Origin of the sequence: Streptomyces maremycinicus (genome assembly GCF_001184025.1) — a bacterium.
Lineage (GTDB): Bacteria > Actinomycetota > Actinomycetes > Streptomycetales > Streptomycetaceae > Streptomyces > Streptomyces maremycinicus.
The window spans coordinates 1-115,343 of sequence record NZ_BBYG01000016.1; the positions used below are offsets into that span (position 1 = coordinate 1).

General features: G+C 72.6%; 95 protein-coding genes, 1 pseudogene and 1 riboswitch (1 of these 97 running past the window's edge). Of the genes and pseudogenes, 32 read left to right on the forward strand and 64 right to left on the reverse strand.

Annotated features, from left to right (window positions below):
* Window positions 1–317: 317 nt before the first annotated feature.
* Window positions 318–767: a PTS sugar transporter subunit IIA gene (locus AOQ37_RS23290; RefSeq protein WP_062646593.1), complete on the forward strand. Its 450-nt coding sequence runs from the start codon at window positions 318–320 to the stop codon at window positions 765–767.
* A gap of 79 nt (window positions 768–846) precedes the next feature.
* Window positions 847–2,517 carry a phosphoenolpyruvate--protein phosphotransferase gene (gene ptsP / locus AOQ37_RS23295; RefSeq protein ID WP_062646594.1) on the forward strand — a complete coding sequence of 557 codons (1,671 nt, stop codon included), beginning with the start codon at window positions 847–849 and terminating at the stop codon, window positions 2,515–2,517.
* Between the two features lie 105 nt (window positions 2,518–2,622).
* On the opposite strand, the gene AOQ37_RS23300 is transcribed toward ptsP, so the two are convergent.
* Both AOQ37_RS23300 and AOQ37_RS23305 read right to left on the reverse strand, forming a co-directional pair.
* Window positions 2,623–3,519, reverse strand: coding sequence for a DUF8829 domain-containing protein (locus AOQ37_RS23300; RefSeq protein WP_062646595.1), 897 nt, complete (start codon window positions 3,517–3,519; stop codon window positions 2,623–2,625).
* A gap of 97 nt (window positions 3,520–3,616) precedes the next feature.
* A complete protein-coding gene (locus tag AOQ37_RS23305; protein ID WP_062646596.1) occupies window positions 3,617–5,593 on the reverse strand; it encodes an acetoacetate--CoA ligase in 1,977 nt (658 codons plus the stop codon).
* Between the two features lie 214 nt (window positions 5,594–5,807).
* Here AOQ37_RS23305 and AOQ37_RS23310 point away from each other — a divergent pair, with 214 nt between their 5' ends.
* Complete coding sequence (locus tag AOQ37_RS23310; protein WP_062646597.1) at window positions 5,808–8,174, forward strand: glycoside hydrolase family 31 protein; 2,367 nt, start codon at window positions 5,808–5,810, stop codon at window positions 8,172–8,174.
* Window position 8,175: 1 nt separating this feature from the next.
* Here AOQ37_RS23310 and AOQ37_RS23315 read toward each other — a convergent pair whose 3' ends face one another.
* Both AOQ37_RS23315 and AOQ37_RS23320 read right to left on the reverse strand, forming a co-directional pair.
* Entirely contained in the window at window positions 8,176–8,712 is a 537-nt protein-coding gene (locus AOQ37_RS23315; protein ID WP_062646598.1) for an NUDIX domain-containing protein, read from the reverse strand.
* Window positions 8,713–8,759: 47 nt separating this feature from the next.
* Entirely contained in the window at window positions 8,760–9,587 is an 828-nt protein-coding gene (locus AOQ37_RS23320; RefSeq protein WP_062646599.1) for a M15 family metallopeptidase, read from the reverse strand.
* A 97-nt stretch (window positions 9,588–9,684) separates the two neighbouring features.
* Here AOQ37_RS23320 and AOQ37_RS23325 point away from each other — a divergent pair, with 97 nt between their 5' ends.
* From AOQ37_RS23325 to glpK, 5 genes and pseudogenes are all read left to right on the forward strand, one after another.
* A complete protein-coding gene (locus AOQ37_RS23325; protein WP_062646600.1) occupies window positions 9,685–10,107 on the forward strand; it encodes a Zn-ribbon domain-containing OB-fold protein in 423 nt (140 codons plus the stop codon).
* On the forward strand, window positions 10,107–11,297 hold the full coding sequence (locus AOQ37_RS23330; protein ID WP_062647203.1) for a lipid-transfer protein: 1,191 nt from the start codon (window positions 10,107–10,109) through the stop codon (window positions 11,295–11,297). The genes AOQ37_RS23325 and AOQ37_RS23330 overlap by 1 nt, the downstream gene beginning before the upstream one ends.
* Before the next feature lie 129 nt (window positions 11,298–11,426).
* Window positions 11,427–13,082, forward strand: a complete 1,656-nt coding sequence (locus AOQ37_RS23335) for a GGDEF domain-containing protein (RefSeq protein WP_062646601.1) — start codon at window positions 11,427–11,429, stop codon at window positions 13,080–13,082.
* A gap of 626 nt (window positions 13,083–13,708) precedes the next feature.
* A pseudogene (locus AOQ37_RS23340) lies at window positions 13,709–14,457 on the forward strand (MIP/aquaporin family protein).
* 110 nt (window positions 14,458–14,567) lie between these two features.
* A complete protein-coding gene (gene glpK / locus AOQ37_RS23345) occupies window positions 14,568–16,091 on the forward strand; it encodes a glycerol kinase GlpK (RefSeq protein ID WP_062646602.1) in 1,524 nt (507 codons plus the stop codon).
* Between the two features lie 152 nt (window positions 16,092–16,243).
* Here the strand turns inward: glpK and AOQ37_RS23350 are convergent, their stop codons facing one another.
* The 4 genes from AOQ37_RS23350 to AOQ37_RS23365 form a co-directional block, all read right to left on the reverse strand.
* Window positions 16,244–16,849, reverse strand: a complete 606-nt coding sequence (locus AOQ37_RS23350) for a GTP-binding protein (RefSeq protein ID WP_062646603.1) — start codon at window positions 16,847–16,849, stop codon at window positions 16,244–16,246.
* 109 nt (window positions 16,850–16,958) lie between these two features.
* The gene (locus AOQ37_RS23355; RefSeq protein ID WP_062646604.1) at window positions 16,959–17,354 is read right to left on the reverse strand and encodes a DUF742 domain-containing protein; all 396 of its coding nucleotides are present in this window, start codon (window positions 17,352–17,354) and stop codon (window positions 16,959–16,961) included.
* A 9-nt stretch (window positions 17,355–17,363) separates the two neighbouring features.
* A complete protein-coding gene (locus AOQ37_RS23360; RefSeq protein WP_062646605.1) occupies window positions 17,364–17,798 on the reverse strand; it encodes a roadblock/LC7 domain-containing protein in 435 nt (144 codons plus the stop codon).
* Window positions 17,795–20,779 carry a nitrate- and nitrite sensing domain-containing protein gene (locus AOQ37_RS23365; RefSeq protein WP_062646606.1) on the reverse strand — a complete coding sequence of 995 codons (2,985 nt, stop codon included), beginning with the start codon at window positions 20,777–20,779 and terminating at the stop codon, window positions 17,795–17,797. The genes AOQ37_RS23360 and AOQ37_RS23365 overlap by 4 nt, the downstream gene beginning before the upstream one ends.
* A gap of 422 nt (window positions 20,780–21,201) precedes the next feature.
* Between AOQ37_RS23365 and AOQ37_RS23370 the strand changes: the two genes are divergently transcribed.
* Window positions 21,202–21,816 (forward strand): hypothetical protein, encoded by a 615-nt coding sequence (locus tag AOQ37_RS23370; protein WP_062646607.1) that lies wholly within the window; start codon window positions 21,202–21,204, stop codon window positions 21,814–21,816.
* Between the two features lie 162 nt (window positions 21,817–21,978).
* Here AOQ37_RS23370 and AOQ37_RS23375 read toward each other — a convergent pair whose 3' ends face one another.
* The 4 genes from AOQ37_RS23375 to AOQ37_RS23390 all read right to left on the reverse strand — a co-directional run bounded on the left by AOQ37_RS23375 (window position 21,979) and on the right by AOQ37_RS23390 (window position 30,286).
* Entirely contained in the window at window positions 21,979–26,610 is a 4,632-nt protein-coding gene (locus tag AOQ37_RS23375) for a hypothetical protein (protein WP_062646608.1), read from the reverse strand.
* Window positions 26,611–26,654: 44 nt separating this feature from the next.
* Window positions 26,655–27,533: a hypothetical protein gene (locus tag AOQ37_RS23380; protein ID WP_062646609.1), complete on the reverse strand. Its 879-nt coding sequence runs from the start codon at window positions 27,531–27,533 to the stop codon at window positions 26,655–26,657.
* A 52-nt stretch (window positions 27,534–27,585) separates the two neighbouring features.
* Window positions 27,586–29,115: a hypothetical protein gene (locus AOQ37_RS23385; protein WP_062646610.1), complete on the reverse strand. Its 1,530-nt coding sequence runs from the start codon at window positions 29,113–29,115 to the stop codon at window positions 27,586–27,588.
* Between the two features lie 469 nt (window positions 29,116–29,584).
* Window positions 29,585–30,286 carry a GntR family transcriptional regulator gene (locus tag AOQ37_RS23390; protein ID WP_062646611.1) on the reverse strand — a complete coding sequence of 234 codons (702 nt, stop codon included), beginning with the start codon at window positions 30,284–30,286 and terminating at the stop codon, window positions 29,585–29,587.
* 169 nt (window positions 30,287–30,455) lie between these two features.
* On the opposite strand from AOQ37_RS23390, the gene AOQ37_RS23395 reads away from it, so the two are divergent.
* The 5 genes from AOQ37_RS23395 to AOQ37_RS23415 are packed head-to-tail and all read left to right on the forward strand — an operon-like array spanning window position 30,456 to window position 34,948.
* Entirely contained in the window at window positions 30,456–31,778 is a 1,323-nt protein-coding gene (locus tag AOQ37_RS23395; protein ID WP_062646612.1) for an MFS transporter, read from the forward strand.
* Window positions 31,775–32,629 (forward strand): putative hydro-lyase, encoded by an 855-nt coding sequence (locus tag AOQ37_RS23400; protein ID WP_062646613.1) that lies wholly within the window; start codon window positions 31,775–31,777, stop codon window positions 32,627–32,629. The genes AOQ37_RS23395 and AOQ37_RS23400 overlap by 4 nt, the downstream gene beginning before the upstream one ends.
* A gap of 20 nt (window positions 32,630–32,649) precedes the next feature.
* On the forward strand, window positions 32,650–33,417 hold the full coding sequence (locus AOQ37_RS23405) for a LamB/YcsF family protein (RefSeq protein ID WP_062646614.1): 768 nt from the start codon (window positions 32,650–32,652) through the stop codon (window positions 33,415–33,417).
* A gap of 2 nt (window positions 33,418–33,419) precedes the next feature.
* Entirely contained in the window at window positions 33,420–34,082 is a 663-nt protein-coding gene (locus AOQ37_RS23410) for a 5-oxoprolinase subunit B family protein (RefSeq protein ID WP_062646615.1), read from the forward strand.
* Window positions 34,079–34,948 carry a 5-oxoprolinase subunit C family protein gene (locus AOQ37_RS23415; RefSeq protein ID WP_062646616.1) on the forward strand — a complete coding sequence of 290 codons (870 nt, stop codon included), beginning with the start codon at window positions 34,079–34,081 and terminating at the stop codon, window positions 34,946–34,948. The genes AOQ37_RS23410 and AOQ37_RS23415 overlap by 4 nt, the downstream gene beginning before the upstream one ends.
* 97 nt (window positions 34,949–35,045) lie before the next feature.
* Here AOQ37_RS23415 and AOQ37_RS23420 read toward each other — a convergent pair whose 3' ends face one another.
* From AOQ37_RS23420 to AOQ37_RS23440, 5 genes are all read right to left on the reverse strand, one after another.
* Entirely contained in the window at window positions 35,046–36,041 is a 996-nt protein-coding gene (locus AOQ37_RS23420) for an SGNH/GDSL hydrolase family protein (protein WP_062646617.1), read from the reverse strand.
* A complete protein-coding gene (locus AOQ37_RS23425; protein WP_078890323.1) occupies window positions 36,038–37,336 on the reverse strand; it encodes a glycosyltransferase in 1,299 nt (432 codons plus the stop codon). The genes AOQ37_RS23420 and AOQ37_RS23425 overlap by 4 nt, the downstream gene beginning before the upstream one ends.
* On the reverse strand, window positions 37,333–38,460 hold the full coding sequence (locus tag AOQ37_RS23430) for a glycosyltransferase family 4 protein (protein WP_062646618.1): 1,128 nt from the start codon (window positions 38,458–38,460) through the stop codon (window positions 37,333–37,335). Before AOQ37_RS23430 ends, AOQ37_RS23425 begins: the two co-directional genes overlap by 4 nt.
* A gap of 217 nt (window positions 38,461–38,677) precedes the next feature.
* Window positions 38,678–40,099 (reverse strand): HEAT repeat domain-containing protein, encoded by a 1,422-nt coding sequence (locus tag AOQ37_RS23435; RefSeq protein ID WP_062646619.1) that lies wholly within the window; start codon window positions 40,097–40,099, stop codon window positions 38,678–38,680.
* A gap of 322 nt (window positions 40,100–40,421) precedes the next feature.
* Window positions 40,422–40,814 carry an ankyrin repeat domain-containing protein gene (locus tag AOQ37_RS23440; protein WP_062646620.1) on the reverse strand — a complete coding sequence of 131 codons (393 nt, stop codon included), beginning with the start codon at window positions 40,812–40,814 and terminating at the stop codon, window positions 40,422–40,424.
* Between the two features lie 263 nt (window positions 40,815–41,077).
* On the opposite strand from AOQ37_RS23440, the gene AOQ37_RS23445 reads away from it, so the two are divergent.
* Together AOQ37_RS23445 and AOQ37_RS23450 are read left to right on the forward strand one after the other, a co-directional pair.
* Window positions 41,078–41,272 carry a hypothetical protein gene (locus AOQ37_RS23445; RefSeq protein WP_020128927.1) on the forward strand — a complete coding sequence of 65 codons (195 nt, stop codon included), beginning with the start codon at window positions 41,078–41,080 and terminating at the stop codon, window positions 41,270–41,272.
* Between the two features lie 43 nt (window positions 41,273–41,315).
* A complete protein-coding gene (locus tag AOQ37_RS23450) occupies window positions 41,316–43,016 on the forward strand; it encodes a P-loop NTPase family protein (RefSeq protein ID WP_062646621.1) in 1,701 nt (566 codons plus the stop codon).
* 507 nt (window positions 43,017–43,523) lie between these two features.
* Here AOQ37_RS23450 and AOQ37_RS23455 read toward each other — a convergent pair.
* Window positions 43,524–45,023: an SCO1417 family PLP biosynthesis transcription factor gene (locus AOQ37_RS23455; protein WP_062646622.1), complete on the reverse strand. Its 1,500-nt coding sequence runs from the start codon at window positions 45,021–45,023 to the stop codon at window positions 43,524–43,526.
* A gap of 99 nt (window positions 45,024–45,122) precedes the next feature.
* On the opposite strand from AOQ37_RS23455, the gene yczE reads away from it, so the two are divergent.
* The 4 genes from yczE to AOQ37_RS23475 all read left to right on the forward strand — a co-directional run bounded on the left by yczE (window position 45,123) and on the right by AOQ37_RS23475 (window position 48,643).
* Window positions 45,123–45,809, forward strand: a complete 687-nt coding sequence (gene yczE, locus AOQ37_RS23460) for a membrane protein YczE (protein WP_062646623.1) — start codon at window positions 45,123–45,125, stop codon at window positions 45,807–45,809.
* Window positions 45,806–46,573, forward strand: coding sequence for a glycerophosphodiester phosphodiesterase family protein (locus AOQ37_RS23465; protein ID WP_062646624.1), 768 nt, complete (start codon window positions 45,806–45,808; stop codon window positions 46,571–46,573). The genes yczE and AOQ37_RS23465 overlap by 4 nt, the downstream gene beginning before the upstream one ends.
* 52 nt (window positions 46,574–46,625) lie before the next feature.
* A complete protein-coding gene (locus AOQ37_RS23470) occupies window positions 46,626–47,990 on the forward strand; it encodes an MFS transporter (protein ID WP_062646625.1) in 1,365 nt (454 codons plus the stop codon).
* Between the two features lie 278 nt (window positions 47,991–48,268).
* On the forward strand, window positions 48,269–48,643 hold the full coding sequence (locus AOQ37_RS23475; RefSeq protein WP_020128921.1) for an RNA polymerase-binding protein RbpA: 375 nt from the start codon (window positions 48,269–48,271) through the stop codon (window positions 48,641–48,643).
* Window positions 48,644–49,051: 408 nt separating this feature from the next.
* Here the strand turns inward: AOQ37_RS23475 and fxsA are convergent, their stop codons facing one another.
* The 4 genes from fxsA to AOQ37_RS23495 form a co-directional block, all read right to left on the reverse strand.
* Complete coding sequence (fxsA, locus tag AOQ37_RS23480; RefSeq protein ID WP_062646626.1) at window positions 49,052–49,579, reverse strand: FxsA family membrane protein; 528 nt, start codon at window positions 49,577–49,579, stop codon at window positions 49,052–49,054.
* Between the two features lie 46 nt (window positions 49,580–49,625).
* A complete protein-coding gene (locus tag AOQ37_RS23485; protein ID WP_062646627.1) occupies window positions 49,626–50,462 on the reverse strand; it encodes a polyprenol monophosphomannose synthase in 837 nt (278 codons plus the stop codon).
* A 658-nt stretch (window positions 50,463–51,120) separates the two neighbouring features.
* Window positions 51,121–52,746, reverse strand: a complete 1,626-nt coding sequence (locus tag AOQ37_RS23490; RefSeq protein WP_062646628.1) for an amidohydrolase — start codon at window positions 52,744–52,746, stop codon at window positions 51,121–51,123.
* A gap of 207 nt (window positions 52,747–52,953) precedes the next feature.
* Window positions 52,954–53,394, reverse strand: coding sequence for an Lrp/AsnC family transcriptional regulator (locus AOQ37_RS23495; protein ID WP_062646629.1), 441 nt, complete (start codon window positions 53,392–53,394; stop codon window positions 52,954–52,956).
* Window positions 53,395–53,671: 277 nt separating this feature from the next.
* Between AOQ37_RS23495 and AOQ37_RS23500 the strand changes: the two genes are divergently transcribed.
* Window positions 53,672–54,127 carry a hypothetical protein gene (locus AOQ37_RS23500; RefSeq protein WP_062646630.1) on the forward strand — a complete coding sequence of 152 codons (456 nt, stop codon included), beginning with the start codon at window positions 53,672–53,674 and terminating at the stop codon, window positions 54,125–54,127.
* Between the two features lie 961 nt (window positions 54,128–55,088).
* Here AOQ37_RS23500 and AOQ37_RS23505 read toward each other — a convergent pair.
* Window positions 55,089–56,264 carry an acyl-CoA dehydrogenase family protein gene (locus tag AOQ37_RS23505; protein ID WP_062646631.1) on the reverse strand — a complete coding sequence of 392 codons (1,176 nt, stop codon included), beginning with the start codon at window positions 56,262–56,264 and terminating at the stop codon, window positions 55,089–55,091.
* A 228-nt stretch (window positions 56,265–56,492) separates the two neighbouring features.
* Here AOQ37_RS23505 and AOQ37_RS23510 point away from each other — a divergent pair, with 228 nt between their 5' ends.
* On the forward strand, window positions 56,493–57,764 hold the full coding sequence (locus AOQ37_RS23510; RefSeq protein ID WP_062646632.1) for a glycoside hydrolase family 18 protein: 1,272 nt from the start codon (window positions 56,493–56,495) through the stop codon (window positions 57,762–57,764).
* Between the two features lie 123 nt (window positions 57,765–57,887).
* Here the strand turns inward: AOQ37_RS23510 and AOQ37_RS23515 are convergent, their stop codons facing one another.
* From AOQ37_RS23515 to AOQ37_RS23520, 3 genes are all read right to left on the reverse strand, one after another.
* A complete protein-coding gene (locus AOQ37_RS23515; RefSeq protein ID WP_078890325.1) occupies window positions 57,888–58,547 on the reverse strand; it encodes a TetR/AcrR family transcriptional regulator in 660 nt (219 codons plus the stop codon).
* A 74-nt stretch (window positions 58,548–58,621) separates the two neighbouring features.
* Window positions 58,622–58,768 (reverse strand): SCO1431 family membrane protein, encoded by a 147-nt coding sequence (locus AOQ37_RS39990; protein ID WP_107085278.1) that lies wholly within the window; start codon window positions 58,766–58,768, stop codon window positions 58,622–58,624.
* Between the two features lie 102 nt (window positions 58,769–58,870).
* Window positions 58,871–60,238, reverse strand: coding sequence for a C39 family peptidase (locus AOQ37_RS23520; RefSeq protein ID WP_062646633.1), 1,368 nt, complete (start codon window positions 60,236–60,238; stop codon window positions 58,871–58,873).
* Between the two features lie 211 nt (window positions 60,239–60,449).
* Here AOQ37_RS23520 and AOQ37_RS23525 point away from each other — a divergent pair, with 211 nt between their 5' ends.
* Window positions 60,450–61,082 carry a uridine kinase family protein gene (locus tag AOQ37_RS23525; RefSeq protein WP_078890326.1) on the forward strand — a complete coding sequence of 211 codons (633 nt, stop codon included), beginning with the start codon at window positions 60,450–60,452 and terminating at the stop codon, window positions 61,080–61,082.
* Between the two features lie 438 nt (window positions 61,083–61,520).
* The gene (locus AOQ37_RS23530; protein WP_062646635.1) at window positions 61,521–63,386 is read left to right on the forward strand and encodes an AAA family ATPase; all 1,866 of its coding nucleotides are present in this window, start codon (window positions 61,521–61,523) and stop codon (window positions 63,384–63,386) included.
* 20 nt (window positions 63,387–63,406) lie between these two features.
* Here AOQ37_RS23530 and AOQ37_RS23535 read toward each other — a convergent pair whose 3' ends face one another.
* The 9 genes from AOQ37_RS23535 to AOQ37_RS23575 form a co-directional block, all read right to left on the reverse strand.
* Window positions 63,407–64,531, reverse strand: a complete 1,125-nt coding sequence (locus AOQ37_RS23535; RefSeq protein WP_062646636.1) for a hemolysin family protein — start codon at window positions 64,529–64,531, stop codon at window positions 63,407–63,409.
* Complete coding sequence (locus tag AOQ37_RS23540) at window positions 64,528–65,853, reverse strand: hemolysin family protein (protein WP_062646637.1); 1,326 nt, start codon at window positions 65,851–65,853, stop codon at window positions 64,528–64,530. The genes AOQ37_RS23535 and AOQ37_RS23540 overlap by 4 nt, the downstream gene beginning before the upstream one ends.
* Before the next feature lie 206 nt (window positions 65,854–66,059).
* A complete protein-coding gene (locus tag AOQ37_RS23545; RefSeq protein ID WP_062646638.1) occupies window positions 66,060–66,527 on the reverse strand; it encodes a PH domain-containing protein in 468 nt (155 codons plus the stop codon).
* A 14-nt stretch (window positions 66,528–66,541) separates the two neighbouring features.
* A complete protein-coding gene (gene hisG, locus AOQ37_RS23550) occupies window positions 66,542–67,390 on the reverse strand; it encodes an ATP phosphoribosyltransferase (RefSeq protein WP_062646639.1) in 849 nt (282 codons plus the stop codon).
* Window positions 67,391–67,458: 68 nt separating this feature from the next.
* Window positions 67,459–67,731 (reverse strand): phosphoribosyl-ATP diphosphatase, encoded by a 273-nt coding sequence (locus AOQ37_RS23555; RefSeq protein WP_020128904.1) that lies wholly within the window; start codon window positions 67,729–67,731, stop codon window positions 67,459–67,461.
* Window positions 67,732–67,764: 33 nt separating this feature from the next.
* On the reverse strand, window positions 67,765–68,250 hold the full coding sequence (ribH, locus tag AOQ37_RS23560) for a 6,7-dimethyl-8-ribityllumazine synthase (RefSeq protein WP_019059681.1): 486 nt from the start codon (window positions 68,248–68,250) through the stop codon (window positions 67,765–67,767).
* 37 nt (window positions 68,251–68,287) lie between these two features.
* The gene (locus tag AOQ37_RS23565; RefSeq protein WP_062646640.1) at window positions 68,288–69,577 is read right to left on the reverse strand and encodes a bifunctional 3,4-dihydroxy-2-butanone-4-phosphate synthase/GTP cyclohydrolase II; all 1,290 of its coding nucleotides are present in this window, start codon (window positions 69,575–69,577) and stop codon (window positions 68,288–68,290) included.
* Window positions 69,574–70,215 carry a nicotinamide riboside transporter PnuC gene (pnuC, locus tag AOQ37_RS23570; RefSeq protein ID WP_062646641.1) on the reverse strand — a complete coding sequence of 214 codons (642 nt, stop codon included), beginning with the start codon at window positions 70,213–70,215 and terminating at the stop codon, window positions 69,574–69,576. The genes AOQ37_RS23565 and pnuC overlap by 4 nt, the downstream gene beginning before the upstream one ends.
* The gene (locus AOQ37_RS23575; protein ID WP_062646642.1) at window positions 70,212–70,817 is read right to left on the reverse strand and encodes a riboflavin synthase; all 606 of its coding nucleotides are present in this window, start codon (window positions 70,815–70,817) and stop codon (window positions 70,212–70,214) included. Before AOQ37_RS23575 ends, pnuC begins: the two co-directional genes overlap by 4 nt.
* A gap of 146 nt (window positions 70,818–70,963) precedes the next feature.
* A riboswitch (FMN riboswitch) is annotated at window positions 70,964–71,094 on the reverse strand.
* Window positions 71,095–71,470: 376 nt separating this feature from the next.
* On the opposite strand from AOQ37_RS23575, the gene AOQ37_RS23580 reads away from it, so the two are divergent.
* Window positions 71,471–72,214, forward strand: coding sequence for an SDR family oxidoreductase (locus AOQ37_RS23580; protein ID WP_062646643.1), 744 nt, complete (start codon window positions 71,471–71,473; stop codon window positions 72,212–72,214).
* A gap of 257 nt (window positions 72,215–72,471) precedes the next feature.
* Here AOQ37_RS23580 and AOQ37_RS23585 read toward each other — a convergent pair whose 3' ends face one another.
* Window positions 72,472–73,818 carry an ROK family transcriptional regulator gene (locus AOQ37_RS23585; protein ID WP_062646644.1) on the reverse strand — a complete coding sequence of 449 codons (1,347 nt, stop codon included), beginning with the start codon at window positions 73,816–73,818 and terminating at the stop codon, window positions 72,472–72,474.
* Between the two features lie 132 nt (window positions 73,819–73,950).
* Here AOQ37_RS23585 and AOQ37_RS23590 point away from each other — a divergent pair, with 132 nt between their 5' ends.
* Window positions 73,951–75,171 (forward strand): MFS transporter, encoded by a 1,221-nt coding sequence (locus tag AOQ37_RS23590; protein WP_062646645.1) that lies wholly within the window; start codon window positions 73,951–73,953, stop codon window positions 75,169–75,171.
* Here the strand turns inward: AOQ37_RS23590 and AOQ37_RS23595 are convergent.
* Window positions 75,131–75,589, reverse strand: a complete 459-nt coding sequence (locus AOQ37_RS23595; RefSeq protein WP_062646646.1) for an acyl-CoA thioesterase — start codon at window positions 75,587–75,589, stop codon at window positions 75,131–75,133. The two genes, AOQ37_RS23590 and AOQ37_RS23595, sit on opposite strands and share 41 nt — an antisense overlap.
* A 154-nt stretch (window positions 75,590–75,743) precedes the next feature.
* On the opposite strand from AOQ37_RS23595, the gene AOQ37_RS23600 reads away from it, so the two are divergent.
* Complete coding sequence (locus AOQ37_RS23600; RefSeq protein WP_062646647.1) at window positions 75,744–77,123, forward strand: uracil-xanthine permease family protein; 1,380 nt, start codon at window positions 75,744–75,746, stop codon at window positions 77,121–77,123.
* Here AOQ37_RS23600 and AOQ37_RS23605 read toward each other — a convergent pair.
* A complete protein-coding gene (locus tag AOQ37_RS23605; protein WP_062646648.1) occupies window positions 77,102–78,220 on the reverse strand; it encodes a glycoside hydrolase family 6 protein in 1,119 nt (372 codons plus the stop codon). The genes AOQ37_RS23600 and AOQ37_RS23605 overlap by 22 nt on opposite strands.
* 154 nt (window positions 78,221–78,374) lie before the next feature.
* On the opposite strand from AOQ37_RS23605, the gene AOQ37_RS23610 reads away from it, so the two are divergent.
* The gene (locus tag AOQ37_RS23610) at window positions 78,375–79,118 is read left to right on the forward strand and encodes a DUF5995 family protein (protein WP_062646649.1); all 744 of its coding nucleotides are present in this window, start codon (window positions 78,375–78,377) and stop codon (window positions 79,116–79,118) included.
* A 60-nt stretch (window positions 79,119–79,178) separates the two neighbouring features.
* Here AOQ37_RS23610 and AOQ37_RS23615 read toward each other — a convergent pair whose 3' ends face one another.
* The 9 genes from AOQ37_RS23615 to rpe form a co-directional block, all read right to left on the reverse strand.
* Window positions 79,179–80,891, reverse strand: a complete 1,713-nt coding sequence (locus AOQ37_RS23615) for a flavin monoamine oxidase family protein (RefSeq protein WP_062646650.1) — start codon at window positions 80,889–80,891, stop codon at window positions 79,179–79,181.
* Window positions 80,892–80,970: 79 nt separating this feature from the next.
* Window positions 80,971–81,759, reverse strand: a complete 789-nt coding sequence (locus AOQ37_RS23620) for a carbon-nitrogen hydrolase family protein (protein ID WP_062646651.1) — start codon at window positions 81,757–81,759, stop codon at window positions 80,971–80,973.
* Window positions 81,760–81,906: 147 nt separating this feature from the next.
* Window positions 81,907–83,385 carry an MFS transporter gene (locus AOQ37_RS41460; RefSeq protein ID WP_078890327.1) on the reverse strand — a complete coding sequence of 493 codons (1,479 nt, stop codon included), beginning with the start codon at window positions 83,383–83,385 and terminating at the stop codon, window positions 81,907–81,909.
* A gap of 173 nt (window positions 83,386–83,558) precedes the next feature.
* Window positions 83,559–84,011 carry an Lrp/AsnC family transcriptional regulator gene (locus AOQ37_RS23635; RefSeq protein WP_020128883.1) on the reverse strand — a complete coding sequence of 151 codons (453 nt, stop codon included), beginning with the start codon at window positions 84,009–84,011 and terminating at the stop codon, window positions 83,559–83,561.
* Between the two features lie 10 nt (window positions 84,012–84,021).
* Window positions 84,022–85,497 carry an amino acid permease gene (locus AOQ37_RS23640; RefSeq protein ID WP_062646652.1) on the reverse strand — a complete coding sequence of 492 codons (1,476 nt, stop codon included), beginning with the start codon at window positions 85,495–85,497 and terminating at the stop codon, window positions 84,022–84,024.
* Between the two features lie 390 nt (window positions 85,498–85,887).
* Window positions 85,888–87,336, reverse strand: coding sequence for a GuaB1 family IMP dehydrogenase-related protein (locus AOQ37_RS23645; protein ID WP_107085280.1), 1,449 nt, complete (start codon window positions 87,334–87,336; stop codon window positions 85,888–85,890).
* A 122-nt stretch (window positions 87,337–87,458) separates the two neighbouring features.
* A complete protein-coding gene (locus tag AOQ37_RS23650; protein ID WP_062646653.1) occupies window positions 87,459–87,764 on the reverse strand; it encodes a barstar family protein in 306 nt (101 codons plus the stop codon).
* A 195-nt stretch (window positions 87,765–87,959) separates the two neighbouring features.
* On the reverse strand, window positions 87,960–89,003 hold the full coding sequence (locus AOQ37_RS23655; RefSeq protein WP_062646654.1) for a sugar-binding transcriptional regulator: 1,044 nt from the start codon (window positions 89,001–89,003) through the stop codon (window positions 87,960–87,962).
* 90 nt (window positions 89,004–89,093) lie between these two features.
* Window positions 89,094–89,780, reverse strand: coding sequence for a ribulose-phosphate 3-epimerase (rpe, locus tag AOQ37_RS23660; protein WP_062646655.1), 687 nt, complete (start codon window positions 89,778–89,780; stop codon window positions 89,094–89,096).
* Between the two features lie 161 nt (window positions 89,781–89,941).
* Here rpe and AOQ37_RS23665 point away from each other — a divergent pair, with 161 nt between their 5' ends.
* Both AOQ37_RS23665 and argG read left to right on the forward strand, forming a co-directional pair.
* Window positions 89,942–92,086, forward strand: a complete 2,145-nt coding sequence (locus AOQ37_RS23665; RefSeq protein ID WP_062646656.1) for an MMPL family transporter — start codon at window positions 89,942–89,944, stop codon at window positions 92,084–92,086.
* 85 nt (window positions 92,087–92,171) lie between these two features.
* Window positions 92,172–93,626: an argininosuccinate synthase gene (gene argG / locus AOQ37_RS23670; protein WP_062646657.1), complete on the forward strand. Its 1,455-nt coding sequence runs from the start codon at window positions 92,172–92,174 to the stop codon at window positions 93,624–93,626.
* Window positions 93,627–93,714: 88 nt separating this feature from the next.
* Here argG and AOQ37_RS23675 read toward each other — a convergent pair whose 3' ends face one another.
* Together AOQ37_RS23675 and fmt are read right to left on the reverse strand one after the other, a co-directional pair.
* The gene (locus tag AOQ37_RS23675; RefSeq protein WP_062646658.1) at window positions 93,715–95,142 is read right to left on the reverse strand and encodes an RsmB/NOP family class I SAM-dependent RNA methyltransferase; all 1,428 of its coding nucleotides are present in this window, start codon (window positions 95,140–95,142) and stop codon (window positions 93,715–93,717) included.
* Window positions 95,143–95,499: 357 nt separating this feature from the next.
* On the reverse strand, window positions 95,500–96,432 hold the full coding sequence (fmt, locus tag AOQ37_RS23680) for a methionyl-tRNA formyltransferase (protein ID WP_062646659.1): 933 nt from the start codon (window positions 96,430–96,432) through the stop codon (window positions 95,500–95,502).
* A gap of 222 nt (window positions 96,433–96,654) precedes the next feature.
* On the opposite strand from fmt, the gene AOQ37_RS23685 reads away from it, so the two are divergent.
* Entirely contained in the window at window positions 96,655–97,272 is a 618-nt protein-coding gene (locus tag AOQ37_RS23685; RefSeq protein ID WP_062647210.1) for a hypothetical protein, read from the forward strand.
* A gap of 162 nt (window positions 97,273–97,434) precedes the next feature.
* Here AOQ37_RS23685 and AOQ37_RS23690 read toward each other — a convergent pair whose 3' ends face one another.
* From AOQ37_RS23690 to pyrR, 14 genes are all read right to left on the reverse strand, one after another.
* Complete coding sequence (locus tag AOQ37_RS23690; protein ID WP_062646660.1) at window positions 97,435–99,588, reverse strand: primosomal protein N'; 2,154 nt, start codon at window positions 99,586–99,588, stop codon at window positions 97,435–97,437.
* A gap of 225 nt (window positions 99,589–99,813) precedes the next feature.
* Complete coding sequence (metK, locus tag AOQ37_RS23695) at window positions 99,814–101,022, reverse strand: methionine adenosyltransferase (RefSeq protein ID WP_020128869.1); 1,209 nt, start codon at window positions 101,020–101,022, stop codon at window positions 99,814–99,816.
* Window positions 101,023–101,260: 238 nt separating this feature from the next.
* On the reverse strand, window positions 101,261–102,463 hold the full coding sequence (gene coaBC / locus AOQ37_RS23700) for a bifunctional phosphopantothenoylcysteine decarboxylase/phosphopantothenate--cysteine ligase CoaBC (protein ID WP_062646661.1): 1,203 nt from the start codon (window positions 102,461–102,463) through the stop codon (window positions 101,261–101,263).
* Window positions 102,464–102,585: 122 nt separating this feature from the next.
* A complete protein-coding gene (gene rpoZ, locus AOQ37_RS23705; RefSeq protein ID WP_003988945.1) occupies window positions 102,586–102,858 on the reverse strand; it encodes a DNA-directed RNA polymerase subunit omega in 273 nt (90 codons plus the stop codon).
* Window positions 102,859–102,910: 52 nt separating this feature from the next.
* Entirely contained in the window at window positions 102,911–103,504 is a 594-nt protein-coding gene (gmk, locus tag AOQ37_RS23710; protein WP_062646662.1) for a guanylate kinase, read from the reverse strand.
* Window positions 103,505–103,564: 60 nt separating this feature from the next.
* Window positions 103,565–103,888 carry an integration host factor gene (locus AOQ37_RS23715; RefSeq protein WP_003977346.1) on the reverse strand — a complete coding sequence of 108 codons (324 nt, stop codon included), beginning with the start codon at window positions 103,886–103,888 and terminating at the stop codon, window positions 103,565–103,567.
* Window positions 103,889–104,167: 279 nt separating this feature from the next.
* A complete protein-coding gene (pyrF, locus tag AOQ37_RS23720) occupies window positions 104,168–105,010 on the reverse strand; it encodes an orotidine-5'-phosphate decarboxylase (RefSeq protein WP_062646663.1) in 843 nt (280 codons plus the stop codon).
* On the reverse strand, window positions 105,007–106,113 hold the full coding sequence (locus tag AOQ37_RS23725; protein ID WP_062647211.1) for a quinone-dependent dihydroorotate dehydrogenase: 1,107 nt from the start codon (window positions 106,111–106,113) through the stop codon (window positions 105,007–105,009). The genes pyrF and AOQ37_RS23725 overlap by 4 nt, the downstream gene beginning before the upstream one ends.
* Window positions 106,114–106,191: 78 nt before the next feature.
* Window positions 106,192–109,500 carry a carbamoyl-phosphate synthase large subunit gene (gene carB, locus AOQ37_RS23730; protein WP_062646664.1) on the reverse strand — a complete coding sequence of 1,103 codons (3,309 nt, stop codon included), beginning with the start codon at window positions 109,498–109,500 and terminating at the stop codon, window positions 106,192–106,194.
* The gene (gene carA / locus AOQ37_RS23735; protein ID WP_062646665.1) at window positions 109,493–110,635 is read right to left on the reverse strand and encodes a glutamine-hydrolyzing carbamoyl-phosphate synthase small subunit; all 1,143 of its coding nucleotides are present in this window, start codon (window positions 110,633–110,635) and stop codon (window positions 109,493–109,495) included. Before carA ends, carB begins: the two co-directional genes overlap by 8 nt.
* Complete coding sequence (locus tag AOQ37_RS23740; RefSeq protein WP_062646666.1) at window positions 110,632–111,213, reverse strand: PH-like domain-containing protein; 582 nt, start codon at window positions 111,211–111,213, stop codon at window positions 110,632–110,634. Before AOQ37_RS23740 ends, carA begins: the two co-directional genes overlap by 4 nt.
* The gene (locus AOQ37_RS23745; RefSeq protein WP_062646667.1) at window positions 111,210–112,496 is read right to left on the reverse strand and encodes a dihydroorotase; all 1,287 of its coding nucleotides are present in this window, start codon (window positions 112,494–112,496) and stop codon (window positions 111,210–111,212) included. Before AOQ37_RS23745 ends, AOQ37_RS23740 begins: the two co-directional genes overlap by 4 nt.
* 5 nt (window positions 112,497–112,501) lie before the next feature.
* The gene (locus AOQ37_RS23750; RefSeq protein WP_062646668.1) at window positions 112,502–113,485 is read right to left on the reverse strand and encodes an aspartate carbamoyltransferase catalytic subunit; all 984 of its coding nucleotides are present in this window, start codon (window positions 113,483–113,485) and stop codon (window positions 112,502–112,504) included.
* A gap of 96 nt (window positions 113,486–113,581) precedes the next feature.
* A complete protein-coding gene (pyrR, locus tag AOQ37_RS23755) occupies window positions 113,582–114,166 on the reverse strand; it encodes a bifunctional pyr operon transcriptional regulator/uracil phosphoribosyltransferase PyrR (RefSeq protein WP_062646669.1) in 585 nt (194 codons plus the stop codon).
* Between the two features lie 240 nt (window positions 114,167–114,406).
* Between pyrR and bldD the strand changes: the two genes are divergently transcribed.
* On the forward strand, window positions 114,407–114,907 hold the full coding sequence (gene bldD / locus AOQ37_RS23760) for a transcriptional regulator BldD (protein ID WP_020128858.1): 501 nt from the start codon (window positions 114,407–114,409) through the stop codon (window positions 114,905–114,907).
* Between the two features lie 227 nt (window positions 114,908–115,134).
* Here the strand turns inward: bldD and nusB are convergent, their stop codons facing one another.
* Window positions 115,135–115,343 carry the final stretch of a transcription antitermination factor NusB gene (nusB, locus tag AOQ37_RS23765; protein WP_020128857.1) on the reverse strand. Its footprint extends 220 nt past the window's final position, so only the last 209 of its 429 coding nucleotides appear in the window; its start codon lies beyond the right edge, outside the window; its stop codon occupies window positions 115,135–115,137.

A 115,343-nucleotide genomic window follows, 5' to 3' on the forward strand; every position in this document is an offset into this window, starting at 1 on the left:
TTCCAAACTCTATCAGGGTTTTTCCGGCCCCTTGACCACCGTTTCGCAGACATGCGAAAGATGATCCAAAGTTAGGATCTGACAAGTTGGGTGCTGCTCGGTAAGCGTGCTTGTTCGCCTCGCTCACCCTCAAGCAGGAGTACGACTGTACACGGGGCCGCAGAGACGCTGCAAATCGACTAGGGTAGTGGTCTAGACCACGGATCGGGTGCTCTCGTGCGGAACCGGTACTTCATATGACATACCCTGCTGCACAGTGCGCCGACCTGGACAAGCAGTGACGGCCCATATACATCTCCACCCCTGGGAGGCTTCCCATGACCACCGTGACGTCCCCTCTAGTAGGACGCGCCATCGGGCTCGCGGCCGTGCCGGACCCCGTCTTCTCCGGGGCCATGGTCGGCCCGGGCACGGCGATCGACCCGGTGCGTGAGCCTTCCGAGGCCGTCGCACCCGTGGACGGAGTCATCGTCTCCCTCCACCCGCACGCCTTCGTCGTGGTCGACTCCGAGGGACACGGGGTACTCACCCACCTCGGGATCGACACCGTGCAGCTCAACGGCGAGGGCTTCGAGCTCCTGGTGAACAAGGGCGACACCGTGACGCGCGGGCAGAGCATCGTGCGCTGGAACCCGGCCGCGGTCGAGGAGGCCGGCAAGTCGCCGGTGTGCCCGGTCGTCGCGCTGGAGGCCACGGCCGACTCGCTCGGCGAACTCCGTGAGGACGGCGATGTCAAGACCGGCGACGTCCTCTTTTCCTGGCAGTAGTACTGACGCCGTCGTACCGGCGGCAGGCAGGACAATCACCGCGGCGGCGGGACCCGCCGCACTATCGGAGACGGGTGAGATGGAGACAACGCTGCGAGGCGTCGGCGTGAGTCACGGTGTGGCGATCGGCGAGGTTCGGCACATGGGAACGGCGGTGCTCGAACCGCCCGCCAAGCAGATCCCGGCGGAGGAGGCGGAGCGCGAACAGGGGCGCGCCCGCAAGGCCGTGGAGGCTGTGGCGGCCGATCTGATGGCGCGCGGCAATCTGGCGGGGGGCGAAGCCCAGGCGGTGCTCGAGGCGCAGGCCATGATGGCCCAGGACCCCGAGCTGATGGTCGACGTGGACCGGCGTATCGCCGTCGGCAGCACGGCCGAGCGTGCCGTGTACGACGCGTTCGCCGCCTACCGTGAGCTGCTGGCCGGGGCCGGCGAGTACCTCGCCGGCCGGGTGGCCGACCTCGACGATGTGCGGAATCGTATCGTCGCCCGTCTGCTGGGCGTCCCGATGCCGGGTGTCCCGGACAGCGACGAGCCCTATGTGCTGGTGGCCCGGGACCTGGCGCCCGCCGACACCGCGCTGCTCGACCCGACGCTCGTGCTCGGTTTCGTCACCGAGGAGGGCGGGCCGACCAGTCACAGCGCCATCCTGGCGCGGGCGCTCGGCGTTCCCGCCGTAGTGGCCCTGCCGGGTGCGGGTGAACTCCCCGAGGGAACGACGATCGCCGTCGACGGCAGCACCGGCGATGTGTTCGTGAACCCGAGCGACGAGAAGAAGGCCCAGCTCGAGGCCGCGGCCGCCGAGCGCAGGGCGGCTCTGGCCGCCTCGACCGGCCCGGGCGCGACCGCCGACGGTCACAAGGTGCCGCTGCTGGCGAACGTCGGAGGGCCCGCCGACGTGCCGGCCGCCCTGGAAGCCGGTGCGGAGGGCGTCGGACTCTTCCGTACCGAGTTCCTCTTCCTCGACGACAGCAAGAGCGCGCCGTCGGAGGAGAAGCAGGTCGAGGCGTACCGACAGGTGCTGGAGGCGTTCCCCGAGGGACGCGTCGTCGTCCGTGTGCTGGACGCGGGAGCCGACAAGCCGCTGGACTTCCTCACTCCGGCCGACGAGCCCAACCCGGCGCTGGGCGTGCGGGGGCTCCGGACCCTGCTCGACCACCCCGATGTGCTGCGGACCCAGCTGACGGCGCTGGCCAAGGCGGCCGAGGGGCTGCCCGTCTACCTCGAGGTCATGGCGCCGATGGTGGCGGACCGGGCCGACGCGAAGGCGTTCGCGGACGCGTGCCGCGAGGCGGGGCTGCGGGCGAAGTTCGGTGCGATGGTGGAGATCCCGTCGGCCGCTCTGCGGGCTCGCTCGATCCTGCAAGAGGTGGAGTTCCTCTCGCTGGGTACGAACGACCTCGCGCAGTACACCTTCGCCGCCGACCGGCAGGTGGGGGCGGTGTCCCGGCTCCAGGATCCGTGGCAGCCCGCGCTGCTGGATCTCGTGGCGCTGTCGGCCGAGGCGGCACGGGCCGAGGCGAAGAGCTGCGGTGTGTGCGGCGAGGCCGCGTCCGACCCGCTGCTCGCGTGTGTGCTGACGGGTCTGGGGGTCACCTCTCTTTCCATGGGGGCGGCGTCGATCCCGTACGTGCGGGCCGCGCTGGCGAAGTACACGCTGGCGCAGTGCGAGCGGGCCGCGGCCGCAGCGCGCGCGGCGGACAGTGCCGAGGAGGCACGCAACGCGGCGCAGGCCGTGCTGTCCGGCGAGTAGCCGGTACCGGCCGGTGACCGGTCGGTGAGCAGGGGCGCTCCGCCTTCGGGTGGGGCGCCCCTGCTGCGTGTGCGACCTCTCCGGGCTCTTCGGGTCTTCGGGCGGTCAGTGGCTGTGGCCCGGTGTCCGGCCCTCCTGGCCGAGGTCCGGCGGTTCGCAGTAGTCCACGTCGGACTCGGGTGAGATGAGGTCGCCGGACTCCACGTCGGTGCAGTAGGCGTCGAAGACCTCGCCGGCGGTGAGGGGATCGAGGCCCTCGCCGCGCAGCCGCCATCCGTAGATCCGGTCGGAGGTGTCGGCGGCGGTGGTGCGCATGACCAGGCCACCGGGCATCCGGGTGGCGAGGCCGAGGGCGAGGACGGTGGTGAACTCGAGTGCCTCGGCGTCGTCGAGCCGGGTGGCGCCGTCGGCTTCCTCGTCGGCGTGCAGGACGGCGACCAGGGTCTCGGGGGTGCCGGTGACACTGCACACGAGGTGCCGGTTGCCGGGTGGCGCGGTGTCGAGAATGCGGGCGACGAGGTTCGACGCGCGGGTGAAGGCGGCGCGTCCGATGTCCTCGCCGCAGGTCGCGCAGGCGCCGAGGCGGGCGAGCAGGGTGGCCGCGTACTCCCAGGTCGCCTGGCGCACGGCTTCGTCGACGAGGGCGGGCAGGAGGTCGGCCAGGGGCTGGCCCTCGTAGGGAACGGTGGGGCCCGTGGTCGCGAGTTCGGCCGTGAAGCGGGTGCGGTTGGCGGGGATGTCGGGGTCGAGTCCCCTGCCGGTGCAGTACTCGGCGTATTCCTGGGGGTCGAAGAGGGCCACGGTGGTGTGGGTGCCCTGCATGGCGCGGGTCCTCAGAAGGGCCTCGACCTGCCGGAGGTAGACGGCGTGGTCGTCGAACGTGAAGGTGCGGTAGCGCCGCATGGCACGGAAGTCGTGTTCGTCGGTGAGCAGGCCGATGGTGCCGGCGATCTCACGGCGCAGGACGCGGCGCATGGTCAGGTGGTCGGTGTTCTGTCGCATGTTTCCCCCTGTCTGCACAGTCGATCTATGCTCACTCACAGTAACCGGCGGCACTGACAGCGGGCTCTGTGCACCGGGGCTGCGGACCGGAGGCGGGTCAGGCCCGCTTGCGGGCGAGGTCCTCGTAGAAGTGCAGGAGGTCGAGGTTGTCGATGGAGCCGGGGTTGACGGCCTTGGCCAGCGGGGTGCCCTGGAGGAGGCGTTTGACCGGGACCTCGATGCGTTTGCCGGTGAGGGTGTGCGGGACTCCGGGTACCTCGATGACCTCGTCGGGGACGTGGCGCGGCGAGAGCTGTTCGCGGATGGCCTGTTTGATGCGGGCGAGGAGGGCCTCGTCGAGGGCCGCACCCGGGGCGAGGTGGACGAAGAGGGGCATCCAGTAGCCGCCGTCGGGCTGCTCGATCCCGATGACCAGGGACTCCTTGATCTCGGGGAGCCGTTCGACGACCTCGTAGATGTCGGCGGAGCCCATGCGTACGCCCTGGCGGTTGAGGGTGGAGTCGGAGCGGCCGTGGATGACGACGGACCCGCGTGAGGTGACGGTGATCCAGTCGCCGTGCCGCCACACGCCGGGGTAGGTGTCGAAGTAGCTGTCGTGGTAGCGGCTGCCGTCGGGGTCGTTCCAGAACCGGACGGGCATGGAGGGCATGGGGTTGGTGACGACGAGTTCGCCGACCTCGTCGGTCACGGGATGCCCGTTCGCGTCCCAGGACTGCAAGTCGGTGCCGAGGCCGGGGGCCTGGAGTTCGCCGGTGTGGACCGGGAGGGTCGGGACGGCGCCGGCGAAGCAGGAGCAGACGTCCGTGCCGCCGCTGACGGAGGCGATCCACAGGTCGGCCCCGCTCGCCGCGAACTCGTCGTGCAGCCAGCGGAAGCCGTCGGGCGGGAGCGGGGATCCCGTGGTGGCGACGCACTGGATCTTGGAGAGGTCGAAGTCCCGGGCCGGGTGCACCTCGGCTTTGCGGCAGGCCATGACGTACGCGGCGGAGGTGCCGTAGAGGGTGGCGCCGGTGCGTTCGGCGATCCGCCACTGCGCGCCGGTGTCGGGATAGCCGGGGCTGCCGTCGTAGAGGACGATCGTCGTGCCGGTCAGCAGGCCGGAGACGAGGAAGTTCCACATCATCCAGCCGGTCGAGGTGTACCAGAAGAAACGGTCCTCGGGGCCGAGGTCGCAGTGCAGGCCGAGCTGCTTGAGGTGCTCGACCAGGATGCCGCCCTGGGACTGGACGATCGCCTTGGGCAGACCGGTCGTCCCGGAGGAGTAGAGCACCCAGAGGGGGTGGTCGAAGGGGACCTGTTCGAAGACGGGTGGCTCGTCACCGGCGGTCAGGGCGGACCACTCCAGGGCTCCCCGGGGCGGTTCCGTGCCCAGCAGGGGGATGTGGACGACGGCGCGCAGGGTGGGCAGTTCGGCGCGGAGTTCGGCGACGACGTCTCGGCGATCGTGCTCCTTGCCGCCGTAGCGGTAGCCGTCGACCGCGAACAGGACGACCGGTTCGACCTGCTGGAAGCGGTCGAGGACGCTGCGGGCTCCGAAGTCGGGTGCGCAGGACGTCCAGACGCCGCCGACGGCGGCCGTGGCGAGGAGGGCCACGACGGCCTGCGGGATGTTGGGGAGGTAGCCGCTGATCCGGTCACCGGGGCGGACGCCGAGGGCGCGCAGTTCGGCGGCCAGCGAACCGACCTGGCGGCGCAGCTCGGACCAGGTCACCGGGCTCGGATCATGGGTTTCGTCGACGTACAGCAGGGCCGGTTCGGCCGGACGGGTGGCGGCGGCGCGCAGGGCGTGCTCGGCGTAGTTCAGCGTGGCTCCGGGGAACCACTGGGCGCCGGGCATCGTGCGGTCGCCCAGCACGCGCGCGTAGGGGGTCGAGAACCGCACGTCGAACCATTCCGCGACGGCTTTCCAGAACGTCTCCAGCTGGTCCACGGACCAGCGGTGCAGTGCCGGATACCCGCCGTCGGACGGGGCTCCGTGCCGGTCGGCCGCCCACTCCTGGAACTTCGTGACCTGGGCCTGGGCGATGCGCTGCGGATCGGGCCGCCAGAGCGGCTCGGGGTTCGTGGTCGACATGGGGCGGCTCCCGGGCTGTGCGCGTCGTGTGCGTCGCCCGCGCACGAGCTGGGGTGGTGCGCGTGACGCGGCTGACACGGACGATGCCATGTGATCGACTTCTGCACCAGGGTGGGTCCCCCACAGTCGGTCTCGTGAAGATGTGGCCTCACCACGGGTGAACGGCAGTTGAACGACCCGCGCGGGTGACGCGGTCAGTGACAGGGTGAACAGCATGGACGGTCGTGACCTGGTGCGTTCGATGAAGGCGGTCGGTTCCGCGGGAGCTGCCCAGGGATTGCGGACGGTGCGGGCCGCGTGGCGCAGGAACCGGGCGGACGCGGCGGGACTGCCGGTGCGGGGGCACGAGCGCGCGCGGGTCCCGGGTGCGGTGCGGGAGGTGGAGCCGGGGCCCGGCGGTGGCACGCTCCGGTTCGGTCGTTCGGAGCTGAGGATCCGCGTCGCCGTGAACGGCGCGGTGTTCTGGGGCTGGGACGGTGCCGGGCCCGAGCCGTCGTACGCGCTGGCCGGCCGCTGTCCGGAGCCGGATCCCCGAGCGGTGCTGGAGCCCGACAAGGACGGCGGGTGGCGGGTCATCGCCGAGCGGGTGACGGTCGTGGTCTCACGGCACGGTGCCGTCGAGGTGTGCACGCCCGGCGGCGTGGTGCTGCGGCGTGAGCTGCCGCCGCGCTGGTGGGAGCGGGAGGAGGGTGGCCCGGCACGCTGGATGCAGCGTTCGGAGGTGGCGGCGGACGCGCGCTTCTTCGGTCTCGGCGGGCGGGCGTCCGGGCCGCGGCTGCGCGACGGGACGTACCGGCTGTGGAACACCGATCCCGGGCGGCCCTTCGACCGCGGGGACGATCCGCTGCCGGTCACGATGCCGGTGCAGCTGGTGGTGGCCGACGCGGCCACTCACCTGGTGTTCCACGACACCTCCTGGGGCGGCACGGTCACGCTGCGGGAGGGCCGGGAGGGGGCCGGCTCCGGGCATGACCGGCCCGGGGCGTGCGAGGTGCGGATGGAGGGGGGCCCGCTGCGTTGCTGGGTGGTGGTGGGGACCCCCGCACGCGTGCTGCTCACCTGGGTCTCGCTCACCGGGGCGCCCGCGTTGCCTCCCGCGTGGGCGTTCGGTCATCAGGTCGCGGGCCGGGGCCTCGGCAGCGAGGAGGAGGTGCGCAGGACCGTGGCGGGCCATCAGGAGCACGGTCTGCCGCTCGACGCCGTCCACCTCGGCGTCGAGCACTACGACGAGCACCAGGTGTTCACCGTCGACCAGGAGCGCTTCCCGAAGCCGGCGGTGCTCGCCGAGGAGCTGCGACGGGACGGGATACGCCTGGTGTCGGCCGTCGGTCCCGCCGTCGCGGCGGCTCCGGGCAATGCCGTGTACGACGCCGGGGTGGCCGAGGACGCGTTCGTGCGGGACGCGTCGGGCAGGGTCGTCAGGGCGATGGCGTCGCCCGGGGAGGCCGTTTTCCCGGATTTCACGCACGCGCGCGTGCGGCGGTGGTGGGGCGGTCTCTACGCGGAGCGGATCGCGCAGGGGTTCGCCGGTTTCTGGCACGAGAAGAACGAACCGACGGTGTTCGCCGCGTTCGGGGAGTCGACGTTGCCGCGGTCGGCACGGCACGCCCTGGAGGGGCGCGGGGGTGACCATCGCGAGGCCCACAACGTGTACGGCCTGTGCATGGCCTCGGCGGCCTACGAGGGGGTGCGGGAACTGGTTCCGGACGAGCGGCCCTTCGTCGTGTCCCGGTCCGGCTGGGCGGGCCTCCAGCGCTACGGCGGTGTCGGTTGCGGGGACGCCGTCACGTGCTGGCCGGGGCTGCGGGCGTCGTTGTCGCTGGTGCTGGGGCTCGGGCTGTGCGGGGTGCCGTACGCGGGTGCGGACGTGGGCGGCTTCGACGGCGGTCCGTCACCCGAGCTGTATCTGCGCCGGCTCCAGCTCGGCGCGTACCTGCCGCTGCTGCGCACGCGCACGAGCGGGCGGGCGGGGCACCGGCAGCCGTGGGAGTGGGGTCCCGAGGTGCTGGAGCACGCGCGCGTGGCGCTCGTCGAGCGTCGGCGGCTGCTGCCGTACTTCGTGACGCTGGCGCATCTGGCCCGGCGTACCGGGGCCCCTTATGTGCGGCCGGTGTGGTGGGGGGCGCCCGGCAACCGGGCGTTGCGGGACTGCGAGGACGCCTTCTTGCTGGGTGACTGCCTTCTGGTGGCGCCGGTGCTCGACCCGGGCGGCGACCGGCGGTCGGTGCCGTTGCCCCGGGGGCGCTGGTACGACACGGCGACGGGGCGCGCGTACCAGGGGCCGGGGCAGGTCCTCGTGGACGCCCCGCTGTCGCGGGTCCCGGTGCTCGCGCGCGCGGGTGCCGTCCTGCCGGTGTGCGGGGAGGACGGCCGGCTGGAGCTGGAGGTGTGGGCGCCGGTGCGCGGGCGGACGGGTGGCGGTGTGGTCGTGCAGGAGGTGGGCGACGGCCGGGAGGAGCCGGAGATCGAGCGGTACGTCGCCCGCTGGGAGGGGTCGCGGGTCGTCGTGGAGCGGGAAGGGGAGGACGGCGTGCGTGTGCCGTCCCACCCGGTGCGGGTCCGCGGGCTCGACGCGCGGTGACTCAGATGTAGCGGCCTTCGAAGAATCCCCGGACGGCGAGCGTGTGCAGGGGGAAGGCGAGCTCCTCCGGCCTGTGCAGGAGATGCCAGCCCTCGGTCTCGTCCGTGGGGGCGGTCGCCGGGAGGCGGTCGGCGGGACGCTCGGGCAGCAGGCCGAACAGCAGCAGGTGGCCGTCGGGCGAGCTCATGGCGTCGGCCAGCCGCACTTCGCGGGCCGCCGCGTCGATGCCGGTCTCCTCCCTGAGTTCGCGTACGACGGCCTGGCGCCAGTCCTCGCGGTCGTCGATGTAGCCGCCGGGCAGGGCGATGCCCCCGCGCGCGGGAGCGATGGTTCGCGTGATGACGACCAGGGCGGTGCCCTTCGTGTCGTACACGGGCTGGAGCGCGACGGCGACCGGGAGCGGGTTGCGGTAGGCCACGGTGGCGCAGGCCGGACAGGTGCGGGGCCAGCCGTCGACGCCCTCCCCGTAGGGCGCTCCGCAACTCGAACAGTGGGAGTCGCGCGCGGAGTTCGAAGTGGAGTGCAGAGTTTCGGACACGCGGCGGAGCGTATCCGATCTTGGGGAGGGCGTCGTACGGAGGCGGGTCAATGCCCCTGGGCGAGGGACTTGGCGGACACCGGGAAGTCGAAGTAGGTGTCGGGGTAGGGCTCGGGCTTGAAGGTGTAGTGCCACCACTCCTCGGCGAGGTTCACGAAGCCGAGGTTCTCCAGGGTGCTCTTCAGCAGCGTCCGGTTGGCGCGCTGCTGCCCCTGGACGCGCGGGTCCAGGGTGTGGGCCAGGGTGTCGAAGCAGTCGAATCCGGTGCCCATGTCGACCGAGTTGTCGGGGAAGCGCAGCTGTTGTGGCGCGTAGCACGGCACGAGGGGCTCACCGGGTACGTAGGGCCGGGTCGGGCGGGCGGGGAGTTTCACGATGGTCAGGTCCATGGTCGAGCCGCGGCTGTGCCCGGACTTCTCGGCGATGTAGCCGTCCGCGAACAGCCGGGACTTGTCGACGTTCGGGTAGAACTCCGCTTTCGTCGTCTCGTCGTCGAGGTCCTCGGCCCAGCGGACGAAGTGGTCCACGGCTCGCTGGGGCCGGTAGCAGTCGTAGACCTTGAGTGTGTAGCCCTGGCTCAGCAGGCGCTTCTGGGCCTTGTGCAGGGCGTCGGCGGCCGGCCGGGTGAGGATGCAGATCGGCTGCCGGTAGCCGTCGACGCGTACGCCGACGAAGTTGTGCGGGGTGAAGTAGCGCATCTCCTGAAGGATCGTCGGGTCCACGGTTCTCAGGGCCACGAAGTCCGCGGGGGCCGCGGGTTCGGCGTGCGCCCGGGCGGTGGTGGAGGCGGCGGTGACGGTCAGCAGGGCGACGAGCGCGGCGACGGCACCGCGTATCGCGCCGGAGAGCCGTACCGCGCCGGAGAGTCGTGTCATGTCTCCTGCCCTGCCCAATTCGGTACGCCCGTGACACACTTCTGACGTTCCGTCAGATCGGCTGCCGGGAGGGGCCTTGTCACGCACACGCACGCCCGTGGTCACCGGATGGTTCGTCGGGGACGGAGCGGAATTCCGGCTGCTCGGCACGCGCTGTTCGGCCTGCGGGTCGGTCTTCTTCCCGCGCGAGGACACCTGCTGCCGGGACCCCGGATGCCGGGGCGGCGACCTGGCGGAGGTCCCCCTCTCGCGGCGGGGGCGCGTCTGGTCGTACACGGACAGCCGGTACCGCCCTCCGTCACCCTATGTGACCGATCCGGAACTTCCGTGGGAACCGTGCGCGTTGATCGCTGTGGAGCTGGAGTCCGAGCGGATCGTGGTGCTGGGACAGGCGGTTCCCGGGATCACCGTCGCCGATCTGACGGTGGGCATGGAGATGGAGGTCGTCCCCGGCGTGCTCCACGAGGACGCGGAGACGACCTGGACGACCTGGCGATGGCGGCCGACGGGGGTGGAGTGATGACGGGTGAGGTGGCGGTGCTCGGCGCCGGGATGCATCCGTGGGGCAAGTGGGGGCGCTCGTTCGTCGAGTACGGCGTGCGGGCGGCGCGCGCGGCCCTCGCGGACGCCGGTGTGGACTGGCGGGACGTCGGTTCGATCGTGGGCGCGGACACGGTGCGTGGCGGTTATCCGGGATATGTGGCCGGAGCGACGTTCGCCCGGGCCCTGGGGTGGCAGGGCGCCCGAGTGGCGAGCGTGTACGCGGCCTGCGCGTCGGGCGCTCAGGCGATCGACGCGGCCCGGGCCCAGATCCTGGCGGGGCTGGCGGAGGTGGTGCTCGTGGTGGGGGCCGACGCCGCCCCCAAGGGCTTCTTCCGGCCCGCGGGCGGGGACCGCCCGGACGACCCCGACTGGCTGCGGTTCCGGGTGCTCGGCGCGACCAATCCGACGTACTTCGGGCTGTACGCGCGCAGACGCATGGCCGTGCACGGGGACACGCCGCAGGACTTCGCGCTGGTCAAGGTGAAGAACGCCGCGATGGGCGCGCTGAACCCGAACGCGCGCTACCGGAAGCGGGTGACCGCGGAGGAGGTCGCCGCCTCCGCGGTGGTCGCCGATCCGCTGCGGCTGCTGGACATCTGCGCGACCTCGGACGGCGGGGCGGCCCTGGTGCTGTCCAGCATGGAGTTCGCCCGACGGCACGGGACGGCGGAACCGGTGCGCATCAGGGCGGTGTCCACCGTGACGCCCCGGTATCCCCGTACGGTGCTGGATCTGCCGGACATCGCGACCGATTCGGCGGCGGGAGCGGAGCCGCCCGGTGAGACCTTCCGCGCCTCGATCGCCCGGGCGGCCTACGAGGAGGCGGGCATCGGCCCCGAGGACCTGTCCCTCGCCGAGGTCTACGACCTGTCCACCGCCCTGGAATTGGAGTGGTACGAGGATCTGGGGCTGTGCGGCGAGGGCGAGGCCGCCAAGTTGCTGCGGGAGGGCGTGACGGCACCGGGCGGCCGTATACCGGTCAACCCGAGCGGTGGACTCGCCTCCTTCGGGGAGGCCGTGCCCGCGCAGGCGATCGCCCAGGTCTGTGAGGCCACCTGGCAGCTGCGGGGCCGGGCCGGCGACCGGCAGATCCCGGACGCGCGCGTGGCCGTCACGGCGAACCAGGGGCTGTTCGGGCACGGTTCGGCGGTGGTCGCGGTGCGGTGAGGAGGGCTTCGCGGTTCCCCGGCATCCGTCCCGCCCGGCTCCGCTCACCGTCCGTGTTCACCCCGGAAAGCTGCGTGAACGTCTCATGAACTGCGCCTGGGCGCACGCCCGTGGAGCCATCATGCTGCCGTGCACTCCTGGACGGACACTCTCCGCTTCGCCTTCCAGCCGGTGGTCAATCTGACCACGGGAGGAGTCGCGGGGCTGGAGATACTCGCCCGACCGGAGGCCGGCGACATCCTGGCGCAGGCCCGCCGCGATCCCGAGCTCGACGCTCGGCTCGCCGTGTCGGCGGTGCGCGCCGCGGCCCGCAAGGAGACCCTGCTGCCCCTGCACGTGAACGTGTTCGCCGGCACGCTGGCCGATCTCGGCGGGCTCACCGCGCTGCACGACGCGGTGCGCGGGGCGGGGCGGCTGCCGTGGGAGGTCACGCTCGACGTCGTCCCGCCCTACACGCACGTCCCGCAGCCCGCGCTGCTGGAGGCCGTGACGGCACTGCGGGAGCAGGGCTTCCGGATCAGCGCGGACGGGGTCGGGGACGGCGACGCCCCGCTGCGGCTGCTCGTCGACCTCGCGCCCGACCTGGTCAAGCTCGACGCCTCGCTGCTGGCCCGGCCGGCGGCGGTGCGAGCGATGCGGACGCTGTGCGACGAACTGGGGGCGCTGCTGGTCGTCGAGGGCGTGGAGACCGAGCGCCAGTGCGCGGCCGCGACGGCGGCGGGGGCGCAACTGGCCCAGGGCACGCTCTTCGCGCCGCCCAGCCGGTTGCCGGCCGCCGACGTGTACGTCCCGGCGCTCGGTACGGGCCTCCTGCCGGCGCTCCGCTCGGGCCCGTCGGTGCGGGAGTTCGTACGGCCGGCCGCGCTGCTGCCCGCGACGGCCTCCGCCGGTCAGGTCCGGGCGCTGCTGACCGGTTCGCCGGACGTGTCCGGGGTGCTGCTCGTGGACCGCACGGGGGTGCCGTTCCGTTCGGTGCACCGGTCGCGCTTCCTGCTGTCGATGTCGGGGCGCTACGGCCATGCCCTGTACGCGGACCGTCCCGCGGCCAAGCTCGGTGATCCGCCGCGGACGGTGGGCGTGGACGCGACGGCGTGGGAGGTGCTGGACGTGGTCGCGGTCGGCGACCCGGACCGTACCTCCGACGATGTGGCGGTCGTCGACCGCGACGGGCGCTGCGTGGGTGTCGTCCGGCTCGCCGACCTGGTACGGGCGTTGGCCGAGAGCCGGGTCGAGGAGGCGGCGGGCCTCAACCCGCTGACGCGGCTGCCCGGTTCGGACACGATCACCGGGGAGGTGGACCGGTGGATCGCCGAGGGACGCCTGTTCGCGCTGAGCTGGCTGGACATCGACCACTTCAAACAGGTCAACGACGGCGCCGGGTTCGCGGCCGGGGACGAGCTGATCCGGTCGGTGGGGCGGACCTTGCAGAGGACGGTGTCGGGGACCGCGCGCGTGGGCCACATCGGCGGGGACGACTTCCTGGTACTGGCCGATCCGGAGGGCCTCGAACCACTGGTGTCCACCGTGCTGGACGTGCCGTGGTCGGCGGGCGGACGTCCGGTCACGCTGTCACTGGCCACGGTCCTGTGCCGACCGGGCAGCGTCACCGATCACCGTCAGGCGGCGGCGTGTCTGGCGCCCTTGAAGAAGGCGGCGAAGTCATTGCGGGGGGCGAGTTGGGTGGTGGGGCACGCGGGGCTGGCGGGATACCAGATCCGGCGCGGCGCGCAGCCGATGGCTCCCGCGGGCACCGGGGCGGAGGGAAGCCGGCCGGGGACCGGCTGACCTGACGTCGGCCGCCGTACGGGCCTCCTGACCGGGGAGGCGGCGGAACCGGGGGCGGCGGCCGCGGGGACGACGATCCGCCGCGCCCTCGGCCCAGCGGGGTCTGCGTGACCTCGACGCCGGGGCCTGCGTGACCTCGACGCCCAGGGAGGGCGTGACCTCGACGCCAGGGAGGGCGTCGCAACACCGGGCGGGCGGCAGCCTCGTGCCCGGCCCGCCTCTCCCCTCACCCCACTCCGCCCCTCCCCTGCCGCCGCCCCTGCCCGCCGACGGAGAGAGCGGGCGGGACGCCGGACCGGTGCTCGGCGCCACGCCCCCCGCGCGGCGCGGGCCGTCCCCGCGTGCCCAACCGTTGCCGTCGGCCTCCTTGACGCTCCCTGGGCGCCGGTGAACACTTCCCGGTGTCAGCCGACATCGCCGTACATTCTCGGCGTATCCAGGCACGCGCCACGCGGGCTCCCCAGGGAGGGCCCGCTCCCCCGAGGGCGATGCGGCTGCGACGGCACGCGCGTCACGGACGCCGGGCGGGGCGCGGGATCTCCCTGCCCCGGCCCAAGGAGCCACGGGAACGCACCCTGCACGGAGCACCGGGGTCGATCCGCCCAAGGCCGGGCCCAGGAGCCGCCATGAGCAACGGAGACGTATTCGTCGGCGAGGTCATCGGTACCGCGATCCTCATCCTGTTCGGCGCGGGAGTCTGCGCCGCCGTCACCCTCAGGCACTCCAAGGCCCGGTCCTCGGGATGGATCGTGATCGCCTTCGGCTGGGGGTTCGGAGTGCTGGCCGGCGCCTACACCGCCGCCCCGCTGTCGGGCGGGCACCTCAATCCGGCCGTGACCCTCGGAATCGCCGTCGACACCGGCGAGTGGGGCACGGTGTGGGTGTATCTGCTGGGGCAGTCGGCCGGTGCGGTGCTCGGCGCGGTCCCCGCGTACCTGGTGTACCTCGCGCAGTTCCAGGCGAACGTCGCGCGCGAGGACGGTGCCGGAGGCGCGGCCGAGGAGCCGACGCCCACGCTGGGCATCTTCTCCACCACCCCCGAGATGCGGAATCCGGTCGCCAACCTGATCACCGAGATCATCGCCACGATCGCCCTGGTCCTGCCGGTCCTGGCCTTCGGGCTGACCGAGGGTCTCGGCGAATCCGGAATCACGGTCCTGATCGTCTCGCTGCTCGTCGTCGGCATCGGCCTCTCGCTCGGCAGGCCCACCGGCTACGCCATCAACCCGGCCCGCGACCTCGGGCCGCCATCGTCCACAGCCTCCTGCCCATCCCGAACAAGGGCACCTCGGACCGGGGTTACGCCTGGATCCCGGTCGTCGGCCCGTTGGTCGGCGGAGCGCTCGCGGGTCTCCTCTACAACGCGGCCTTCTGAACGGGCGTCCGCCCGCCGCAGCGCCGCCGCACCGCCACAGCACCGCCGTCGCCGCACCGCGTCAGCGGCAGTCATTCACGAAGCCTTCTGAACCGGCCCAAGGGGTAGCCATGACCGACAACGCCGAGAAGTACGTCGCCGCGATCGACCAGGGCACCACCTCCAGCCGCTGCATCGTCTTCGACCGCGACGGCGCGATCGTCGCCGTCGACCAGCGCGAGCACCGTCAGATCTTCCCCAAGCCCGGCTGGGTGGAGCACGACGCCACGGAGATCTGGTCCAAGGTGCAGGCCGTGGTCGCCGGGGCGATCGCCAAGGCGGGGTTGCGCGCCGACCGGATCAGCGCCCTCGGCATCACCAACCAGCGCGAGACGACCGTCCTGTGGGACCGTGCCACCGGCAAGCCGGTGCACAACGCGATCGTGTGGCAGGACACCCGCACCGCGGCGCTCTGCGACCGGCTGGGCGGATCCGACGGACCGGACCGGTTCCGCGACCAGACCGGACTGCCGCTGGCCAGCTACTTCTCCGGGCCCAAGGTCGCCTGGCTGCTCGACAGCGTGCCGGGGCTCAGGGCGCGCGCGGAGCGCGGCGAGATCGCCTTCGGCACGATCGACTCCTGGCTCATCTGGAACCTCACCGGCGGCACCGAGGGCGGCCGGCACGTCACGGACGTCACCAACGCCGGGCGCACCATGCTGATGAACCTGGAGACCCTCCAGTGGGACCCGTCGATCCTGTCCGCGATGGACATACCCGAGGCGGTGCTGCCGGAGATCAGGTCCTCCGCCGAGGTGTACGGCACGGCCGTGGGCCAGCTCGGCGGTGTGCCGGTCGCCTCGGCGCTGGGCGACCAGCAGGCGGCGGTGTTCGGCCAGGCCTGCTACGAGGTGGGCACGGCGAAGAACACGTACGGGACGGGCAGTTTCCTGCTGCTCAACACCGGCAACCGGCCGGTGCCGTCCAAGAGCGGGCTGCTGACCACGATGGGCTACAAGATCGGCGGTGAGGCGCCCGTCTACTGCCTGGAGGGGTCGATCGCCGTCACCGGCGCGCTCGTGCAGTGGTTCCGGGACCAGCTCGGCATCATCCGTACGGCCGACGAGATCGAGAGCCTGGCGGCGAGCGTCGACGACAACGGCGGCGCCTACATCGTGCCCGCCTTCTCGGGGCTGTTCGCGCCGTACTGGCGCTCCGACGCGCGCGGGGTCGTCACCGGTCTCACCCGCTACGTCACGAAGGGGCATCTCGCGCGTGCGGTGCTCGAGGCGACGAGCTGGCAGACGCGCGAGGTCGTGGACGCCATGTACCAGGACTCCGGGGTCCGGATCACCAGCCTGAAGGTGGACGGGGGCATGACCAAGAACAACCTGCTGATGCAGCATCAGGCGGACGTGCTCGGCGTGCCCGTGATCCGGCCCCGGGTCTCCGAGACGACCTGTCTGGGCGCGGCCTACGCCGCGGGGCTCGCCGTCGGTGTGTGGAACGACCTCGACGAGCTCGGCGCGCACTGGCGCAAGGACGCCGAGTGGATCCCGGCGATGGAGGCGTCCGTGCGGGACCGGGAGTTCCACAACTGGCGCAAGGCAGTGGAGAAGAGCTTCGGCTGGCTGGAGGACGGCGAGGGCCAGTAAGGGGGTTGATACGCGGGTCGGTACGCGTGCGCCACGTGCGTGCCTCCCGGCCCACGGCCCGTGCCCCGGTCGGCGGGGCCGCGGGCCGTGCGGACATTGAGGGACGTGCGGGCCTTGCTGGACGTGCGTGCCGTGCGGGCCGTGCGGGCGGCTCAGGTGGTGATCGCCTGGCGGCGTTCGGCGCCGAAGTCCATCGCGTGCTGCACCACGCCGACCAGTACGTCCCGCACGGAGAGGCGGTCGCGGGCGTCGCACAGGACGACGGGGATGTCGTCGTCGAGGTCCAGCGCGCCGCGGACGTCCTCCTCGGGGTAACGGGCCGCGCCCTCGAAGCAGTTGACGGCGATCAGGAAGGGTATGGAGCGCCGCTCGAAGTAGTCGACGGCGGCGAAGCAGTCCTCGAGCCGACGGGTGTCGGCGAGTACGACGGCCCCGAGCGCGCCCTCGGAGAGTTCGTCCCACATGAACCAGAACCGCTCCTGGCCGGGCGTCCCGAAGAGGTAGAGCACCAGGTCCTCGCGCAGGGTGATCCGCCCGAAGTCCATGGCGACGGTGGTGGTGTGCTTGGCCTCGACACCGGTCGTGTCGTCGACCGGGCGGCCCGCTTCGGTGAGGTACTCCTCCGTGCGCAGCGGCTTGATCTCGCTGACCGCCCCGACCAGGGTGGTCTTGCCCACGCCGAAGCCGCCGGCCACCAGGATCTTGAGCGTGACGGGCTCCACCGGGGGCTTGCCACGCTCAGATCGCCCGAAGATCATCGGTCTCTTCTCCTGCTTGATGGCTTGACTGGGGGTTCTCCGGCGGCGGTCCGCACGTCAGCGCGGGAAACCGCCGACCGATCGCGTCCTCGCCTCGCCTCCGCGCTGTTCACAGCGCTCGGAGGCCGTTGATCACGTCGCGCAGAATACTCTCGTCCGGCAGTTCGGCAGGCGGTACCGGCCGGTTCACATGGACGAACTCCTCGTCGACGAGGTCGCCGACGAGGACCCGTACGACGCCGATGGGCAGATCGAGTTCGGCGGCGAGTTCGGCGACCGACTGCGGCGCCTGCCGGCACAGATCCACGATGTCCAGGTGCTCCGGGGACAGCGACGGATCCGTGTCCGCGTCCTCGGCGTGGGGCTCGGCGACGACCAGCGCGATCAGATCGAGACGGTGCTGGACCGCACTGGTGGTGCGGCCGCGCGTCATGGCGTACGGGCGGACGACCGGTCCGGCGTCGTCGTCGAACCAGTGACCTGTTCCCTGACCGTCTGTGCTCATGCCGTCCCACTACCCGCCGGAGGGCAGATCGGTGCGTGGGGTGGTAGCCAGATGCACGCCGACCCGCTTGACGAGGAGCGTCATCTCGTAGGCCACGAGCCCCACGTCCGAGTCCGCGTCCGAGAGGACGGCGAGGCAGCTGCCGTCACCCGCGGCCGTGACGAACAGGAAGGCGTCGTCGAGTTCGACGACGGTCTGGCGGACGCTGCCGGCCTCGAAGTGCCGGCCGACGCCCTTGGCGAGGCTGTGGAAGCCGGAGGCGACGGCGGCCAGGTGCTCGCTGTCCTCCCGGCTCAGGTCCCTCGACACCCCGGTCGCCAGGCCGTCGCCGGACAGGACGACGGCCTTGCGGATGCTGGCGACGCGGTCGACGAGTTCGTCGAGGAGCCAGTTCAGCTCGCCGTTGCTGGTGGTGCTGTGGCCGGTCGCCTTCGGTGCGGTCATCGACCGTCCCCCTTGTTCGTTCCTTGTGGTGCCGCGCCGCTGTGGGCGTCGTCGCCCGCGGCGTTCTCTACACGGCCCCGCTGCCAGCCGCGCTGGAGCGAGGCCATACGGCTGCGTACTTCGTCGGCGTCCCGGTCCGCGGGGTCGGCCCGGTCCTCGGTGCGCGGGGCCGGACCCTGCCGCAGCTGCGGGGCCAGGTTGGCCTGCCGCACCCGGCGGGGCAGCGCTCCCGTGCCGGGGCCGCCGTCCTGGGACGCGGTTCCCTGGTACCCGGCGTCGCCCGCCGGGCCGACGCCTCGCCCGCGGCCGCGGATCCGGTCGGAGCCGCCGCCACCCGTCCCGCGGGATTCCGTCCCGCCGGACGCCGGGTCGCCGGACGCCGGTTCGCCGGTCCGGGCCGCGGTCTGCCGCGTGCGCTGCGGCAGGGCGGGGGGCCGGCCGGGCTCCGACGCTCCGGGGCCGGGGCGTTCCGGCTGTGCGGGGCGTTCGGGCTGTGCGGGGCGTTCCGGCTGTGCGGGGCGGTCGGGCGTGCCACCGCCGCGGGGGATCTGGGCCGTCATGCCGCGGCGGCGCGTCGGCAGGGGCGCCGGGCCGTCGCCCTCCACGCGCCGGGGGCCGGGCCTGGCCGGGGGCTCGGTGTCGGTCTCGGCGCGGCGGGACCGCTGCTCCGGGACCGGGCGGCCGTGCGAACTGACCAGCTTGGGCACGCGGCGCCCGGACGGCGGCGGTACGGGACCGGCCGGGTCGTCGGCGAGCGGCCCCAGGGGCGCGCCGGGGCCGTCGGACAGGCGGTGGTGCTGGTCGGGGGCCTGCGCGGCCGGCTCGTCCTCGGCGCGGGTGAGGGAGCGTCGCGGGCGGAACAGGGCACCGCCGTCGTCGTCCTCGTCCAGGGCGGCCGGGAAGTCGCCGAGGGCGTCCAGGTCGACGGGGGCCTCCAGTTCGACCGGGCCGTCGAGCATCGAGGCCGGCACTCCGGGAAGCTGCATCGAGGCCGGGGAGAGGGCGGTCCTGCGGGTCTCCGCGGAGTCCGCCTCCTTCGCGGGCCGGGGGCGGTCGAGCCGGAAGCCGATGCCGTTGGTGTCGGGGACGTCGTCGGTGAGCAGCGCGTCGGGGATGAAGACGATGGCCGTCGTCCCGCCGTACGGCGAGGGCTGCAACGAGACGCGGACGTTCTGCCGCTGGGCGAGCCGGCTGACCACGAACAGTCCGAGGCGGTCGGTGTCGGAGAGCTCGAACTCCGGTGTCTCGGCGAGCCGGAGGTTGGCCTCCAGGAGGGCCTCGGGGGCCATGCCGAGGCCGCGGTCGTGGATCTCGAGGGTGAAGCCGTTGGCGACCCGGTCGCCGAACACCTGGACGGCGGTGTGCGGCGGGGAGAACACCGTGGCGTTCTCCAGGAGTTCGGCCACCAGGTGGGTGAGGTCGGCGACGGCCGGGCCGGTGGCCGCGAGACGCGGCAGCCGGCGGACCTCGATGCGCTCGTAGTCCTCGACCTCGGCGACGGCGGCGCGGACGATGTCCATGAGCTGCACCGGCCTGCGCCACTGCCGGGACGGGGCGGCACCGGAGAGGATCACGAGACCCTCGGCGTGCCGACGCATGCGGGTGGTGAGGTGGTCGAGGCGGAAGAGGTCGGCGAGTTCCTCGGTGTCCTCGGTGCGGCGCTCCATGGTGTCGAGCAGGGTCAGCTGCTTGTGCAGCAGGACCTGGCTGCGGCGGGCCAGGTTGACGAACACCTCGGAGACGCCGGACCGCAGTTCGGCCTGTTTGACGGCGGCCTCGACCGCGGCGCGCTGGAGGGTGTTGAGGGCCTGGCCGACCTCCCCCATCTCGTTCTTGTCGTACTCCAGCCGCGGCACCTCGGTCTCCACGTCGACCTGTTCACCGGCCGACAGGCGGCGCATCACGCTCGGCAGCCGCACACCGGACGCCTCGTGGGCCTCCAGCCGGAGCTGGCGCAGGTCGCGGATGAGGCCTCGGCCCACGCGTACCGACAGGAACAGGGAGACCAGCAGGGCGACGAGTCCGAAGACTCCGGCGACGACCGCCTGGACGATGACCTCGATCGCGACCGGGCGGACCCGGTCCTGGTAGCGGTCGTTGGCCTGCTCGTCCAGGGTGCCGAGTTCGAGGAGGACGTTTCCGGCCGCCGTGTCCCAGGTCTTGGCGCTGACGCCCCGGGGCATCTCACCGGGCGTGGCGCCGACGACGACCTGTTCGGCGGTCCGCAGCGGGGCGGTGGTGGCGTTCTTCCAGAAGCTCTCGTAGCGTTCGCGTTCCGCCGTGGGCAGTTGGGCGAGGCTGACGTCGTAGACCACTTCCCGCTGGGCCTCGAGGTCGGAGACGTCGCGGATCTCCTCGCGGGTGAGCCGGCCCACCACCAGGGCGGAGCCGAGCAGCGCGTCCTCCTGGGAGAGGAGTTCGCGGGCGCGGGCGACGCTGACGAGCGCGCGGTACTGCTTGTCCATCTCCACGCTGTCGACGACGTCCAGCTTGGCCAGCAGGGAGTAGCAGGGCTCGATCAGCTGGGTGTAGAGGGCGAGCGCCTGCGCTCGGGTCACGGTGCCGTCGTCGACGCTCCGGCGCAGCGAGTCGACGCCGTCGAAGGCGTCGAGCACCGCGGTCAGGCCTTCGCCGTCGTCCTGGTCCAGGACGTCACGGACGTCGGGATCGTCGGCGTTCCCGCGGATCTCGGCGAGTGCCTGGTCGGTGGCGGTCCGGGTGCGGCGCAGCGCGGCCGGCGCTTCGGAGGCCCGGGGGTCGGCGAGGTACACGAGGGTCTGGCGGCGTTCCTGCTGGACGACGCGGACGGTGTCCTCGATCGGATAGCTGACCTTCTCCACGAGGGACGACACGGTGAACAGGCGGCTGGCCTCGCGTCCCGTGAGTACCGTGGCGAAGCCCCAGACGGCGGTCAGGGACACCAATGGCACGAGAAGCAGCGCCACGATCTTCCGGCGGATCGACTTCCCGCGAAAGCGCATGGACTCCCCCAGCTCGAACCCCCACCGGCAGGGGGTACGCATGTGCGTCAACAAACGGCGCGAGCCTACTACCGACGCGCCGTGAACTCGAAGACGTGTCCGGAAGCTGAACTTCCGCCCTGAGGGCGAGACATGGTGTGTTGTCACGTCATTACGGGAGATTGCCGCCCCGGATCCGATCCTCCCGACCCGGCCGGATCCGGTCGGCTCTGCACGCGAGTTGGCCAGAATTTTTCGCAACAGGGGAATCTTCAGGGCATGTCGTTCGTCCTACTCCTTGGGAATTGGGTGCGGAATCGGCCACACGAGCCGTTTGCCGCACCTGGGCGGCGTAAAACAGCGCAAGCCGGGCAGCCACTGGGGAGCCGGGTCTTTCGACCCGGAGGCGAGCGGTCTGCTGGCGGTGGGGAGTGAACACAGTGATGGGCACGGCGGAGCGGCGTGAGGCGCCCGAGGAGAGCGCGGCGGCAGGTGGTACGGCACTGCGGGATCCGGAGGTATCGGATCACGACCGTCCGGCGAACGGACAGGTGAGAGCGGAGCGGAACGACAGCCCGGCCGACGGGGGTGGTGCGACCGGGCGCGGTGCGTCCGCGAAGACCCGGCCCGCGCGGGCCCGGTCCACGAAGGCGCCGTCGCAGACGGTCTACCGCCCGTTGTGGGTGGAGGAGCCCGCGAGGCGCCGGCGGATGCCCGACCCGGTGCGTACGGCGGCGGTGCGCGCGGTACTGGTCATCGCGGCGACCCTGGTACAGGCGATGGTGGCCTTCCTGTGCACCCTGGCCGGGTCCTGGCTGGCGTTCCCCATGGTGATCAGCAGCGTGGTCAGCACGGTGCTGGCGACCTGGGGCGCACTGGACGTCTGGGTGACCCGGCAGGTGTGGAACCAGCGCAACGGCGTGGTGTCGACGCCCAGCAGCACCGCGCGTTCCCTGCGGCGTGAGCGCCGCAGGGCGCACCGGCAGGCGCAGGCCGCCGAGCGCGCGCAGGAGCGGATACGCAGGCAGGGCGGGACCGGGCAGCTGTCCCACTCCTGAGGTGATGGGCGCGGCCCGGCCGGGGAGCTCTGACAGTCCCCGGCCGGGCCGCGTCCGTTCACGCGGTGGGCGCCGGCGGAGCCGGTCCGCGGTCGCCCCGTGCTTCGCGGAACGCGCCGCCCGCTTCGGCGTGCCCGAGGCGCACGCCTGGCGGGCGACTGGTCAACCGGCGTTCGGCGCCGGCCGTTTGTACATCCGGGTGGCCGTGATCTCGCTGCGCACCTGCACCGCTTCGTCCTCGCCGGCCGTGGCCTGCTGCGGCAGACCCGGCCGGAGGTGCTCCTCGACGCTGATGTACTTCAGGCCCGCCCGCAGGTCGGCGTCATTGCGCAGCCGGATGACGAGCGGGAACTCCGCGAGCGCCGTCGTGTCGAACAGACCGGTGGTGTACAGGAGCTGCACCCCGAGGGCGTCCGAGACGGCCCGCTGGAGTTCCAGCAGATAGGTCGCGTTGGCCCGCCCGATGGGATTGTCGAGGAACAGCGTGCCGGCGTACCGGTGCTTGTCCCGGCCCCGGTCGTTGCTCCTGAGCGCGGCCATCGTGCAGTACAGGGCGATGGCGGCGGTGAGCAGCTGGCCGCCGGAGAACACGTCGCCCATCTGGCCGACGGGCACCCGCTCGGCGCGCAGTACGGCGTCCGGCTTGAGGATCTCGACGGCGATGCCCTTGGGCTGGAGGGCCGCGCCGACCCCGCGCAGCAGCAGCGACATGCCGTCGCGCCGCAGGTCGGAGTTCTTCTTGACGGCTGCCCGGGTCGCCTCGTCGATGACCTCGCCGAGCCGCTCGGTGAGGGTGCTCTGGTCGGGCTCCTCGAAGCGGATGCGCAGGAACTCCTGGCCGGACCACTCACCGAGCCCCTCGGGCAGCCGGGAGAGCCGCTGGGCCGAGCGCAGGGTGGCGAGCGCGGACTCGACGAGCCCGCGCAGCCGGTCCACGATCGAGTCCCTGTTGCGTTCCAACTGCTCCAACTCGTCCGTCAGGACCCGCAGCCGGGGCGCGAAGGCGTTCGCCCACTTCTGCGCGTGCTCGGGAAGCGCCGAGGCGGGCAGCTCACGGATCTGCTGGCGGGCCGGGGTGCGCACCTGCTCGTAGCGCGTGGAGTTGGCGTGCCGGACCAGGATGTCACTGGCCTCGCGGACGGCGGACTCGGCCGCGGACAGGTCGGCGGCGCAGCCGCGCAGCGAGCGGCGTGTCTCGGCGGCCGACCGGCGGGCCTCCTCCAGGGTGCCGGGGTAGGGCTCCGGCTCCTCCTGCTCCTCGTCGGGGGTGTGTTCGCGCAGCAGGTCCCGAAGCATCGCGGCGGTCTCCTCGAAGCCGCCGACCGCGTCCTCGGCGGCGCGGTGGCCTGCCAGCAGTTCGGCGTGGGCCTCGCGGGACTCGTGCAACGCCTCGGAGCGGGCGGCGAGTTCGGCCGTGGCGGTGCGCAGCAGGGCCTGGGCGTGCTCGGCGTCGCGCGGCTGGAGCTCCTCGGGCAGCTCGGTGTGCGCCTCGCCGTCCTCGGGGGCGTGCCGCTCGGCCTCACCGCGCAGCCGCCCGAGCTGCTCGCTCGCGGTGGACATCCGGGTCTCCAGGAGCTGCACCAGCTCCTCCGCGCGCGCTGCCGCGGACTGCCGGGACGGCCCGTCGGAGCCGTCGGGCGACTGGAGCAACTGCTCCGCCCGGGTACGGACCTTGTTGCTGAGCCGGTCCAACTCGGTGCGGGCGCCGCTCTCGTCGCTCTCCGCGCGGGCCTGCTCGGCCCGCAGGTCCGCGCCGACGCCGACCTGCTCGTACAGCTGGGACGCCGCCCGGTATGCCTCGCGGAGGGCGGGCAGGGACGCCTGGGACGCGTCCGCCCCGCCCTGCGGTACGTCGTCGGGGGCGCCGGCGATCTCGGCGCGCTCGGCGCGCAGCGCCCGGGCGGTGCGGCGGGCGTCGTCGGCGGCGCGCTGGGCGCCGCGCCGGTCCTCGTCGGCGGCGCGGGCACGCTCCAGGCAGGCCTGGGCGCGGGCCTCCGACTCGGCGGCCTCGTCGGCGAGTTCACGCACCTTGACCTGCCAACCGGCCCGCTCCCGCAGCCGGAAGGCGAGCCCGGCCAGGGCGTCGGCCGCCCGCCGGGCCTTCTGCGCGACCTCCTGGCGCTCGTCGCGCAGCCGGGCCGCCTCGGCGGCGATCTCCTCGGCCTCCGCGCGCGCGGTCCGCGCCTCGGACAACTCGGCCTCGGACTCCTCGGCGAACGCGCGCGCCTCTTCCGCGGACCGCGCCAGCTCGATGAGCCGCCCGGCGGGACAGCCGGTGCGCCAGGACGCCAGCCGGGCGGCCAGCTCCCGGTCCTTGCCGAGCCGCGCCGCGAGCCGGCGGATGTCGTCGTCCCGTTCGGTCGCCCGGGCGCGCAGCGCCTGCCGTTCCTCGTCGGCGGCGTGCTCGTCGTGCATGGCGGGGTTCGGCGGGACGAGGAAGACGTCACCGCTTCGCTCGTCGGCCGCCGGGGTCGGGGCCAGCAGGGCCGCGGCCGTGCCGACGGCGACGGCCGACCGGGGCAGCAGCGCGGCGTCGCCGAGCACCTCGCGCGCGCGGGCGTGCGAGGCGGGGTCGGTGATGATCACGCCGTCGACCAGTTCGGGCCGGGCGGCGAGCACGCGCGCGTGGTCGACGGGGTCCACGGCCTGCGCGAGGTAGCGCCAGCCGGGCAGGGCGGGGATGCCGTGCTCACCGAGGAACTCGACGGTGGCCAGCACGTCCGGGCCGGGCGGCAGCAGGCCTCCGTCACCGAGCGCGCCGAGGATGCGGGAGTCGTCGGCGGCCGCGGTCCGCAACTCGAAGAGCTGTCGTTCGGCGGAGGAGACGGCGTCGTCGAGGAGGTCGCGCAGCTCGTCGGCGCAGCGGTCCAGATCCTCGGGCGTCAGCAGGGAGTCGTCGTCCGGCTCGGCGTTCTGCCGTGGCTGCGGGATCCGCGGGCGGGTTCCGCCGCCGGTCAGCCCGAGCAGCTCCGCGAGCCGTTCCTCACCGGCCAGGGACTCGGCGAGCCGCCGTTCGGCCTCGTAGGAGCGCTGTGCGGCCGTCCCGGCGTCGGCGGCCCGGGCGGCGGTCAGCTCGGCGCGGGACTCCGCGGAGGCGGCCTCGCGCGCGTGCTCGGCGGCCCTGCGCGAGGCGTCGCGCGCGGCGTCCCAGGCGGCCACGGCGCTCTTCTCGGCGTCGCTGGCGGCGAGGGCCGCGCGGGCGGGGTCGGCGTCGGGCGCGCTGTCGTCGAGCCAGCCCGCGCGTACGGCCTCGGCGGTCTCCTGCTCGACCTCGGACAGGCGCTGGCGCAGGTGGCCGACCTCGCTGCGGGCGCGCTGGGCGTCGGTGGCGGCGGACGTCGCGTCCCGGTGCGCGGATTCACCGACCTCCTGGAGCGCCGCCGAGCGTTCCTCCTCCTCGTCGGCGAGGGTCTCGGCGTTCTCGGCGGCCGCGTGCAGGGCCCGTACGAGGTCGACGGCGGCCAGGGCGCGGGCGGCGAGCGCGGGGGCGGCGTCGCGTTCGGCCTCCTGGATCGCGGCGGAGACGCGCGCGACCCGGTCGGCGGCGGCGCGGTGGCGCAGCACGACCTCGGCGGCCTGCCAGGCGGAGTGCAGGGTGCGGGCGTCGGCGAGCTCGCGCTTCTGCGCCGCTGCGGATTTCTCGGCGCCGGCGAGTGCCAACGAGGCGTGGCGGAAAGCGAGTTCGGCGGCGATCAGCGCGCTGCGCTCCCGCGCGCTCTCGGAGTGCGTGACGGCGTAGGCGGCGGCGGTGACCCGCTGGGCGAGATCGCCGGCCCGCGCCTTCTCCCGCTGGGCCCGCGCGGACAGCCGCCGGGCCAGCGCGCGGGTACGGCGCTCGGCGCCGGCGTGGATGTCACGCGCGCGTGCCCGCGCCTCGGCGGCCTCCACGATCCGGCCGAGCAGGTCCACCGAACCGGCGGTGAAGTCCCGTTCGGCGATCAGCTCGGCGCGGCGGCCCAGCTTGTTGCCGAAGCCGCTGACCAGGTCGGCGAGCCCGTCGGTGTCCCGGGTGTCGGTCACCGCGCGCAGCAGCAGGTCGGTGAAGTCGGAGTCCTTCTTGACCGCGAAGAGGCCGGCGGCCTCACCCTCGTCGGCGTTCATCTCCCGCTGGTAGCGGAAGAGTTCGGGGTCCAGGCCCAGCTCACCGAGGTGCTCGATCCACCGGTCGTGGATCTCCTCCCAGTGCACCTCCAGGTGCGGATACGCCTTCCCGGCCTCGGTGAGGGCGTCCCGGAAGCCCTTCATGGTGCGCCGCCGCCCCTGTGCGCCGGAAGCGCCCTCGACGGCCCGGCGTACGGCGGTGGACTCGGCGACCGGGAGGTTGTCCAGGCTCAGCCCGGGTCCGGGCCGGAAGGAGTACCAGGCCTCCGCGAACTTCCGCGGATCGTTGGACACCTGCCGCCCGCGCCACTCGCTCACCTTGCCGACGACGACGCACTCGCCGGTCAGCACGTGCTGCCACTCCAGCGCCACGTGTCCGCAGTCGTCGGCGAGCAGGAACTTCCGCAGCACGCCGGAGCTGGCGCCGCCGAGGGTGTTGCGGTGGCCCGGCAGCATCACCGAGAAGATCAGCTTCAGCAGGACGGACTTGCCGCCGCCGTTCTCCAGGAAGAGCACGCCCGCGGGGGCCGGCCGGCGCGGCGGGCCGACGGGCTCCTCCTCGAAGAACTCCGCCTGCGCGGGGGCGGGGTCGGGCACGATGTCGCCCACGCCCCGCAGGTCGAGCACGGTGTCGGCGTAGCGCGCACCGGCCGGCCCGATGGAGTAGAGGCGGACCCGGGACAACTCGTACATGGCGGACTCTCGTAAGTCTTCGGCAGATCGGGGGGTGAGGCGCTTCAGGAGTGGAACGGCAGGCCGGCGTCGGCCACCAGGTCCAGGTCGTCGGTCTCCTCGGCGGGCAGCAGCGTCGGCGAGCCGTCGGTGACCGGGACGACGCCCAGTTCCAGCAGCTCGGCCATGGCCGCACCACCCGCCATGTCACGCACCTGGAGCTGGTAGCGCGCGGTCGTCCGGTAGGTGCCGCCGCCGTCGTCACCGGTCCGCTGGAGGAACCCGGAGTCGGTGAGGAACGCGACGGCCTTGCCGACGATGCCGGTCGTCGAACCGGCGAGTCTGCGCGCGTCCTTGGTGGCGCCGGTGGCGCTGCGTCTGGCCCAGATCCGCCAGGCGGCCTCCAGGCCGGGCGCGTCGGAGGCGGGGTCGGTGTTCTCGCCCTGTTCCTCCGCCCGCTCCTCCAGCCGACGGCAGGCCTGGCGCACGAAGGCGTCGACGCCGTTGACGCTGACCCGGCCGATGTAGCCGTCGTCGGCCAGGTCCTCGGGCCGGGGGAACGCCATCGCGGCGACCGAGAGGTGCGCGAGGCCGTGCAGGAACCGGTCGCCGCCGTCGGCGGACGTACGACGCGCGTAGTCCCCCATCCGTACGGCGAACACCGAGTCCTCGGCGGCGGTCACCGCCATCCCCGCGCGCGGGGACACCTCCAGCACGATCAGCCCGAGTCCGGCGGCCACGGCGTCGGCGAGCCGCGCGAACGCCGGGTCCTCCCGGTAGCGGCGCAGCAGCTCCGCGTACTCCTGGTCCCGCGCGGGCTGAAGCTTGGGCAGCAGTCCGAAGGAGACGAGCCGCGCCGCGTCGGCGGCGTCGGCGGGGGTGACGGCGGCGTGCACCGCCGGGGCGGGAGCCTCCGTGTCGCTCCACTCGACGTGCTCGGTCACAGCTTCGGCTCCTCGGTGTCGCGGTGTTCGTCCACTCGGTTCCCGGCCCGGCTCATGCCGCCTCCGTGCGGTCCGCCGCCATCCCCGCGGCGTCCAGCAGGGCGGTGCCGACGATGAGATCGGCCCCGCCGAAACCCGGGTCGTCCAGTTCCCTGCCGTCGTCCACGGCGAACAGCAGCTTCTCCTCGCCCTGGCGGTAGGCGGTGCCCACGGCCGGGCTGGCGGCGTGCACGGCCAGCAGCGCCACCAGGTAGGCCAGTTCCTCGCCGTCCTTGGCACGCGCTTCCTCGAGCAGCCCCGACAGCCGTCGTGGCGCGTCCGCGGGCAGGTCGAGCAGCTCCTTGGCCATGGCCAGCTGTTCCTCGCTGAACCGGCTGTCGTCCGGCGTCGCGATGAGGTCCGGCTCCGGCATCTCCGCGCCCAGGTGCTCGCGCTCCACCGGCGGTGTCAGCAGCAGGTCGACGAGATCGCCCACCCGCACCGCCACCGGGGTGCGCAGCCCCGTCCCGCGGGCGAAGAACGCGTCGGTGACCCGGACCGCCTGCTCCAGCGGCAGCGGCAGCACCGGGGTGACGAGGTGCCCGTAGAGGTCTATGCCCGACGAGGTCATGGGCGTGGCGAAGGCCTGTCGGTCCTGCTCGGCGCGGAACAGCGGTCCGGCCTCCAGCAGCCGGGACTGGAGTTGGGTGTGACGGCGGATGCAGTCCTTCACGATGTCGACGAGCTCGGCGGCCCGCCGCTTGTTCTCCGCGTCCTCGATCTCGTCCCGGGCCTTGCGGATGTTGGTGAGGATCGCGTTCTCGTGGCGGTAGCGGTCGGCGACGTGGTCGAGGGCCTCGGCGATCATGTCGGGCACGGCGTTGAGCCAGTCCACCGCGCGGACGTTGCGCCGGGTCGCCTCCAAGGCGCGGCGCAGCGTCTCCGAGTACTGCACGGTGCGGTAGCGGGCCTGTTCGGCGGCCAGCTGGGCGTCGGCGAGACGGCCGCGCCGGACGAGCACCTCGAGCTTGACCTCGGCGGCGATCTGCGCGCTGGTGACGTCGGTGTCGAGCGCGCCGACGAGGACGTTGACCGCCTCGTCCGTGGTGCGGAGGTAGACCACGCCGCCGTGGCCGGGGACCTCTTCGATCAGCTTGAAGTCGTAGTCGCGGCGCACATACGTGCCGTCCGGCGCGAAGGTGCCGTACGCGGCGCGGAAGCCGCGGTCGACGCTGCCGACGTTGATCAGGTTCTCCAGGACCCAGCGGGCCACCCGCTCGTGCTCGGCGACGGGCCGGCGCGGGGCCTGGGCGGCGATGCGCGGCATCAGGCGGGCCACTATCTGGTCGTGGTCGGCGCCGGTGTCGAAGTCCATGTTGAGCGTGACGAGGTCGATGGCGGCGAGGGCGATCTCCGCCATGCCGTAGACCGAGTACTCACCGGCGAGGTTGGCCTTGCGGGCGTCGAGGTCGTGGATCGGCGCGGTGCAGGCGAGCGCGCGCAGCCGCCGCGCCAGCCCCTCGTCGGCGGCCGGACCCGGTGCGGGACGCGGCGCCGCGCTGAGCTGGGGCGGAACACGGTCCGTCGAGGCAGGCGAAGTCACGGTGCACAGACTAGGTCCTCGGTCTGACATCGACCCAAACGACGCCTATCGCCTCCGGCGGGGTGCGGGATGGTGGGGGCGGTCACGGTTGGTTCTTCGGCTGCGGGTCCGTGGGGGTGGATCGCGCAGTTCCCCGCGCCCCTGGGGGGTGATGATGCCCTCGGCGTCGCATTGAGCACGCGCTCCGGTGGGATGGCGGGGGCGGTCGCGGGTCGTTCATCGGCTGCGGGTCCGTGGGGGTGGATCGCGCAGTTCCCCGCGCCCCTGGGGGGTGATGATGCCCTCGGCGTCGCATTGAGCACGCGCTCCGGTGGGATGGCGGGGGTGGTCGCGGGTCGTTCATCGGCTGCGGGTCCGTGGGGGTCGGGCGCGCAGTTCCCCGCGCCCTCAGGGGGGTCGTATCGAGGGCACCGCTCCGGTGAGATGGCGGGGGCGGTCGCCGTTCGCGGGCGCGTAGTTCCTCGCGTACCTAGGGGGTGCTGGTGCCCTCGACCCTTCGGCGGTAGGCGTCGAGTACGCGTTCCGAGGAGTCGGCCAGGTAGACGGCGAGCAGGCGCTCGGCCTCGGCTGTGTCCCGGGCCTCCAGGGCCTGGAGGATCTGGCGGTTGCGCTGGAGGTACGGCTCGTGCAGCCGGCGCGGCTCGTCGACCAGGTGAAAGGCGAGGCGCAGCTCGGCGAAGACGCTGCGCATCAGCTCGTCGGTGCGAGCGCTTCCGGCCAGGGCCACCAGTTCGCGGTGGAAGTGGAAGTTGGCGGTGCCCAGCCCCTTCCAGTCGTTCTCGACGGACGCGAGCTGCCCCTCGGTGACGCTCGCCCGGAGGCCGTCCAGCGCGTACGGCCCTTCGCCCAGCCCGCGGACCACCGCGCACTCGACGAGCGTGCGCGTGCGGTAGATGTCCTCGACGTCCTCGACGCTCAGGACCCGGACGAACACGCCCCGGTTCAGCTCGTGGACGAGCAGACGCTCGTGGGTGAGCAGCCGGAACGCCTCGCGCAGCGTGTTGCGGGAGACACCGAGCGCCCCGCCGATGCTGTCCTCCGACAGCCGCGCCCCGGGCGGGAAGTAGCCCTCGGCGATGCGGCTCCTGAGGATGTCCGAAACCCGTTCGGCCGTGCTGGTTCGGCCCAGGAGGGCGCGGTCGTCGGCCAGTCCCGCCAGCTGCTCTGCCATGCCCGGAATTCAACCGCAGCCACGAGAACGAAACAACATGGGTATTGAAGGATCGTTCAACGATCCTCTACCTTCCTCTCAAGGCACCGCTCGTCCCCACCGCGGCGCCCCGCCTCCGCACGGCACAGCTCAGCCCCGCACCTTCCCTCCTCCCTCAGCGAGGTGCCCCATGAGCACGCCCCCTCCTCCGTCCAGGACTCCGGCCACCGACACCCGCCCCGCCACCGCCCCAGCCGTCACCGGGCCCGCACCCGCACCCGACGACGGCGCCCTGGCCTGGCTTCGGGCCCTCGGTCCGCGCGGCCGCCGCGCCTTCGCCGGTGCGTTCGGCGGCTACGCCCTCGACTCCTACGACTACTTCACGCTGCCGCTGAGCATGGTCGCGCTGGCCGCGTACTTCGGTCTGGACAGCGGCCAGACCGGCCTGTTCACCACCGTCACCCTGGTCGCCTCCGCGATCGGCGGCGCCGCGGCGGGGGTGCTGGCCGACCGGATCGGCCGGGTCAAGGCCCTGATGATCACGGTGATCACGTACGCGGTCTTCACCGTCGCCTGCGGCTTCGCGCCCACCTACGAGACGCTGCTGGTCTTCCGGTCCCTCCAGGGCCTCGGTTTCGGCGGCGAGTGGGCGGTCGGCGCGATCCTGGTCGCCGAGTACGCGAGCGCGCGGCACCGGGGCCGCACCCTCGGCGCGATCCAGAGCTCGTGGGCCGTCGGCTGGGGCCTCGCGGCGCTGGCGTACACGCTGGTCTTCTCGTTCTTCGGGGACGACATCGCCTGGCGGGTCATGTTCTGGACCGGCGCCCTGCCCGCGCTGCTCGTGGTGTGGATGCGGCGCCGGGTGCAGGACGCGCCCCAGGCCGCCGCCGCACGTGAACAGAGCGCCGAGAAGGGCTCGTTCCCGGCGATCTTCAAGGGGCCGCTGCTGCGCACGACGCTCTTCGCGGGCCTGCTCTCCACCGGGGTGCAGGGCGGCTACTACACCCTGGCGACCTGGGTGCCGACGTATCTGAAATCCGAGCGGGGCCTGTCGGTGGTCGGCACCGGAGGCTATCTGACCTTCCTGATCTCGGGGGCCTTTCTCGGCTACCTCACCGGCGGCCACCTCACGGACCGGCTGGGCCGGCGCCGCAACATCTGGCTGTTCGCCCTGCTGTCGGCGGTGTGCATCCTGGCGTACGCGAACATCCCGAGCGGCGCGGACACCGTCCTCCTGGTGCTCGGTTTCCCGCTCGGGTTCTGCATGTCGGCGATCTTCAGCGGCTTCGGTTCCTACCTGAGCGAGCTGTACCCGACGGCCCTGCGCGGCACGGGACAGGGCTTCACGTACAACACCGGTCGCGCCGTGGGCGCCGTCTTCCCCACCACGGTCGGCTTCCTGGCCGACAGCTGGGGCGTGGGCGGCGCGCTGGTGTTCGGCGCGATCGGTTACGCCATCGCCGCCCTGGCACTGCTGGGGCTTCCGGAGACCCGTGGGAAGGAACTGGAGTGAACCGTCCGAACCTCACGCAGGACCGCCGTCCGGCCGCCGTCGACGACCGTCCCGTCACCCTCCTCGACGAGCACGCGCACGCGTGGAGCCCCGCCACCGCCCGGGCCCGCTTCCGGGCGGGCCTGACGGGCCCCACGGCCGGGGTCGCGGGCGGCCACACCCAGGTCAACCTGATCTCGGTGCCCGCGGACTGGGCGTACGACATGCTGCTGTTCTGCCAGCGCAACCCGAAGCCCTGTCCGGTCCTCGACGTGACGGACGCCGGCTCCTGGACGACCGTCCTCGCCGAGGGCGCCGACCTGCGCACCGATCTGCCGCGCTACCGGGTCTGGGCGGACGGTGAACTGGTGGACGAGCCGACGGACGTACGCGCGTACTGGCGTGACGACCTGGTGTCGTTCCTCATCGGGTGCAGTTTCACCTTCGAGTGGGCGCTGTCCGGGGCGGGCGTCCCGATCCGGCACGTGGAGCAGGGGCGCAACGTCCCGATGTACGTGACGAGCCGCCCGTGCCGGCCCGCGGGGCGGCTGCACGGCCCCCTGGTGGTGTCCATGCGACCGGTGCCGCCGCAGCATCTCGCGGCGGCCATCCGGGAGAGCAGTCTGCTCCCGGCGGTGCACGGCGGCCCCGTACACTGCGGCGATCCGTCGGGACTGGGCATCGACGACCTCGGCCGTCCCGACTTCGGGGACCCGGTGGACGCCGCACCGGACGACATCCCGGTGTTCTGGGCCTGCGGTGTGACCCCGCAGGCCGCGGTGACGGCCTCGCGCCCGCCGTTCGCGCTCACCCACGCCCCGGGACAGATGTTCCTCACCGACGCCCGCGACGAGCAGTACCGCGTGGCGTGAGAACGAGATACGAAGGAACCATGACCGCGACGACCGCGATCGATCTGAACGCCGACCTCGGCGAGGGCTTCGGCCGCTGGGAGCTGACCGACGACGAGGGGCTGCTGTCCGTCGTCAGCAGCGCCAACGTGGCCTGCGGCTTCCACGCGGGGGACCCGGTCACCATGCGCCGGGTGTGCGAGCTCGCGGCCGAGCGGGGGGTGACGATCGGGGCGCAGGTCTCCTACCGGGACCTGGCCGGGTTCGGGCGGCGCGCCATGGACGTGCCGTCCGCCGAACTGGCCGCCGAGGTGGCCTACCAGATCGGTGCCCTGGAGGTGTTCGCCCGGGCGGCGGGCGCGCGCGTGGCGTACGTGAAGCCGCACGGCGCGCTCTACAACCGGGTCGTGCACGACGAGGAGCAGGCGGGCGCGGTGGTCGACGGAGTGCTCCTGGCGGGCGCCGCGCTGCCGGTGCTCGGGCTGCCCGGTTCACGCCTGCTGGAACGGGCCCGGGAGGCGGGGCTCCCGGGCGTCCCGGAGGCCTTCGCGGACCGCGCGTACACCGAGCAGGGCACGCTGGTGCCCCGCGGGCGGGCCGGGGCCGTGGTCACGGACCCGGACGCCGTCGTGGAACGGTCGGTGCGCCTGGCCCTCCTGGGGCAGGTCACGTCCCACGCGGGACCGTCCGTCGGGGTCCGCGCGCGTTCCCTGTGCCTGCACGGCGACACGCCCGGCGCGGTGGAGCTGGCCCGCCGGGTGCGGCGGGGGCTGGAGGAGTCGGGCGTACGGGTGGAGGCCTTCGCATGAGTGTGCGTGTCCTGCCGGTCGGCGACGACGCCCTGCTCGTCGAGCTGGCGTCGGGCGCGGAGGCCGAGGCCCTGCACGCGGAGCTGCTGCGGCGCCGCGCGGCGGGTCTGCTCAGCGCCCGCGAGATCGTCCCGGCGGCCCGGACCGTCCTCCTGGACGGTCTGACCGACCCCGGCCGGGTGGCGTCCGAGCTGGCCGCGGCCGACGTGCCGCCCGCTCCCCCGCGCGCGGACGCGGCCGTGGAGATCCCGATCCGTTACGACGGCCCGGACCTGGCCGAGGTCGCCGCCCTCTGGGGCGTCCCCGAGGAGGAGGCGGCCCGCATCCACGCGGCCGCCGAGTTCCGGGTCGCCTTCTGCGGGTTCGCACCGGGCTTCGGCTATCTCACCGGGCTGCCACCGCGCTACGACGTGCCGCGCCGGGCCACCCCGCGCACCGCCGTACCGGCCGGGTCGGTGGCACTGGCCGGGCCGTACACGGGGGTGTACCCGCGTGCGTCGCCGGGCGGCTGGCAGCTGATCGGCAGCACCGAGGCGGTGCTGTGGGACCACACGCGCGTGCCCGCCGCGCTGCTCTCGCCGGGCACACGCGTGCGCTTCGTCCCTGTGGGACCGGCGGGACGCGCGGGAAGTGCGGGGAGTACGGGACGGATGGGCACGTCATGAGCGATCGCGCCGTCTCCGTCGTCCGGGCCGGGGCGCTCACCACGGTGCAGGACCGGGGCCGCCCGGGACACGCGCATCTCGGGGTGCCCCGTTCCGGCGCTCTCGACGCGCCCGCGGCGGCCCTCGTCAACCGGCTGGTGGGCAACCGGCCCGACGCGGCCGTCCTGGAGACGACGCTCACCGGCTGCGCCCTGCGGCCGCGTTCCGACGTGACCGTCGCGGTCGGCGGCGCGCCGTGCCGCGTCACGGTGGACGGCGGGCCGGTCGCCTGGGGCGCACCCGTGCGGGTACCCGCCGGGGCCCTCCTGGACATCGGGCCGGCCGTGTCGGGGGTGCGTACCTACGTGGCCCTGGCCGGCGGCGTCATCGTCGAACCGGTCCTCGGCAGCCGGTCCACGGATCTGCTCTCGGGCCTCGGCCCGGCACCGCTCACGGACGGCACCGTCCTGCCCCTGGGACCCGAACGCGTCCCGCACGCGCGCGTGGACGTCGCCCCGCAGCCCGCGCCGCCGGCCGAACTCGTCCTACGGGTGACGCTCGGTCCACGGGACGACTGGTTCACGCAGGAAGCGCTCCGCGTCTTCGCCTCGCGGACCTTCCTGGTGTCCTCGGCGAGCAACCGCATCGGGCTGCGCACGGAGGGGCCTGCCCTGGAGCGGGCCCGCGACGGTGAGCTGGCGAGCGAGGGCATGGTCCTGGGCGCCGTACAGGTTCCGCCCGCCGGCCGGCCCGTGGTCTTCCTGGCCGATCACCCGACCACCGGGGGCTACCCGGTGATCGGGGTCGTCCGCACGGGCGATCTCGCGGCCGCGGCCCAGGCCGCGCCCGGAACGCCGGTCCGCTTCGTGGCCGTACGCCGGAGGTGACCCCGGAGGGAGACGCCGGAGGTGACCCCGGAGGGAGACGCCGAAGGCGATCCCGGAGGCGGCCTCGGAGGTGACTCCGGACGCCGCCTGCCGGGCTTCAGGCGGCGTCCGGCCGCCGCTCCGCCGCCGAGAGCGCGGTGAGCGCCGCGGACACCGCCGCGGAGGCCCGCAGATCCAGGCGGGCGCTCGTCCCCCGGGCGCGGTGCCGGAGTTCGTCGGCGGCCAGCGTGAGCAGTTGCGGCAGCAGGTCGGTGCACCGCCGGGCCACCCAGCCGGTGCCCGCGGTCGCCAGCCACCACAGGCTCGCCGATGTGGTCGGCGCCGGGAACTCGGGCTCGGGCGAGGGCGCCGGACCCGTCGCGACGCCCGCCTCGGCCAGCACCGCGTGGAAGCGCACGGCGAGTTGCCGGTGTCCCCGTTCCCCGGGGTGCAGCCGGTCCGCGCTCCACATGGCCCGGTCCGTCAGCCAGGCCCCCTCCGCGGCGTGCAGGTGGACGGCGCCGTACCGCTGGGAGAGGGCGTGGACGACGGCGTTGACCGCGCGCTGGCGCCGGGCCAGTGGACGGGCGAGGGCCCCGGGCAGCCCGAGGGTGCCGCCCGGGTCGGGCAGACACGCGGTGAGCAGGACCGCGCCCTGCTCGGCGAAGGCTCCGTAGACCGTGTCCAGCCGGGCGGCCACGGCTTGGATGTCGAAGGTGCAGCGCAGCGTGTCGTTGACCCCGACGACCACCGAGACGACGTCGGGCCGCAGCTCGAGACCGACCGCGAGCTGCCGTTCCAGCACGTCCCGCGTCTGCGCCCCACTGACCGCGAGATTGACGAACTCCACCGCCCCACCGGCCACCACGGCCCCACCGGTCGCCACCGCCCCACCGGCCACCGTGACACCCTCGGCCCGCTCAGCCCCCTCAGCCTCTTCGGCCCCCTCTGGCCCGGCCGTCCGCGCAGCCGCCCCCTCGGACTCGGCGACGAACCCGGGGGCGACGAGCCCGGAGGCGAGGAGTGCGGCCCAGCCGCGCCATCCTTCGCCCACGGGGTCCCCCACGCCCTCGGTGAGCGAGTCACCGAGGGCGACGAAGCGCACGCGTCTCATCCGAGGCCTCCGGGCGAGAGGGGACGGAGGGACGCGGTCGGCGGTGCCGTGGCGGAGACCGGCGCGTCGTGCGCCGCCAGGAAGGCGTCGACCGCCGTACCCCAGCCGAAGCACTCGGCACGCGCGCGTGCGGCCTCCCGGCGAGCCGCGCGGGGACGCTCCAGAAGGTCCTCCACGGCATCCGCGAACGCCTCTCCCCGGTCGGCCGCCGTGGCCCCCGCGGCGCCGATCACCTCGGGGAGCGCCGAGGTGGCGCTGGCCACGACGGGGGTCCCGCACGCCATGGCCTCCAGGGCGGCGAGCCCGAAGGTCTCCGCGGGCCCCGGGGCCAGGCACACGTCGGCCGTGGCTTGCAGAGCCCCCAGCGCGCCCCGGTCGGAGACGTGCCCCAGGAAGGTGACGGGCAGCCCGCGCTCGCGCGCCCGCTGCTCCAGCCGCGGCCGCAGCGGCCCGTCGCCCGCGACGACCAGCACCACCCGGGCCCCGCGCCGCCGCAACGCCTCCACGGCGTCCAGCGCCGTACCGGGCCGCTTCTCCACGGACAGCCGGGTGCACATCACCAGCAGGGTCTGGTTCTCGCGCGCGTACCGGGCGCGCAGCGCGGGGTCACGCAGGGCGGGGTGCCGTTCGACGAGGTCGACACCGAGCGGCGCCCGCACGACGTTCCGTGCCCCGATCCGCACGAACTCCCGCTCGGCGAACTCGGTGGTGCACACCACGCGCGCGTACGTGTGCGCCGTACGGAGGTTGAGCGCGTCGGCGGCGCGGCGGGCCGCGCCCACCGGCACGCCCCAGGTGCGCAGGACGCCGTCGGCGCTCTCGTGGGAGACCATCACGGCGGGAACCCGGGCCCTGCGGGCCCACTTGCCGGTCCAGCGCAGGGTCGTGCGGTCGGAGACCTCCAGGCGGTCGGGGGCGAGTTCCTCCAGCAGACGGGCGACCCGCCGCTTGTCGGTGAGGACGCGGTAGCCGCCGGTGCCGGGCAGCAGCGGCCCGGGCAGGGTGATCACCCTGCCCTGCTCGGTCCGCCGGTCGCTCTCCCGCTCGCCGGGCACGATCAGGACCGGCTCGTGGCCGGCCGCGCGATAGCCCCTGCCGAGCTCGCGCAGTGCCGTGCGCAGCCCGCCCGAGGCCGGGGCCACGAAGTTGGCGAGCCGCACGATCCTCAGCGGCCCGGCGCCCGGGGCGGCGGGCCGGGAGCGGCCGTCGCCGGCGCCGCCCACGTCGTTCGGGCCGGTCACATCGTTCGGGCCGGTCACATCGTTCGGGCCGCGGCTGCCGTTCGTGCCGCTCATGCCGCAACCACCGGTCGACGCGCGGCGAGCACGTCCTCGTAGTGACCGATGAGCCGGTCGCCGACGGCGGCCCAGGTGCGGCCCTCCACGGTGGCCCGCCCGGCGGCGCCGTAGACGGCCCGGCGCGCGGGGTCGGCCGCCAGGGCCGCCACCGTGTCCCGCACGACGTCGGCGTCCCGGGGCGGGACGAGCAGGCCGGTGCGTCCGTGGGCGACCAGGTCGAGGGGGCCGCCCGCGGCGGGCGCGATCACCGGCACCCCACTGGCCATGGCCTCCTGCACGGTCTGGCAGAAGGTCTCGAAGGGGCCGGTGTGCACGAACAGGTCCAGCGAGGCGAAGATCCGGGCGAGTTCGTCGCCGGTGCGGTTGCCCAGGAAGGCGGCGCCCGGCAGGGTCTCCTCCAGGCCGGGTCTGCTCGGTCCGTCGCCCACCACCACGACCCGTACGCCCGGCAGTCCGCAGACGCCGGCCAGCAGTTCGACGTGCTTCTCGGGGGCGAGCCGTCCGACGTAGCCGACGATCAGCTCACCGTTCGGGGCGAGTGCGCGGCGCAGTTTCTCGTCGCGGCGGTCGGGGCGGAAGCGCACGGTGTCCACGCCGCGCGGCCACAGCTTCACCCGGGGCACCCCGTGCGTGTCCAGGTCGTGCAGGGCCGCGCTGGAGGGGGCGAGGGTGAGGTCGGCGGCGGCGTGGACGGACCGTATCCGGCGCCAGGCGGCTGCCTCGCCCGCGCCCATGTAGGTGCGGGCATATCCGCCAAGGTCGGTCTGGTAGACGGCGACGGCGGGGATCCCGAGCCGGGCGGCGGCCGCCATGCCCCGGACGCCGAGGATGAAGGGGCTGGCCAGGTGGACCATGTCGGCCCGGTGCTCGGCGATGGCGGCGGCGACGCGTCGGCTGGGGAGGGCGACGCGGACCTGGGGGTAGCCGGGGAGCGGGAGGGAGGGGACTCGGACGACGGGGCAGGGCGCTTCGGCGTCCGGCCCGTTCCCGGCGGCGGTGGCCGGGGCGACGACGACGGGGGCGTGACCGCGATCGACGAGGTGTCGGGCGGTCTGGAAGGCGCAATGGGCCACGCCGTTCACGTCGGGGGGAAAGGATTCGGTCACGATGACGACACGCATACCCGTGTTGTCGCCGCCCCGGACGTGGACGCGTCAAAGTGGATCTTTCCGGATGCCGAACGTCCCGTGAGCGTTGCGCGGCGCACCCGGTCCGTGTCCACCAGGTACCGCGCAGGTCGGACGGTGTCCATGCCGGTCCGCCCGGCATGCCATCGGGTGTTCATCTACCGGGCCGGCCGCCGCCAGGCTCCCCACGGGCGGCGGCCGGCCCCGGCGTTCACATCGCGGACGCGGCGTCCGGTCCGATCCGGCTCCGTACGGCCGTCTGGACCTCCGCCTCCTCGGCGGGGTCGGCGGCGAGCCGGCGCAGCCGCTCCACGACCCGGGCGTCACCGGTCTCGGCGTGCCGGGCGGCGATCTCGCGGGTGCCCTCCTCGCAGTCCCAGAGGCACTCGACGGCGAAGCCGGTGGCGTAGGAGGGGTCGGTGGCGGCGAGCGCGCGGGCGCAGCGCCCGCGCAGATGGGACGAGGCCGTCTCGCGGTAGATATGGCGCAGCACGGGTGCCGCGCAGGCGATGCCGAGCCGTCCGGCACCGTCGACGAGCGTCCACAGGCTCGGCGCGTCGCAGCCCTCGCCGCGTACGGCCTCGCGCAGGGCGCCGAGGACGAGGTCGCTGTCCTGGGTGCCGCCCCGGCAGGCGAGCATGCGGCCGGCCGCGGCGCCCAGTGGGTCGGGCCGGTGGGCCCAGCCGCGGGCCCGGTCCACGGCGGCGACACTGCGCATCCGCTCGAAGGCGTCGACGGCCGCCTCGACGACCGGCGTCGAGCCGGTGACCATCGCCCGTTCGATCAGGGCCAGGGCGTCGGGGTCGTTGAAGTCGGCGAGGTAGCGCAGGGCGGTGCAGCGGGCTCCCTCGGTGCCGTCCTCGGCCGCCCGCACGATCTCGGGGCGGTCCTCGGGACCGGCCACGGCGGACAGGCAGCGGGCGGCGGGGACATGGAGCGCGGCTCCGCGTTCCACGCCCTGTTGCGCCCACTCGAACACCGCCTGGACGCTCCAGCCGGGGCGGGGTCCGCTCGGACTCATCTGACGTTGCCAGCGGTCGAAACAGCCGGCCTCCTGAGCGGCACGCACGCGGGTGGAGACGTACTCGCGGGGATCCTCGGCCCACAGCCGCCAGGGCCGCGGTTCGAAGGCGTCCCGTACGGCGGCGGCGAGCTCGGCCTCGCCCTCGGTATCGGTGGCGAACCGGGCGAGCACGGGTGCCGCGAGGGCGCGCAGACCGGCGTCGTCGTCCCGCAGGGCGAGTTCGTCGAGGGCCCAGGCCCAGTTGGCCCCCGAGGCCGCGTACCGGCGCAGCAGGAGCAGGGCCTCGCGCCTGCCGTAGGAGGCGAGGTGGCCGAGGACGGCCAGGGCCAGGCCCGTGCGGGACTCCTCGGTGTCGAAGGAGTCCTCGACGTCGAAGAGGTGGGCCTCGATCTCGTCCAGGTCGCCGTGCAGGTCGAGGTAGAGACGGGCGTAGTAGAGGGAGCGGTTCTCCACCTGCCAGTCGTGGCGGGGATCCCGCAGCACACAGTGGTTGAGCGCCGCGAGCGCCTCGGCTCGCGGAGCGGTGAGCGCGTGCAACGTGCCGTCGCCGCGGCCCCTCTGGAGCAGGCCGAGCAGCGTGCCGCTGGGCGCTATGACCGGATCGAACATGGGAAACAGCCTCACATCAAGCGTCGACGCAACCGGGGACGTGCATTACCTGGCCGCGTGACAACACGTCGGGGCGCCCGCCGTTTCCTGCTTGCTGTAGACCATTTTCCTCTGCCTCTCGTCAGTGGCCCATGCGGACCGCGTCACGGCCCGCGCGGTGCGGCAACACCTGCCCAGCCATCGCGTCCGTGAATCACGACGTCATGATGACCCGGCTGTTCTACCTGCCGCGACCGAAATTTCCGGCGGCCTTGTACCGCCTCCCCCGTGGTCGTCGATTTACCTGGTCAGAAACTCCTGCCGACCTGCCCGGAACGTCGGCTCAGTGCGCGCCGAACAGTTCGAGCAGCTCCGCCCTGGCGAACATGCGAGCGGTGTCGACGGCTGACGGGGTCCCCTGCGAGGGGTCCGCTCCGGCCTCCAGCAGGACCTTGACGACGTCCGTCTCGCCCTTGAAGGCGGCCCCGGCGAGCGGGGTCTGACCTCGGTCGTTGATCCGGTCGGCCTCGGCGCCGCGGGCCAGCAGGGCCCGGACCGCGTCGGCGTGGCCGTGGTACGCGGCGAGCATCACCAGGGAGTCGCCGCGGTCGTTGGTGAGGTTGGCCGGAACGCCCGCGTCGACGTACGCCACGAGCTCCTCGGTCCGGCCTCCGCGGGCAAGATCGAAGATCTTGGTCGCCAGCTCCACGACCTCGGGGTCGGGGGCTTCGCTCATCGGCCGGTCCGCCTCTCACTACAACCGTTCAGGTGAATCGCCAGCGTACTGGCTCGCCGGAAACATGGCCGGTGCCCTCCGCGGCAAAGATCACGGACAGACCCGTTCGACGCAATTCTCCTGCTCAGGCGACCCATCAGGCCTTCCGCCAGCCGGGGGAAATCAGCCGTATTTCACCCAGTTGCACCTTTTATAGTATGGATACATCCTGTGATCCTGGAAGTACTCATGGTGACTGTCCCCCGCGAACCAGGAGAACCCAAATGATCCTGTCCATGTCAGGCGTAGTCCTGCTCGGCATCATCGTCTTCCTCTTCTTCCGCAAGGACGGGCTCAAGGCGTCACACGCCGTGGTCTCGGCCCTGTTCGGGTTCTACATGGCCAGTACGGCCATCGCCCCGAGCATCAAGGCAGGCGGCGAGAGCCTGGCGAGCCTTCTCGGCGGCATCAAGTTCTGACGCCGCCCGTCCCGTCCGTACACGCACCTCACAGGAGACAGCAGTGGCCAGGCGCCCCCTTCCCAGCATCCTGAGCACAGGCAGCGCGCAGATCGCCCGGGGCCGGGAGCTGGCCCGGACGGCGGCCGACAGTGCCACCGATGTCCTCCATCCGCTGATCACGATCACCCGCGGACTGCGCCGGCTGGCCTCGGCCGGGCGGCGCAGGTGGGCCGAGACCCCCAAGGACAGGCGCGGACCGCTGCTGTTCCTGGCGGCCTCGTTGATCCTGGTCGTGGTGCTGGTGCCGTACGGCCCGCTGCTCGCCGTCGTCACCCTGATGGCGGCAGCGGCCTGGCAGGGCAGGGACCGCACCCCACCGGCTCCCGACGGCCCCGACGAGTCGCAGATCCAGCGACTCCAGGTGCTGTACGAGGCCCTGGTCCCGTACTTCTCGACGGCCGACGACCCCGCTCCCCTCTATGCCCACGGCGGCGACTGGGAGACCGTCTTCCCGACGCAGGAGTTCGACGACTCGGGCCGCGTGGCCCGCCTCGTGATCCGCTACCCCGCGTTCTTCCCGGACGGAGAGGCCGCCCCACGCGCCCGGATCGAGCAGCTGCTCGCCGCGAAGTCCGGCCGTGGCCGCGAGTACCTCTTCGTCTGGGACGAAGAGGGCAACGAACTCACCCTCAGTGTCCTCACCCCCCTCCCCACCGATTTCTCGGCCCAGCGCTTCGTCACCGCTCCCGGCGAGACGGTCCTGGGCTTCACCGACCCCTCCCGGGTCCAGCGCACGCTCCCCCTCGCCCACGGCGAGGACCGGCGCGACGTACCGCCGGTCGTCTGGCGCACCGGCATCCGTTCCACCGAGCCGCATCTGCTGGCGGTCGGCCAGCCCGGCAGCGGCACCTCCACCCTGCTGCGCTCCATCGCCCTCCAGGCCCTGCGGCACGGCGAGGTCCTGGTGATCGAGGGCGGCGGCACCGGCGAGTACGCCTGCCTCACCGGCCGCGACGGCGTCCTGGGCGTCGAGGTCGGACTGGCCGGGGCGCTGGCCGCCCTGGAGTGGGCGGTGCAGGAGACGGAGCGCCGGCTCGTCGCCGCCAACGACGCCCGGCAGGCGGGCGACCCGCCACCGGACGACACCAAGCACCCGCTGTGGATCCTCGTGGACCGCCCCACCGCCTTCACCCACCTGGCCGACACGGACGGCCACAAGGATCCGCAGTCCCTCCTCCAGGTCCCCCTCCGGCACGGCCGCGCGGTCGGGGTCACGGTGGTGGTGGCCGAGCAGTTCGACGCCCTGGACTCCCTGAGCGACGCCGTACGGCAGCACACCCGCGCGCGGGTCGCGCTGGGGCCCGCGTCGAGGGAACAGCTGGAGGCGGTCCTCGGCGCACCCCCGCACACCACGCCCGTCGACCACACGCCGCCGGGCCGCGGCTACGCCCGGCTCGGATCGGGGCCGGTGCACCGGCTCCAGGTGCCGGCGACCCCGGACCCGTACGACGACGCGACGAGCGACGCGCATCGGCAGGCGGTGCTGGACCTCCTGCCGCCGCGTTCCCTGCCGTCGGACACGGAGACACTGCCGCCGGTACCGGTCGAGGTCGTGCTCACCAAGCCCGCGGACGCGGACGGCGGTCACCCGGACGCCGTGGACACCGTGGACACGAAGCCCGCGGACACCGACGCCGACGCCGCGGACGCGGCCGCCGCCGACCCGGTGCGCGCGGAGCAGGTGTCGAGCGCGGGCGGCTGACCGCCCCCGCCCGACAGCGCCGCCCCACGCCACCGGGCGTGATCCACCGGACTGACACCAGGCGGTGACGCGGGGCCGACAGGGCCCGCTCCGGTTCGCTCCGGTTCGCTCCGGCCAGCCGGTGCCGACCGGAGTGACCTCCGGGCGTTGTCCGCGGGGTCCGCTGGCCCGCTCCGGACAGCGGGTGCCGATCGGACTGACCTCCGGGCAGTGACCGCAGGGGCCGCGTGGCCCGCGCCGGACAGCCGGAGCAAGCCGGCCGGACTGGCTCCAGGCTGTGTCCGCAGGGCCGGCATGGCCCGCTCCCGTTCGCTCCGGTCAACTCCGGACAGCCGGAACCGGCCGGACCGACTCCAAGCGGTGACGCAGGGGCCGCACGGACCGCTCCGGACAGCCGGAACCGGCCGGACTGGCCCTCCGGCCGGACTGGCTCCAGGCGGTATTTTCAGGGGCCGCGGGGCCGCTCCGGGTCGCTCCGGACGGCCGGTGCCGGTGTGCGGGCCCGGCCTAGGCGACGAACGTGCGCGGCCCCTCGGTGCCCGCCGTCCCCCCGCTCTCCACGATCCGGGCGGCGGACGCCAGCCGGGACGCCGCCTCCTCCGCCACCGCGCCGCCGACGGTGAACGGCAGCCGCACATAGCCCTCGAAGGCGCCGTCGACGCCGAACCGCGGCCCGGACGGCACCCGCAGGCCCACCCGCTCCCCCGCCTCGGCGAGCCGGGACCCGGAGAGGCCCCCGGCCCGCACCCACAGCGTCAGCCCACCCTTGGGCACCGAGAACTCCCACTCCGGCAGCTCCCGGCGCACGGCCGCGACCAGGTCGTCCCGATTCTCCCGGGCCTGGAGGCGGCGCAGTTCGACGGCCTGCGCCCAGCCGCCGGTGCTGAACAGCCAGTTCACCGCCAACTGCTCCAGCACCGGTGTGCCCAGGTCGGCGTAGGCGCGCGCGGCGACGAGGCTGCGGATGACGTCCGGCGCCGCCCGCACCCAGCCGATGCGCATCCCGGCCCAGAAGGCCTTGCTCGCCGACCCCACCGTGATCACCGTCGACCCCGCGGGGTCGAAGCCGCAGACCGGCCGGGGCATCTCGACGTCGTCGTCGAGCCACAGCTCGCTCATGGTCTCGTCGGCGACCAGCACGGTCCCGGCGGAACGGGCCGCCTCCACGAGCCGGCGCCGCTGGTCCTCGTCGGCGAGCGCGCCGGTCGGGTTGTGGAAGTCCGCGACGACATACGCGATGCGCGGCGCGGCCTCGCGCAGGACCTGGCGCCAGCGGTCCATGTCCCACCCGGCGAGCCCCTCGGCCATCGCGACGGGAACGAGACGGGCACCGGCCTCGCGCATCAGCTGGAGGATGTTGGCGTAGGAGGGCGACTCGACGGCGATCCGCTCGCCGCGGCCGCCGAACAGATGGCAGATGGCGTCGATGGCCCCCATCGCGCCGGTGGTGACCATGATCTGCTCGGGCATCGTCGGGATCCCGCGCGCGGTGTACCGCTCGGCGATCATCGCCCGCAGCGCGGGCAGCCCGGCCGGGTAGTCGCCGTGGGTGTGGGCGTACGGCGGCAGTTCCTCCAGCGCACCGCGCACCGCGCGGGTGAGCCAGGGCTCGGGCGCGGGCAGCGCCGCGCAGCCCAGGTCGATGATCGAACCGAGGGCCTCGGGGGGCAGCGGCTCCAGCCCGCGCGCCGGGACCGGGTTGCCCGCCGGGACGGCCGTCCAACTGCCCGCCCCGCGCCGGGACTCCAGGAACCCCTCGGCGCGCAACGCCTCGTAGGCGGCGGCGACGGTCGTACGGCTCACGGACAGGGCCAGGGCCAGTTCCCGTTCGGCGGGCAGGCGTGCGGCGACCGGCACACGGCCCTCCAGCACGAGCAGCCGGACGCCGTCGGCGAGCGCCCGGTAGGCCGGCGGCCGGCGTGATCCGGGGCCGGCCGGGCGGTCCTGCTGGGACTTGAGCAGCCGCGCGAGCTGGGCGGCCCCCACCGCCGAGGTCCACTGCGCCATGATTACCAGTCCACCTTCCCGGAATTGGCCATGGATGGCCTGGGCTTCCAAGCCACAGAGTGTCACGGGTCAGGCCACTACCACCACCAGGGGGACCCCTTGTCCGAGCCGTCACCGCAGGAGACACCCCCGCGGGAGCCGAACGGCCACCTCACCCGCCGACTGGTCCAGCTCTACGCCGGTCTCGCGCTGTACGGCGCCAGCTCCGCCCTCCTCGTGCGGGCCGGCCTCGGCCTCGAACCCTGGAACGTGCTGCACGAGGGCCTCGCCGAACTCACCGGCCTGACGATCGGCGTCGTGTCGATCGTGGTGGGCGCCGCGGTACTGCTGCTGTGGATCCCGCTGCGCCAGCGGCCGGGCCTCGGCACGGTCTCCAACGTCTTCGTCGTCGGCCTGGCGATGGACGGCACACTCGCGTACGTCCCCGACGCCCACGGGCTCGCGGTCCAGGTGCCGCTGCTGCTCGCCGGGATCGTCCTGAACGGGGCGGCCACCGGCCTCTACATCGAGGCCCGCTTCGGGCCGGGGCCGCGCGACGGGCTGATGACGGGACTGCACCGGCGTACCGGGCGTTCGATCCGGCTGATGCGCACGGCGGTGGAGGTGTCGGTCGTGGTGACCGGATTCGCGCTCGGCGGCACCATCGGCGTCGGCACCCTGCTCTACGCGGTGGCGATCGGTCCGCTCGCCCAGCTCTTCCTGCGGATGTTCGCCGTTCCCGCTGCATCGGGCGGCAGCACGGTCGTTGCCGCCGGGACACCCCGGGGAGCCATACTGCGTCCGTGAGCAGCCTCGTGACCCACCCGTATCTCGACCATCCCCGGCCCATCCCGTTCGCGCACCGCGGCGGGGCCGCGGACGGTCTGGAGAACACCACGACGCAGTTCCGGCGTGCCGTCGAGGCGGGCTACCGCTATATCGAGACCGATGTGCACGCGACGCGGGACGGCAAGCTCGTCGCCTTCCACGACGCGACGCTGGACCGGGTGACCGACGGCGCGGGCCGGATAGCGGACCTCCTCTGGTCGGACGTACGGCACGCGCGCGTGGCGGGCAAGGAGCCCGTGCCACTCTTCGAGGAGCTGCTGGAGACCTTCCCCGAGGTGCGGTGGAACGTCGATCTCAAGGCGGAGCCCGCGCTGCACCCCTTGCTCAACCTGATAGCACGCACCGGCGCGTGGGACCGGGTCTGCGTCGGCTCGTTCTCGGAGGCGCGGGTGGTGCGGGCCCAGCGGCTGGCCGGACCACGCCTGGCGACCTCGTACGGCACCCGCGGTGTGCTCAACCTTCGACTGCGGTCCTGGGGTGTGCCGGCGGCCCTGCGCCGCTCGGCGATCGCCGCGCAGGTGCCCGAGAGCCAGTCGGGCATACAGGTCGTGGACCACCGCTTCCTGCGGGCCGCCCACGCGCGCGGGCTCCAGGTCCACGTGTGGACGATCAACGATGCCGATCGGATGCACCGGCTCCTGGACCTGGGGGTCGATGGCATCATGACCGATCACATCGACACGTTGCGCGAGGTCATGGAGGACCGCGGCGTCTGGGTCTGACCCCGGGCCCGCCGCCCGCGCGCGGCTGCGGCAGCGGGAAGCGAGGGCACGGGTGGACATCGACACCGTGCGGACGACGGCGTCCGACGCGGCCGCCGAACGGCGGCGCGAACAGCGCGGCTGGTACTTCTACGACTGGGCGTGCTCCGTCTACTCGACGAGCGTGCTCACCGTGTTCCTCGGCCCGTACCTGACCTCGGTCGCCAAGCGGGCGGCGGACGCCGAGGGATACGTGCATCCGCTGGGCGTCCCGGTGCGGGCGGGTTCCTTCTTCGCGTACTCGGTGTCCCTGTCGGTGATCGTGGCCGTGCTGGTGATGCCCCTGGTCGGGGCGGCGGCCGACCGCAGCGGCCGCAAGAAGCCCCTGCTGGGCGCCGCCGCCTACGTGGGCGCCGCGGCCACGACCGGCATGTTCTTCCTGGGCGGCGACCGCTATCTGCTGGGCGGCGCGCTGCTGATCGTGGCGAACGCGGCCCAGTCCGTGGCGATGATGCTCTACAACTCCTATCTGCCGCAGATCGCCCCGCCCGAGGAACGCGACGCGGTCTCCTCCCGGGGCTGGGCCTTCGGCTACGCGGCGGGTTCGCTGGTCCTGGTCGTCAATCTGGTGCTCTACCTCGCCCACGACTCGTTCGGTGTCTCCGAGTCGATGGCCGTGCGGATCTGCCTGGCCTCGGCGGGCCTGTGGTGGGGCGGCTTCACGCTGATCCCGCTGCTGCGGCTGCGCGACCGGCCTGCCTCCGTCCGCGAGGCGGCCGCCGGACCGGCCCGCACGGCTCCCGGGCTGCGCCAGCTCGCGGCGACGGTCCGCGACATGCGGCGCCACCCGCTGACCCTCGCCTTCCTTCTCGCGTACCTGATCTACAACGACGGCATCCAGACCGTGATCTCTCAGGCCTCGGTCTACGGCTCCGAGGAGCTGGGCCTCGGCCAGTCCACCCTGATCGGCGCCGTCCTGCTGGTGCAGGTGCTGGCCGTGGCGGGAGCGCTCGGGATGGGGCGGCTGGCCCGGACGTACGGCGCGAAGCGCACCATCCTCGGCTCGCTCGCCGCCTGGACGCTCACCCTGGGCGCCGGGTACTTCCTGCCCTCCGGGGCGCCGGTCGGGTTCTTCCTGCTGGCGGCCGCGATCGGCCTGGTCCTCGGCGGCAGCCAGGCGCTGTCCCGCTCCCTCTTCTCCCACCTGGTCCCGCCCGGCAAGGAGGCCGAGTACTTCTCGGCGTACGAGATGAGCGACCGCGGCATGAGCTGGCTCGGCCCGCTCCTGTTCGGGGTGACCTACCAGCTGACCGGAAGCTACCGGGACGCGATCATCTCGCTGGTGGTCTTCTTCGTCGTGGGGTTCCTGCTGCTCGCGCGGGTACCGGTACGGCAGGCGATCGGCGACGCGGGGAACCCGGTGCCCGAGAAGATTTAGCGCTCAAGGCCAAAGGGCGGTAGTGTACGCGTTTGGCCTGCCAGGCGTACCGTTACTGCGCGTCAAAGATGCCGAAACGCTAGGTGACATCTCCTTTCAGATGTGACAAACCGGGCGCCGGTGGGTACTGCACTGGTTGACAAGACTGCGGCTACGACGGCGACGCATGACCCGGAACGGGACTCCGAACGGGAATCTTTACCGCCGACCGGACGTTGACCGGATGACGACGACAGCGACACCTGTCCTGTGGGCGACAAGCCCGGGAGGCACGATTCATGAGTGAGCGAGCTCTTCGCGGCACGCGCCTCGTGGTGACCAGCTACGAGACGGACCGCGGCATCGACCTGGCCCCGCGCCAGGCCGTGGAGTACGCATGCGAGAAGGGGCACCGGTTTGAGATGCCCTTCTCGGTCGAGGCGGAGATTCCGCCGGAGTGGGAGTGCAAGGTCTGTGGAGCCCCTGCACTCCTCGTGGACGGCGACGGCCCTGAGGAGAAGAAGGCCAAGCCCGCGCGTACGCATTGGGACATGCTGATGGAGCGGCGGACCCGCGAGGAACTGGAAGAGGTCCTCGAAGAGCGGCTCGCCGTTCTGCGGTCCGGGGCGATGAACCTTGCGGTGCATCCCCGCGACAGCCGTAAAAGCGCATAGCCCTACGGGGCTGTGACTGCTTCACAGCACAAGACGACGACCGCGGGCGCCGTACGTATCTCACGTACGGCGCCCGCGGTCGTCGTGCTGTGCCCTGCCGCCCCGTGCCGCCCCTTCGGCCGCTGCCCACCGGGCGGTCGGCCGAGGGGCAGTCGCGCGGGACGGTCGGAACGGGGCCCCTGCCCGATACGCGAAGGCCCTGCCCCACCCGGGCGCACGGCGGTCGGCCGGCGCGGAGCCCCGGGATCACCGCTCGTCCCGGAGGAGGGATCACCGCCCCCTCCCGGGAGAGGTCACCGCTCCCTCCTGGGAGAGGTCACCGGTCGTCCCTGGGAGAGGTCACCGCTCCCTCCTGGGAGAGGTCACCGGTCGTCCCTGGGAGAGGTCACCGCCCCCTCCTGGGAGAGGTCACCGGTCGTCCCTGATGACCTCGCCCTGCACCACCTTGCCGTCGGGGCGGTGGATGCGGGCCTGCTGGAAGGCGTCCCCCAGGGTGCCGGGCGTGGCCGCGGCCGCCCTGAGCTTGCGCTCCCCGTAGCCGCTGACCGCCTTCTGGACCGGCGGGAGCAGCAGGAGCAGACCGACCACGTCGGAGGCCAGGCCCGGAATCATCAGGAACAGGCCACCGAGCATCATCAGGCCGTTGCCGCCGCGGCGGGGGGCCGAGCCGCGCTGGAGCGCCTCGTTCAGGTTCTGGAAGGCCCGGCGGCCCGCCCGCTTGATGACCACGCCGCCCAGCACGAACCCGGCGACGAGGAGCAGCAGGACCACCAGCCCGCTCGTCGCGCCCGCGACCACGGTGAGCAGCCAGATCTCCAGCACCAGCCATGCGGCGAGCGCCAGCGGCAGGAACGTCCGCAGCCGGGAGCGGCGGGGCCGGACGGGGGGCTGCTGGGCGGATGTCCGGTAGGCGGGGGTCGGAGAGCCAGTCGTCATGCCTCCAGTGTGCCCGGACCAGGCTCAGAGCGGCATAAGGGGACGATCAGCTGTCGCTGTGGGACTTCGAGGGCTCCTGCGGCCGGTCCGGCTGGTCGCCGCCGCGGCCCGTGATCTTGCCGACCCGCTCGCCCACACCCCAGGCCGTGACCCGCCACAACGCCTCGACGAGGATGTCCCGGCTCATCTTGGAGTCGCCGTGCTCGCGCTCGACGAAGGTGATGGGGACCTCGATGACGTGGAAACCGGCCTTGACGGCACGACGGGCGAGGTCGACCTGGAAGCAGTAGCCCTGCGAGGCGACCTCCTCCAGGCCGAGGCCCTCCAGCGTCTCGCGGCGGAACGCGCGGTAGCCGCCGGTGATGTCGCGCAGCGGCAGGTCGAGGGCGAGGCGGGAGTAGAGGCTGCCGCCGCGCGAGATGACCTCACGGGACCTGGGCCAGTTCACCACCCGGCCGCCCGGCACCCAGCGGGAGCCCAGGACGAGGTCGGCGCCCTTGAGCGCGGTGAGCAGGCGGGGCAGTTCCTCGGGCTGGTGGGAGCCGTCGGCGTCCATCTCGATCAGCACGCCGTAGCCGTTCTCCAGACCCCAGCGGAAGCCCGCGAGATAGGCGGCGCCGAGGCCCTCCTTGCCCTTGCGGTGCAGGACCTGGACCTGGTCGTCACCGACGGCCAGTTCGTCGGCGAGCTTGCCGGTGCCGTCGGGGCTGTTGTCGTCGGCCACGAGGACGTGCGCCTCGGGGACGGCCTTGCGCACCCGGCCGACGATGCTCTTGATGTTCTCCGCCTCGTTGTAGGTCGGGATGATCACCAAGGCCGTGCCGAGCGGACCGAACCGCCTCCCCCGGTCCTGTGCCGCGAGGGTCCCGTCGCCGTCGTTCACTACTGCCCCTTCAAGTCCGTACGCAGGGGACCACCATAGTGGCCGCCGCCTGCGCCGACGTGACGGGACGTACGTACGGTGGTGTCGAATCCGCGTGAGCGGGGTAACAACGTACCTTTGGGCTTGTATGTACGCCCCTACCCCACAGGGGTGAGCGCAAGCGGGCGGGGTGAACGAGCCGCGGTCGCGGACCTGCCGCCGAGAGGGGATCCGCGCGGATACGGGACCCGCAGCGGATGCGGATGCGGGACCTGCTGCGGATGGGGGCCCGGCGCTCTTCGGGCCGGCCCGGGACCCGCTGGCTGCGGGTCGACCGAAAGCCGTTGTCTACTGAGCGCCCGGGCCCCATCCGGGTCACACCTCCCCGACCGGCCGGAACGTTCCCTCGCTGCGGCGCGGGCGCTGAGCCTGGCTGCCAGTGGCGGTGCGCCGGTGCGGCTCACCGTCCCTGACCCAGCGGCGCCGCGGCGAGTGCGCGGGCGTTCCCCGGGCGGGGCGTCCGGTGGTGGACTCCGCCGAACCTACCGGCCCCCCGCCATCGGCTGTCAACAGCGGCTTGACCTGCGAATCTTCCGTCAAAGCCCAGGTCAGCGGGGACAAGGCACCAGGTGTATGTCGGCGGGCGGACGGGTGATCTTCACGGGGGCGACCCGGGAGATCACTCGCTCGGCCGCAGGAACACGGTCCGGCCGCCCACCACCGTACGCAGGCACACCGGCAGCTCGCCGCCGGGGGTCAGGTCCGGCAGTCCGGGGGTGCCGGAGCGGGGGTCGGTGGACCAGCGGGCGACGCGGTCGTCGGGGGCCTGGACGACCAGTTCGTCGGTGCGCCAGACCGCGTAGTCGGCGGGTGCGCCCGGGACCAGGACGCCCGCGTCGTCCCGGCCGATCGCGCGCCAGCCGCCGCGCGTGTGGGCCGTGAACGCGGCGCGGGCGGACACCCGGTGCTCGGGGGTGCGGTGGAAGGCGGCGGCGCGGACCGTGCCCCAGGGGTCGAGGGGGGTGACCGGGCTGTCGGAGCCGAAGGCGAGCGGGACGCCCGCGCGCAGCAGGGCCGCGAAGGGGTTCAGGGTGCGGGCCCGCTCCACGCCCAGCCGCTGGGCGTACATGCCCTCCTCGCCGCCCCACAGGGCGTCGAAGGCGGGCTGGACGGAGGCGGTGAGGCCGAGCTCGGCGAAGGCGGCGATCGTCTCGGGCGTGAGCATCTCGACGTGTTCGACGCGGTGGCGGGCGGCGCGGATCCGGGCGAGGCCGACCTTCTCCGCGGCGGCGCGCACCCCCTCGACGACGGCGGTCACGGCGGCGTCGCCGATGGCGTGGAAGCCCGCCTGGAGACCGGCCTCGGTGCAGACCGTCACGTGGTCGGCGACATCGGCGGCGTCCAGGTAGGCGGTGCCGGTGTGGCCCGCGTCGGTGTAGGAGGCGTGCAGACAGGCGGTGTGGGAGCCGAGGGCGCCGTCGACGAACAGGTCCCCGGCGGCGCCGAGCGCGCCCAGCTCCCGGGCCTTGTCGACATCGCGCTCGGCCCAGTAGCCGACGACCCGGGGGCCGGGCTCCTCGGCGGCGAGGCGCAGCAGGTCCGTGAAGTCGTCCTCGGAGGAGATCTCGGGGCCCCCGCACTCGTGGACCGAGCCGATCCCGAGCGAGGCGGCGTGCGCGAGGGCGGCCCGCTGCGCCTCGGCGCGCCGGGCGGGCGTCACGGCTGCGAACGCGGCGGCGCGGACCGCGTGGTGGGCGTCGCGGGTGAGCGGTCCGCCGTCCGGGCCGTCCGCGAAGCCCGGTGCGGAGCGGACGCCGGGGGCCCTTTCCAGCAGGGCGGTGGTGACCGCGGCGGAGTGGACGTCGATCCGGCTGAGGTAGAGCGGCCGACCGCCGGCCGCCTCGTCCAGTTCGTCCCGTCGGGGCGGGCGGCCCTCCGGCCAGCGGGAGGCGTCCCAACCGTGCCCCAGCAGGACCTGGTCCCGCGGCCGGGCCGCCGCGAAGGCCCGTACCAGGTCGAGGGCGGCCGCCAGGGAGGGGGCGGCGGAGAGGTCGAGACCGGTGAGCGCGAGGCCGGTGGACGTGGTGTGCACATGGGCGTCGGTGAACGCCGGGGTGACCAGGGCGCCGTCCAGGTCGACCACCTCGTCGACGCCGTCCGCGAAGGCGTCGGCGGCGCCTTCGGAGCCGACCCAGGCGACCTGGCCGCGTTCGACGACCATCGCGGTCGCGAACGGGTCGGCGGGGCTGTGTACCTCTCCTCGGCGGAGCAGGACGGTCTGGGGCTCGGCGGTGCGCTCACTCATGGGGAACAGTCTCGCGCCTCACCCCTGCCTCCCGGCACGGGCCCCCTCGGATCTCCGTCGGATGTCACTCGGGTCGCCGTCGGACACCCCTCGGATCTCCGTCGCGGCCGACGCCCCTCGGGTCGCCGTCGGACGGCCCTCGGAGCGCTGTCGGGTCCCGCTCCGGTGCGGATCGGTTCAGATCCGGGGCGGGCGGTGCGGATCGCTTCAGATCCGGGGCGGGCGGGCCTCGTACGGGGTGGAGAGCACGACCGTCGTGCGCGTCGACACTCCGGCGAGCGCGCGGAGCCGCCCGAGCAGCTCCTCCAGTTCGAGCGGGGTGGCCACGCGCACCTTGAGGATGTAGTTCTCGTCACCGGCCACGCTGTGGCAGGCCTCGATCTCCGGTACACCGGCCAGCCGTTCGGCGATGTCGTCGGGGGCGCTGGGGTCGAACGGTTTCACCGAGATGAAGGCGGTGAGGGGCAGCCCGACGGCATCGGAGTCGACGACGGCCGCGTATCCGCGGATGACACCGCGCTGTTCCAGCCGGCGCACGCGTTGGTGCACGGCCGAGGTGGACAGGCCCGTGGCCTTGCCCAGGTCGGTGTAACTCATCCGCCCGTCCTTGACGAGCAGCTGCACGATTTGCCGGTCCAGCTCCTCCATGACGCAAGAACTTACCGTGCGTGTGATCTCCGCGTATACCTATGCAGCCCAGGTCATAGCCGGTTTGTGATGTGGCCGGGAGCGGGTGGCGGCCGGGCACGGGATGTGCGGGGACTCGACCGACGTACGAGGCACCTGCAAGCGGCATGTGACGAATGCCACAGCACTCGTCAACTCTTCGTGATGTCCTCGTGATTACCGCCGAGACGGGGCGGGAAGTGCTTGCTGTGGTCGAGGCCGCAGTGCCTTCACGGCCCAGCCCGAGGGGGAGAATCCCATGCAGAGTCTTAAGCGCCCTGGTCGCACCGCGCCCAAGCGGCTCCAGTCCGTCGTCGAGCCCGAGCCGGAGGGCGTCGAACCCTTCGACGCCGACGGCTTCGACGGCGACGACGCCGAGCACTTCGACGCGTACGACACCTTCGAGATGTACCGGGTGATCTGCCCGGACTGCGCGCAGCCCATCGCGCTGCTGGCGGACGAGGAGGTCCTGCCGGAGCACGCGCTGTGCGCCTCGCCGTGGAACCCCTTCGGGCTCACGGTCTGCGCCGGGACGGGACGGGGGGCCTCCGAGGCCCGGCCCGCGGACGAGTCCGTGGAGCTCCAGGAGCAGGACACCGCGCTGCTGTTGACGCTCCCTCAGGGGCTGGACTGGCGCACGCAGCCCTTCTCGCACGTCGGCGGCCCGGGCTCACGCCCGATGCGCGTGCCGACGATGCGCCGCCTGGCCGCCTGAGCGCCGCTTCCGCGGCCGCCCCACCGGCTCGGTTCCCGTAGCTGCCCCGCACCATGGCCGGCAGGTCGCCGTGGTGCGGGATCAGCACGTCCGGAGCCGCGGGGAGGGGCCGGTCGCGGACGAAGCCGCGCGTCCGGCGCCCGTGGGACCTGCCCTCGAAGCGCGGCAACGTGCGTGCGCGGCACCGGATATGACGCCTCGCCAGGCCCTGCCGCTGATCGAGCCTGCGTAACCTGCCGGACGCGGGCCTACCTGCCGGACACGGGTCGGCCAGCCGGACGCAGGCCCCCGGCCCGGCACAGGCCGCACCCGCGCCAGGGGCACGCCCCGCGGACGCGGGCCCACCGACCGGACGCAGGCAGGACCACCAGCCGAAAACGGGTTCACCGACCCGACGGTGCCCCCCCCGGCCGGGCACGGGCCGCACCCGCGCCAGGGGCATGCCCCGCGGACGCGGGCCCCCGGCCGGACGCAGGTCTACCGGGCCCGACGCGGGTCCCCCGACCGGACGCAGGCCCCGGCCGGACGCAGGCCTACCGGCCCGACGCGGGTCCCCCGACCGGACGCAAGTTCTCGGGCCGGACAGGGGTACGCCGACCGGACAAGGGTCCGCCGACCGGACGGAGGGCCACCAGCCGGCCACAGTGCGCACCCGCGCCGGGGGGCACTCACCGAACTCACGCTCGACCGTGCCTGCCGGTGACCTGTCCGGCGGCTTCGCGTTGCCCTGGTATGACCCCCACCCAGTCAGTCGCGCCCGGGCGTCACCGCCAGCTCTTCGTCCCCGTGCGTCCGGAACATGTTCGGGGAGAATCGGTTCCGCTGGCTCCGCCGCCCCCGCAGGACCCGCCCATCTACCGCGATCTGCTGCGCACCTGGGCCGACCGGGGCCGCACCCTGCCGGGGCGCCACGATCCCGAGTGGGTACGGCTGGCGGCCCCGCAGGTGCGGCCCGGGCAGTTCAGCGGGTTTCCGGACCCAGCAGGTGACGGGCGATGACCATCCGCTGGATCTGGTTCGTGCCCTCGACGATCTGAAGCGCCTTGGCCTCGCGCAGGTAGCGCTCGACGGGGAAGTCGGCGGAGTAGCCGTACCCTCCGAGGACCTGGACGGCGTCGGTGGTGACCCGCATGGCCGCGTCGGTGCAGTGGAGTTTGGCCATGGCCGCCTGCGGGGCGAACGGCCGTCCCTCGTCCCGGCGCCGCGCGGCCGCCAGACACAGGGCCCGGCCGGCCTCGATCCGGGTCGCCATGTCGGCGAGCAGGAAGCGCAGCCCCTGGAAGTCGGCGATCGGCCGCCCGAACTGCCGTCGCCGGCTCGCCCAGGCGACGGCCTCGTCGAGCGCGGCCTGCGCGAGCCCGACCGCGCAGGCCGCGATGCCGAGCCGCCCCGACTCCAGCGCGGCCAGGGCGATCGCGAAGCCCCGGCCCTCGTCGCCGACACGCCGGGCGTCGGGGATCCGTACCCCGTCGAGGTGCACCTGGGCCGTGGGTGAGCCCTTCAGCCCCATCTTGCGCTCGGGAGCGGCGACACTCAGCCCCGCCGCGTCACCGGGCACCAGGAACGCGGTGATCCCCGAGGCGCCCGCGCCGCCGGTACGGGCCAGGACGGTGTAGAAGTCGGCGAGGCCCGCGTGGGTGATCCAGGCCTTGGTACCGGTGATCACCCAGTCGCCGTCGCCCTCCCGTACCGCCCTGGTCCGCAGCGAGGCCGCGTCGGAGCCGGAGGACGGCTCGGAGAGGCAGTACGCGCCGAGCTGCCCGCCGCCGAGCATGGCGGGCAGGTGCGCGGCGCGCTGCGCGTCCGTGCCGTGTTCGGCGAGCGCGTACGAGGCCAGCGTGTGGACGCTGACCCCCAGGCCCACCGTGAGGCGGGCCGAGGCCAGCTCCTCGAGGACCTGGAGGTACACCTCGTAGGGCTGGTCACCGCCGCCGTACGCGGAGTCGTACGGCAGACCGAGCAACCCCGACGCGGACAACAGGGTGAACAGTTCGCGCGGGAAGCGTCCGGCTTCCTCCTCCTCGGCAGCGGCCGGAACGATCTCGCGCCGGGCGATGTCCCGCACCAGCGTCACGAGTTCCCGGGCCTCGGGCGTGGGCAGGGAACGGTCCACCGGGGACGGCGCACGCTCGGGCATGGCGGCTTCCTCCTCCCGGACCGACCAGCGGCTCCGCGCTGTGAGTATGCCCGCGGGACACCGCCCCCGCACGGGCGGACGGCCGACGGGACGCGGGGACGGGCCGTCGGCCGATTGGTACGAACCATTGACCGAAGTGGTCTAGTCCTCCTACCGTTTCTCCGACGCTTTCCCGCGTTCATGCCAATCGGCGTGCGATCCCCTCCCGGCCCTGCGAGGAGACACCCGATGCCCGTCCCGTCCCGCCCCCGCGCCCGGTTCCGGACGCTGCTGTCCGCCGCCTGTTGCGCCGCGCTCGGCGCCGCCCTGCTCGCCGGCGCCGGCACCGCGACCGCCGGCGAACCCCGCCCCGCCGACTCCCACGCCACCCGCTCCAAGGTCGTGGGCTACTTCACCGACTGGGGCATCTACGACCGCCAGTACTACGTCAAGAACATCGAGACGTCCGGCTCGGCGGACCGGCTCACCCACATCAACTACGCCTTCGGCAACGTCACCGACGGCAAGTGCGCTCTCGGCGACTCCTGGGCCGACACCGACCGTCCCTTCTCCGCCCAGGAGTCGGTGGACGGTGTCGCCGACACGGCGGACCAGTCGCTCAACGGCAACTTCAACCAGCTGCGCAAGCTGAAGAAGCTGCACCCGGGCCTCAAGGTCATCTGGTCGTTCGGCGGCTGGAGTTGGTCGGGCGGCTTCGGCGAGGCGGCCAAGGACCCGGCAGCCTTCGCCCGTTCCTGCCACGACCTGGTCGAGAACTCCCGGTGGGCGGACGTCTTCGACGGCATCGACATCGACTGGGAGTACCCGAACGCCTGCGGGCTCACCTGCGACACCAGCGGTCGCGAGGCCTTCCGGGACGTCATGAAGGCGCTGCGCGCGAAGTTCGGCAAGCGCGAGCTGGTCACGGCGGCGATCACCGCGGACGCGACCTCCGGCGGCAGGATCGACGCGGCCGACTACGGGGGCGCCGCGAGGTACGTGGACTGGTACAACCCGATGACGTACGACTACTTCGGCACCTGGGCGGCCACCGGTCCGACGGCACCGCACTCCCCGCTGACCTCGTACCCGGGCATCCCGCAGCAGGGCTACGACACGTCCGCCACGATCGCGAAGCTCAAGAGCCTGGGCATCCCGTCCCGGAAGCTGCTGCTCGGCATCGGCTTCTACGGACGCGGCTGGACCGGCGTCACCCAGGCGAAGCCGGGCGGCACGGCCACCGGGCCCGCGGCGGGCACGTACGAGGCCGGGAACGAGGACTACAAGGTCCTCAAGGTCAAGTGCCCGCCGACCGGCACCGTGGGCGGCACCGCCTACGCCAAGTGCGGGAACGACTGGTGGAGTTACGACACCCCCTCGACCATCGCGACGAAGATGAAGTACAAGTCCAGGCAGGGGCTGGGCGGGACGTTCTTCTGGGAGCTGAGCGGGGACACGGCCGACGGCGAGCTGATCCACGCGATCACTCGGCCCGGCCCCGAACGGCCCGGCTCCCACTAGCCCGGCGCCGAGCGGCCCGGCTCCGACCGACCCCGGCGCCGACCAGCCCGGTCCATGGGGCATCCGGGGCGGAGGACCACGAGCCTCCGCCCCCGGTGCGTCCGCCGCGCGTTCGCCCGGGCGTCAGTCCTCGCGGCGGGCCGGTTCCGGAGCCGCGAAGGCGGGGTCGAGTTCCTCGATGGCGCGCAGACAGCCGCCCAGGGTCTTCACCAGCAGATCGCCCATGACCTCGCGGGAGAGCCCGGGGCGGGCGATCCACTCCAGGGTGGCGCCCTCGACGCTGCACACCCAGGCGAGCAGGCCCATGCGGGGCAGGGCCGGGATGTCGCTCCTGCCGTACGCGCCCTCGGCGATGGTCGCCACGATCGCCGCGCGCACGCCGTCCCGGATGGCGTGCACCTCGGCGTCGAAGCCGACGCCGCCGCTGACGATCGTGCGGTACGCGGCCTGGTTGTGCTCGGCGTAGCGCAGATAGCTGTCGACGGTACGGTGCACCCGGTCCACCTGGGGCAGGTCGTGACCGCTCGCCGCGAAGGTGACCAGGTCGGCGACGGAGTCCTGGATGATCGCCAGGTAATAGCCGCGCTTGGACTGGAAGTAGTAGTAGATCAGCCCCTTGGCGACATGCGCCTGCCGGGCGATGTCGTCCATCGAGAGCGCGTCGTAGGACGTGTCGGCGAACAACTTCCGCCCGATGGAGATGAGTTCGGCGCGGCGCGCCAGTGAGCGCTCGGTGCCGCGCGCCCGGGGACGGGCAACTTCGCGCTGTTCACTGATATTCAATTTCGACCCTGGTCTCGGGCGGTCGGCGGGACATCCGCAGTATGTCAGGTCAACCGTGCGTCAGGACACGCCCGTCAGAGCAGGCCGAGCTGGGTGACCAGCATCGCGATGACCGCGACGAGGACCCAGCCCATGACGTGCTCGACGACCTTCGGGCCGTCGGTCTCGGGCCCGCCCGTGCGGGTGCGACGGGCGGTGGCGGTGGCTGTCTGTGCGGTCATGGTGTCTCGCTGAGGTCGACGTACGGGTGACTCCCCCCACCGGCTCCCCCACCGATCCGTCCACCTTGCCACCCGTCGCGGCTTTTGCGGCGGAGACCTTGCTCACACGGGGACGCCCACCGCCGTGAGGGCCTTGCACTGGTGGGCCGTGGGGCGCGCCGGGAAGTAGAGGTAGCAGACGCCTCCGGTGCCGGACGCGACCTTGCCGCTCGCGTTGTACCGCTTGGTCCTGAGCCAGATGTTCTCGAACTCGCGCCGCCGGTACACGCGCCGCACCGCCGCGTCGTCCGCCGAGAACGGGTCGTTGGCGATCACATCGCCCTCGGCCGTGAAGCCGATCACGGTCATCAGGTGCCCGGAGGTGCCGTATCCCGCGCCCGTGAGCTCCTTCTCGAGGAACGACTGGGACGTTATGGCCGGGATTCCCGCGGCGATCAGCGTCTCCAGATCGGTGAGCGAGCGGAGCCGGGTGACCACGCCCTGGAGATCCTCGAAGGTGGCGGCGTAGGCGGCGTTGAACGGCCAGTTGCCGCAGCCTCCGTACTGGTGGTCGTAGGTGTACCTGGCGGCGTGGCAGACCTGCGGGTCGGCGTAGGACGGATCGACCCACGCCAGCTGCTCGGCGGTGAGCCGCCCGCCCCAGTACTCGATGATCATCTGCGAGGAGGTGGGACTGCACCAGGCCTCGCCCCCGCTGTCGTACTCGGGGTACTGGCCCCGGTGGATCTCCTGCGAGTACCGCGGGACGGTCAGCTCCTGCGCGAGGCCGGGCACGGAGGCCGGGACGGTGAACCGGTCCGGGACGTCGGAGCCCATCACCCCCAGCCGCCACACGGTCGGGGTGAGCCGGGTGCCGGGGCGGCGGTACAGCGTGAGGCGGAGCCGGCAGGAGGCGAGGCGCAGGCCGGTCGAGGCGTCGTCGATCGCGAAGGTGTCGGTCCAGACGGTGCTCCTGCCGTCGCTCTGGTCGTCGACCGAGGTGCGCTTGATGTCCTGGTCGCCGGAGGCCCAGCGACCCATCACGTACCAGGGGGTGTCCGTGCCGTCGGAGTACGTGCCCTTCAGCTCGACCTGGAGCCAGGTGCCGGCCGGGGTGCCCGCGTTCCAGGAGGCGATCACCTCCGTCGAGGGGACGGCGAGCTTCTGCACCGGGGACGTCCAGGTCGCGTACTCCCAGGTGGCCGTGACCTCGGTGTGCGGGTCGGTGTAGTCGACGGTGCCGAGCGGGGCGGCGACGGCGACGCCCGGGCGCGGGCCCGCCACGGCGCGGGTGCCCTTGGCGGTGCCCGCGCGCCAGTCGGCGTACGTGGTCCAGGAGCGGTGGTCGACGGTCCGGGCGGGGGCCGACCCGGCGGCCGCGGTGTCCGCCGCTTCGGCGGCCGCGGCGGCCGGGGCCGAGCCCCCTGCCACGGCGGCGGCGACCGCGGCGGCGAGGACCGTTCTGCGGGACGGCTGTTCGGCTCTGCTCATGAGCGGAAGACCCCCAGGGTGTCTGCGCGGCTGTGCGCCAACTATGGACGGAGCGGGGCCCGCCTTCCAGCACTTCCGGCCGTGCCACGCCACCAATATTGGTCTGGGCCACTGGCAGGGCGAGCCGCCGTAGAATTTCGCGCCGTACGACGTCCCCCTCCTCGCCCCCATCGGCCACGCTCCCAGCCCCCCTTCCTCCCCCACTCCCCCCATAGGACTCGCCATCCGCCAGCTCGCCTCCCTCCTACGCCGTCTGCCGCCGTCCTGTGGGCCGGTACGGCTGATCGGTGTCGACGGGCACGCCGGCTCGGGGAAGTCCACGCTGGCCGGAAAGCTGGCCGCGGCGCTGGACGGGGCGCCGGTGCTGCGGCTCGACGACATCGCCAGCCACGAGGAGCTGTTCGGCTGGACCGGGCGGCTGCTGACCCAGGTGATCGAGCCGTTCGAACGCGGCGAGACCGCGCACTACGCCCCCTACGACTGGCGCGCCCGCCGGTTCGGCCCGCCGCGGCCGCTGCCCGCGGCCCCGGTCGTCCTGGTCGAGGGGGTCGGCGCCGGGCGCCGCGCCCTGCGGCCGTTCCTGGCGTGTCTGCTGTGGATGGACCTGCCGTCCGAGGAGGCCTGGGCACGCGGTCGGTCCCGGGACGGGGAGGAACAGCGGGAGTTCTGGGACGGGTGGGTCGCGGCCGAGATCCGTCACTTCGCAGACGATCCTTCGCGCCCCCATGCCGCCCTGTTGGTACGGCAGTTGAGCCAGGGATACGAGGTGCTGCCGGGGCCCGCGGGAGACCTTGGACCGCACCAGGATGTCACCCAACGTGACGGACCACCCGCGATGTGGTGAAGGTGTGAAGGGCCCTCCGCGCCAACTTCGCCGACTGCCTCAACTGTGCTTGACCGACAGCCCGTACAGGACTTACGTTCTGAATGTGCGGCTATCGCAGCCGCCCTCGGACGCGAAGCCCCCGGTTGTTCCCCCGTGATCGGGGGCTTCGTTCTGTCCTCATCCCGCCCACCGCCCCGAATCCGGACGCGCCACGGCTCGATCCGCTCACCCAGGGTCACCGCGCGGGATGCGCCCCGTCCGCTCCCACCTCGCCGAACGGCCTGTGCGGCACCCTACGGCGAGCGCCTCCCACGCAGGTACGATGCCCTCGGTGCGACCTGGGCGACTGCCTCGCGCACCTTGCAACTCCGGTCCGCGGCACAGCGGTTCGACCAAGGCAGCCGAAGGGCCAAGCCCGGCGGCACACCGACGGGGGCACGGTTTGTGGGGGACGTGATGGACTTCGGCACGCAGGGCCCCGACGCCCCGGCCGACCTGGCCTGGCTGCGAGGCGTGGACGCCTACACGATGGGCGCCTATCCGCAGGCGGAGGACGAGTTCCGCACCGCGGTGCGGATCGATCCCGGGATGGCCGACGGCTGGCTCGGACTGCACGCGCTGCGCGTCGACACGACGACCGCGCTGCTCAGGATGTTCCGGCACCGCGAGCGCTTCGGCGAGCAGCGGACCCGGCACCGCCGCACCCTCAACTCCTGGTACTGGCTGGGCTGGTGGGTGCAACCGGTGCTGGAGAGTCCGCGCGACCTGCTGCTGGCGCACGCCTCGCACTGGCTGGACGGGCGCCATGTGCCCGAGCTGGACCGGGCGCTCGCCGGGCTGCCCCCCGTCGACACCGATCACCAGGTCCGCTTCCTGCACGCCTGCCGCGCCTATCTGGTCAAGGACTGGGAGCAGCTGGTCCGGCACACCGACCCGCTGCTCGACGACCCCCTGCTCGGCATCGAGGCGGGCCTGTTCGGCGGGATGGCACGGGTCCGGCTGGAGATGTACGGACAGGCCGAGCCGCTGCTGTCCTCGGCGCTGATGCGCTGCCGCAGTGAGCAGCCGCAGCGCAAGGAGCTGCGCTACTGGCTGGCCCGGGCGCACGAGGGGACGGGCCGTTCGGCGGCCGCTCTCCCCCTGTACCGGGCGGTGCACCGCGTCGACGCCGCCTTCATGGACACCTCGGCCCGGCTCGCCGCGATCGCCGAGGGCGACGGATACGACGATCCCGCGGACTTCGCCGCGATCACCCTCACCGGGGTAGGGCAGGACATGGTGGACGGCCCGGAGGGCTTCGACCCGCTGTTCGGCACCGAGGGCCGCGATCTGCGGCTCACCGAGCCCTCCGACCTGCCGCCCGTCGTGCCGGTGCCGTCGGTGACCGACCCGGCGGTGCGGGAGAAGAGCGTCATCTCCTCGTCGTCGCTGCCTGCCGGGCCCACCGATCCCGCGTTACTCGAGGAGGCGCTCGCCGAGCTGGAACGCATGGTCGGCCTCGAACCGGTGAAACGCCAGGTCAAAGCCTTGTCCGCGCAGCTCAACATGGCGCGGCTGCGGACCGGCCAGGGCCTTCCGGTCCAGCCGCCGAAGCGGCACTTCGTCTTCTCCGGTCCTTCCGGCACCGGCAAGACCACGGTGGCCCGTATCCTCGGCCGGGTCTTCTACGCCCTCGGTCTGCTGGGCGGCGACCATCTCGTGGAGGCCCAGCGGGCCGACCTGGTCGGCGAGTACCTCGGCCAGACGGCTGTGAAGGCCAACGAGCTGATCGACTCCGCCCTCGGCGGTGTGCTCTTCGTCGACGAGGCGTACTCGCTGTCGAACTCCGGTTACGGCAAGGGCGACGCGTACGGCGACGAGGCGCTTCAGGTGCTGCTGAAGCGGGCCGAGGACAACCGCGACCACCTGGTGGTGATCCTGGCCGGCTATCCGGAGGGCATGGACCGTCTGCTGGCCGCCAACCCGGGGCTGTCCTCCCGCTTCACGACCCGGGTCGACTTCCCGTCCTACCGGCCCCTGGAGCTCACCTCCATCGGCGAGGTGCTGGCCGCGGAGAACGGTGACGGATGGGACGAGGAGGCCCTGGACGAGCTGCGGTCCATCGCGGGGCACGTCGTGGACCAGGGGTGGATCGACGAACTGGGCAACGGGCGGTTCCTGCGGACCCTGTACGAGAAGAGCTGCGCCTACCGGGATCTGCGACTGTCGACCTGTCCGGGCGGGCTGACCCGGGACGACCTGGCGACCCTGCGGCTGCCGGATCTGATGCAGGCGTACGGGGAGGTGCTGTCGGGGCGGGGGCCGCAGGATCCGGCGGTGTGACGGATCCCGCGGCTCCGCGGTCAGCTCGCCAGCGCTTCCTCCGGGGACGGGGGACCGCCCTGCTCGAGCGGGGCCGACACCTTGGGGGAACTCCCCCTCGGCTCCGTCAGCCGGATCCCGGGGACCTCCCGGTGCGCGGGGTCGGTGACCTCGCCCACCAGCAGCTCCAGCACATCCTCCAGGGCGACCAGGCCGAGGACCCGGCCGGACGCGTCGGCCACCTGCGCCAGGTGGGTCGCCGCCCGGCGCATCACCGTCAGCGCGTCGTCCAGCGGCAGTTCGGAGCGGAGCGTCGTCATCGGCCGCCAGACCTGCTGCGGCACCGCCCGCTCGGAGTCCTCCAGGTCGAGGACGTCCTTCACGTGCAGATAGCCCATGAAGGCGCCCTTCCCCGCGGCCACCGGGAAGCGGGAGTAGCCGGTACGGGCGGTCAGCTCGACGATCTCGCCGGGGGTGACCGACGGGCTGACCGTCACCAGGGACTCGCGCTTCAGCAACACGTCCGTCACCGGGCGGGAGCCCAGCTCCAGCGCGTCCTCCAGCCGTTCCTGCTCCTCGGGGTCGAGAAGGCCGGCCTGGCCGGAGTCCTCCAGGAGGCGGTTGAGCTGTTCGCTGGTGACGACGGCCTCGACCTCGTCCCTGGGCTCCACGTGGAAGAGCCGCAGGATGCCCCGGGCGCAGGCGCCGAGGGCCACCGTGATCGGCCGGCAGACCCGGGCGAAGGCGACCAGGCCGGGGCTGAGCCACAGCGCGGCCTTCTCGGGGGCCGCCATGGCGAGGTTCTTCGGGACCATCTCGCCGATGACGAGGTGGAAGAAGACCACGGCCGCGAGGGCCACCACATAACCCAGCGGGTGGATCATGCCGTGCGGGAGGTGGACCGCCTCCAGCACCGGCTCCAGCAGGTGGGCGACCGTCGGTTCGGCGACCGCGCCCAGGGTGAGGGAGCAGACGGTGATGCCGAACTGGGCGGCCGCCATCATCTGGGGCAGGCGTTCCAGACCGTAGAGGACCTGCCGGGCCCGTGCGGTGCCCAGTGGCTCGATCTGGCTGCGGCGGACGGAGACGAGCGCGAACTCGGCGCCGACGAAGAATCCGTTGGCGAGCACGAGCAGCGCGGCGAAGAGAAGCTGGAAGGCGCTCATCGGGTGACCTCCACGACCTGGCCGGTCCGCACCAGGCGGACCCGCTCGGCGCGGTAGTGGCCGACCCGGCGCACGGAGACCCGCCAGCCGGGCAGTTCGGCCCGGTCGCCGACGGCCGGGATCCGGCCGAGCAGATCGGCGACCAGGCCGGCGACCGTCTCGTACGGGCCCTCGGGGACCGCCAGGCCTATGCGCTGGAGGGTGTCCACACGGCAGCTGCCGTCCACGTCCCAGGCGGGCCTGCCCTCCTCCGGCGGCGCGGCGGCGAGTTCGGGCGTGTCATGGCCGTCGTGCTCGTCGCGGACCTCGCCGACGATCTCCTCGACGATGTCCTCCAGGGTGACCACACCGGCCGTGCCGCCGTACTCGTCGACGACGACGGCGATGGGCTGCTCGCTGCGCAGCCTGGCCAGCAGCGGCTTGACCGGGAGGGTTTCCGGGACCAGCAGCGCGGGGCGGGAGATACGGCCGAGCGGGGTACGCAGCCGGTCGTGGACCGGGACCGCCAGGGCGTCCTTGAGGTGGACCATGCCGACGATCTCGTCGATCCTCTCGCGGTAGACGGGGAACCGGGACAGGCCGGTGGCGCGGGTCAGGTTGACCACGTCCTCGGCGGTGGCCGACGACTGGAGGGCGCTCACCTTCACCCGCGGTGTCATGACGTGCTGGGCGGTGAGCTCGGCCAGCGACAGGGTACGGACGAAGAGGTCGGCCGTGTCCTGTTCGAGCGCCCCGGCCTGGGCCGAGTGACGGGCCAGTGAGACGAGTTCACCGGGGGTCCGCGCGGAGGCGAGCTCCGCGGTGGGTTCGATGCCCAGGGCGCGCACCAGCCGGTTGGCGCAGGTGTTGAGCGCCGCGATCACCGGCCGGAAGAGGCGGGAGAAGCCGGCCTGCGGGCCCGCGACGAAGCGCGCGACCTGGAGGGGCCTGGACACCGCCCAGTTCTTGGGCACGAGCTCGCCGATCACCATCTGCACGGCGGAGGCCAGCAGCATGCCGACGACCACGGCGACGCCGGGGACGGCACCGGCGGGGACGCCGATCGCGGTGAACGGGCCGTGCAGCAGCTCGGCCAGCGCCGGTTCGGCGAGCATGCCGACGACGAGGGAGGTGATGGTGATGCCGAGCTGGGTGCCGGAGAGCTGGAAGGACAGTTCCTTCAGCGACTCGACGACCGTGCGGGCTCGTCTGTCGCCCTCGGCGGCGGCCTTCTCGGCGTCCGGTCGCTCGACCGTGATGAGGCCGAACTCCGCGGCCACGAAGAAGCCGTTGGCGAGGATGAGCAGGAACGCGGCTGCCAGGAGCAGCAGGGGGATGGTCATGTTGCCGCCGCCTCCGACATATGTCGGACAGGGGCGGCGCAGGTACTACAGGACGAACCGTCCATCGCCGGAGGGAGTCACTCCTCGGGTAGCAGGAACCCCTGTGCACCCGGCTGGGAGCCACAGGGGTGGAGACGCAAGGGGAACGCCTCCGTCACCAGATTAATCAAGACAAGGGCCCGAGCGGCAGGGTGGACGGCCCCGAGTCAGCCCTGATCTTGCTCTGTGGACGCCTCGGGGCCCCGGACCGACCGGGCTTCCGCGAGGGTGCGCAGGGTGCGCGCGTCGGCGATGGCCTGCTGCTTGTCGATGCCCGGCTGGATGCCGAGGGCGGGCAGGCTGGTGCCGTCGCTGAGGTTGAGGAAGACCCAGGGATCGCCCGGACGGAGGTTCACCTGGACGATCTCGGCCCAGTCCAGGCGCCGCCGACTGGCGATGTTCACGACGGTGACACCGAGGTCGTCGGCGACGACCCGCACCCGGGCGAGCTGGGCCAGCACCCAGAAGATGAGGGCGCCGGTGAGGATGAAACTGAGCCGCTCCCCCGGGCCGAGCTGCTCCAGCAGCATCGCGACGGTGGAGATGACGAGGAGGATCACCACTCCGGCCGTGAGCAGCACCACACGGGTGCGCCCCGGCCGGAACGTGACGGGGAGGGTCGGCAGGTCGGACATGTTCCCGGCTGAGGTCAGAGGCGGCAGGCGTGGATGGCGGTGGTCAGGATGGCGCGGGCGCCGATGTCGTAGAGGTCGTCCATGATGCGCTGGGCCTCCTTGGCCGGGACCATGGCGCGGACGGCGACCCAGCCCTCGTTGTGCAGCGGGGAGACGGTCGGCGACTCCAGACCCGGGGTCAGCGCGACGGCCTTCTCGAGCTGCTCGACGCGGCAGTCGTAGTCCATCATCACGTACGTCCGGGCGACGAGGACGCCCTGGAGGCGGCGCAGGAACTGCTGCACCTTGGGCTCCTCGACGTCCGCGCCGGTGCGGCGGATCACGATGGCCTCGGACTTCATGATCGGCTCGCCGAACACCTCGAGTCCCGCGTTGCGCAGGGAGGTACCCGTCTCGACGACGTCGGCGATGACCTCGGCGACGCCCAGTTCGATCGCGGTCTCGACGGCACCGTCGAGGTGGACCACGGAGGCGTCGACGCCCCGCTCGGCCAGGTGCTTGGCGACGATGCCCTCGTAGGAGGTGGCGACCGTACGGCCCTGGAGGTCCTCGATGGTGTCGGCTGTGCCCGGCTTTCCGGCGAAGCGGAAGGTGGAACGGGCGAAACCGAGCGGGAGGATCTCCTCGGCGTTGGCACCGGAGTCGATCAGCAGGTCGCGGCCGGTGATGCCGATGTCGAGGCGCCCGGAGGAGACGTAGATCGCGATGTCCCGGGGGCGGAGGTAGAAGAACTCGACGTCGTTGACCGGGTCGACGATCCGCAGTTCCTTGGACTCGCGGCGCTGCTGGTAGCCGGCCTCATGCAGCATCTCCCCCGCGGGGCCTGACAGGGAACCCTTGTTGGGGACGGCGATGCGCAGCATGAGGTCGGCTTCCTTCGCGTGGAACGTGACGATCGGGGGGGAAAGGTGCGGTGGCGTGTGAAAGGTGTTTACAGGTGGGCGTACACGTCGTCCAGCGAGATTCCGCGGGCGACCATCATCACCTGTACGTGGTAGAGCAGCTGCGAGATCTCCTCGGCGGCTGCCTCCTTGCCTTCGTACTCGGCCGCCATCCAGACCTCTGCGGCCTCTTCGACGACCTTCTTGCCGATGGCATGGACACCCTTCCCGACCAGTTCTGCGGTGCGGGAAGTGGCGGGGTCGCCGTTGGCGGCCTTCTGCTGGAGCTCGGTGAAGAGCTCCTCGAACGTCTTCTTGGACATGGTGATCCCACCCTAGCCGTTGTGCCGGCCTGCCTACCGCCAGGGTTCGGATACTGAGCGCAGGGTGGCCGCGGTCGCCACCGCCGCCGTCACCGCCTCGTGCCCCTTGTCCTCGTTGGAGCCCTCGAGGCCGGCCCGGTCCAGGGCCTGCTCCTCGGTGTCGCAGGTGAGGACGCCCATGCCGACGGGGACACCGGTCTCGACGGAGACCTGGGTGAGTCCCTGGACGACGCCCTGGCACACGTACTCGAAGTGCGGGGTGCCGCCGCGGATGACGACGCCGAGGGCGACGATCGCGTCGTAGCCCCGCCCCGCCAGCACCTTGGCGACGACCGGGAGCTCCCAGCTGCCGGGGACCCTCAGCAGGGTCGGCTCGTCGATGCCCAGGTCGTGCAGGGCGCGCAGCGCGCCGTCGACCAGTCCGTCCATCACCTTCTCGTGCCACTGTGCCGCGATGACGGCGACCCGCAGGTCACCCACATTGCGTACGGACAGTTCCGGTGCGCCCTTGCCGCTCACGTATCTCCTCTTGCCTCTCGTGCCTTGCCGACTTGCGTTACTGGTTGCCGCAGGGGGACACGGGGGCCGTGTCCAGCCAGGGCAGGTCGTGTCCCATCCGGTCCCGCTTGGTGCGCAGGTAGCGGATGTTGTGCTCGCCCGCCTGGACGGGCATCGGCTCGCGCCGGGTGACCTCGATGCCGTGCCGGACGAGCGCGTCGGTCTTCTCGGGGTTGTTCGTCATCAGGCGCACACTGCGCACGCCGAGGTCCTCGAGGATCTGCGCGCCCGCCGCGTAGTCCCGGGCGTCGGCGGGCAGGCCCAGCTCCAGGTTGGCGTCGAGGGTGTCGTGTCCCTGCTCCTGGAGCTCGTAGGCCCGCAGCTTGGACAGCAGGCCGATGCCCCGGCCCTCGTGCCCGCGCAGGTAGACCACCACGCCCCGGCCCTCGCTCTGGATGCGCTCCAGGGAGGCGTCGAGCTGCGGGCCGCAGTCACAGCGCTGGGAGGCGAAGATGTCGCCGGTGAGGCACTCGGAGTGCATCCGGACCAGGACGTCCTGGCCGTCGCCGAGGTCGCCGTGGACCAGGGCGACGTGCTCGACCCCGTCGACGGTGGAGCGGTAGCCGTACGCGGTGAAGCTGCCGTGGACGGTGGGCAGCCGGGTCTGCGCCTCGCGGCGGACGGTGGGCTCGGCGCTGCGGCGGTAGGCGATCAGGTCCTCGATGGAGATGATCGTCAGGCCGTGCTTGCGGGCGAACGGGATCAGTTCGGGCAGGCGGAGCATCCGCCCGTCCTCACCGGCGATCTCGACGATCGCGCCGGCCGGGCGCAGTCCCGCGAGCCGGGCGAGGTCGACGGCCGCCTCGGTGTGGCCGTCGCGGGTGAGCACACCGCCGGGCTTGGCGCGGAGCGGGAAGATGTGGCCCGGCCGGACGAAGTCCGTGGCCTCGGTGGTGCCGCTCGCCAGGAGCCGCAGGGTGGTGGCGCGGTCGGCGGCGGAGATGCCGGTGGTCACGCCGTGGGCGGCGGAGGCGTCGACGGAGACCGTGAAGGCGGTCTTCATCGACTCGGTGTTGTCCTCGACCATCTGCGGGAGCTTCAGGCGCTCCAGTTCGTCGCCCTCCATGGGGGCGCAGATCAGGCCGCGGCACTCGCTCATCATGAAGGCGACGATCTCGGGGGTGGCCTTCTCCGCGGCGATGACGAGGTCGCCCTCGTTCTCGCGGTCCTCGTCGTCGACGACCACCACGGGGCGGCCCGCGGCGATGTCGGCGATGGCCCGCTCGACGGGGTCCAGCGCCAAGTCCTCGATGCCGTCCGTGCTGTAGAGGATCGGTGCGGTACTCATGCCGGCGCTCCTTCCAGAGCGGGTCGCGATGCCTTGCGGGAGCGCAGCCACCAGTCGCGCATGCCCCACAGGACGAGCGCGCCGTAGATGACGTAGACGAAGCCGGAGAAGGCGTAGCCGTTGGCGAAGTTCAGGGGGACTCCGACGACGTCGACGAGGAGCCAGGCGAACCAGAACTCGACCATGCCGCGCGCCTGGGCGTACATGGCGACGATGGTGCCGACGAAGATGTAGGCGTCCGGCCAGGGGTCCCAGGACAGGGACGGGTTGGCCTTGAAGAGCAGGGCGACGGCGACCGTGCCGACGGCGGCGGCGCCGACCATGGCCGCGCGCTCGGGCCAGCTGGCGAAGCGCGGGGTGATCTGGCCGTCGTCGGACCGCCCCCTGCTGCGGTTCCACTGCCACCAGCCGTAGAGGGCGACGACCATGACGACGACCTGCTTGCCGGCGCTGCCGGTCAGGTGACCGAAGAAGGCGCCGAAGAGGACCAGCCCGGAGAGGAACTGCACCGGCCAGGTCCACAGCGAGCGGCGCCAGCCGAGGGCGAGGGTGATCAGGCCGAGGATGTTGCCGATCATGTCCGACCAGAGGATGTGCTGGTCGAGGAGGGTGAAGGCTTCGGAGTTCAGCGAGTTCACCGTGCGTCTCCCCGGGTGGTGGCCAGCAGGCGCTCGACGTACTTGGCGACGATGTCCACCTCGAGGTTGACCGGGTCGCCGGGCTGCTTGCGGCCGAGCGTGGTCAGTTCGAGGGTGGTGGGGATGAGGCTGACGGTGAAGAAGTCGGGACCGGCCTCGACGACCGTGAGGCTGATGCCGTCGACGGTGATGGAGCCCTTCTCCACGACGTAGCGGGCGAGGTCGGCGGGGAGGGAGATCTTGACGATCTCCCAGTGCTCGGAGGGCTTGCGCTCCAACACCGCGCCGGTGCCGTCGACATGGCCCTGCACGATGTGCCCGCCGAGGCGGTCGCCGACGGCGGTGGGGCGTTCGAGGTTGACGCGGGAGCCCACGCCGAGCGCTCCGAGGCTGGAGCGGTTCAGGGTCTCCGCCATGACGTCGGCGGTGAACTCGTCACCCTCGTGTTCGACGACGGTGAGACAGACCCCGTTCACGGCGATGGAGTCGCCGTGCTTCGCGCCGTCGGTCACGACGGGGCCGCGCAGCCGGAAGCGGGAGGCGTCGCCGAGATTCTCGACGGCGGTGACCTCACCCAGCTCTTCGACGATTCCGGTGAACACTTCCCGGGTCCTCCTGCCTCATGGGGCACGGACTCCGGGGCCTGTCGATGACGACAGCAGGTACGGGCAACGACACCGGGGGCGACGCCGGACAGACCCGTCCGCGGACGAGTACGTATACGGCGGCGCGCACGAATGCCCGCCCGCCGCGCACTGCCTCCCATCCGGACTTTAACCGTCGGTCCAGGAATTTCACCTGGTCAACCGGTCGCTGGAAGCGACCGGGTCGCGGACTGTAACCGCCGGTTCGGACTTTCACCGACCCCGGAGTGCGCTGCTTTGGTTTACAGGGCCAGTGTGCCACGCCGAGTACACGTCCATACAGGTGAAGGATGTGGGGTGGCTCACAGGCCGTCACTTCGGGTTGCGCCCCGCCCGGTTCGAGGTCAGCCCCGCCCGGCCCGTGATTGGTCCATACCTATTGACGTACTGGTCTAGTCCTTTCTAGGGTCGGCGGCGTGCGGCCCGGCGGCGGTGACGACGGCCCTTGCCCGCCGCCGGGTCTCTTCGCTCCGGCCGCCCGCCGCACGTTCGGGCGCACCGGCCCCCCGCCGTGAGCTGCGGGACGTGCGAGCCGGGGCCGGGCCGGACAAGCTTGACCGACGGAGGGCGCTCCGGCCGGGAGCGCCCGGTGTCCGAAGGGGCTGAACGGTATGACCACGATCCTCGTGACCGGCGGTACGGGAACCCTCGGCCGGCTCGTCACCGAACGGCTGCGGGCTGACGGGCACGAGGTGCGGGTACTGAGCCGGCACGCCCAGCCGTACGCGGTCGATCTGCGCGAGGGCGGGCCGGCGCTGGACGCGGCCGTCGCGGGCGTGGACACCATCGTGCACTGCGCGACCACTCCGCGCGGGGACGACGAGCAGGCGGCGGCGAACCTCATCGCCGCGGCGCGGCAGGCCGGCGTGGGCCACCTGCTCTACATCTCGATCGTCGGCGTCGACCGGGTGCCGTTCGGCTACTACAAGGCCAAGCTCGCCGTGGAGCACCGGCTGGAGCAGTCGGGCCTGGGCTGGACGGTGCTGCGCGCGACCCAGTTCCACGATCTCCTGGTCCAGCTGTTCCAGGGGCTGACCAAGGTACCGCTGATGGTGCTGCCGGCCGGGGTGAGCGACCAGCCGGTGGAGGTGGCGGAGGTCGCCGACCGGCTCGCGGAGCTGGCCGCGGGCGGGCCGGCCGGACGGGTCGACGACATGGCCGGGCCCGAGGTCCGCACCTTCGAGTCGCTGGCGCGCGCGTTCCTGAAGGCGAGCGGACGGCGGTGCGCGGTGGTGAACGTACCGCTGTGGGGCGCGGCCTACCGGGGCTTCCGCGAGGGCGGCCACCTGGCGCCGGACCGCGCGGTCGGCAAGGGCACCTTCGAGGACTACCTGGCGACCCGCATCCGCCACTAGGCCACGCATCCCCCGTGATGGCGTGCATCTGGGGCCGCGCATCCGCCGCGATGCCGTGCACCTCGGGCCGCACATCCGCCGCTGGACCGCACTTCAGCCGCTGGGCAGCGAACTTGCGACGGGCGGCGGACACGCGTCGAACCACCGACAGGCGTCAGCGAGCACCCGGCGAGGCGCGGTCCCTCGTCAGGACGCGGATACCCGGCAAGGCGGCGCGCCTTCTTCAGAGCGCGGATACCCGGCAAGGCGGCGCCCCGTCAGGGTGCCGGTACGGGCTGGTGGGCCTCGGGTTTGTGTGCTGTCGCGAAGAGTTCCTCCTGGGCGGCGTCGCGGGCCGTGAGCAGGGCACCGCGCAGCACCGCGCCGCCGCCCAGGACACCGGCGCGTACCTCCGTGGGCAGCGGTGCCATCCGCCGGAGCCGCCGCGCCACCCGGCTCGCGAGCACCTCCCCGCCGGCCTGACCGACCTCTCCGCCGAGGACCACACAGCCGGGGTCGAGGACGGCGACGACGGAGGCCGCGCCGAGGGCGAGGCGGTCGGCCAGGGCGTCGAGGAAGCCGGCGGCGGCGCCGGTGTCCGGCGTCTTCACCGCCGCCCGCACCAGCGCCGCGGCCACCGGCTCGGCGGCGCGCGCGTCCGCCGTCAGCCCGTACTCCCCCGCCAGCGCCGCGATCGCCGCCGAGCCGGCCAGTGAGTGGAAGCCGCCCTCGCAGTCGGTCGCCGAGGGCAGTCCGTCGGTGCCGGGAACCGGCAGGAAGCCGATCTCACCGGTGCCGCCGGAGGCGCCGCGGCGCAGCGCGCCGTCCAGGACGACGGCCGCGCCGGTGCCGTGCCCCAGCCACAGCAGGACGAAGGTGTCGCGGTCCCGGGCGGCGCCCTCGCGCTGTTCGGCGAGGGCCGCGAGGTTGGTCTCGTTCTCGACGTGCGCGTGGGCGTGCGGGAAGCGCTCGTGCAGCGCGGCCACCAGTCGGCGATGCCACTCGGGCAGGCCGCTGGAGTCGCGCAGTTCGCCGCTGGCGGGGTCGATCAGCCCGGGTGCGCCGATGCCGAGGGTGTGCAGCCGTCCCCACGGCCGGAGGCCCTCGTCCGCGGGCTGCACCGTGGCCTCGGCATCCTTCACCGCCCGCACCGTGGCCTCGGCATCCTTCACCGCCCGCACCGTGGCCTCGGCATCCTTCACCGCCCGCACCGTGGCCTCGGCGTCCTTCACCGCCCGCTCGACCAGCGAGACCGCCTGTTCCACGGCCGTACCGGTGCCGGTGTCGCCGCCGATCGGCACGGACGCCTCGGCGAGCACCCGGCCGACCAGGTCCGAGACGAGGACCGCGACGCCCTCCGTGCGTACGTCGAGGGCGGCCAGACGGGCGCGGTCGGCGACGATGCCGTAGAGCTTGGCGTTGGGGCCGCGGCGCTGCTCGCCGGCCTCTCCGACCACCTCGATCAGACCGGAGGCGGTGAGGCGTTCGACGAGGTCGGCGACCGACGGGCGGGACAGTCCGGTGAGCTGCTTCAACTGCCCCGCTGTCAGCGGGCCTTCGTGCTGGAGCAGGCGGAGGGCGAGCCGGTCGTTGATGGCCCGGGCGGTGCTCGGGGATGCGGGCATGGCGGGAATCCTCCCATGGCCGAGGGGGCCGACCGGCGGCGCCGACCGTGGGCCTCTATTTATCAGGCAGGGTTCCTGATAGTTTACGACGGCATCGCGACGCCGCGGCGCGGATCCGGAAGGGACGGGAGAATGAGCCGAGTGGACGAAGTGATCCACACACCGTCGGAGGTCCGGCGCGCCCGGTACGCCGTGGCGGCCGTGTTCGCCGTGCACGGCGCGGTCACCGGGTCGTTCGCCACCCGGGTGCCGTGGATCCAGGACCACGCCGACGTGTCCACCGGCCAGCTCGGGTTCGCGCTCGCCTTCACGGCGTTCGGCGCGGCCTGCGCGATGCCGCTGGCCGGCTCGATCACCCATCGCTTCGGCAGCCGCTCCGCCCTGCGCGGACTGCTCGCGCTGTGGACGCTGTCGCTGACGCTGCCCGCCCTCGCCCCGAACCTGCTGACGCTCTGCCTGGCGATGTTCACGTACGGCGCGAGCGCGGGCATGTCCGACGTCGCGATGAACGCCCTGGGCGTCGAGGTGGAGCGGCTGCTCGACAAGTCGATCATGTCGGGGCTGCACGGCATGTGGAGCGCGGGCGCCCTGATCGGTTCGGCGGGCGGCACGCTCGCCGCCCACCTCGGCGCGGACGCGCGCGTCCACCATGTGCTGGCGGCGGCCGTCCTCACCCTGCTCGGCCTGCTCGCCTGCCGTTGGGTGCTGGACCTGCGGCCGCACGAGGACGAGGAGCCGCCGCCGCGGTTCGCGCTGCCGCCCCGCTCGGCGTTGCTGATCGGGGCGGTCGGCTTCTGCGCGGTGTTCGCGGAGGGCGCCAGCCTGGACTGGTCGGCGGTGTACCTGCGCGACCAGCTCGACTCGTCGGCCGGGGCCGCCGCGGCCTGCACGACCGGCTTCATGTTCACGATGGCGGTGGCCCGGATCGTGGGCGACGTGGTGGTGAACCGGTTCGGCGCGGTGCTCACCGTCCGGGCGGGGGGTGTGCTCGCCGCGCTGGGCGGGCTGCTGATCGTCCTCGCGGGCCACCCGGCGGTGGCGATGGCCGGGTTCGGGCTGATGGGCCTGGGCATCGCGGTCGTCGTGCCGCTCTGCTTCGCGGCGGCCGGCCACAGCGGGCCGAACCCGAGCCAGGCCATCGCGGGTGTCGCGACGATCACCTACACCTCCGGCCTGATCGCCCCCAGCCTGCTCGGCGGGGTGGCGCAGGCGACCAGCCTGGTGGTGTCGTTCGGCGTGGTGACGGTCCTGGCGTGCGGGCTCGTGCTGTTCGCGGGTGTGCTGCGCGGCGGCGAGCGGACCGGTGTGAAGGTCAGCGCTCAGGCCGCAGCAGTGCCCGACCCCCGGCCCTGAAGGCGTCGCTCCACGGCGTGGGGCGCAGGGTGGCCGCGTCGAGACGCACCAGGACGCGGGTGCCCCGCGCGTACGTCGTGACGCCGTCCGCAGAGCAGAACCGGAAGCCGTAGGTCAGCCCCGTGGTGCCGAGCCGGTCCAGCCAGAGGTGGACGGCGTAGGCACCGGTGCGGGTGACCGGGGCCTCGTAGCCGATCAGCAGTTCCTTGACGACGTTGCACGCGTCCCCGGCGCTCGCCCAGTCGCCCTCGAAGCGGACCCCGTTGTCCTGCCAGTACTCCGTCCAGGCCCGCTCGACGATCAGGGGGTAGCGGGCGTTGTGCAGCATCCCCAGTGCGTCCAGGTCGTCGAAGTGGACGGTGACGGGCATGAGCAGGCCGTACGACACGGCGGGGGCGCTCGGGGCTTCGGCGGTCACTGCGGGGACTCCTGTGCGGGTGCGGGACGTGCGTGACGTGCGGGTACGCGGAAATCACGCTCATCGTACGGGGTGGCTAAGCGGTCGCTCACCCTCCGGATCCACGGGAGAATGATCCGGACATCCGCAACCCCCAGGAAAGCGAACCCGCACCATGGATCTTGGCGTCCGCTGGAAACTGCACGGCGACGGACACACCCCGGCGCCCGGCGCGGTGGTGCGCCCCGACGAACGGCTCTCCTGGCCCCGCACGGTGGGGCTCGGCGCCCAGCACGTGGTGGCGATGTTCGGGGCCTCCTTCGTCGCGCCCGTCCTCATGGGCCTCGACCCCAACCTCGCCATCATGATGTCCGGCGTCGCGACCGTGATCTTCCTGCTCGCGACCCGCGGCCGGGTGCCCAGCTACCTCGGGTGCTCGCTGTCCTTCGTCGGCGTCGCCGCGGTCATCCGGGCGCAGGGCGGGACGAGCGCCACGGTCACCGGCGCGGTGTTCGTCGTCGGGGCCGCGCTGTTCGTCGTCGGACTCGCCGTGCAGCGGTTCGGGGCACGGATCATCCACGCCGCGATGCCGCCGATCGTGACGGGCGCGGTGGTGATGCTCATCGGCTTCAACCTCGCCCCGGTCACCGCCACCACCTACTGGCCGCAGGACCAGTGGACGGCCCTGCTGGTCATGGCGTTCACCGGAATGGCGGTGGTCTGCCTGCGCGGATTCTGGTCCCGCATCGCGATCTTCCTCGGCCTCGTCTTCGGGTACGGCGTCTCCTGGGCGTTCGACCGGATCTTCGGCCGCATCCACTCCGCCGACGCGAGCGGCAAGGTCACCGACCACTGGCGGCTCGACCTGTCCGGGGTCGGTCACGCCGACTGGATCGGGCTGCCGTCCTTCCACGGCCCGTCCTTCGAGTGGTCGGCGGTCCTGGTGGCGCTTCCCGTCGTCATCGCCCTGGTCGCGGAGAACGCGGGACACGTCAAGGCGGTCGGCGAGATGACCGGCGACAACCTGGACGACCGGCTCGGTACGGCGATCTCCGCCGACGGCGTCGGCTCGATGCTGTCCACGGCGGTGGGCGGCCCGCCCAACACGACGTACTCCGAGAACATCGGCGTGATGGCCGCGACCCGGGTCTACTCGACCGCCGCCTACTGGGCGGCCGCCGGTTTCGCCCTCCTGTTCGGCCTGTGCCCCAAGTTCGGCGCGGTCGTCGCCGCGATCCCCGGCGGGGTGCTCGGCGGCATCACCGTCATCCTCTACGGCATGATCGGCCTGCTCGGCGCGCAGATCTGGATCAACGCCGGGGTCGACCTGCGCAACCCGCTGAACCTGGTGCCGGCCGCGGCGGGCATCATCATCGGCGTCGGCAACGTCACGCTGGAGTTCACCGACACCTTCTCGCTCAGCGGTATCGCGCTCGGCACGGTCGTGGTCATCACCGGCTACCACGCGCTGCGCGCCTTCGCGCCGGCCCACCTCAAGTCCCGGGAACCCCTGCTGGACGAGGGCACCAGCAGCTACGACGAGGCCAGTTCGTAGGCGTACGACGGACTGAACTCGCCGGCCGCCCCCTTGCAGCCGTCCGACTCCCCCGGCAGCTTCACCCACAGGTAGGCGTCGATCCGGGACTGACCGGTCCGGAAGGTGGGGGCCTGTCCGATGCTCCGCCCGTCCGGGTCGCACCACTCGCCGCCGGTGGGCGCGCCGTTGCCGTTGCGGCTGGTGTCGATGACGGCGCCCAGACCGGGCGGGCCGCCGAGGGCGTCCAGGACCCGGCGGTCGTAGGCGGCCTCGTCGGCCGTGCGGTGGAAGTTGGAGACGTTGCTGAAGATCCCGTCGGAGGACGCGGCCGAGGCGGCGCCGGCCTGTCGCAGCAACGCCGCCTGCTCGGCCGGGGAGTTCCAGGCGGAGTGTCCGGCGTCGTAGTAGACCCGGGCCTTCGGGTTCGCCGCCTTCAGCACGCGTCCCGCGCGGGCCAGCGCGGCGAGCCGGTCCGCCCGGCCGGCCTCGTCGAGGCAGTCGGTCTGGGCGATCGAGTCGGGCTCCAGGACGATCACGACCTCGCCGGAGCCGAGCCCGGCGGCGAAGGCGTCGATCCAGCCCGCGTAGGCGTCGAGGTCGGGCGCTCCGCCCTCGGAGGCACCGCCGCAGTCGCGGTCCGGGATCGCGTACGCCACCAGCACGGGTACCCGGCCCTGGGCGGAGGCGCCCGCGGTGACCGAGCGGACCCGTGAGGTGATGGTGTCGGGGGCGTACTCGGTGAACCAGACGGCCGCCGGCCTGCTCGCGATCCGGGACTCGATGATGGCGGTGCGCGGATCCGCCGGGTGGGCCCGGACCCAGTCGAGGACCTGGGACTCGGGGTGGCGGTAGAGGCTCGTGGTCGCGGCGGCCGCCCGTGGCCGCCGCGCGGTACGGGCGGGCGAGGGAGCCGGCCGCACGGTCGGGGCGGAGGCCGACGGGGACCCCGACGGGGACGGCGAACGCGCGGTCGAGGGGGACACGAGCGTCGCGCTCACCTCGGGGCGGGCCCGGTCGGTGCGGCGCGCGCCGTCGTCTTCGTCCCCGTCGCCCAGTGCGGTCAGCACCCCGGCCGCGGTGCCCAGGGCCACCACCACCGAGGCGGCACCGACCATGACCCTGCGCCGCCCGGACCGCCGCCCGAACCGCCTTCCACGTACGCCTCGCACCGTGCTGTTCCCCTCCCGCACGACGGGCTCGTTCCCCCGTTCCGGGGAAGCGTCGGGCCCGCCGACACGCGGGCCAGCCTAGGACTGTCACCCTGCCCCCATGCCGCAAACGGAACAGTCCACCGCTCCCGTCGAGACAGGCCTCGACACGGACCGCACAAGTGTCGACGAGGTGCTCGCCCGGATGCGCGCCCTCGACGCGGCGCTGCCTCCCGGGGACGGCATCGCGGTCTTCAACCGCGTCTACCTCGCGGTGACCCAGGAGGTCGGCCGGCGCATCGACACCGGCCGGTTCCCGGACGCCCGGGCCGCCGGAACGCTGGACGTCCGGTTCGCCGAGCGCTACCTGGACGCGGTGGACCCGCCGGCCGACCGGCGGCCACCGGCCTGCTGGCGGCCGCTGCTCCAGTTCCGCCGCCATCCCGGCGTACGTCCGCTTCAGTTCGCCCTCGCGGGCATCAACGCGCACATCGGGCACGATCTCGCGCTCGCCGTGGTGGACGCCTGTCGTAGCCTCGGCTGCGAACCGGACGAGCTGGAGGACGAGTTCGACCGCGTGGGTGAACTGCTCGGCTCGCTGGAGGAACGCGTCCGCGAAGAGCTGATGCCGGGCCCCGATCTGCTGGAGATCGCCGACCCGCTCACCCATCTGCTCGGTTCCTGGAGCCTGGAGCGCGCACGGGACGCCACCTGGACGGCGGCCCGGGCCCTGTGGGCGCTGCGCCGACTACCCGACGTGGCCGAGGAGTTCACCGAACGCCTCGACACGGCCGTCGGGTTCGCGGGCCGCATGATGCTCACGCCCCTCTCCGGCCTCACGCCCCTGTCCGGCCTCGCGCCCTGAGCCCGCGCGCGACGGTGCTCGGCGCGCGCTCGGCCCTGCGGGACTCGGTCCCGCGGGGGGTCAGTCCTCCGGGAGTTCCACCGGCGCGATCTCGTCGTACACGTCGCCCGGGCCCGGGTTGGTCGCGTCGGTCGTCCCGCCGAAGTGGTGCATGACGCCCCAGACCGCGTTCAGCGCGGTCTGCACGGCCCCCTCGGCCCAGCCCGCGGTCCAGGAGATGTCGTCGCCGGCGAGGAAGACGCCCCGCTTGTCCTCGGGCAGCCGGTCCTGCATGAAGTGGGTGAACAGACGCCGCTGGTAGCGGTAGTGGCCGGGCAGGTTGGCCTTGAACGCGCCCATGAAGTAGGGCTCGTTCTCCCAGGAGACCGTCACCGGGTTGCCGATGATGTGCTTCCTGATGTCGACGTTCGGATAGATCTCGCCGAGCGACTTCAGCATGACCTCCATCCGCTCGTTCGCGGACAGCGGCAGCCACTTCAGGCTGTCGTCGCACCACGTGTACGAGAGGCAGATGACGGCGGGCTTGTCCGGACCGTCGTCGAGGAGGTAGGTGCCGCGCGTCATACGGTCGGTGAGCGTCATCGACATGACGTCCCGGCCGGTCGGCACTCCCTTGTCGTCGACGGCCTTGTCCAGCCAGAACGGCCGGTCGACCGGCACGAACAGCTTGCTGGACTCCATGTAGTGGGTGCGCTCGATCGCCGTCCAGTGGTCGATCGGGAAGAGCGAGTCGTCACAGGCGATCTTCGACAGCAGCATCCAGGACTGGGCGGTGAAGATCGCCGCCCGGTAGGTGCGGATGTCGCCGTTCGCGTCCGTCACGGTGATCCGGTTGCCGGCGGTGCGGTGCAGCCGGGTCACGGCCGGGCGGGGCTCGCCGCCCTCGTGCAGGCTCGCCAGCGAGGTGCCGAACGCCCAGTGGACGATCTTCTCCGGCTCGCGCTCCCACAGCCGCAGCGGCAACTGCTGGGAGCCGCCGACGATACCGCGGTGGTGGTCGTCGGCCTCGGTGTAGACGACGCGCAGGATCTCCAGGATGGAGTTCGGGAAGTCCGTGTCCCAGCCGCCGGTGCCGAAGCCGACCTGGCCGAAGATCTCGCGGTGCCGGAAGGACTTGAAGGCCTCGGAGTCGCACAGGAAGCCGTAGAAGGTCTGGTTGTCGAGCTTCTCGACGAGCTCGGCCCAGATCTCGCGGATGCGCGGCACGTCCCGCTCGCGCATGGCCTGGTTCATGTCGGAGAAGTCGGCGCCGTCTTCGAGGCACTTGTTCCAGGCGGCCGCGACATCGCGGTAGACCTGCGGCAGGTCCGCGGCCGTCTCGGCGTAGTGCGACTCGCCCTTGAGGTCGACGACCGTCGACGGGGTCGCCTCCGCGAGCGGGTTGGGGAAGGGCTGGGTCTCCAGTCCGACCAGGTCGATGTAGTGCTGGAGCGCCGTGGAGGACGGCGGGAAGCGCATCGCGCCCATCTCGGCGGTGAGGGACGGGTCGCAGCCGTCGAAGCCGACGGTGCGCAGCCGTCCGCCGATCCGGTCGGCCTCGTAGACGACCGGCTTGAGGCCCATCTTCATCAGCTCGTACGCGGCCACGATGCCCGACAGTCCGCCGCCGATGACGGCGACCTCGGTGCCGTGCTCCGTCGCGGGGATCTGGCCGAGGCCCGCCGGATGGGCGAGGAAGTCGTCGTACGCGTAGGGGAAGTCCGGGCCGAACATGGTGATCGGCGGCTGCTGCTCGTCTGCGTGCTCGACGGCGTTGGGCACGGTGGACGTCATGGGGTACGGACTCCTTGCGCGTGGTGACTCGGGGGGAGGCTCGGGGAAGGGAGGGACGCGGCGCGGGTGCGGGCCGGGTTCAGACCAGGGACCCGTACAGGCCGGGGCGGCGGTCCTTCAGATACGGGTTCGTCTCCCGGGAGACGGCGAGGGCGACCGGGTCGGCGTCGGCGAAGACCAGTTCCTCACCGCGTCCGGCACGGGTGCGGGCGATCCCGTCGGGGCCGGCCAGCGTGGACAGGCCGACGAACTCGAACTCGCCCTCGGTACCGACCCGGTTGACGTACGCCACGTACATCTGGTTCTCGAAGGCGCGCACCGGGACCACCGACTCGGCGACGAACTGGAAGGGGTGCATCTGCGCGGTCGGCACGACGAGGAGGTCGGTGCCGGCGAGGGCGTGGGCGCGGACGTTCTCCGGGAACTCGACGTCGTAGCAGATCATGAGGCCTACGCTGAGGCCGTTCAGTTCGGCCTGGACGACCGGCTGGTCGCCCGGCCGGAAGTGGTCGCGCTCGAAGCAGCCGAAGAGGTGGGTCTTGCGGTAGTTCGCGAGCCTGCCGCCGTCGGCGGAGATCAGCTGGGCGGAGTTGTGGACCGCGTCGCCGTGACGCTCCGGGTAGCCGTACGCGATCGCGAGGCCGTGCCGGCCGGCGATCTCGGCGACGGCGTCCGCGGAGTCCCCGTCGGCGGGCTCGGCGAGGCGGGCGATGTCGTCGCCGATCGCGTACCCGGTGAGGAACATCTCCGGCGCGACGAGCAGTCCGGCGCCCGCGGCGGCGGCCCGGTCCGCGGCCTCGTCGAGGACCTTCAGGTTCTCGACGACGGAGCCGGGGCGGCCGGAGCTCTGGAGCAGGGCGGTGCGCATGCGGGAACCTCACCGGGCGAAAGGGTGGTTGTGGGGGCCATCTAGACGGTACGGGCGCTCACCCGGGCCGGACAAGGAGGAGCCGTTGCGCGCCGGTGCGCGGAACGTTGCGTGCGGGGGCCGCCCGGCGGCGATTCGTTGCGCCCCTCACTCACCCCTTCCCTGGCCGCTCGCTGCTCCCTCGCTGTTGCCTCGCCCCTCGTCCGTCCGCGGCTCACCCGCCCTCCCCCGGGCCGGCCTCGACACCGCCAGGGCCGTGAGCAGGTACGGCACCGCGCACAGCGCGAAGACGACGCCGTGCCGGAACGTCGAACCGAGGGCGCCGTACGCGCCGTACACCGCGATGGTCACCACCTCCGTGCCGAGGCCCGCGACCGAGGTGAGGGTGGCCCGGCCGGAGCCCTCGATGCGCTGCTGGAGCCGGACGTCCGCCAGGACGGTCGCCAGCTGGAAGCCGCCGAAGGCGAGGGCGATCAGGGCGATGCCCGGCGGTGTCCCGGTCAGCGCGCCGGCCGCCAGGGCGAGCGCGGCGCCCGCGAGGAGCACGGCGAGACCGGGGCCGCCGAGGCGCTCGGCCGCCCCGGCCGACAGGCTGCCGGCCGTGACCCCGGCCCAGATCACCATGAGCACGTAGGGGACGGCCCCGTCCGGTACGCCGGTCTCCCGGACCAGCAGTGAGGTGTACTCGTCGAGCGCGCCCCACACGGCCGTGACGGCGGGGACGAGCAGCAGGGCGCCGAGCAGTGACCGGTCACGCCGCAGCCCGGCAAGCCCGCCCCCCAGGGCCCGGCCCCAGCCGCCCCCGCCGAGACACCCTTCGCACTCGCCGCGCCCGCCAAGGCTCCCGCCGTGTTGTCCGCCATCGGCGCCCGCGCCGCCGTCACCACCCGCGCCGCTGTCGTCGCCGTCCCCGCCTACGCAGCCCTCCCGGCCCGCGCAGCCGTCCCCGCCCACGCCGCTGTCGTGGCACGCGCGACATCCGGTGTCCCCAGGGCCCCCCGTGCGCTCAGCGATCTCGTGACCCTCGATGTCCTCGATGCCCTCGTGGCTCTCGTGGCTCGCTCGCTCCTCGGCGGGAGCCGTTGCGCGGTGTTCCGGGAAGCGGGTCGCCGTCGCGGCGCAGAGCAGACACGCCAGCACGCTGGCCGCGCCGACGGCCGGGTGGCCGCCGAGCGCGAAGACCGGACCGGCCAGGCCCGTCGCCGCCAGGACGGCCGTCTGCCCCACCGCGTGCGCGCGGCCCATGACCCGGGCGTACCGGTCAGCGGCGCCGGCCCGGTCCAGTTCCTCGTAGACCAGTGCCTCCAGCGCGCCGGAGCCCAGCGCGCCGCGCGCGCCCCACAGGACGAAACCGGCCGCGAAGGCCCCGTACGACGGGAACAGCACCCACAGGGCGAAGCCGGCCGCGCCGAGCAGCGGGCCGATCCACAGCAGCAGCCTTCGGGACACGGCGTCCGCCCAGGCGCCCGAGGGGACCTCCAGCAGGACGCCGGTCAGCGACCACAGGACGAACAGGGAGGAGATCTGCCCCACGGACAGGCCGCTGTCCGCGAACAGCAGCGCGTACACCGGGTAGAGCAGCACGAACTCGTCGAGGAACGCGTACGCGTACAGCGTGGCGGTCAGTCGACGGACGTCGGAGCCGGTCGTGGATCAATGTCGCCAGGTCATGACACCGATGGTAGACAGTTCGGGCGCCGCCGCCCACCGGTTTACCGGTGATCGCGAAGGTGGTGATCACCGCCGCGTGGTCGCAGGGCCGGTCGTTGCCCTCGACGTCCGGCCCCGGACAGGCGGGATCAGGTCGGCGAGCCCGCGGAGAAGCGGCGCAGCAGCGGCGACAGGACCAGCACGGACTTCGTCCGTTCCACGAACGGCTCCCCCGCGATGCGCTCAAGGACCCGCTCGAAGTGGCGCATGTCGGCGGCGAAGACCTGCGCGACGGCGTCCGCCTCCCCGGTGACGGTGGACGCCGCCACGACCTCCTGGTAGCGCTCCAGGCCACGCTGGATGGTCTCCGGGGAGGTGTTGCGCCGGCAGTAGATCTCGACGAACCCCTCGGTCTCCCAGCCGAGCGCCGCCGGGTCGACCCGTACGGTGAAGCCGGTGATGGCCCCGGTGGCGCGCAGCCGGTCCACGCGCCGCTTCACGGCGGGTGCGGACAGCCCGACCAGTTGCCCGATGTCCGCGAAGGAGCGGCGGGCGTCCTCGGCGAGGGCGTGCACGATGCGTTCGTCGAGATCGTTCAGCACAGTGGGTCGTTCACTTCTCAGCTGGTGCGGACGCTGCGAGACGGGAGCGGCGGTGGCCGTAGAGGAAGTAGAACACGAGCCCGACCGCCATCCAGACTCCGAAGACCACCCAGGTGACGGCCGAAAGGCTGCCCATCATCCAGACGCAGAAGGCGAGCCCCAGGGCCGGCAGCACCGGCGAGAGCGGCACCCGGAAGGTCCGCGGCATCTCCGGGCGGGTCCGGCGCAGCACCACGACCGCGATGTTGACCAGCCCGAAGGCGAACAGCGTACCGATGCTGGTGGCGTCCGCCAGCTGGCCCAACGGGATCGCGGCGGCGAGCACCCCGCAGAACAGCGACACGATGACCGTGTTGGCGCGGGGCGTGCCGGTCCTCGGGTGGACGCGGGAGAACACCTTGGGCACCAGACCGTCCCGGGACATCGCGAACAGGATGCGGGTCTGGCCGTACAGCACGGTCAGGACGACGCTCGCGATGGCGATGACCGCGCAGAAGGCGAGGAGGGTCCCCCAGAAGGACTGGCCGGTGACCTCCCGCATGATCTGCGCGAGAGCGGCCTCGGAGTCGCCGAACCGCTGCCAGGGCTTGGCACCCACGGCGACGGCCGCGACGAGGACGTACAGCGCCGTCACGATGACCAGCGACAGCATGATCGCGCGGGGCAGGTCGCGCTGCGCGTTCTTCGCCTCCTCACCGGCGGTGGAGGCGGCGTCGAAGCCGATGTACGAGAAGAACAGCGTCGCGCCGGCCGCGCTGACGCCGGCCATGCCCAGCGGCATGAAGTGCTGGTAGTTGCCGGAGCGGAAGCCCTGGACGCCGATGGCGCAGAACAGCACCAGCGCGGCGATCTTCACCGCGACCATGACGGTGTTGGCGCGCGCCGACTCGCGGGCGCCGCCCAGCAGGAAGGCCATGGCGAGCACGACGACGATCAGAGCCGGCAGGTTGAAGATGCCGCCGTCCCCGGGCGGCGCCGACAGTGCGTCCGGGATGGTCACGCCGATCGTGCCGTCGAGCAGCTCGTTGAGGTACTCGCCCCAGCCGACGGCCACGGCGGCGACCGAGACGCCGTACTCCAGGACCAGGCACCAGCCGCAGATCCAGGCGATCAGTTCGCCCATCGTCGCGTACGCATACGAGTACGAGGAGCCGGCGACCGGGATGGTGCCCGCCAGTTCGGCGTAGGACAGGGCCGAGAAGAGCGCCGTGAGTCCGGCGATCACGAAGGAGAGCGTGACGGCGGGACCGGCCTTGGGCACGGCCTCGCCGAGGACCACGAAGATGCCGGTGCCGAGGGTGGCGCCGATGCTGATCATCGTGAGCTGCCACAGCCCGAGGGAGCGCCTGAGGGAGCCTCCCTCGCCCTGGCCGCCCTCGGCGACCAGGTGTTCCACGGGCTTGCGCCGCATGAGTCGCGCGACGGGCCCCGGGGACGTGGGGGCCGTCGTACTGCGTTGTTGCGGGGGTGCGCCTTGATCGAGCACGCGCTGACTCCTTCGTCGCTGCCTCTCGGCGTGACGGGAACCGGCGGCACACCTGCGCGAGCAGGAACCCACCGAGCGGGGTCCCCGCCACGCTACGTACAGCGCACGACCCTATGAGCAGGGCCGTAGCACTCGTAATGCCGCAATCTTGCGCATACACGCAAGATCGTTGCGTTCATCGCACCAGGGTGCGCATTCATTGCGGGTCGGTTGAACGCGGCCGATGAGGGGCGCGGGGAACTGCGCGACCCGCCACAGCGGACCCGCACCGCAGCACGATCCGACCCGACCCGACCTGACTCGCCCCGACCCGACCTGAGCTGACTGGCCCCGACCTGACCTGAGCTGACTCGCCCCGACCCGAGCTGACCGGCGGAACGACCCGCGGAGCTACCAGCTCGCGTGCAGCGGCTTGCCCTCCGCGTACCCGGCCGCGCTCTGGATGCCGACGACGGCCTTCTCGGCGAACTCCTCGAGCGAGGCCGCGCCCGCGTAGGTGCAGGAGGAGCGGACGCCCGCGATGACCGCGTCGACCAGGTCCTCGACACCCGGACGGGCCGGGTCGAGGAACATCTTCGAGGTGGAGATGCCCTCCTCGAACAGCGCCTTGCGGGCACGGTCGTACGCCGACTCGTCGGAGGTGCGGTTGGCGACGGCGCGCGCGGACGCCATGCCGAACGACTCCTTGTACAGCCGGCCGCCCGCGTCCTGCTGGAGGTCGCCCGGGGACTCGTAGGTGCCCGCGAACCACGACCCGATCATCACGTTGGACGCGCCGGCGGCCAGCGCCATGGCGACATCGCGCGGGTGCCGGACGCCGCCGTCGGCCCACACGTGCTTGCCGTACTTCTTCGCCTCGGCCGCGCACTCCAGGACCGCCGAGAACTGCGGCCGGCCCACGCCGGTCATCATGCGGGTGGTGCACATGGCGCCCGGTCCGACCCCGACCTTGATGATGTCGGCGCCCGCGTCGATCAGATCCTTGACGCCCTCGGCGGAGACGATGTTGCCGGCGACGATGGGCACCTTCGGGTCGAGCGCGCGCACGGTCCGGATCGCGCTGATCATCGACTCCTGGTGGCCGTGCGCGGTGTCGATGACGAGCGTGTCCACCCCCGCGTCGAGCAGCTGCTTGGCCTTGCCGGCGACATCGCCGTTGATCCCGACGGCCGCGGCGACGCACAGCTTGCCCGCCGCGTCGACGGCCGGGGTGTACAGGGTGGCGCGCAGGGCGCCCTTGCGGGTGAGGATGCCGGCCAGCTTGCCGTCCCGGTCGACGGCCGGGGCGTAGCGCCGGTTGGCCGCGTCGAGGGTGTTGAAGGCCTCGCGCGGGTCGATGTCGGCGTCCAGGAGCAGCAGGTCCCGGGACATGACGACCTCGAGCTGGGTGAAGCGGTCCACCCCGCTCAGGTCCGCGTCGGTGACGACGCCGACCGGGCGGAACTCCTCGTCGACGACGACGCCCGCGTTGTGCGCGCGCTTGGGCAGCAGGGCCAGGGCGTCGGCGACCGTCTGGTGCGGGGCGAGCACGATGGGGGTGTCCAGCACCAGGTGACGGCTCTTGACCCAGGTGATGACGTCGGTGACGACGTCGATCGGGATGTCCTGCGGGATCACCACCAGTCCGCCGCGCCGGGCCATCGTCTCGGCCATCCGGCGGCCGGCGACGGCGGTCATGTTGGCGACGACCAGCGGGATCGTGGTGCCCGTGCCGTCCGGGGCGGCGAGGTCGACCGCCTGACGCGACCCGACCGCACTGCGGCTCGGCACCATGAAGACGTCGTCGTAGGTGAGGTCGTACGCGGGCTGGATGTCGTTGAGGAAACGCACGTGCTGCACATCCCAGTCGATCAGAGGTGACCCCCGGACAGGTCAGCCAGGGGGAGAAGCACGTACTTCATTCTCCCACGACCACCGTGGTGCGATGCCCGGACGGAACGTCCAAGCAGCTCAGGGGTGCTCTAGGAGGATCCTCCGAGGGCGAGCAGCACGGACAGCGCCGGCACCCGGTCGGCCGCCTGGGCGAACACGTCCTGCGCGATCGCCCACTCCTGCGGCCGGGCCTCGGCGTACGGCCGCCAGTTCTGGACGACGATCCGGAGCCCGCTCTCCCCGGGCGGGGCCTGGAGGTCGGTGAGGCTGTCGGCGAGGGCGTCCCAGTTGCGTCCGAACCAGTCGGGCAGGCCGAGTGCGTCGGCGCAGCGGTCCATCAGGGCCGCCTTGTCCCGCACCCCGTCGAGATCCAGCGTGAGCACGAACTGCGTCATCTCAGCACCGCCCGGAACGTGTCGTAGTGATCGTCGGTGTAGTAGATCCCGCCGCCCCGCCCGCTGACAACGCGTCCGCGCGAGGACTCCCGGAGCACGGTCGACCCGGCCGGGGAAGCACGCGGGGGACGGACCGCGTCAGCATGGGCGTGCTGCTGTCGTGGCCGTCCCCGCACGATGTGCTCCCCGGGCCGGTCAGATGCCGTCCGGGTCCGTCCGGCCGAGGGCGGACTTCGGTGCCGGTCCCGCCGTCATCAGGTAGTCGGCCGCCGAGGTGTCCGTCACCAGGCTGGTGACGAGCCCGGAGCGGAGCACCGCGTCGATCGCGGCCGCCTTGCGCTGGCCGCCCGCGATCGCGACGACCTCGGGGACCCGGCGCAGCTGGTCGGTCTTGACGGTGATGCACCGCTCGCCCAGGTCCCGCCCGACCCGGCGGCCCTCGGCGTCGAAGAGGTGCGCGGACATCTCGGCGGCGACGCCCAGCGAGGCGTAGTGCGCCCGTTCCTCGTCGCTGAGCATGTCGTGCACCGTGGAGATGCCGGGCTCCCAGGAGCCGATGGAGACACAGGCGACCGTGACCTTGTCGAAGTATTCGAAGGCCCGGGCGATCCCGGTCTGGTGGCGCAGCGCGGCCGCGGTGGCCGCGTCCGGCAGCAGCATCGGCGCGTAGATGGGGTGCGCGTCACCGCCGGACACCTGGGCGGCGCGGCGGACGGCCTCGACCGAGCCGCGCTCCGCGGTCCCGGCGTCGTACACACCCGTCAGCTGCACGACCGTGCACGGCGGCAGCCGGTCCAGCGCCGCCGCCATGTGGATCGTGGACCGGCCCCAGGCCAGCCCCAGTACGTCCCCCTCGTCGACCAGTTCGCCGAGCAGGTCGGCGGCCACTTCCCCCAGGTTCTCGGGGTCCGTGGTCTCCTCGGCCTCGGCCGGGGACTCGACCACGACGGCGTGCCGCAGGCCGTAGCGGGCGCGGAGCGCGTCCGAGCGCTCCGCGTCCAGCTCGGCCGGCACGCGGATCTCGATCCGTACGAGATCCCGTTCGAGGGCGGTCTCCAGGACCCGGGCCACTTTGAAGCGGCTGACGCCGAACTCCTCCGCGATCTGGATCTTGGACTTTCCCTCGAGGTAGAAGCGGCGGGCCATGGCCGCCGCCTGCACCAGCTCAGCGGGTCCCATCCGCATGGCTGACCGGCCCGCCGACATACCCGACACGGCGTTCTCCTCACTGCTGTTCACACTCTGGATACGCCGTTCATCCTCGCAGATCCGGCGCAGTTGATCAGCTCTGATGGGAGCCGTTCACATACCTGTCGGTAAGTGGTTGGTTCAGTGTCCACATGCCCAGGAGGCTCCGGCGGTCGCCGCCTCCGCCTGAGCCCGCAGGCCACGGACCGCCGCGGCCGGATCGTCGGCCCCGTACACGGCCGAGCCCGCCACGAAGACGTCGGCGCCCGCCTCGGCGCACCGCTCGATGGTCGAGGCCGAGACCCCGCCGTCGATCTGGAGCCACAGGTCGAGCCCGTGCTTGCTGATCAACTCGCGGGTGCGGCGGATCTTGGGGAGCATGATGTCGAGGAAGGCCTGGCCTCCGAAGCCCGGTTCGACCGTCATGATCAGCAGCATGTCGAGTTCGGGCAGCAGGTCCTCGTACGGCTCGATGGGCGTGGCCGGCCTGAGCGCCATGGAGGCGCGGGCGCCCTTCGCCCGGATCTCGCGGGCGAGCCGCACGGGTGCGGCGGCCGCCTCGACATGGAAGGTGACGGACGAGGCACCCGCCTCGACGTACTGCGGGGCCCAGCGATCGGGGGCCTCGATCATCAGATGGCAGTCCAGCGGAGTGTCCGTCGCACGGGCCAGTGACTCTACGACCGGCACACCGAGCGTGAGGTTCGGGACGAAATGGTTGTCCATGACGTCGACATGGAGCCAGTCGGCTCCTGCGACCGCCTCCGCCTCGTCCGCGAGGCGGGCGAAGTCGGCGGACAGGATGCTGGGATTGATCTGCACGGCCATGACCCAAGCCTGCCATGCCCTTCGGGGGTTGCGGGCATCGGTCCGCTGGAGCGACGGTGGAACGTCGTCCCCGGGCCGGGCCCGGCCGAGTGCGCGACCCCCCGCGCCCCCGCGGGCACGGGGCTCCGCCGGACGTCGACCGACCGTCTTCGGGGGTGGGCATGAACGGGAACCGAGGGATCGCGCATCTTGTCTGCGGGCGGCGCGCCAAGTGGCTGGTGCTGGCGCTGTGGCTGGTCGTGCTGTTCCTGACGGCGCCCTTCGCCCAGAAGCTCACCGACGCCCAGGACAACGACGCGGCCTCCTGGCTGCCGGGGTCGGCGGAGTCGACCCAGGTGCTGGAGATGTCGCAGGACTTCCGGCCCGAGCAGATCCCCGCGGTGGTCGTCTACGCCCGTGACGAGGGCCTGACGGCCGCGGACCGGGCGCGGATCACCGAGGACGCGGCGCAGCTCAGGCGGCTCACCGACCACGGCATCCGCGGCGGCGAGACCCGGGGCCCGGTCTACGACCGACCGACCGATCCGCGCGCCGCGCAGATCTATGTGCCGATCACCATGGACGAGAAGGGCTGGGAACGCATCGCCCCGGCCGTCGACTCGATCCGTGACGTCGTCGGCGACGGCGGCGCCGGGATGGCCGTGCACATCACCGGACCCGGCGGCACCTCCGCGGACTTCTCCGAGGCCTTCGAGGGCATCGACTCGACCCTGCTGCTGGCGGCGATGGCCGTGGTCGTCGTCATGCTCCTGGTCACCTACCGCAGCCCCACCCTGCTCGTCGTCCCGGTGCTCGCCGTGGTCGCCGCCCTGTTCACCGCGCAGGCCCTGATCTACTTCCTGGCCGAGCACGCGGGCCTGACGGTGAACGGTCAGAGCGCCGGCATCCTCACCGTGCTCGTGTTCGGCGCGGGCACCGACTACGCCCTGCTGCTGGTGGCCCGTTACCGGGAGGAGCTGCGCCGGCACGAGGACCGGCACGAGGCGATGGCCCTGGCGCTGCACCGCGCGGGTCCCGCCGTGCTGGCCTCCGGCGCCACCGTGGTGCTGAGCATGCTGATGCTGCTGGCCGCCGAGATGAACTCCACCCGCGGGCTCGGGCCGGTCGCGGCCATCGGCGTGGCGGTGGCGCTGCTCGCGATGATGACCCTGTTCCCCGCCCTGCTGGTGATCTGCGGCCGCTGGATCTTCTGGCCGGCGATCCCGCACTTCGGCTCCGCGGACCCGACCGAGCGCGGTGTCTGGGCGCGCACGGGCCGCAGCATCGCCCGCCGCCCGCGCATGGTCTGGGCCGTGACCGCGCTGGTGCTGGCGGTGTGCTCGCTCGGCCTGATCCAGCTGCGCGCCGAGGGCATCGGCAACGCGGACGCGTTCACCGGCAAACCGGACTCGATCACCGGCCAGGAGGTGTCGGCGAAGTACTTCCCGGCGGGCAGCGGCGACCCGTTGGTCGTCATCGCCGATCAGGCCCGGGCCGGGCAGGTGAAACTCGCGGTCGCGCGGACGGAGGGTGTCGTGCCGACGTCCCTCGGTGTGCCGGCGGGCACCAGCCCCGTCCACGACGGCCAGGTGCTGTTCGAGGCGACGATGACCGACCCGGCCGACAGCGAGGCCGCGAAACAGACCGTGGAGCGGGTCCGGGACGCCGTGCACGACATACCCGACGCCGACGCCCAGGTGGGCGGCGGCACGGCGGCCCTGCTCGACATGGACAAGGCCACCACGCACGACAACCTGCTGATCATCCCGCTGGTCCTGGCCGTGGTCCTGCTCATCCTCTGCGCGCTGCTGCGCGCCCTGATCGCCCCGCTGCTGCTGGTCGGGACGGTGATCCTGTCCTTCGCGGCGGCCCTCGGCCTCAGCGCGCTCGCGTTCCGCCATCTCTTCGACTACGCGGGCGAGTCGACGGACTTCCCGCTGTTCGTCTTCGTCTTCCTGGTGGCCCTGGGCATCGACTACAACATCTTCCTGACCACCCGGATCCGCGAGGAGGCCGCCCGTCAGGGCACCCGGCAGGGCGTCGTGACCGGTCTGGCGGCCACCGGCTCGGTGATCACCTCCGCGGGCCTGGTCCTGGCCGGCACCTTCGCGGCCCTCGCCACCCTGCCCATGGTCGCCTTCGCGGAGATCGGCTTCGCGGTGGCCCTGGGCGTCCTGCTGGACACCTTCATCGTGCGGTCGGTGCTCGTCACCTCGCTCTTCCTGGACATCGGACCGAAGATCTGGTGGCCGCACCGGCTGGCCCGGGAGAGCCACCCGCCCCTGGCGAAGGAGCCCGCACAGCCGGTCGAGAGCACCGAGACCTGAGACCTCGGCGGGCGCAGAGCCCGCGGGGGCGGAATCGGCACCCTCGCCCTTTGCATGACCATGCGAGTTCATGCATAATCTTCCTATGTCCAAGGTCCTCACCTCCCTTCCCGCCGGCGAGCGCGTCGGCATCGCCTTCTCCGGCGGGCTCGACACCTCCGTCGCGGTCGCGTGGATGCGCGACAAGGGTGCCGTCCCGTGCACCTACACCGCCGACATCGGTCAGTACGACGAGCCCGACATCGCCTCGGTGCCCGGCCGCGCGAAGACCTACGGCGCCGAGATCGCGCGCCTGGTCGACTGCCGCGCCGCGCTGGTCGAGGAGGGCCTGGCCGCGCTCACCTGCGGGGCGTTCCACATCCGCTCCGGCGGGCGCTCCTACTTCAACACCACGCCGCTCGGCCGTGCCGTCACCGGCACCCTCCTGGTCCGGGCGATGCTCGAGGACGACGTCCAGATCTGGGGCGACGGCTCGACCTTCAAGGGCAACGACATCGAGCGGTTCTACCGCTACGGCCTGCTGGCCAACCCGCACCTGCGGATCTACAAGCCCTGGCTGGACGCGGACTTCGTGACCGAGCTCGGCGGCCGCAAGGAGATGTCGGAGTGGCTCGTCGCCCACGACCTCCCCTACCGGGACAGCACGGAGAAGGCGTACTCCACCGACGCCAACATCTGGGGCGCCACCCACGAGGCCAAGACCCTGGAGCACCTGGACACCGGCGTCGAGACCGTCGAGCCCATCATGGGCGTGCGGTTCTGGGACCCGTCGGTCGAGATCGCCACCGAGGACGTGACGATCGGCTTCGACCAGGGCCGCCCCGTGACGATCAACGGCAAGGAGTTCGCCTCCCCCGTCGATCTGGTGATGGAGGCCAACGCCATCGGCGGCCGCCACGGCATGGGCATGTCGGACCAGATCGAGAACCGCATCATCGAGGCCAAGAGCCGCGGCATCTACGAGGCGCCCGGCATGGCCCTGCTGCACGCGGCCTACGAGCGTCTCGTCAACGCGATCCACAACGAGGACACCCTCGCCCAGTACTACAACGAGGGACGGCGCCTCGGCCGCCTGATGTACGAGGGCCGCTGGCTCGACCCGCAGGCCCTGATGGTGCGCGAGTCGCTCCAGCGCTGGGTCGGCGCGGCCGTCACCGGCGAGGTGACGCTGCGGCTGCGGCGCGGTGAGGACTACTCGATCCTCAACACCGTCGGCCCGGCCTTCAGCTACCACCCGGACAAGCTGTCCATGGAGCGCACCGAGGACTCCGCGTTCGGCCCGGTGGACCGGATCGGCCAGCTCACCATGCGCAACCTCGACATCGCCGACTCCCGCGCCAAGCTGGAGCAGTACGCCACGCTCGGCCTGATCGGCACCGGCAGCCCCGCGATCGGCGCCGACCAGGCGGCCGCGACCGGTCTCATCGGCACCATGACGGAGCTGCCGGAGGGCGGCGCCGAGGCCATCGCCTCCCGCGGCGAGGTCTCCGACGACGACCAGCTCCTGGACCGCGCCGCGATGGAGTTCGGCACGGACTGATCCCTCGCGGACACCCCGTCCGAGCGGAAGGCCGGCCCCACGCCGTCGACGTGGGGCCGGCCTTCTCACGTGTGCGACCGGGCGGGCCTCAGCCCGTCTTCCTGATCAACGCCAGGTACATGGCGTCGGTCCCGTGCAGATGCGGCCACAGCTGGACGTCGGGCCCGTCACCGAGCTCCGGTACGCCGGGCAGCAGCGGTCGCGCGTCGATCAGCTCGGCCTCGGGGTACTGCTTGAGGACGTCGGAGACGACCGCCCGGGTCTCGGCGAGGTGCGGCGAACAGGTGGCGTACCCGACGACGCCCCCGACCCGCACGGAATCCAGCGCGGTCCGCAGCAGCCCGCGCTGGAGCGGCCCGAAGCCGTCGAGGTCCTCCGGCCGGCGCCGCCAGCGCGCCTCGGGCCGCCGCCGCAGGGCGCCCAGGCCCGTGCACGGCACGTCCATCAGCACCCGGTCGAAGGAGCCGGGGCGCCACGGCGGCCTGGTCCCGTCGGCGGCGATGACCTGGTACGGCCCGGGGTTGCCGGCCAGCGCCTTGGCGACGAGCCCCGCGCGGTGCGGCTGCTTCTCGGAGGCGAGCAGCGCGGCGCCCCGCTCGGCGGCCAGGGCGGCGAGCAGCGCGGCCTTGCCACCGGGCCCTGCGCACCCGTCCAGCCAGGTGGCGTCGGAGCCCTCCAGCGGCGCGTTGGCCAGCGCGAGCGCCACGAGCTGGCTGCCCTCGTCCTGCACCCCCGCCCGTCCGTCCCGCACGGCGTCGATGGCCCCGGGCTCGCCGCCCTCGGTGAGCCGCACGGCGTACGGCGACCAGCGCCCGGCGACCGAGGCCTCCTCCCGGAGCAGCTCCTCGGTGGTGGCCCGGCCGGGCCGGGCGACGAGGGTCACCTCGGGCCGCTCGTTGTCGGCCGCCAGCAGCTCCTCGATGCCGGCCCGGCCGCCGCCGAGGGAGTCCCACAGCGCGGAGACCACCCAGCGCGGGTGCGAGTGGACGACGGCGAGGTGGTCCTCGGGATCGTCCTCGTAGGGCGGGGCGACCTTGTCGAGCCACTCGTCGAGATCGTGCGCCGCGACCTTGCGCAGCACGGCGTTGACGAACTTGGCGCGTCCGTCGCCGAGGACGACCCGGGCGAGCTCGACGGAGGCGGACACCGCCGCGTGGGTCGGGATGCGGGTCCCGAGCAGCTGATGCACACCGAGGCTCAGCACGTCGAGGACCGGCGGATCGACCTCGCGCAGCGGCCGGTCGACACACGCGGAGATGACGGCGTCGTACGTCCCCTGCCGGCGCAGCGTCCCGTAGACCAGCTCGGTGGCGAGGGCCGCGTCCCGTCCGTCGAACTTGTCGGGGCCCTCCTTCTCGCGCGCCTTGCGCAGCAGCGGCGGCAGCACGAGGTTGGCGTACGCGTCCCGCTCGTCCACGGCCCGCAGTGCCTCGAAGGCGAGGATGCGGACGGGGTCCTTCTGAGGCCGGCGGTAGGGCTTGCCCGGCTTGCGGGAACGGTGGGGCTGGTCGCTCACGAAAAGGTGCTCCGGATTGCAGAAGTGAGGAGGAAACAAGAGGAGGAGACAAAGGAGGTGACGAGAGGCGGAGGAGAAAGGCGGAGGAGAGAGGTGGCGGAGACGGAAAAGGAGAAAACGGGGAAAGGTGCGTCAAGCCTACGCTGGGGTACGCCGGACGGAACGCGCCGACCGGCGGCGTGCGAACGGGGATGGGGCTCGCGGACGGGGCGGGCCCACGGAACCGGGCGGCGGGGCTCGCGAACGGGCGGGCCCACGGAACCGGGCGGGGGCTCGCCAGGACCGGACCCCCGGAACGGTCGGCGGGCTCGCGGACGGGCGGACCCACGGAACGGGTGGGGGTTTCGTGCAGGAGCGTTACGCCCCGACGGTCTCGCCGTCCCCGATCCGGGCGCCCCGGGCCCAGTCGGCGGCCCGCATCGGCTTCTTGCCCTGCGCCTGCACCCACAGCAGCTCCACCGCGTACGAGCCGGTGCCGACGTGCACGCTGTTCTTGCCGACGAGCAGCGCGCCCGGGGCGAGATCGGTCCGCTCGGGAACGGGCTGGACCTGGATGAGCTTGAGCCGCTCCCCGCGGAAGGTCGTCCAGGCGCCGGGGGCGGGGGTGCAGCCGCGCACGACCCGGTCGACCCGCAGAGCCGGGGTGGCCCAGTCGACCTGCGCGTCCTCGACGGTGATCTTCGGCGCGAGGGTGATCCCGTCACCCGGCTGCGGCACGGCCTTCAGGGTGCCGTCCTCGATCCCGTCCATGGTCGCGGCGAGCAGCCCGCTGCCGGCGAAGGCCAGCCGGGTGAGCAGGTCACCGCTGGTGTCGGTGGGCCGGATCTCCTCGGTGACGGTGCCGTACACCGGCCCCGAGTCGAGCCCCTCCTCGATGAGGAAGGTGGAGGCGCCGGTGATCTCGTCCCCCGCCATGACGGCGTGCTGCACGGGAGCGGCCCCGCGCCAGGCGGGCAGCAGCGAGAAGTGCAGGTTGACCCAGCCGTGGGCCGGGATGTCCAGCGCCACCCTGGGCAGCAGCGCACCGTAGGCGACGACGGGACAGCAGTCCGGCGCGATCTCCCGCAACCGCTCCAGGAACTCCGGATCGCGGGGCTTGGCGGGCCGCAGGACCTCGATGCCCGCCTCCTCGGCGCGCTGCGCGACGGGAGAGGCGATCAGCCTCCGTCCCCGGCCGGCCGGCGCGTCGGGCCGCGTGACGACGGCGGCCACCTCGTGCCGCCCGGAGGCGATCAGAGCGTCCAGGGCGGGAACGGCGACCTCGGGGGTACCGGCGAAGACGAGCTTCATGAGTGGGCGGGGCCTCTCGGGCGGGACGGACGGCGGGCAACGCACTAGTTTATGCCGCCCGCCGGGCGAGCCGCGGACGGGCGGGACGCCCCACGAGCCGCACCCTCGGGGGGCGTACGCATATGCCCATACGCCCCCACAGCGTGACCAGCGGCGCACACCCGCGTTGGTCAAGAAAGAGTTGACCACACCTTCTTCAACGCCGGTTCGAGAGGCTTGTTCATGGCCGACCATGCAACCCACGACGCCCAGGCCCGGGCCAGCCTGCACTTGCTGGTGCGGGACATCGAGCGCGTCCGACGGCAGGTGGACGCACTGCGCACCCTCACCGCCCAGCTGGGCAACGTCTACCGCCCCCGCCGCTCCGGCCCGTCCACGGGCTTCGTCGTCTACGGGCGCGCCCCCGCCCCCACGGTCCGCCTCGCCCAGGAGTTGCGGGACAGCGTCGAGACCCTGGTCACCGCGGCGGTGGACTTCGACCGCTCGCTCGGCTTCTCGTGGGACGCTGTGGGCTCCGCCCTCGGGGTCACCAAGCAGGCCGTGCACCGCCGCTACGGCGCGCGCCGTGCCGCGGCCCAGGCCGCCACCGCCGAGGCCGAGCGGCCCGCCGAGCCGACCGTCGCCCGCACGGTCACCGTGACCACGGGTCTCCCGACGGTTCCCACGGTTCCCGCGGCCCGCTCGATGCCGACCCAGCCCACCGCCGGCAGCCCGACCCTGCGGGACGCCGGCAGCCCGGCCCTGCGCGACACCGCTACCCCGGTCCTGCGCGACACCGCTACCCCGGCCCTGCGCGACGAGGCCAGGCCCACCGCCTTCCCCGGCCCGCGCAACGGCTGACGCACCGTCCCGCACCGGGCGTCTCGCCCGCCCGTCCCCTCCCCGGTCCGCCCGCTCCCCAGCCCTTCCGCTGTCCACCCTGCCCTCTCGGCCCCCGCCCGGGAGGGCAGTCGCACACCCGGGCCTCCCCCGCCCCGCCAGCGCTGAACGCCCCCTCGCCCGTCAGCCGATGTCCGGGGGATCGATCCGTACCCGCACGGCCTCCTCGCCGCCCCGAGCCATCCGAGCCGCCTGCGCCGTCTTCAGGGCGGTCGCCAGCGCGGCGCCCTTCCCCGGCGGCACCCGGAGCAGCGCCCGCTCCCACTCCTCCCCGGGGGGCGGCGCCCCCGGCCGCCGAGGCCGCCCCGCCGGGCCGGCCGGCACCGGAACCGGACCCAGCAGCTGCGCCTCCGGCGGTAGTTCGACGGCCCGCAGGAACGCGGCCACGGCCTCCCCCGTCCCCGACACCGCCGCCATCCGGGACACCGGCGGAAATCCCAGCTCGGCCCGCTCGGCCAGTTCCCGCACCGCGTGCCCCACGGGATCCCAGCGCACCAGCGCCTGGACGGGCCGCAGGGTGGGCTCGGCGACGACGACCACGGTTCCCCCCTCCCCCGACGGCCGGACGAGCGCGGCGGCCGCGATCCAGCGGCGCAGCGCGTCCTCCCCGGCCCTCAGGTCGGGCCGTCCGAGCATGGCCCAGCCGTCCAGCAGCAGCGCGGCCGCGTACCCGCCCTCCGCGACCGGCTCGGCCCCGGGCGTGGACACGACGAGCGCGGGCTGCCCCGGCACGGTGTCCAGCACCTGCTCCCGCCCCGACGTCCGCACCGGCACGGCGGGAAACGCCCGGCCCAGCTCCTCGGCGGTCCGCCGCGCCCCCACCACCTGCGCCCGCAACCGGAACGAGCCGCACTCCGGACAGTGCCAGGCGCCCTCCTCACGCCCGCACCATCCGCACCACAGCGCGCCGCCGTCCCGCGCCTCCAGCGGCCCGGAGCAGTGCCGGCACCGGGCGGCGGCCCGGCACTGCGCACACGCCATCCGCGGCACATAGCCCCGCCGGGGCACCTGGACGAGCACCGGCCCGTGCCGCAGTCCCTCCCGGACCGCCTGCCAGGCGAGAGTGGGCAGCCGGGCGGCCCGGGCCGCCTCGTCCCGTGCGAGGTCCTGGTCGCCCACGGTGCGCACGAGCGGCGCGCTGTGCCGCACCTGTTCCCGGGCGGCGACCAGCGGTCGCGCCCATCCGCTCTCGACGAGCTGCGCGCCCTCCACGGTGCAGCTCCAACCCCCCATCAGGAAAGCGCACTTGTCCTGGGCGGCCCGCAGCAGCAGGACCTCGCGCGCATGGGGCTGCGGCGCGTGCTGTTCGCTGTGGCTGTCGTCCCCGTCGTCCCAGAGCGCGACCAGCCCGAGGTCCTGGACCGGCGCGAACATCGCGGCCCGTGTCCCGACGACCGCCCGCACGGAACCCCGTCGTACGGCGAGCCACTCCCGGTACCGCTTCTCGGGCCCTGCGTCCGCGGTGAGCAGCGCGTGCCGCCCCTCCCCCAGCAACGCCGTCAGCGCGGCGTCGACCCGGGCGGCGGCCCGTCCGTCGGGTACGACGACCAGGGCCCCGCGCCCGGAGGCGAGCGTCGCGGCGACGGCCCGCGCCAGCTCCTCGCTCCACTCGGGGCCCGGCAGCGCGTTCCACACCGCCCGGGGCGCGCCGCCGGAGGCCAGCGACTCGAGGAACGCGCCGCCGCGCTCGTAGCGGCTCCAGGACCCGGCCTCCGGCGGCGCGGGCGGTGGCAGCGGCGGCGGGGAGGGTCGCTGTTCGGCGCGTGCGTTGCGGGGCGGCACGGCCAACTGGAGGACGTCGGCGAGGCTCCCCGCGTACCGGTCGGCGACGGCCCGCGCCAGTCCCAGCAGTTCCTCGCTCAGCACCGGCTCGGGCGACACGACCTGGGCGAGCGCCGCGAGCGGTCCGGAGTAGTCCGACGCGGCGAGCCGCTCGACGAGGAACCCGTCGATGAGCCCCCCGCCCTCGCGCCGCCCGTCGCGCACCCGTCCGCGCCCGGCACCGAACCTCACCCGCACCCGCACCCCCGGCCGGGCGTCGGCGTCCAGCTCGGCCGGCACCGCGTAGTCGAAGTACCGGTCCAGGTGCAGCACACCCTTGTCGACGAGGACCCGGGCGACCGGCAGCTCCTCGGCCAGCGCGGCCCCCCGCCAGGTCCGGGGCTTGGCCCGCGGCGCCTTGGCCTGCCGCACGCTCTCCCGGATCAGCGCGAGCTGCTCGGGCGGCGCGCCCTCCGCGGCCGCGCCCCCGTCCCCCTGCCCGTTCTCGCTGCTCACGCTTGCATTTTTACCAAACGCCACTGACAACGGTCCTCCCGCCGAAGCTCCGACGAGGACGGCATACCGGTCGCCGGTGTGTCACCGCCGCCCTGAACCCGGGGGCCGCCGTGGCCCACCCGGCGTGGATCCCGCCCGGGCCGGCCACCCGCGGCGCCTGCCCCGGCGAACGCCGAGGCCCGGCCTCCCCGAGGAGACCGGGCCCACGCGTCGTTCCTGGGGGACCTACAGTCCCGCGGCCTTGCGCAGCGCGTCCACGCGGTCCGTGCGCTCCCACGTGAAGTCGGGCAGCTCACGGCCGAAGTGGCCGTACGCCGCGGTCTGGGCGTAGATCGGACGCAGCAGGTCGAGGTCGCGGATGATCGCGGCCGGGCGGAGGTCGAAGACCTCGTCGATGGCCTTCTCGATCTTCTCGGCGTCGACCTTGGCGGTACCGAAGGTCTCCACGAAGAGACCGACCGGCTCGGCCTTGCCGATCGCGTAGGCGACCTGGACCTCGCAGCGCGCGGCGAGACCCGCGGCCACCACGTTCTTCGCGACCCAGCGCATGGCGTACGCCGCCGAGCGGTCGACCTTCGACGGGTCCTTGCCCGAGAAGGCGCCGCCGCCGTGCCGGGCGAAGCCGCCGTAGGTGTCGATGATGATCTTGCGGCCGGTGAGCCCGGCGTCGCCCATCGGGCCGCCGATCTCGAAGCGGCCGGTCGGGTTCACCAGCAGGCGGTAGTTCTCGGTGTCGAGCTTGATGCCCTCGTCCAGGAGCGCCTTGAGCTCCGGCTCGACCACGAACTCGCGGATGTCCGGGGCCAGCAGGGAGTCCAGGTCGATGTCGCTCGCGTGCTGCGAGGAGACGACGACCGTGTCGAGACGCAGGGCCTTGTCGCCGTCGTACTCGATGGTGACCTGGGTCTTGCCGTCGGGGCGCAGGTAGGGGATGGTCCCGTTCTTGCGGACGTCCGACAGGCGCTTCGACAGACGGTGCGCCAGGAAGATCGGCAGCGGCATCAGGGTCGGCGTCTCGTCCGACGCGTAGCCGAACATCAGGCCCTGGTCACCGGCGCCCTGGCGGTCCAGCTCGTCCTCGTCGCCCTCGACGCGGTTCTCGTACGCCGTGTCGACACCCTGGGCGATGTCCGGGGACTGCGCGCCGATGGACACCGAGACACCGCAGGAGGCGCCGTCGAAGCCCTTCTTCGAGGAGTCGTAGCCGATCTCGAGGATCTTGTCACGTACGAGCTGGGGGATCGGCGCGTACGCCTTGGTGGTGACCTCACCGGCCACATGCACCAGACCGGTCGTGATCAGGGTCTCGACGGCGACCCGGGAGGCCGGGTCCTCGCGCAGCAGGGCATCGAGAATGGTGTCGCTGATCTGGTCAGCGATCTTGTCGGGGTGACCCTCGGTCACAGACTCCGAGGTGAACAGGCGACGGGACACAACGCTCCCTGGGGTTGCAGCGGCTGCTGGCTGATCATTGGCGGACGCGACAGGAGCTGCGCCCGGCGTCGTCCGAGAACAGTTTATCGGCGTGCCCCTCCACCGGGCCACCCGTCTCGCCTCTCGGAAGCGCTGTGACCTGCGGCACGGGCATTCTGCCGAATGCCGAGCACCGTTGGCCAGGGGCGCCACGCCGAACAGAGCGAGAGGACGGACGACGGGGAAGCGCATCAAACAGTCAGGTCAGCCGTCGCGTCACCAGGTCCCACACGATTTCGGCCAGAGCCTCCTTGGGCCCGTACGGCACAGGCGTTTCGCTGCCGTCGGCGCCCAGCACGACGGCCTCGTTCTCCTCGGAGCCGAAGGTCTTGCGCTCCCCCACCTCGTTCACCACCAGCAGATCGCAGCCCTTGCGGCGGAGCTTCGTCCGGCCGTTGGCCAGGACCTCGTCGGTCTCGGCCGCGAAGCCCACAACCACCTGGTTGGAGCGCGCCCGGTCGGCGGAGACCTCCGCGAGGATGTCCGGATTTCGCACAAGAACGATGGGGTCCGGTTCCCGGCCGTCCTGCTTCTTGATCTTTCCGGCCGCGTATGTCTCCGGCCGGAAATCGGCCACGGCGGCCGCCATGACGACCGCGTCGGCGTCCGCGGCCGCCTTCAGGACCGCCTCGCGCAGCTGCACGGCCGTGCCGACCTGGACGACGTCCACCCCTGCCGGGTCGGGCAGGCCGGTGTTCGCCGCGATCAGCGTGACGCGGGCGCCCCGGGCGGCGGCGGTGCGGGCGAGGGCGTAGCCCTGCTTGCCGGACGACCGGTTGCCGAGGAAGCGGACCGGGTCGAGCGGCTCGCGGGTGCCGCCCGCGCTGACGACGACATGGCGGCCGGCGAGGTCGGGTTCGCGCACCCCCCTGGCCAGGACCCGGCGGCAGACCTCGAAGATCTCGCCCGGGTCGGGCAGCCGCCCCTTGCCGGTGTCGACGCCGGTGAGGCGGCCGACGGCCGGCTCGATGACGACGGCGCCCCGGCGGCGCAGTGTCGCCACGTTCTCCTGGGTGGCCGGGTGCTCCCACATCTCTGTGTGCATCGCGGGGGCGAAGACGACCGGACAGCGGGCCGTGAGGAGGGTGTTGGTGAGGAGGTCGTCGGCGAGGCCGTGGGCCGCCTTGGCGAGCATGTCCGCCGTCGCCGGGGCGACGACCACCAGGTCGGCGTGCTGGCCGATGCGGACGTGCGGGACCTCGTGGACGTCGTCCCAGACCTCCGTGGAGACGGGGTGACCGGAGAGGGCGGACCAGGTGGCGGCGCCGACGAAGTGCAGCGCCGAGGCGGTGGGGACCACCCGGACGTCATGACCCGACTCGGTCAGTCTGCGCAGCAGCTCACAGGCCTTGTAGGCGGCGATGCCACCACTGACCCCCAGAACGACCTTCGGCTTGTCCACCGTTTCTCCCCGGACCTCGGAAAACGCACACCGCGGCTCCCGGCGTACGAGTCCATGAGACACCACAGGCCCGGCAGTCGTGCTGCCGGGCCTGTGGAAAAACCAACTGCGAACCGAAAATACTACTGAGCGGGACCCTCGACGGCCTCGGACGTCAGCAGACCGGCGTTGATCTCGCGGAGGGCGATCGAGAGCGGCTTCTCGTGGACGTGGGTGTCCACGAGCGGACCGACGTACTCGAGGAGGCCCTCGCCGAGCTGCGAGTAGTACGCGTTGATCTGGCGGGCCCGCTTGGCCGCGTAGATCACGAGGCTGTACTTCGAGTCGGTGGCCTCGAGGAGCTCGTCGATCGGCGGGTTGATGATGCCCTCGGGCGCGGAGATGGAAGAGGACACGCTCTACCTTCCGATGGATGGGAAAGAACCGGTCGTGATCACAGGGTCGTAATCACACAACATCGACCAAGGCTAGCAGCTCACGTGCGACGTCCTCGACGGAGGTGTTGACCAGGGTCACGTCGAACTCCGGCTCGGCCGCGAGTTCGATCTTCGCGGCCGCCAGACGGCGCTCGATCACCTCGGGCGGCTCGGTGCCGCGCCCGGTGAGCCTGCGCACCAGTTCCTCCCAGGAGGGAGGTGCCAGGAACACCAGCCGGGCCTCGGGCATGGACTCACGGACCTGCCGCGCACCCTGGAGGTCGATCTCCAGCAGGACCGGCTCGCCCGACTCCAGGCGCTCCAGCACCGCGGCGCGCGGAGTGCCGTAGCGGTTGCCCGCGAACTCGGCCCACTCGAGCAGCTCGCCGTTGGCGATCAGCTTGTCCATCTCCTCGTCGGAGACGAAGAAGTAGTGGACACCGTGCTTCTCACCGGGCCGCGGCCTGCGGGTCGTCGCCGACACCGAGAGCCAGGCCTCGGGGTGTTCCTTGCGCATATGAGCGACGACCGTGCTCTTGCCGACCCCGGAGGGGCCGGAGAGCACGGTCAGCCGCGGACGTGCGTCCGGGGTTTCGGGGGTCGTCCCCCGGAGTTTTACTGCCATGCAGCGATTATTCCAGCAATCCCGGAGTGCCCGGGACTCCCTGCCCGTGGCACCCGGAAATCAGGAGCCGGTGCTGCCGAACTCACGCTCCAGGGACGCGATCTGGTTGGAACCGAGGCCGCGCACGCGGCGGCTCTCGGAGATGCCGAGTCGCTCCATGATCTGCTTGGCGCGGACCTTGCCCACGCCGGGGAGCGACTCCAGCAGGGCGGAGACCTTCATCTTGCCGATGACGTCGTTTTCCTGACCCTGCTTGATGACCTCGTGAAGCGAGGCGCCGGAGTGCTTGAGTCGATTCTTGACCTCGGCCCGCTCCCGGCGAGCCGCGGCGGCCTTTTCGAGCGCGGCTGCGCGCTGTTCGGGGGTAAGGGGCGGAAGAGCCACGCCTACGTCACCTCGGATGTCGAACTGTCGGATACGGACCGGTGAGGAACCTAGTCGCCCCACACCTGGTGAGTTACGAGCAACACGCGCTGCCCGTTCACTCTCCGTCGGAGACTAGCGGCCAACTCCGCCAGAGTCAGCGAGAACAGAGGAAAAGTCCTGGTCAGCCTCCGTAGGGCCAGACATTTAAGACATAGTGCCCCGGATTTGAGGATGTATCCAGACTCAAGTCGCCCCGGAGCCGCCCGACCGAGCCCCCGGTCGGGCGGCCGACGCCGTCTAAACGTCCTCCACGGCGGCGCGGACCTCTCGCGCGAAACGATCCACGGCGTCACGCAGAGCGACGATGTCGGGACCGTGACGCAACACACCCCGGCTCACGTTCGGGACGACATTGCGCACCGCGGAGCCGAAGACCCCCGGCAGGTCGGCCGGGGTCGCCCCCTGAGCGCCGACGCCGGGCGCGAGGAGCGGACCGTTGATGTCGAGGTCGTACGTCGAGAGATCGCCCAGGGTGGCGCCCACGACCGCTCCGAAGGAGCCCAGCGGCTCCTCCCCCGCGTTCTCCGCGGCCAGGTGCGCCAGCATCGTCGCGCCCACGTCGCGCCCGTCGGCCCGCACCGCGTGCTGGACCTCGCCGCCCTCCGGGTTGGAGGTCAGCGCCAGCACGAACAGCCCGGCGCCGCTCTCGCGGGCCGCCGCCACCGCCGGCGACAGGGAACCGTAACCGAGGTACGGCGACACGGTGAGGGCGTCGGAGAACAGCGGGGCGTCCTTGTGCAGGAAGGACTCGGCGTACGCGGCCATCGTCGAGCCGATGTCCCCGCGCTTGGCGTCCATCACCACCAGGGCACCGGCCGCCCGCGCCTCCTGCACGGTCTTCTCCAGGACGGCGATCCCGCGCGAGCCGAACCGCTCGAAGAACGCGCTCTGCGGCTTCAGCAGGGCGACCCGGTCGGCCGTGGCCTCGACGACCGTGCGGCTGAACCGCTCCAGGCCGGAGACGTCGTCGTTCAGCCCCCACTCGGCGAGCAGGGAGGCGTGCGGGTCGATGCCGACGCAGAGCGGGCCGCGCTCGTCCATGGCCCGGCGCAGCCGCGCGCCGAAGGGCTCCAGGGTCATGCCGTCTTCCTCACGTCGGCGCCGACCGCGTCGGCGAGAGTGGCGTAGGGGCTCGTCCGCAGGCGGGCGGCCAGGCCCTTGTGGATCGCGCGGCCCCAGAAGGGCCCCTCGTAGACGAAGGCGCTGTACCCCTGGACCAGCGTGGCACCGGCCAGGATGCGCTGCCAGGCGTCCTCGGCGTCCTCGACGCCGCCGACACCCACGAGGGTGACGCGGTCGCCCACGCGCGCGTAGAGGCGGCGCAGCACCTCCAGCGAGCGGGCCTTGAGGGGCGCTCCGGACAGACCGCCGGTCTCCTCGACCAGGGAGGGCTCGGACCGCAGACCGAGTCCCTCGCGCGCGATGGTGGTGTTGGTGGCGATGATCCCGTCCAGGCCGAGTTCCACGGCCAGGTCGGCCACCGCGTCGACGTCCTCGTCGGCCAGGTCGGGGGCGATCTTGACCAGCAGCGGGACCCGCCGTGCGGTCACGACCCGGTCGGCGGCCTCGCGGACGGCGCTCAGCAGCGGCCGCAGCGCCTCGGTGGCCTGGAGGTTGCGCAGCCCCGGGGTGTTCGGCGAGGAGACGTTGACCACCAGGTAGTCGGCGTACGGCGCGAGCCGCTCGGTCGACTTCACGTAGTCGCCGACGGCCTCTTCCTCGGGTACGACCTTGGTCTTGCCGATGTTGACGCCCACGACCGGCTTGAAGACGGGCGTACGGGAGGCCAGGCGCGCGGCCACGGCCAGCGAGCCCTCGTTGTTGAAGCCCATCCGGTTGATGAGCGCGCGGTCCTGCACGAGCCGGAACAGCCGCTGGGCGGGGTTGCCGGGCTGCGGCTCACCGGTGACCGTGCCGATCTCGACGTGGTCGAAGCCCAGCATCGACATCCCGTCGATGGCGACGGCGTTCTTGTCGAAGCCGGCGGCGAGCCCGAAGGGGCCGTGCATGCGCAGCCCGAAGGCCTCGGTGCGCAGTTCCTCGTACCGGGGGGCCAGGGCGGCCGCGACGAACGTGCGCAGCACCGGGATCCGGACGACGAGCCGGATCCAGCGGAAGGCCAGGTGATGGGCGCGCTCGGGATCCATCCGCCGGAAGACCAGCCGGAAGAAGAGGTTGTACATGATCATGTCCTCCGAGGAGCCTCGCGAAGAGGTGTCATGAAGAGGGGGACACCGTTTCCGGTGTCCCCCTGAGGGCTGCTAGTCGCGGGCCGCGGTCAGGTGTTCCGCGTGTTCTTGGAGTGAGCGGACGCCCACGCCCCCGTGGTTGAGGGCGTCGATGCCCTGGACGGCCGCGGCGAGCGCCTGGACCGTCGTCAGGCACGGCACGGACCGCGCCACGGCCGCCGTGCGGATCTCGTAGCCGTCGAGGCGGCCGCCGGTGCCGTACGGGGTGTTGACGATGAGGTCGACCTCGCCGTCGTGGATGAGCTGGACGATGGTCTTCTCGCCGTTCGGGCCGGTGCCCTCGGACTGCTTGCGCACGACGGTGGCGTTGATGCCGTTGCGCTTGAGGACCTCGGCGGTGCCGGAGGTGGCGAGCAGTTCGAAGCCGTGGCCGACCAGCTCACGGGCCGGGAAGATCATCGAGCGCTTGTCGCGGTTGGCGACCGAGATGAACGCGCGGCCCTTGGTGGGCAGCGGGCCGTACGCGCCGGCCTGCGACTTGGCGTACGCCGTGCCGAAGACGGAGTCGATGCCCATGACCTCGCCGGTGGAGCGCATCTCCGGGCCGAGGACGGTGTCGACGCCGCGGCCCGAGGTGTCCCGGAAGCGGGTCCACGGCATCACGGCCTCCTTGACGGAGATCGGCGCGTCCAGCGGCAGTTCACCGCCGTCGCCGGTCGCCGGGAGCAGCCCCTCGGCGCGCAGCTCGGCGACGGTGGCGCCCAGCGAGATCCGGGCGGCGGCCTTGGCCAGCGGTACCGCGGTCGCCTTCGAGGTGAAGGGGACCGTGCGGGACGCGCGCGGGTTGGCCTCCAGGACGTAGAGGATGTCGCCCGCCATCGCGAACTGGATGTTGATCAGGCCGCGCACCCCGACGCCCTTGGCGATCGCCTCGGTGGAGGCCCGCAGGCGCTTGATGTCGAAGCCGCCCAGGGTGATCGGGGGCAGGGCGCACGCCGAGTCGCCGGAGTGGATGCCGGCCTCCTCGATGTGCTCCATGACACCGCCGAGGTACAGCTCCTCGCCGTCGTAGAGCGCGTCGACGTCGATCTCGATCGCGTCGTCGAGGAAGCGGTCGACGAGGACCGGCCGGGTGGGGCTGATCTCGGTCGACTCGGCGATGTAGGACGACAGCCGGGTCTCGTCGTAGACGATCTCCATGCCGCGGCCGCCGAGCACGTACGACGGGCGCACCAGGACCGGGTAGCCGATCTCGTCCGCGATGGCCTTGGCCTCGGCGAAGGTGGTCGCCGTGCCGTGCTTCGGGGCCGGCAGACCGGCCTCGGCGAGCACCCGCCCGAAGGCGCCCCGGTCCTCGGCCGCGTGGATGGCCTCGGGGGAGGTGCCGACGATCGGCACGCCGTTGTCCTTCAGCGCCTGCGCCAGGCCCAGCGGGGTCTGGCCGCCGAGCTGGACGATCACACCGGCGATCGGCCCGGCCAGCGACTCCGCGTGGACGATCTCCAGCACGTCCTCCAGCGTCAGCGGCTCGAAGTACAGGCGGTCGGAGGTGTCGTAGTCCGTGGAGACGGTCTCCGGGTTGCAGTTGACCATCACGGTCTCGTACCCGGCGGCGGACAGCGCGAAGGAGGCGTGGACGCAGGAGTAGTCGAACTCGATGCCCTGGCCGATGCGGTTCGGGCCGGAGCCCAGGATGATCACCGCGGGCTTCTCGCGGGGCGCGACCTCGCTCTCCTCGTCGTAGGAGGAGTAGAAGTACGGCGTCTTCGCGGCGAACTCGGCGGCGCAGGTGTCGACCGTCTTGTAGACCGGGCGGATGCCCAGCGCGTGCCGGACCTCACGGACGACGTCCTCGCGCAGCCCGCGGATCTCGGCGATCTGCTGGTCGGAGAAGCCGTGCCGCTTGGCCTCGGCGAGCAGCTCGACGTCCAGGCGGTCGGCGGCGGCCAGGTCGTCGGCGGTCTCCTTGATGAGGAAGAGCTGGTCGACGAACCAGGGGTCGATCTTCGTGAACTCGAAGACCTCCTCCGGTGTGGCGCCCGCGCGGATGGCCTGCATGACGGTGTTGATACGGCCGTCGGTGGGCCGTACGGCGTCCCGCAGCAGCGCGTCCTTGTCGCCGGGCTCGCCGACGAAGGTGAACTGGCTGCCCTTCTTCTCCAGCGAGCGCAGCGCCTTCTGGAAGGCCTCGGTGAAGTTGCGGCCGATGGCCATGGCCTCGCCGACCGACTTCATGGTCGTGGTCAGCGTGGAGTCGGCGCTCGGGAACTTCTCGAAGGCGAAGCGCGGGGCCTTGACGACCACGTAGTCGAGCGTCGGCTCGAAGGAGGCCGGGGTCTCCCGCGTGATGTCGTTCGGGATCTCGTCGAGGGTGTAGCCGACGGCGAGCTTGGCCGCGATCTTGGCGATCGGGAAGCCGGTGGCCTTGGAGGCGAGGGCCGAGGACCGCGACACGCGCGGGTTCATCTCGATGACGATGATCCGGCCGTCCTCGGGGTTCACCGCGAACTGGATGTTGCAGCCGCCGGTGTCGACGCCGACCTCGCGGATGATCGCGATGCCGATGTCGCGCAGCCGCTGGTACTCGCGGTCGGTCAGCGTCATCGCCGGCGCGACGGTGATCGAGTCACCGGTGTGCACGCCCATGGGGTCGAAGTTCTCGATGGAGCAGACGACCACGACGTTGTCGTTCTTGTCGCGCATCAGCTCCAGCTCGTACTCCTTCCAGCCGAGGATGGACTCCTCCAGGAGCACCTCGGTGGTCGGCGAGAGCGTCAGGCCCTGACCGGCGATGCGGCGCAGCTCCTCCTCGTCGTGGGCGAAGCCGGAGCCGGCGCCGCCCATGGTGAAGGAGGGACGGACGACGACGGGGTACCCGCCGAGCGTCTCGACGCCCGCGATCACGTCGTCCATGGAGTGGCAGATCACGGACCGGGCGGACTCGCCGTGCCCGATCTTCTCGCGGACGGCCTCGACGACACCCTTGAAGAGGTCGCGGTCCTCGCCCTTGTTGATCGCCTCGACGTTGGCGCCGATCAGCTCGACGCCGTACTTCTCCAGCACACCCTGCTCGTGCATGGAGATCGCGGTGTTGAGGGCCGTCTGGCCGCCCAGGGTGGGCAGCAGGACGTCCGGGCGCTCCTTGGCGATGATCTTCTCGACGAACTCCGGGGTGATCGGCTCGACGTAGGTGGCGTCGGCGATCTCCGGGTCGGTCATGATCGTCGCCGGGTTGGAGTTGACCAAGATGACCCGCAGGCCCTCGGCGCGCAGGATGCGGCACGCCTGGGTGCCGGAGTAGTCGAACTCGGCGGCCTGGCCGATGACGATCGGGCCGGAGCCGATGACCAGGACGGACTGGATATCGGTGCGCTTAGGCACGCTGGCCCTCCATCAGGGATACGAAGCGGTCGAACAGGTAGGCGGCGTCGTGGGGGCCCGCTGCCGCTTCGGGGTGGTACTGGACGGAGAAGGCCGGCTGGTCGAGCAGCTGGAGCCCCTCCACGACGTTGTCGTTGAGGCAGACGTGGGAGACCTCGGCGCGGCCGAACTTCGTCTCGCTGACCTTGTCCAGCGGCGCGTCCACGGCGAACCCGTGGTTGTGCGCGGTGACCTCGACCTTGCCGGTCGTGCGGTCCTGGACCGGCTGGTTGATGCCGCGGTGGCCGTACTTCAGCTTGTAGGTGCCGAAGCCGAGGGCGCGGCCGAGGATCTGGTTGCCGAAGCAGATACCGAACAGCGGCGTGCGGCGCTCCAGCACCTCGGTCATCAGCGCGACCGGACCGTCGGCGGTGGCCGGGTCGCCCGGGCCGTTGGAGAAGAACACGCCGTCGGGGGCGACGGCGTACACCTCGGCCGCCGAGGCGGTGGCCGGGAGCACGTGCACCTCGATGCCGCGCTCGGCCATGCGGTGCGGGGTCATGCCCTTGATGCCGAGGTCGATGGCGGCGACGGTGAAGCGCTTCTCGCCGACCGCGGGGACGACGTAGGCCTCCTTGGTGGCGACCTCCTCGTAGAGGCTCGCGCCCTTCATGTGCGGCTGGGCCTGCACGCGCGCGAGGAGCTCGGTGTCCGAGCCGATCGCCTCGCCGGAGAAGATGCCGGCCCGCATCGAGCCGCCCTCCCGGAGGTGGCGGGTGAGCGCGCGGGTGTCGATGCCGCAGATGCCGACGACGTTCTGTGCGACGAGCTCGGCGTCCAGGGAGCGCTCGGCGCGCCAGTTGGAGGGCACGCGCGCGGGATCGCGTACGACGTAGCCGGAGACCCAGATGCGGCCCGACTCGTCGTCCTCGTCGTTCCAGCCGGTGTTGCCGATCTGCGGGGCGGTCGCGACGACGATCTGACGGTCGTACGACGGGTCGGTGAGGGTCTCCTGGTAGCCGGTCATGCCGGTGGAGAACACCGCTTCGCCGAAGGTCTCCCCCAGGGCCCCGTAGGCGCGGCCGCGGAAGATCCGGCCGTCCTCCAGGACGAGTACGGCGGGAACCTTGGTGGTTCCCCTGGTGGAGGTCGTCATCGTGCGCCTTCCGTTTCCGTCGGGTTCTCGGTCTTGTCGATCATGGAGTTGATGGCTTCGACCCACGCGCCGTGCTCGGCCGCGTGGTCCGAGCGGAAGCCGGAGTCGAGCAGCTTGCCGCCGTGCGCCCAGGTCACCACCAGCAGTCCGCCCTCGGTGAGGACCTTGCCGGCGATGCCCTTGTCGAGCCGGGCCTCGCGCAGTGCGGCGACCGGGACGAAGAAGTCCGTCGCGCCGGGGCGTACGACGTCCAGCCCCGCCGCCGTCAGGGTGAGCTCGACCCTGCTGCGGGTGCCCAGGCCGTGTGCCACGACACGGTCGAGCCACTGCCCCGCGGTGGTGGAGCCGTGGTAACGGCCGCTCATGCCCAGTCTCACCGGGCCGGGGTCGTCCGGCGCGGCGAGGAGTTCGGGCAGGTCGCCCTGGAGCGTGCCGCGCCACTTCCATCCCTCGCGCATCAGCCAGTAGACGAGCGCGACGAAGAGGCCGAGACCGACCACCCAGCCGATCCGCGCGGCCCAGTCGGTCACTTCGGCCGATTCCTTCTCGGCCGCGAGCAAGAGTGCAGCAGATGTCACGTGAGCTTCCCGTCGACGAGCGTGGCCTTGCCCCGGAGCCACGTGTGCGTGACACGGCCCGGCAGCTCACGCCCCTGGTACGGGGTGTTCCGGCTGCGCGAGGCGAAGCCCGCGGGGTCCACCGACCCACGGTATTCCGTGTCGACGAGCGTGAGGTTGGCGGGCTCACCTGCCGAGACGGGGCGACCGTGGCCCGTGGCCCGTCCGATCAGGGCGGGCTTGAACGACATCCGGCTCGCGACCCCGGCCCAGTCCAGCAGGCCCGTCTCCACCATCGTCTCCTGGACCACCGACAGCGCGGTCTCCAGGCCGACCATGCCCATGGCTGCGGCGGCCCACTCGCAGTCCTTGTCCTCGTGCGGGTGCGGGGCGTGGTCGGTGGCGACGATGTCGATGGTGCCGTCGGCGAGCGCCTCGCGCAGGGCGAGCACGTCCTTCTCGGTGCGCAGCGGCGGGTTCACCTTGTAGACCGGGTTGTAGCTGCGCACCAGCTCGTCGGTGAGCAGCAGGTGGTGCGGGGTGACCTCGGCGGTCACGTCGATGCCGCGGGACTTCGCCCAGCGGACGATCTCGACGGACCCGGCGGTGGAGAGGTGGCAGATGTGGACGCGGGAGCCCACGTGCTCGGCGAGCAGGACGTCCCGGGCGATGATCGACTCCTCGGCCACCGCCGGCCAGCCCCCGAGCCCCAGCTCGGCGGAGACGACACCCTCGTTCATCTGGGCGCCCTCGGTCAGCCTCGGCTCCTGCGCGTGCTGGGCGACGACCCCGCCGAAGGCCTTCACGTACTCCAGGGCCCGGCGCATGATCACGGCGTCGTCGACGCACTTGCCGTCGTCGGAGAAGACGGTGACACCGGCCGCGGACTCGTGCATGGCGCCCAGCTCGGCGAGCTTGCGGCCCTCCAGGCCGACCGTGACCGCGCCGATGGGCTGCACGTCGCAGTAGCCGTGCTCCTGTCCGAGCCGGTAGACCTGCTCGACCACACCCGCGGTGTCGGCCACCGGGAAGGTGTTGGCCATGGCGAACACGGCCGTGTAGCCGCCGGAGGCGGCGGCGCGGGTGCCGGTCAGCACCGTCTCGGAGTCCTCGCGGCCCGGCTCGCGCAGATGGGTGTGCAGGTCGACCAGGCCCGGCAGCAGCACCTTGCCGCCGGCCTCGACCACCTCGGCTCCCTCGGCGGACAGTCCCGCGCCGACGGCCTCGATGACCGCGCCGTCGATCAGGACGTCCTGCGGCTCGCCGCCGAGCACCTTCGCACCACGGATAAGGATCTTGCTCATGGTTCTTACTTCTCCTCGGTGGTGGTGCGGGCGTGGCTGACGGCGGGCTCGTTGCCGCCCAGGAGCAGGTAGAGGACGGCCATCCGGACGGACACGCCGTTGGCGACCTGTTCGACGACGGTGCAGCGCTCGGAGTCGGCGACCTCGGCGGTGATCTCCATGCCCCGGACCATCGGACCGGGGTGCATGACGATGGCGTGCTCGGGCATCCGCGCCATGCGGTCGCCGTCGAGGCCGTAGCGCCGCGAGTACTCGCGCTCGGTCGGGAAGAACGCGGCGTTCATCCGCTCGCGCTGCACGCGCAGCATCATCACCGCGTCGGACTTGGGCAGCGTGCTGTCGAGGTCGTACGACACCTCGCACGGCCAGGTCTCGATGCCGACCGGCACCAGGGTGGGCGGGGCGACCAGGGTGACCTCGGCGCCGAGCGTGTGCAGCAGGTCGACGTTGGAGCGGGCGACCCGGCTGTGCAGGACGTCGCCGACGATCGTGATGCGCTTGCCGGCGAGGTCCTGGCCGAGCCCGGCGTCCCGGCCGACCAGTCGGCGGCGCATGGTGAAGGCGTCCAGGAGGGCCTGGGTGGGGTGCTGGTGGGTGCCGTCTCCGGCGTTGACGACGACCGCATCGATCCAGCCGGAGGTGGCCAGGCGGTAGGGCGCGCCGGAGGCGCCGTGCCGGATGACGACCGCGTCGACGCCCATGGCCTCCAGCGTCTGCGCGGTGTCCTTCAGGGACTCGCCCTTCGACACCGACGAGCCCTTGGCGGAGAAGTTGATGACGTCCGCGGAGAGGCGCTTCTCGGCGGCCTCGAAGGAGATCCGCGTGCGGGTCGAGTCCTCGAAGAAGAGGTTGACGATCGTGCGGCCGCGCAGGGTCGGCAGTTTCTTGATGGGCCGGTCCGCGACCCGGGCCATCTCCTCGGCGGTGTCGAGGATGAGGACGGCGTCGTCGCGGGTCAGGTCGGCGGCCGAGATGAGATGACGCTGCATCTGTCAGGCTCCGTAAGGCAGTTCAGGTATGGGGAGACCACGGGCGTGCAGGGCACGGCTGTGGAGCGCACGGCACCGGGGCCGCACGCGCGCGTGCTACTGCTGGGTGGCCGGCTTCACACCGAGCAGCACGGTGTCACGACCGTCCTCCTCGGCGAGCTGGACCTTGACCGTCTCCCGCAACGACGTGGGGAGGTTCTTGCCGACGTAGTCGGCGCGGATGGGCAGTTCCCGGTGGCCGCGGTCGACGAGGACCGCGAGCTGGACCGCGCGCGGGCGCCCGAGGTCGTTCAGCGCGTCGAGGGCCGCGCGGATGGTGCGGCCGGAGAAGAGCACGTCGTCGACGAGCACGACCAGCTTGCCGTCCAGGCCGTCACCGGGGATCTCGGTGCGGGCGAGCGCACGCGGCGGGTGCATGCGCAGGTCGTCGCGGTACATGGTGATGTCGAGGGAGCCGACCGGGATACCGCGGTCGGTGATCTGCTCGAGCTTGGCGGCGAGCCGCTGGGCGAGGAAGACGCCGCGGGTCGGGATGCCGAGCAGCACCACGTCGTCGGCGCCCTTGGCGCGTTCGACGATCTCGTGGGCGATGCGGGTGAGCACCCGCGCGATGTCGGGGCCTTCGAGAACGGGCCGCGCATCGGTCTGCCGGTGGTCCTGCTGAATGTCCTGCTTGTCCATATGAAACGGACCTCCTTCTCCGCCTCACGGGACGGACCTTAAAGGACGTCGGATTTGCGCCATCCACGGTAGCAGGCCGGGACACCGGCCTGATCACCCCCTTGGCGTAATCGGCCACGGATACCACGGAAGCGTCGGTGTGGACCATTCGGCTTGACTCAGAAGAATCACGCTGCGTAACCTCACAGTGAGTTACCAGCACGCGGCTCGCGCCGCGTCTACCCAGTGCCGGGGAGCTATATGTCCAGCGAATACGCCAAACAACTCGGGGCCAAGCTCCGGGCGATCCGCACCCAGCAGGGCCTTTCCCTCCACGGTGTCGAGGAGAAGTCCCAGGGACGCTGGAAGGCGGTCGTGGTCGGTTCGTACGAGCGCGGCGACCGCGCGGTGACCGTGCAGCGCCTTGCCGAGCTGGCGGACTTCTACGGCGTCCCCGTGCAGGAGCTGCTGCCGGGCACCACTCCGGGCGGCGCCGCCGAGCCGCCGCCGAAGCTGGTCCTCGACCTGGAGCGACTGGCCCACGTGCCGGTCGAGAAGGCGGGCCCCCTCCAGCGGTACGCGGCCACGATCCAGTCCCAGCGCGGTGACTACAACGGCAAGGTGCTGTCGATCCGCCAGGACGACCTGCGCACGCTCGCCGTCATCTACGACCAGTCGCCCTCGGTCCTGACCGAGCAGCTGATCAGCTGGGGCGTGCTGGACGCGGACGCGCGTCGCGCGGTCTCCCACGAAGAGGGCTGAGCAGGGCGACAGCGCTCAGCAGAAACGTGCCGCCGGGGTGGCCGGAACCTGATGGTTCCGGCCACCCCGGCTTTTGGCGCGGACACGCCGGAGGGCCCACAGCGCGTGCTGTGGGCCCTCCGGCGTGTCCGCGCCCCGAGGGACGCGGGAAACCTCGCGACGAGCCACAGAGGGCCCGCGGGCCTCCTGAGGCCCACGGTTCCCAGGCTCCCCTGCGGAGCTGTTCGCTATTCGCGACGCAGAGACGGCTTGAGTTCCTTGAACCGGCCGAGCAGACCGTTGACGAACGACGGCGACTCGTCCGTGGAGAACTCCTTCGCCAGCTGCACCATCTCGTCGAGGACGACCGCGTCCGGGGTCTCGTCCGCCCAGATCAGCTCGTAGGCGCCGAGACGCAGGATGTTGCGGTCGACGACCGGCATCCGGTCCAGCGTCC

Coding starts and splice junctions, on each gene's coding strand:
- AOQ37_RS23290 (WP_062646593.1), top strand. CDS start 318: ATGACCACCGTGACGTCCCCTCTAGTAGGACGCGCCATCGGGCTCGCG.
- ptsP (WP_062646594.1), top strand. CDS start 847: ATGGAGACAACGCTGCGAGGCGTCGGCGTGAGTCACGGTGTGGCGATC.
- AOQ37_RS23300 (WP_062646595.1), bottom strand. CDS start 3,519: ATGCGACAGAACACCGACCACCTGACCATGCGCCGCGTCCTGCGCCGT.
- AOQ37_RS23305 (WP_062646596.1), bottom strand. CDS start 5,593: ATGTCGACCACGAACCCCGAGCCGCTCTGGCGGCCCGATCCGCAGCGC.
- AOQ37_RS23310 (WP_062646597.1), top strand. CDS start 5,808: ATGGACGGTCGTGACCTGGTGCGTTCGATGAAGGCGGTCGGTTCCGCG.
- AOQ37_RS23320 (WP_062646599.1), bottom strand. CDS start 9,587: ATGACACGACTCTCCGGCGCGGTACGGCTCTCCGGCGCGATACGCGGT.
- AOQ37_RS23330 (WP_062647203.1), top strand. CDS start 10,107: ATGACGGGTGAGGTGGCGGTGCTCGGCGCCGGGATGCATCCGTGGGGC.
- glpK (WP_062646602.1), top strand. CDS start 14,568: ATGACCGACAACGCCGAGAAGTACGTCGCCGCGATCGACCAGGGCACC.
- AOQ37_RS23350 (WP_062646603.1), bottom strand. CDS start 16,849: ATGATCTTCGGGCGATCTGAGCGTGGCAAGCCCCCGGTGGAGCCCGTC.
- AOQ37_RS23355 (WP_062646604.1), bottom strand. CDS start 17,354: ATGAGCACAGACGGTCAGGGAACAGGTCACTGGTTCGACGACGACGCC.
- AOQ37_RS23360 (WP_062646605.1), bottom strand. CDS start 17,798: ATGACCGCACCGAAGGCGACCGGCCACAGCACCACCAGCAACGGCGAG.
- AOQ37_RS23365 (WP_062646606.1), bottom strand. CDS start 20,779: ATGCGCTTTCGCGGGAAGTCGATCCGCCGGAAGATCGTGGCGCTGCTT.
- AOQ37_RS23370 (WP_062646607.1), top strand. CDS start 21,202: ATGGGCACGGCGGAGCGGCGTGAGGCGCCCGAGGAGAGCGCGGCGGCA.
- AOQ37_RS23375 (WP_062646608.1), bottom strand. CDS start 26,610: ATGTACGAGTTGTCCCGGGTCCGCCTCTACTCCATCGGGCCGGCCGGT.
- AOQ37_RS23390 (WP_062646611.1), bottom strand. CDS start 30,286: ATGGCAGAGCAGCTGGCGGGACTGGCCGACGACCGCGCCCTCCTGGGC.
- AOQ37_RS23395 (WP_062646612.1), top strand. CDS start 30,456: ATGAGCACGCCCCCTCCTCCGTCCAGGACTCCGGCCACCGACACCCGC.
- AOQ37_RS23405 (WP_062646614.1), top strand. CDS start 32,650: ATGACCGCGACGACCGCGATCGATCTGAACGCCGACCTCGGCGAGGGC.
- AOQ37_RS23415 (WP_062646616.1), top strand. CDS start 34,079: ATGAGCGATCGCGCCGTCTCCGTCGTCCGGGCCGGGGCGCTCACCACG.
- AOQ37_RS23420 (WP_062646617.1), bottom strand. CDS start 36,041: ATGAGACGCGTGCGCTTCGTCGCCCTCGGTGACTCGCTCACCGAGGGC.
- AOQ37_RS23425 (WP_078890323.1), bottom strand. CDS start 37,336: ATGAGCGGCACGAACGGCAGCCGCGGCCCGAACGATGTGACCGGCCCG.
- AOQ37_RS23430 (WP_062646618.1), bottom strand. CDS start 38,460: ATGCGTGTCGTCATCGTGACCGAATCCTTTCCCCCCGACGTGAACGGC.
- AOQ37_RS23435 (WP_062646619.1), bottom strand. CDS start 40,099: ATGTTCGATCCGGTCATAGCGCCCAGCGGCACGCTGCTCGGCCTGCTC.
- AOQ37_RS23440 (WP_062646620.1), bottom strand. CDS start 40,814: ATGAGCGAAGCCCCCGACCCCGAGGTCGTGGAGCTGGCGACCAAGATC.
- AOQ37_RS23445 (WP_020128927.1), top strand. CDS start 41,078: ATGATCCTGTCCATGTCAGGCGTAGTCCTGCTCGGCATCATCGTCTTC.
- AOQ37_RS23455 (WP_062646622.1), bottom strand. CDS start 45,023: ATGGCGCAGTGGACCTCGGCGGTGGGGGCCGCCCAGCTCGCGCGGCTG.
- AOQ37_RS23475 (WP_020128921.1), top strand. CDS start 48,269: ATGAGTGAGCGAGCTCTTCGCGGCACGCGCCTCGTGGTGACCAGCTAC.
- fxsA (WP_062646626.1), bottom strand. CDS start 49,579: ATGACGACTGGCTCTCCGACCCCCGCCTACCGGACATCCGCCCAGCAG.
- AOQ37_RS23490 (WP_062646628.1), bottom strand. CDS start 52,746: ATGAGTGAGCGCACCGCCGAGCCCCAGACCGTCCTGCTCCGCCGAGGA.
- AOQ37_RS23495 (WP_062646629.1), bottom strand. CDS start 53,394: ATGGAGGAGCTGGACCGGCAAATCGTGCAGCTGCTCGTCAAGGACGGG.
- AOQ37_RS23500 (WP_062646630.1), top strand. CDS start 53,672: ATGCAGAGTCTTAAGCGCCCTGGTCGCACCGCGCCCAAGCGGCTCCAG.
- AOQ37_RS23505 (WP_062646631.1), bottom strand. CDS start 56,264: ATGCCCGAGCGTGCGCCGTCCCCGGTGGACCGTTCCCTGCCCACGCCC.
- AOQ37_RS23510 (WP_062646632.1), top strand. CDS start 56,493: ATGCCCGTCCCGTCCCGCCCCCGCGCCCGGTTCCGGACGCTGCTGTCC.
- AOQ37_RS39990 (WP_107085278.1), bottom strand. CDS start 58,768: ATGACCGCACAGACAGCCACCGCCACCGCCCGTCGCACCCGCACGGGC.
- AOQ37_RS23520 (WP_062646633.1), bottom strand. CDS start 60,238: ATGAGCAGAGCCGAACAGCCGTCCCGCAGAACGGTCCTCGCCGCCGCG.
- AOQ37_RS23530 (WP_062646635.1), top strand. CDS start 61,521: ATGGACTTCGGCACGCAGGGCCCCGACGCCCCGGCCGACCTGGCCTGG.
- AOQ37_RS23535 (WP_062646636.1), bottom strand. CDS start 64,531: ATGAGCGCCTTCCAGCTTCTCTTCGCCGCGCTGCTCGTGCTCGCCAAC.
- AOQ37_RS23540 (WP_062646637.1), bottom strand. CDS start 65,853: ATGACCATCCCCCTGCTGCTCCTGGCAGCCGCGTTCCTGCTCATCCTC.
- AOQ37_RS23545 (WP_062646638.1), bottom strand. CDS start 66,527: ATGTCCGACCTGCCGACCCTCCCCGTCACGTTCCGGCCGGGGCGCACC.
- hisG (WP_062646639.1), bottom strand. CDS start 67,390: ATGCTGCGCATCGCCGTCCCCAACAAGGGTTCCCTGTCAGGCCCCGCG.
- AOQ37_RS23555 (WP_020128904.1), bottom strand. CDS start 67,731: ATGTCCAAGAAGACGTTCGAGGAGCTCTTCACCGAGCTCCAGCAGAAG.
- AOQ37_RS23565 (WP_062646640.1), bottom strand. CDS start 69,577: ATGAGTACCGCACCGATCCTCTACAGCACGGACGGCATCGAGGACTTG.
- AOQ37_RS23580 (WP_062646643.1), top strand. CDS start 71,471: ATGACCACGATCCTCGTGACCGGCGGTACGGGAACCCTCGGCCGGCTC.
- AOQ37_RS23585 (WP_062646644.1), bottom strand. CDS start 73,818: ATGCCCGCATCCCCGAGCACCGCCCGGGCCATCAACGACCGGCTCGCC.
- AOQ37_RS23590 (WP_062646645.1), top strand. CDS start 73,951: ATGAGCCGAGTGGACGAAGTGATCCACACACCGTCGGAGGTCCGGCGC.
- AOQ37_RS23600 (WP_062646647.1), top strand. CDS start 75,744: ATGGATCTTGGCGTCCGCTGGAAACTGCACGGCGACGGACACACCCCG.
- AOQ37_RS23605 (WP_062646648.1), bottom strand. CDS start 78,220: ATGGTCGGTGCCGCCTCGGTGGTGGTGGCCCTGGGCACCGCGGCCGGG.
- AOQ37_RS23610 (WP_062646649.1), top strand. CDS start 78,375: ATGCCGCAAACGGAACAGTCCACCGCTCCCGTCGAGACAGGCCTCGAC.
- AOQ37_RS23615 (WP_062646650.1), bottom strand. CDS start 80,891: ATGACGTCCACCGTGCCCAACGCCGTCGAGCACGCAGACGAGCAGCAG.
- AOQ37_RS23620 (WP_062646651.1), bottom strand. CDS start 81,759: ATGCGCACCGCCCTGCTCCAGAGCTCCGGCCGCCCCGGCTCCGTCGTC.
- AOQ37_RS23650 (WP_062646653.1), bottom strand. CDS start 87,764: ATGACGCAGTTCGTGCTCACGCTGGATCTCGACGGGGTGCGGGACAAG.
- rpe (WP_062646655.1), bottom strand. CDS start 89,780: ATGGCCGTGCAGATCAATCCCAGCATCCTGTCCGCCGACTTCGCCCGC.
- AOQ37_RS23665 (WP_062646656.1), top strand. CDS start 89,942: ATGAACGGGAACCGAGGGATCGCGCATCTTGTCTGCGGGCGGCGCGCC.
- argG (WP_062646657.1), top strand. CDS start 92,172: ATGTCCAAGGTCCTCACCTCCCTTCCCGCCGGCGAGCGCGTCGGCATC.
- fmt (WP_062646659.1), bottom strand. CDS start 96,432: ATGAAGCTCGTCTTCGCCGGTACCCCCGAGGTCGCCGTTCCCGCCCTG.
- AOQ37_RS23685 (WP_062647210.1), top strand. CDS start 96,655: ATGGCCGACCATGCAACCCACGACGCCCAGGCCCGGGCCAGCCTGCAC.
- gmk (WP_062646662.1), bottom strand. CDS start 103,504: ATGGCAGTAAAACTCCGGGGGACGACCCCCGAAACCCCGGACGCACGT.
- pyrF (WP_062646663.1), bottom strand. CDS start 105,010: ATGACCCTGGAGCCCTTCGGCGCGCGGCTGCGCCGGGCCATGGACGAG.
- AOQ37_RS23725 (WP_062647211.1), bottom strand. CDS start 106,113: ATGTACAACCTCTTCTTCCGGCTGGTCTTCCGGCGGATGGATCCCGAG.
- carA (WP_062646665.1), bottom strand. CDS start 110,635: ATGACGACCTCCACCAGGGGAACCACCAAGGTTCCCGCCGTACTCGTC.
- AOQ37_RS23745 (WP_062646667.1), bottom strand. CDS start 112,496: ATGAGCAAGATCCTTATCCGTGGTGCGAAGGTGCTCGGCGGCGAGCCG.
- AOQ37_RS23750 (WP_062646668.1), bottom strand. CDS start 113,485: ATGCAGCGTCATCTCATCTCGGCCGCCGACCTGACCCGCGACGACGCC.
- pyrR (WP_062646669.1), bottom strand. CDS start 114,166: ATGGACAAGCAGGACATTCAGCAGGACCACCGGCAGACCGATGCGCGG.
- bldD (WP_020128858.1), top strand. CDS start 114,407: ATGTCCAGCGAATACGCCAAACAACTCGGGGCCAAGCTCCGGGCGATC.